A 115,343-nucleotide genomic window follows, 5' to 3' on the forward strand; every position below is an offset into this window, starting at 1 on the left:
CGTCCTTGGTGGCCTTCACGGCGGCAGCAAAGCGCGGGTCGTTCCGGGCTTCGGGGGTCAGGCCGTCGGTCATGATTTCGGCGCGCATGGTCTGGTAATAGGGGGCGATGTCATTGCGGAACCGGCGAACGGCTTCCACCGTCGCGTCCTCCACCATGCCGATTGGCGCGTTGTAGGGATCGTAGGTTGTGTAATGCGGCTCGCCCCAGATGCCGAGCTCCTCGCCATGATATTCGTATTCAGCTACATCGACGCAGGTCTCCCGGCTGGCGCCGCCCAGCTGTTGCTGGCTGAAGACGAGCCGGTTGGTGCGGTAGTCGATGAGGTCTGCCGTGACGACGACTTCCACGGTCTGTTCCCGGCATTCGGTTTCGACGATGGCGCGGTGCTCGCAATCAAACAGGCCGTCATATTCCACGCAGCGCTTCTCGCGCTCGAACCGGGTCTCGGCTTCCCAGGATTCGATATCGACCCGGCCCTGATAGAGGCCTATCGGCTCGCCGGAGGGCAGGGTGAACCAATACGCGCCATCCAGGGTGACCTGCTCGACCATGTCCGCGAACTCGGCCTCGGCGACGTTCCCGGCCGGGCCGCGAAACTGGCCGACTGCAATGTCCCGGTATTCGGCGGCTTGCGGGAAGGTGGGCGCCATGCGCGCTTCATAATCATATCCGGGCGTGGCGCAGGCTGCAGCCAATACAGGCAGGAGGAACAACAGGGCGTGTCTCATGTGGCGAGCCTTCAGCAATTTCAAGTCAGTAGGGTTGAGAGATACTGAACAGACACTGAACTGCGCAATGCCTGTCTTTGCGCAGGGTAAATTCTTGACCTTGGGGGAAGGTGCGGCCACCTGTCTCGCAACATTGATGGAGCCCTAAATGACAAGTTCACTGTTCACCCCGTTCAAGATGAAATCCCTCGACTTGCCGAACCGCATCGTCATGGCCCCGATGACACGGTCGAAATCGCCGAACGGCGTGCCGGGCAATGACGTGGCGGACTATTATGCGCGCCGCGCCGAGAACGAAGTCAGCCTGATCCTGACCGAGGGCACCACGATCCGCCGGGGTGGGGCCTCCAATGATCCGAACGTGCCGAACTTCCATGAAGCGGACTCGCTGGCCGGCTGGAAGAATGTGGTCGAGAAGGTGCATGCCAAGGGCGGCAGGATCGCGCCGCAGATCTGGCATATGGGCATGGTGCGCAAGGCGGGCAGCGGCCCGTACCCGGACGCGCCAACCGATAGCCCGTCGGGCATGACTCATACCGGCAAGGCCGTGATCGAAGCACCAACCTCTGCGGAAGTCGACGACATGGTGCTGGCCTATGCCGACGCGGCCGCCGAAGCGGAGAAGCTCGGCTTTGACTGTGTCGAAGTGCATGGCGCGCATGGCTATCTGGTCGACCAGTTCTTCTGGGACGTGATGAACAAGCGCGACGACAAGTTCGGCGGCACGTCCCTCGTGGATCGGGCCAGCTTCGCCTCGGATATCCTGAAGGAAATCCGGCGCCGCGTCTCACCCGACTTCCCGGTCATCCTGCGCTACTCGCAGTGGAAACAACAGGATTACGATGCGCGCCTCGCAACGACGCCTCAGGATCTTGAAGCTTTCCTGAAAGTATTCGTGGATGGTGGTGTCGACGTGCTGCATGCCTCCCAGCGCCGTTATTGGGAACCGGAATTCCCGGAGATTGATGGCGAGCACGGCCTGAACGGTGCCGGCTGGGCCAAGAAGCTGACCGGCTTGCCCACCATTACGGTCGGATCGGTTGGCCTGTCTGGCGATTTCATCAAGGCGTTCCAGGGCGAAGGCTCCGGCACGCGGTCGCTGGATGATCTCGAAGAGCGCCTGGCGCGGGGCGAGTTTGACCTTGTGGCGGTCGGTCGCGCGCTGCTGCAGGATCCGGCATGGGCCCGCAAGGTGCATGAAGGCCGCACGGACGAATTGACCGATTACGATGCAGCGAGCCTCGCCACGCTATCTTAGGTCGATTTTGACTTGCATCAAATCTCAAGGGATGGTTTTGGTTAATCCAACCGGGCCGGAGGCGATTTTTCGCTGAGGTCCGGTAGGATGGTGGGGACAACAAGAGCCATCCCGACACAATTTGACGATGAAGGCATGTGGTGCACCCGTACACACATTTCCTTTGTCAGCGCTTGGATGCCACCCGCCCCAATCGCATGTCCTGGTCGGGTGATTGTTTCCCCTTCTGACGCGGGCTTTGCCCGCACCAAGGTGAGATGCCTTCACACCAGCATCTCGCTTGACCCTGCAGAGCCGCGTCCCGCACACCTGACGCGCCCCTGCAGGGTTTTTTGTGATAGTCTCAAGGCGCCATACCTTGGGCTCGGCGCATGATTGCGCCACAGGGAGCATCCTCTGCCATGCCCGGCTCGATGAAGGGCAGGGCTGCGAGACCGCCGCTGACACTGGCGAGAAGTGCGGTAGCGCCAAGTTGCAGCACGGTTTCCGCACTGAGTGCAGAAATCTCGGGAGACCGGAAGGTGCCTCCGATGCCAACATTTCCGATCAGCGTCCCGAAAGAGGCATCCTTGGCTTCGGAGCGAACCTTCAGGTCCAGGCGTTCTTGCCGCATTCCGACCTGTCCCTCGACGATAACAAGGCTATCTGCCGTATCCATGATCGCCGGGTCTAATTGACCCGTACCATTCTCGAAGTGGATGGAGATCGCGGCGCATCGTGCCGGCGTGTATGTGCGATCCTCACCTTGTTCGCCCAAAAGGGTTAACGCCTCGCCCAGATCAAGGGCCGCACCTTCTGCCGCGAGGGCGAGCAGGTCTGCGTCTTTTGACCAGACGGATACGCGCCCGTTCAAGGTCGCGGCTGCGTCACGGAATCCATTGCCCCTGGCTTCAAGCTCGAATTCTCCGTTGCCGCTGCCCCGCACATAGGGATCAAGAGCCAAATTGCTCAACTGCACATTATTCAGAGTTCCCTGAGTTGTCGTGGTGGCAGGGGATTGGGTTGCATCCAGCGTGACATAAGAGATCAACTGGCCGGAATCGAAATCCACACGCAGCAAGGGGGCTCGGACAACCCGCCCCTCGACGTCGAACTCCAGTTTCAAACTTCGAATATCAAAGATGGCGTCGTTGACGTGTTGGGCGTGATAAGCAACGTGACCATCCACTGAATCGAGACGGCTGAAGTCGATGACGGCATCCGGGATCAGCCTGTCACTGGCATCAAAGGCGGTGCGGGACGCGACCTGCACCTGATTGGTAGTTTCATTGTCGCCTACACCCACGGGAATGCCGAAGACAACGCCCAAATCATCGAAATCCAGACTGGCGGACTGGAGATCTGCCTCAATGCGAGGCGTGGCTTCGCCGAAGGTGATCTTCATCGGCCCACTGAGATCACTGTCCCCGATACGTGTAGACGGCGCAAAATCGAGGGCAATCTGTTGCCTTGAAAAGGTCAGATATGCCGTCGCCTGATAGGGCGGGGTATCGGGGGACGCAAAGCCGGCCAGCTCTGCGAAATCGGCGAAATTCTCGCCCGACATATTAAGCTTGCCAGTCAGGACCGAGAGGTCTGAGGGCCGGGCTCGCCCCTCGAAATTGAGAGATACACCCGTTCCGGAAGCCGAGACAGAGAGGTCTCCTGATCGAAGAGACCCTGCCGCTGTCTGAAGGTGGATGGACTGGGGGTCTCCCTTTCTGACAAAGCGTACAATGATATCTTCAGCGCGAACTTCATCAATCAGGGCGCGCCAGTCCCGCAGCGACAGGCCATCCTCGCCATCTGCCTGCTCATCCAGCTGTACTACGATGAAACCATTTTCCGCCCTAGCGCGGCTGACCCAGCTCAGGCCTGGGAGGAATCCAAAGAAATTGAGCCGGATTTCCCCGGACTTGGCTTCCGCAGTTCCGGGCGCCTGGAAATTTTCGAAGATCATTTCATTGACGCCTGGAAAACGAACATGGGCCCGGCTGACCGATGCATTGTCCGGTCCCCATTGGGCGAGCGACCAATTGGTGACCGGCGTAGCCACAGCAGGAAAGGTCATCAGAAACAGGAAAATCGCAAACGATACCAATAAGGCGCAGGCTATGTCGAAAATGACCTCAAGACTGCGCGGTAGGTGAAGGTCTGGCATGACGCTTCAACGCGCGTCCGACGTATCGGTTCACCTTTTCAGATCGGGACGTATTGTTCTCGTGGCAAATATTCCGCGACTGGCAGTCGAAATATCCTGAAAACGTTCGCGCAACATGCACAGCCAAGTGTGCCGCAAACCCTGCCCATCCGGCCATTCGATGCTATATGTTCGCCATGAGTTCCAATCCGAATCGCCTTTCCATTTCACAGATGGCCTCGGCCAAGCCGCCGGTCGCGCAAGGGGATGCCGCCTATCTGGACGGCCTGAACCCCGAACAGCGCGAAGCCGTCCTGACGACCGAAGGCCCGCTCCTCGTGCTTGCCGGTGCCGGCACGGGCAAGACGCGCGTGCTGACGACACGCCTGGCGCATATCATTGGCACGCGGCTGGCCTGGCCATCGCAGACGCTGACCGTGACCTTCACCAACAAGGCCGCGCGGGAAATGCGCGAGCGGGCACTGTCCATGCTGGGTGAAGCGGGTGAGGGCCTGCGCTGGCTCGGCACGTTCCATTCGATCAGCGCGCAGATCCTGCGTAAGCATGCCGAGCTGGCCGGGCTGAAATCCACCTTCACCATCATCGACACCGATGATCAGGTGCGTCTGTGCAAGCAGATCATCCAGGCCGAGAACATCGACCCGAAACGCTGGACGCCGCGCTATCTCGCCAGCCTGATTGATGGCTGGAAGAACCGCGCGCTGACGCCGGACAAGGTGCCGCCGGAAGAAGCCCACCAGTTTGCCGACGGCAAGGGCATCACCTGTTACCAGATCTACCAGGCGCGGCTGAAAGTGCTGAACGCCTGCGACTTTGGCGATTTGCTGATCCACAACATCACGATCTTCCAGAAGAACCCGGATTTGTTGAAGGAATATCACGACAAGTTCCGTTATGTTCTGGTCGACGAATATCAGGACACGAACGTTGCACAGTATCTGTGGCTGCGCCTTCTGGCGCAGGGCTCGCAGAACATTTGCTGTGTGGGCGATGACGACCAGTCAATCTATGGCTGGCGCGGCGCAGAAGTGGACAACATCCTCCGCTTCGAGAAGGATTTCCCCGGCGCGCATGTGATCCGGCTGGAAAAGAACTACCGCTCGACCAAACACATCCTTGCCGCCGCCTCCTCGGTCATCAGTCACAATAAAAGCCGCCTCGGCAAGACGCTCTATGTCGGTGACGACAATGCGATCGACGATATTGACGCGTCCAAGGTGAAGGTGCGTGGCCTGTGGGATGGCGAGGCCGAAAGCCGCCTGATCGCGGATGATATCGAGAGCTGGGTGTCGAAGGGTGGCAGCCATGAGGATTGCGCCGTGCTGGTGCGCGCCTCGTGGCAGATGCGGGCCTTCGAGGAACGCTTCATCATGCTGGGCATCCCGTACCGCGTGATCGGCGGGCCGCGCTTCTTCGAGCGCGCCGAAATCCGCGATGCGCTGGCCTATTTGCGGCTCGTGCGCTCGCCCGATGATGACCTCGCCTTCGAGCGGGTCGTGAACCAGCCGAAGCGCGGCGTGGGCAATACCTCGCTCGCCAAGCTGCAATCCTATGCCCGCGAGGATGGGCGCAGCCTGTTTGTGCTGACGCCAATGGTGCTGCAGACCGACGAGATCAAGGGCGGGGCCAAGCGCGGCCTCACCCAGTTCATCGACCAGATCAACATGTGGCGCGACAAGCTGGCGAACGGCATGCCGCATACAGAGCTTGCCGAGACGATTCTGGAAGAGTCCGGCTATACCGACATGTTGCAGAAGGATCGCAGCCCGCAGGCGCAGACCCGGCTCGACAACCTCAAGGAACTGGTCCGCGCGATGGGCGAGTTCGACTCGCTGGCCGGATTCCTGGAACATATCGAACTGGTCATGGATGCCTCGGCGGGCGGGGCCGGGGAAGACCAGGTGCAGATCCTGACCCTGCACGGCGCGAAAGGCCTCGAATGGCCGGTCGTTTTCCTGCCGGGCTGGGAAGAGGAAGTCTTCCCGTCCCGCCGCAGCCTGGATGAAAGCGGCATGAAGGGCCTCGAGGAAGAGCGCCGGCTCGCCTATGTCGGCATCACCCGCGCGCGCCAGCATGCCTATATTTCCTTTGTCGCAAACCGCCAGATCTATGGCCGCTGGCAGAGCGTGCTGCCGAGCCGCTTTGTTGACGAACTGCCGCATGAGCATGTCGAAGCGATCTCCGAGACGGGCTTCTCCGGCATGCCGGGCGGCGAGAGCGGCTTTACCGGCTCGGTCGAGGACCTTGGCGAGCGCTCAAACTACAAGAGTCCGGGCTGGCAGCGCCTGAAGGAAAATGCCGGCCGGTTCGATACGCGCCCGCCGCGCGACAATCCCAATCTGTCGGCAACCTCCGGCGGACCGGCAACTTTCAAGGTCGGCACACGTATCTTTCATGACAAGTTCGGCTATGGCCGGGTGGCTCACACGGAAGGCAACAAGCTGACCGTGGATTTCGAAAAGTCCGGCCGGAAGAAAGTGATCGCCACATTCGTGCAACCCGTTTGATGGTTGACCGCGCGTTCCATTCCGAATTGGATGGGTAAGGCAAAGCGGTGAGGCGTACATGGCCGGCTATCTTGAGAAGCGGCTCTATGAGGGGGAAATCCTGCGGTATCGCGGGGAGTTTCACTGGATTGAGTATGCCAAGGCCTGGCTGATGCTGATCGTGTTCGGCATCATCATCTTCGGCATTGTCTATTTCATTGCCGCAATGGTGCGCCTGAACACGACGGAATTCGTTGTGACGGACCGGCGGGTCGTCAAGAAGACGGGGCTTTGGTCGGCCAATGTCGAGGAAATCACGCTCGACTCCATTGAAGGCAGTTCCCTCAATCAGGGCATCCTCGGGCGCATCTTCGGGTTTGGTCGTCTGTCCGTGCATGGGCGCGGCGAGACGCATATCCAGTTCCCGAATATGGCGCATCCGCAGAAATTCCGGGCAGAAGCCGAAAAGTCGAAGCAGGCCGCGCTCTCACCGGGCGGGCCGTTGGTCAGCTGATTTCGTTTCTGACGAATATGCAGCGCCGGGGGCCTGATCAGGGGGGTAGGGAGGCCAGGCCGGCCGTGTGAAGCGCGATGGGTGGTGCGCTTGCCCCGAAGGGCAAAAGCTGACCCGGCGCTGCACGACCTGTTTGGCATGGACCAAGCGAACGCAAACCGAATGGCGCGTTCATCTGCGGCTCATCTGAAACCTATTCGGCAGCCGGCAGGGACCGGTCGGCCGGTTCGTTCTCATTCGCGGAAGCGGGGCCATTGCTCATCTGGCGATGAGCTTCGCGTTTGCCCCGGACCCGGTCCTTCAGGCGTCCCGCCCACCGGCCAATGCGGTGCGGGGCGAGCAGCCAGACCGGCGTGACCAGGAGGATCATCAGGGTCGAGAAGCCGAGGCCGAAGACCACAGCCGTTGCCAGCTGGACCCACCATTCGGAACTTGCGCCGCCGAAATTGATCGAGCCTTCGAAGAAATTGACGTTCATCTGGATGATCATCGGCAGCAGGCCGCAGATCGTCGTGCCGGTGGTCAGCAGGATCGGACGGATCCGCTGAGCGGCTGTCGCAATCGCAGCTTCCTCCGGCGTGCGGCCATCGCTGAGCAGGCGGTTATAGGTGTCGATGAGCACGATATTATTGTTCACCACGATGCCGGCGAGGGCGACGATGCCTGTGCCGATCATCAGCTGGGAGACGTAAGGCAGCACCAGCTGGATGCCGACCAGAACACCGGCGGTCGAGATGATCACGGCCGTCAGGGTCAGGAAGACCTGCCAGAAATTGTTGAACTCCCACAGGAGGATGATAGCCATCATGAACAGCATGGCAAGCAAGGCCCCCCGGAAGAAGGCGGCGGCATCGGCGCTGTCTTCGTCGGCGCCTTCAAAGCGCACCTCGACAGTGCCGGGAATACCCTGTTCCGCGACCCATGCCTTGACCTCTTCCACGATGGCCGCGCCGGCACCCTGTTCCAGGGCATTGGCGCGCACATCAATCACGCGGGCGCCATCCCGGCGAATGATCTGGCTGACGCGCGGGGCCGGGACACGGTCCACAAACAGGGAGAGCGGAACATTGCCGCGCGGCGTGGCGATGCGGAGATCGTCGATTGCGCTGGCGCTGCGGTCTGCCTGCGGGAAGCGGACACGGATATCGACTTCGTCCTGGGCATCATCGGGGCGGTAGCGGCCCACGAGCACACCATTGGTGACAAGCTGGACGGCGGCGCCGACCTGGCTGATGTCGAGGCCGTATTTGCCGGCTTCGGCGCGGTCGACCTCAAGCTGGTATTCAATGCCGGGAAGGGGGCGTGTGTCCTCGACTTCCCGCAAATCGGACCGGGAATCGAGATAGTCGCGAATCATCCGTGCGGCTGTATTGAGCGCGGGCGCATCTTCCGAGAGGAGCGCGATCTGGACGTCCTTGCCGGAGGGAGGGCCCTGTTCGCGGGCGGCAATCTCGAAGCGCAGGCCTGGCACCTCGCTGAGCCGGTTACGGATATTCGCCAGCGTGCGGCGTCCATTGTGGACGCCATCCGCTGTAGCGAGATCGATCAGGAGCTGGCCGACCGTATCGCTGGGCTTGCTGGAGGATCCATCCATGGAGAAGACGGCGCTCCCGGAATTGCCGGCCTCGGTCGAGATGTCTTCCACGCCGTCCATGCTGGCAATCGCGGCTTCGGCGCGCCGGACGAGGGAAAGTTGTTCTGCGGTCGACAGGCTGCCTTGCGCCTGGACGAAGACGAAGGCCTGTTCCGGCTCGACATCCAGGAAGAGCTCGGATTTGTGCGGGGTGGAGCCGAACCAGATGAAGATCGCAATCACGCCGCCAATGGCGACACCGGTGACGGCGAGGGGCCGGGCGATGAGCCATTTGACCAGTTTGACATAGCCGCCCAGCCAGCCGGTTGCGGCTTCAGGGTCTGCATCGGAGGCAAGGGCTGCAAGGCTTTCATCGGTGCCGTCCGGGCGGGCGCCGATGACCGAGCCGAGCACAGGCAGGAAAATCAAGGCCATGACCAGGGAGGCCGACAGCACGAAGATCAGCGTGATCGGCAAATAGGCCATGAACTTGCCGGGCATCGAATTCCAGAACAGGAACGGGATAAAGGCCGCAAGCGTGGTGGCGGTGGAGGCGACAACCGGCCAGAACATGCGCATGCCGGCCATGGCATAGGCGTCCTTGCGGTCCAGTCCTTCCGCCATTTTCCGGTCGGCATATTCCGTGACCACGATGGCGCCGTCGACGAGGATACCGACCGCGATGACCATGCCGAACATGACCATCATGTTGATCGTGTAGCCGAACGCGCCGAGCAGCAAGAAGGCCATGACGAAGGATGCCGGGATCGAGATGCCGACCAGCAGCGCCGAGCGCAGGCCAAGGGCGGCGACACAGATGACCATGACCAGCACGACGGCGGTGATGATTGAATTCTGGAGTTGTCCGAGCTGATCCCCGATAAGTTCGGATGCGTCGGAGGTGATGCGGACATTGACGGTGCTCGGCCAGCTTTCCTGCTGGGCCGCGACCGTGTCGCGCACGAAATACGCTGTATCGAGAATGTTCGCGCCAGAGCGTTTGACGATCTGGAGCTGGAGGGATGGCTCACCATTGAAGGTCGCATAGCCGGTCGGATCCTTGTAAGTGCGGCGGATCTCGGCGACGTCGGACAGGGTGACCGTGGCGGTATCGGAGCGTTTGACTGGTAGGTTCAGGGCGTCCTGAGCCGATCGGATCAGGCCGGGCACCTTGACGGCAAAGCTGCCCTCGCCGGTATCAATCTGGCCGGCAGGCACGAGCTGGTTGTTCGCGGTGACGACCGAATAGATGTCCTGATAGGACAAATTGTAGGTCTCAAGCTTGACCGGATCGACGATGATTTCGAGCACATCTTCACGCTGGCCAATGATGTTGGCTTCCAGCACGCCCGGATTGCGTTCGAGCAAATCCTGCAATGTTTCGGCAATGTCGTTGAGGCCGCGTTCCGGGGCCTGACCGAACAAATTCACCACCATGATCGGGAATTGCGAGGCATTCACTTCGGTGATGATCGGCTCGCGCGCATCGGCGGGGAAGAAGCGCTTGGCGAGGTCGACCTTGTCCTTCACGTCCAGTACGGCCTGATCGATGTCGGAATCGATTTCAAATTCCAGGACCAGCTGACCGGCGCCTTCCGCGCCGATGCCCGTGAACGTCTTCAGGCCTTCCAGCGACTGGATTTCCTGTTCGATGGGTTTCACCAGCAGGCGTTCGGCATCTTCCGGCGTCACGCCGGCAAGCGGCACCGTGATGCCCACAAAGGGAATCGGGATGTCGGGGTCGGCTTCCTTGGGCAGGCCGACATAGGTCGCCGTGCCTGCAATGATCGCGCAGATCAGGATGGACAGGACCATCCTGGCGCGCCCGATGGCGCCTTCGACGACGCGGGTCATGGCTGGGCCCCGCCCTGGGGTACGGGCTTCACTTCAACGCCTTCGGCCAGATAATCCTGCCCAATCGAGATCAGACGCACTGTGGATGGTAGGCCGGTGACCCAGGCACCCTCAGGCGTTTCATCTATGACCTTGATGGGCGCGAACTGGACCTTGTTGCGCTCGTCGACATAGCGCACGCCAAGGTTGCCCGCATCGGACAGGGTCAGCAGGCCGGGAGAGATCAGTGTGGCAGGCATTTCGCCCATCGGAATAAAGAGTTCGGCCGTAACGCCGGCTGCCACCGGATCATCGCCGGTTTCGAGTTCAGCCTCGATCCGGAAGGTGCGTGTGCCTTCATCCGCCGTGCGGGAGACATAGCGCAGCTTGGCGGGATAGGTCTTGCCGCTCGGCAGACGGGCTGTGGCGTCCATCCCGGTTGCGAGCTGGCCGGCATTGGCTTCGGCCACTTCGACGGACACGATGACCGGGTCCATGTCCACCATCGTGCCGCAAGGCTGTCCGGGGGAGAGATAATCGCCAGCCTCGGCGCTCCGGGTTTCGAAAATGCCGTCAAAGGGGGCGCGGATCTGGGTCTTGGAAAGTTCGACGCGGGCCGCATTCACCGAGGCTTCGGCGGCGTCAACGGCGGCTTTGGCGGAGGCTTCATTATTGGCGGGGGCAAGGCCCTTTTCGGCCAGCGTCCTGGCTGCTTCAAAATCGATCTGGGCGGCATCGCGGCGCGCTTCAGCCTCTTCGAGACGTGCAGCGCGGGCTTCGACATCGAGCCCGCAGAGCAGCGTGCCGCGCGAGACGCGCGTGCCTTCGCGGACGGGGGTCGAGACCACATTGCCGGACGTGCCGGCTTTCACGCTCACGGATTTGTCGGGGGCCGTGAGGCCCTTGGCTTTCAGGCGGATGCCGTGGGTCTGGGCGGTGACGACGAAGGTCACCGCTTCCGGAGCGGCGGTGCTCTGTTCGAGGCGCACGTCTTCATGCTGCGTGCTGATGTCGCCGCGAATGAAGCTGCGGACCACAAACCAGGTCAGCAAGCCGATAAAGATGGCGATGGCAATTTTGACGGATCGGTTCACGGTTCAGTCTTTCGCACGGCTGGCTGTGTAGCAGATATAGGGCGCGGCGTCGCCGTAATAAGTCCGCCGGAGACGCATAGTTAACAACCGACTGTTGCGATCCGGCAAAGCTGGCGCCGTGTTTTGAGGGTTCACCGCAAGGTATGATTAATAAATGCCCGGATCAGGCCCCCTGAGACGAGGGGGGCCGGGCTCAGGGGGCCGGATCAGATCCAGCGGCGCCAGCGGAAGATGGCGAGCATCACCAGCGTTGCGACGGCAAGCGACGTCACAAGCACGGCAAAGGCAGCGGCGCTGTCTACACCCGGCATGCCGCCGACATTCACCCCGAACAGGCCGGTCACAAAACTGATCGGGAGGAATACCGCCGACAGGATCGACAGGACGAACAGGCGCTGGTTCATGACCTCGGCGCGTTCCTCGATGACCTGTTCCTGCAATACGGTGCAGCGATCCCGGATGGTGTCGAGTTCCTCCGCGAGCCGGGTCACCCGGTCGGCGGATTCCCGCAGGAAGAGCAGGTCGTGATCGGAGAACAGGCCCGATTGGGTGCCCTCGCGGACCAGTTGGGCAAGCGCCTCGCGCTGCGGCAGGATATAGCGGCGGACCTGCAGAACACGGCGGCGCAATTCCGACAGTTTCGACCGCGGCAAGCGCGTACCGGGGTCCAGCAGATCATCTTCGAACTGGTCGGCCTGTTCGTCGAAGCGGGAGACTTCCGGCTCCATCCGGTCGGTCAGCGCATCGGCGAGGGCGGCCACCAGTCCGCCTGTGGTACTGGGCGCAGTGCCCGCTTTCACCTTCGCCTCAATATCGCGCGTGGCCTGGATCGGTTTGGCGCGAAGTGAGATCAGCGCGGTCTCACTGGCCCACATGCGCAGGGCGAGCATGTCTTCCAGCGCCTCGCCTTCATTGAGGTTCATACCGCGCAAATTGATGAGGAATCCCGGCCCGTGACGCGTCGAGCGCGGCCTTGTGTCTTCCTGCAGGAGTGCCTCGGAGGCGATACGGTCGAGGCCACTCTGACGCGTGAGCCATGTTTGCGCCTCTGGCGACCGCCGGTTGAGATGCAGCCAGTGCCGGCTGAACTCCTTCAGCCGGCCAGAGGTCACATCCGCCCAGTTGAGCGGCGAGACGGTGCCGTCCGCCGCAAAGCCGTACCCGAAGACGAGCGGCGCCGTCATTGCGTCAATCGAAGCGGGGAGCGGTGTGACCATACGGGATCAGAGCGCGGAGACCGGCGGCGTCCGGGAAATCCAGGGCCGTGTCATTTCCAGCTGCATGGCCAGTTCGAACAGGAGATCATCCTGGCCGCGCTTGGCAGAGAACATGGAGCCGATGGGCAGGCCGCCTGACGACCAGGAGAGCGGGACACTCATGGAGGCAGCGCCCGACACATTCATCGGCGCGGTAAAGGCTGCAAAGTTCAATACGCTTTCCATGACGGTATCGAAATCTCCATCGGGGGCCTGATCACCGATCGGTACGGCAGGGCTGCCGGTCACCGGTGTGAGTAGCACATCCATGTCATTGAACCAGTCATCATAGGCGGCTTCGAAGGCCTTCAGATAGCCAATGATTTCCGGGAATTCCGATTGGCGCGCCTGGAACATCGAGACAAGGCCCAGCGTCCAGGGCTCGACAATGTCCGGGCCGATAGGCTTGCCGGAATAGGCGCTGGCCTGCTGGGCAAACTCGGCGGCCCCGGCGGCCCAGTACATCAGGAATTTGTCGGTAAATTCCGCACCATTCAGCGGCACCTTGTAGTCGATCACCTCATGACCGAGTTCGCGGCAGAGCTGGGCGACGTCCTCAAGCGCTGCCGTGGTCTCCGGCGAGACGTGGGTGCCACTGATGGAGTCGGGCGCAAAGCCGATCCGGAGCGGCCGGTTGAGAGTCGAGATTTCCCCGAGCGGCGTATAGGCGCCGTCATTCTTTTCCGCGACGCGGAACAGCTCGATCGAATCCTGTACCGTGATGGTCACGGCATGGTTCACCGAAATGTCCACAGGCGGGGCGTTGCCTTCATTCCGCGCATCCAGACGACCTCGCGACGGTTTCAGGCCGAACACGCCGCAGGTGGAGGCGGGGATGCGGATCGACCCGCCCCCATCGCTGGCATGGGCGAAGGGCACGACCCGCGCCGCGACCAGAGCGGCCGCTCCCCCGGATGAACCGCCCGGCATACGTGACAGGTCCCACGGATTGTGCGTCGCGCCGGTAACCAGCGGCTCGGTGGTCGAGGTCAGGCCCATTTCCGGCGTGGTGGACTTGCCGAGCGACACGACCCCCGCGTTCCGCCAGGCGGTGGCGAAGGGGGAATCCTTTTGCGAAACGTTGCCGACAAAGGCGCGGCTACCCCACAGGGTCTGTGTGCCTTCCCAGTCGAGCAAATCCTTGATGAAGGTCGGAACGCCGCTGAACGTCCCCGGCGCCGGATGTGCGGCTGCGGTGCGAGCCTGGTCGAAGCTGGCCGTGGCAATGGCGTTGAGGTCACCATTCACGGCTTCAGCGCGCGCGATGGCTTTCTCGACCTCAGCAAGGGAGGTCGTCTCTCCCCCAGCGATTCGGCTGGCAATGGTCAGGCCGCTTTCCCAGCCTTCCGGTGGCACGGCCTTGGCGGCGATGGGCCCCGAGGTAGGTGTGAGTGTGTCGCTGGCCTTCTGGCCACATGCGGCAAGCGCGGTTGCCGCCGCGCCTCCGAGCAAAGCTGCGCGCCGTGTAAATGCGGTCATTCTTGTTTCCTCCCGTTTTCCCTTTTGGGCAGCAAACTGTAACGCGCGGGGAGAATTCGCAAGACAAAACAAAACGGCCATACCTGTGGGGGTATGGCCGTTTCAGATCATTTCAGGGAAGTTCTACTGGATCACACCGCAGGCAACGCGCGCGCCGGCGCCGCCAATGGGCTGGGTCATGTGATCATCTTCGCTCTCATGGATGATGAGGGCGGAGCCGTCTTCGTCGAGCAGGGATTCGAGTGCGGTCAGACGGGTGAACGCTTCGTACCCGGCCGAGCCATCCTCAGCCACCCAGATATTCGGCAGGTCGCCCGCTTCCGGGCCCTTCGGGTTGAGCAGGCCGTGCGCGCCCTCGACCTTGCCGTGATGGCCGCCGGAGGCCTTGAACACGCCGACATCCTCACAGGTGCCGGTGCCGTGCAAATGGATGCCGTGCCAGCCCGGCGTCAGGCTGCCGGCAGAGAGTTCGACGCGAATGACTTCGCCATTCGGGCCATCGAGGAAGTTCGCTGTACCGATTTCCGAGCCTTCGGCGCCGATGATGGAGGCCTTGGCGACCATCATGGACGGGTACACGCCTTCATCCGGGCCGGGCATCTCTTCCGCTGTAGGCAGGCCATTGTCGTTGGGCATTTCCTGGGGTGTCGCGCCCTGCTGGCCGCACGCGGCAAGGGCGATTGCGAGTGAAGCGATGGCAGTTCGGGTGATCATGGGGGTCTCCTGTCAGCGTGGGTCTGATATAGGCGTAACGTCTATGTGGCAGGAAGGCTCCCTCACGTGAAGGACCGTGCAGATAAATTGCTCGTTAGTCTCGGCTTGTTCGAGAGCCGGTCGGCCGCGCGCGCGGCGATCGAGGCGGGCCATGTTTCGGCGGGCGGAACGGTTGTGTTGAAGCCATCGCAGATGCTGTCGGGCGATGAGGAGATCATCGCAAAGCCAGCGCATCCTTATGTCTCCCGTGGTGGGTTGAAGCTGGCGCATGGCCTGAAAGCCTTCGGCGTCGATCCGGCCGGACGGATGTGTCTCGACATTGGGGCCTCAACGGGCGGCTTTACCGATGTGCTGCTCCGGGCCTGCGCAAAGCATGTCGTGGCGGTGGATGTGGGACGGGGCCAGTTCCATCTGGCGCTGGCCGGGGACAACCGGGTGACAAGTCTTGAAGCTCAGGATGCCCGAACCCTGACGGCTGACATGCTGGGCGAGGCGCCTTCCTTGCTTGTGTGCGATGCAAGCTTCATTTCATTGGAGAAACTGCTCGCCGTGCCCCTGTTCCTCGCGGCCGAGCGCGCCGAATTTGTCGGCCTGTTCAAGCCGCAATTCCAGGTTGGCCGGGAGCATGTCGGCAAGGGCGGGCTGGTGACGGATATAGAGATTTCTGACCGCGCCGCTGAGGCTTTCGCGCTATGGATGGAGAGGCAAGGATGGCCCATCCGGGCCTGGACCGACAGCCCGATCACCGGGGGCGACGGCAATGCCGAACGCCTGTTTCATGCGGTTAAGGCCTAGTAATTCTCGTCGTAAAACCCGTCATTGATTTCCCATGTGCCGTCATACGGATCCCGGCAGGCTGTGATGGGGTCGCGGATTACCTGGCCATCCGGCAGGCGGGTTTCGCGTTCAATTGTGCGGCATTCGATGTCGGTGCCCGGCTGGGGCGGCAGGGTCGGCCCCGGCACTGTGGAGGCCGGATAGGTGCGGCTCGGCGGCGGGACATTCGGATAGTTCATGATTTCCGGACCACCATAAAGACCGTCCGTCGTGCGCGGGATGCTGCCGGCCGGATAAGCGCCGGACGTGGCCGGGCCATATGGTGTCGCTACCTGACAGGGGCGGCCCGTATCCTCAGCGATGGCGCCGCCGGCAAAACCGCCGACAATGGCGCCAAGAATCGCGCCTGCGGCGACTTCATCGGAATTGCCATTGCCCTGATGATATCCCCCATGACGTCCGTGGCCGCGATAGCCCCGATACCCACGATGACCGCGGTAATAATAGTCATCGCCATCATCGATATTATTGCCAATCGCGCCGCCGATCAGGCCGCCTGCAATGGCACCGACCAAGACGCCGGCCAGTTGATCATCCTTGCGCTGGCGCTCGCACTGAACGTTCTGAACCGGGGGATTGTAGGTGTAGCCATACCCGCTCTGGGCCGCGGCTGCAGCAGGGATGGCGAGGCTGGCCATGGCCAGCGCTCCGATGATCAGCGATTGGGATTTCATCGAAATACTCCTTGTCGCGGATATACGCCCGCCAATGTCAGCCTATCATACTGGGGGGGTGAACCTGAACACGAGGTGAAAACTGGACGCGGCAGGCAGCCCGGCACATATTGACGGCATGGGAGTGTTCGATATCGTCGCCCGCACCGCAGGCCGGGCCCGTTACGCCGCCGCGCAGGGGTTGAGATCGGCATGGTATGGGGTCCAGATGAGCGCTGCACGACGGCGCGCCAGTGGGTTTGACCGCCCGGGCGAGCCGGCCTTCCGGCCCTCCAAAGGTACACCCGATCTTGCCGCCCTGCGCCGGGCCTATTTCGAGCTGTTCCTCAAGGATCGCCTGAATGTTGAGGCCGGACTCTACCCGGCGCCATCTGATGTGCGCCTGAAGGATTTGCCGAAGGCGTTGAGATCGGCGCGGGCCTTCCGGGAGGACGTGGAGGAAGTTGACCGGCGCCGACTGGAACGTAATGGAACGGAAATACGCCAGCAGGTAATGGATGGGCACAATCGGTATCCTGCCTACTATCTCCAGAATTTCCACTACCAGTCCGGAGGCTGGTTCACCGAAGACAGCGCGGATTTGTATGACACGCAGGTTGAGGCGCTATTCACGGGCACGGCGGATGCCATGCGGCGGGCCGTGCTGGCGGAGATTTCCCGCGAGTTGAAAGGCCGGGACCAGCGCAGGGTGAGCCTGTTGGATGTGGCCTGCGGGAATGGTCGCTTCCTGTCGCAGGTGATGCAGGTATATCCAAGGTTAATGGCAAGCGGGCTGGACCTGTCCCCAACCTATACGGACGCCGCTCGCGCAAGGCTCAAACCGTGGAAACACGTCGAAATCCTGCACGAAGCGGCCGAATCGATGCCGATCGAGAATGCCGGCCTCGACATGGTTGTCTCCATCTTCCTGTTTCATGAATTGCCCCCCAGGGTTCGCGGACAAGTCATATCGGAGGTACAGCGCGTGCTGAAGCCGGGCGGCCTGTTCATTCTGGCCGACAGTGCCCAGTTTGGCGATTATCCGGAGCTGGACGGCCTGCTGGAATACTTTCCGCACGGGTTCCATGAGCCGTATTACAAGGATTACCTGTCCTGGAACGCCAATTCGGTGTGCGAAAGGGCAGGATTGGTGCCTGAAACGCGATCACTGGCATTTCTGACAAAAATCAGCACCTTTCGGCGAGTTTTATAACGCCTTGAAAGGGAACCGATTTCTCGCCTGGAGCGTAGCGTTTAATCCTGGATGAAAAAATATTGATTTGCGCGAATGGAACATGACAGTAATATGACAGTTACGTTACGGTCATGTGACACGAACATTTACCAGGAAGGAAAGGAGGCACCTATGGCCGTCCTAGACCACAATGATAATCATGTTTCCTGGCTGGCGCACAGGGACTTCACTCTTAACGAGTCGGGCCTGCGTGTGTTGCGGGGGACCATGTTGGTCGTTGCAGGCATTGTCGGGGTCAGCCTCGCCATTGCTCTGGATCCGATTGTCAATCTGTTCGCCTGATCGGCGACAGACCTAGAAGCTCGGCAGTTTGCCGGTGCCCATCAGCGGCATGGCAAAAGCGAGAATGATCGAAATTATGAGGCCGAGGAAGGCACGTCCGGCATCGCCGAGAACGTCTTTCACGGCCTCATTCTTTTCGCGCAGATGCGCCACATAAGAGATCGCAAGTTCCCGGCCGGCCAGCAGGCCCAGGAACACCCAGGTCGTGCTCATGGGCACATTGCTGACTTCCTTGAACACGAACAGGATGATGCCATAGATCAGGTCGACGATGGTCGCGGCGCGGACATCCACCGTATTGATCTTGCGCTCGACGATCTTCTGGATCTGGCCGCCGCGCGTGGCGAAGATATAGCCTTGGATCGCCACCAGCAGGATCGCCCCGAAGATCACATAGCCGAGCGAGAAGGCGACATGCGTCTCGTCGCCAGTCACCGTCACCGTGCGAGGCAGGTAGACGAAGATATTCGCCAGATCCTGCATCAGCCATTGCGACCACAGGAAGGTCGTCGTCAGCCACTGGAACGTGATCCAGTACGGCCAGGGCAGCTCGTCCTTGGTGTGGAAGACCCAGCGTTCGAAGGTGCGCGAAATGATCACCCAGATCACCGCGCCGCAAGCGAAGGCGACCACATAGCCCATGGCCGATTTGATGATCATCTTTTCAAGGATGCCATCGCCCGCCGAACCGCCTGACAAGGCGAAGAGGGTCAGGACGAGGAAGGTCGTGGAGACCGGAATACCGAACCGGGTGAGGAACAGCAGGACCAGAGGCGGCAGCGCATGCCACCACTGGATGCCAGGCATCAGCAGGGCGCTGCGATCGCCTTCGCCCGGCAGGACCGACAATTTGTCGAGGCGGTCATACGCGACATCCCCATTGCCATGGAAATATCCATAGAAGAGGACGACGAGGAGGATAGCGCTCGCAAACAGCCAGAGGACCCACCAGGGCCGCCGTGCATTCGAGGAGAGGAATGTCCCGAGGGTCTGGATCGAATCGTTGGCAACAACGGCGTATGACGCCAGCATGAAGCCAATGAGCCCGAAAATCTCTACGCCACCCATGCCGCCAACCCATTGCTATTTGAAGACTTAACGCGAGGTAGCAGGTTCGATGTGCATTGCCGATAGCAGGTATGTGAACTTACTGTGACACAGACATTAGCGCTCATCTGCCCGTCTGCCCCCTATGTCGCAATTTCGCGTCGGCCAGCACGCAGGCGAGCATCGCCTCCGCTACCGGTACCGCACGTATGCCGACACAGGGATCATGCCGTCCGATGGTGCGTACGTCCACCTCCTGACCGTCACGCGTGACAGTCTGGACGGGGGTGAGGATGGAAGATGTTGGTTTGATTGCGAGTCGCACGACGACCGGCTGACCGGTCGAAATGCCGCCGGCAATGCCGCCATTATGGTTCGACAGAAAGCGTGCGCCGTCATTGCCGGTCCGCATCTGGTCAGCGTTTTCCTCACCCGACAGTGCGGCTGCGGCGAAGCCTTCGCCGATCTCTACGCCCTTGGCAGCATTGATGCTCATCATGGCGCCGGCGAGTTCACCATCCAGTTTTCCGTAGATGGGGGCGCCCCAACCGGCCGGAATTCCGGTCGCTTCGACCTCGACAATCGCGCCAGCGGAGCTGCCGGCCTTGCGCGTTTCGTCCAGAAACGTCTCCCAGACTGGCACCATTTCGGCGTCAGGACACCAGAAAGAGTTCGACTTCGTTTCATCCCAGTTCCAGCGCGTGCGGTCGATGGCATGGGGGCCGATCTGGACCACGGCGCCGCGCAACGTGATGCCATCACCGAGTACCCGGCGCGCCACGGCGCCTGCAGCCACCCGCGCGGCGGTCTCGCGCGCACTGGAGCGGCCGCCGCCGCGATAGTCGCGCACGCCGTATTTCTGGTCATAGGAATAGTCGGCATGGCCCGGCCGGTAGCGATCGCGGATCTCGCCGTAATCCTTGGAGCGCTGGTCGGTATTCTCGATCATCAGCGAGATCGGTGTGCCGGTGGTGACAGGGCCACTGGTGCGGTCATCCTCGAAGACGCCGGACAGGATCTTCACCTGGTCGGCTTCCTGGCGCTGGGTCACGAAGCGGGAGGTGCCGGGCCGGCGCTGGTCGAGGAATTGCTGGATGAAGGCCTCATCCAGCGCAAGATTGGGCGGGCAGCCATCGACCACGCATCCGAGCGCCGGCCCGTGGCTTTCGCCCCAGGTGGTCACGCGGAAGAGGTGGCCGAACGTATTGTGAGACATGGCTGCCCGTTCTGTTGAGGGTCAGGGCCTAGCCGAGCAGGTCCTGAACAGCTTCGCGCTCTTCGCGCAGTTCCGTCTCGGTCGCATCCATGCGGGCGCGCGAGAACTCACCGATTTCGAGGCCCTGGACGATCTCGTACTTGCCGTCCTTGCAGGTGCAGGGATAGCCGTAGATGATTCCCGGCTCGATGCCATAGGAGCCGTCGGACGGAATGCCCATGGAGACCCAGTCACCGGCTTCGGTGCCGAGGGCCCAGCTGCGCATGTGGTCGATGGCGGCCGACGCGGCGGAGGCGGCCGACGAGGCGCCGCGGGCCTTGATGATGGCTGCGCCGCGCTGCTGCACATCCGGAATGAAGGTGTTTTCGTACCAGTCCTGATCGACCTTGGAGAGAGCGGCTTCGCCCTTGACGGTCGCGTGGTGCAGGTCCGGATACTGGGTCGAGGAGTGGTTACCCCAGATCGTCATCTTCTTGATGTCGGTATTGTGGGCGCCGGTCTTCTCAGCCAGTTGGCTCATCGCGCGGTTATGGTCGAGACGGACCATGGCGGTGAAGCATTTCGGGTCCAGATCAGGCGCATTCTGTTGCGCGATCAGGGCGTTGGTGTTGGCCGGGTTGCCGACGACAAGCACTTTCACGTCGCGGCTGGCATGATCGTTGATCGCCTTGCCCTGGGGGCCGAAGATGCCGCCATTCGCGGACAGGAGATCCTTGCGCTCCATGCCCTGCTTGCGCGGCATGGCGCCGACGAGCAGTGCAAAGTCGCAATCCTTGAACGCAACGTTCGGATCGTCGGTGGCAACGATGTTGTTGAGCAGCGGGAAGGCGCAATCGTTCAATTCCATGACCACGCCCTCAAGCGCGCCGAGCGCAGGCGTGATTTCCAGCAGGTGAAGGTCGACCGGCTGGTCAGGTCCAAGCATGTTTCCGGCAGCAATGCGGAACAGGAGCGCGTAACCGATCTGGCCTGCAGCGCCAGTTACAGCGACTTTCACGGGCTTTTTCATGGGAGAGTCCTTCTTGCATAGGGTGATTTCGCGGCATCAATGGCGAATTTGTCAGAGAAGGGCAAGCGGCCATGCGCCTATGCCGCAGGATGGACAGGCCGTCACAGTATCACTCTGGCCCCGATTGGCTTATATGACGGTCAGACCCGTAGCCTCCTGATCGGACAGATTGATGAGCCAGACCGACAAGCCCGACATCATCCCGCCTTCGCCAAGCGCATCGGAGTATGACACCGATCCGGCCGGCAAGCCGCTGATCCCCGATACGAGTGATCCGATCGGCCTGTTCAAGGAATGGATGGCCGCGGCGCGGGAAGCCGAACTGAACGATTCCAACGCCATGTCGCTGGCCACGGTAGGGCCGGATGGGATGCCGGACGTGCGGATCGTTCTCCTGAAAGAAGTGACGGAAGCGGGCTTTGTCTTCTTCACCAATCTTGAAAGCGCCAAGGGGCAGCAGCTCACCGAGACGCCGAAAGCCGCGCTGGGCTTCCATTGGAAGAGCCAGCGCCGCCAGGTGCGTGTGCGCGGGACGGTCACGCCCGTCTCGGAAGAGGAGTCCGACGAATATTTTGCGACCCGCGCGGCGCAGAGCCGGATCAGCGCGATTGCCTCCGACCAGTCGCGTCCATTGACCGACCGGGCCGAGTTTGAACAGCGCGTGGCCGAACTGTCGGAAATCTTCGGCGACGGGCCGGACATTCCCCGCCCCGAATTCTGGGGCGGGTTCCGGGTCACGCCGCTCGAGATCGAGTTCTGGCAGGATCAGGCCTTCCGGATGCATGACCGGCTGAAATTCGTCCGCCAGGGCGATGGCTGGACATCCGGACGGCTCTACCCCTGACAGACCTTCGGGATCAGACGATCCCGTTCAGCACATCCCCGAGGATGAGGTGCGGGGCGCCATCGCTGGTCTTGGCCCATGAGACCCCGTCCCCGCCGACCATCGCGGTCACGCGCTGGCGAAACCCGGTAAAGCTCTCGAACTCGACGACATCAACGGGCTCATCGAAATGCAGGGTGACCTCATATCCCATGCCGCCTGCCAGTTCGCGGATGGCATGGACGCGGCCCTCGAAGGGTTGCTTGAGGTAGAGACCGGTCACGCGGTCGCCTAGCTGGCAGGGAGATTCCGGCCGGTTCGACAGGCGCGCCGAGGCCGTGTTCCAGTCCCGGTAGCCGAGTTCCCTGGCCACCAGTTCAAGCGCCTTGGCGTGGGAGATGGACGTGCCGGCATTGGCCTGCTCGGTCCGTATTTCGCGAGCCCGGGTCTTGGCGGCTTCGCGCGTTATGATGGAGTGCGACATGGGTGGGATCCTTTCCCTTCTTCCAGGCGCGGTCACATGAGGCGGGGCTTGCCTTGCCGCTGGACCGCTTGGAATGAAGCGTCAGCATCCAGTTGAACAGCCGCCCTTGGGCGCCTGTGAGACCTTCACCGTCGGGATATCCCGGCAAGCGGCAGGTGTCTCAGACCTGCGCGCCAGATACGCCCAACACGGCGGCGCGTCAACGCCCGCAGGCCTCGATGGCGATGTCGTCCGCTGTCATGGCCTCAGCCGCTTCGAGCGGACGATCCGTGGCGAGCATGACAAGGCCGTCCTCGGCCAGGTCCTGGAATTCGGAGCCATTGCCATCCGCGAGGTAGATATCGTCGAGCCGTTCGCCGGACCGCCCGAGCGTGCCGAAGGCGGATTCCACATCATTGCGGGCATTGCGGTCCCACGCGGCGGCGTCCGGCCGGTCGGTGCCGGTCCAGCCGATCAGGCGGCGCGAATCCACGCCGCGCGCTTCGAGGGCGGAAATGTCCCGGCCTCCGCGCACCGAGGCGGTCATCATGAAGGCTGGATCGATGGCGGCGATTTCTGCGGCCTCGTCGTCATTGTAGGAGATCATGATGATGTTCTCTTCGGCGCCCGCTGCGTAGACGGCCTCGGCGATGTTGGCGAAGCTGGTCGTCTTCTTGCGGTCGAGTTCGAGGATCGCGCCAGTATTGCGGGCCCAGATCAGTGCATCAGTCAGCTTGGGCGGTGCGTAGCGGGTCCGCTGGCCGGAATTGTCGACCAGGGTCAGGCTGGACAGGTCTTCCCAGCTGATGTCCGAGACATAACCGCGCCCGGTCGTCGTCCGGTTCAGCCGGTCATCATGCATCAGCGTCAGTACGCCATCGCGGGTTTCGGCAATGTCGATCTCAAAGACGCGCACACCATGATCGAAATTGTACTGCATTGTCTCAATGGCGTTCTCCGGATAGCCATCCGCAGGGCCGCCGCGATGGGCGGCGATCACCACGCCGCCATTTTCGCGCAGACAGTCGAAATACTCGGGCAGGGGCAGGCGCGCGTCTTCGTTGGCCGTAGCGGGCATGGCAGCGCTTGACTGTGGGACATCGCTTGACGGCCCGCAGCCGGACAGCAGGATGAGAGCGATAACAAGCAGTGCGGAATGGTTCATTCGCAGGGTCCTCTTCTTGCGCTGCAGCAACCGCGCGCATAAACCGGTTCTAAATCAGGCGATTATTACAGAAAACGAAAACATTACAGGGAGACATACCATGCTGGGTATCATGCAGGACTGGCCGCTGACGGTTAACAGAATTCTCGAACACGCGAACCGCATCAACCCCACCCGGGAAATCATCACCCGGCGTGTGGAAGGCAATATTGTCCGCATGACCTATGCCGAACTCTTCAACCAGTCCAAACAGGTGTCCAATGCGCTGCTGGACAGCGGCATCGGCATGGGCGACCGGGTGGCCACGCTGGGCTGGAACTCCGAACGTCACATGGCCTCCTGGTATGGCGCGATGGGGATCGGCGCCGTGCTGCACACGATCAATCCGCGCCTGCACCCTGAGCAGATTGCCTGGATCGCCAATCACGCTGAAGACAAGGTGCTGATCTTCGACAAGACCTTCCTGCCGATCGTTGAAGCCATCAAGGACCATCTGCAGACGGTGAAGACCTTTGTCATCTATGCGGGCGCCGACACGATGTCGGAGAATTCGCTGGGCGCGATCCCGTTCGATATCTGGATCGACGGGCGCTCCACCAATGTCCGCTGGGGCGACTTCCCGGAAGAGACCGCTTGTGGGCTTTGCTACACGTCCGGCACGACGGGCGACCCGAAGGGCGTACTCTACTCCCACCGTTCGAACGTGTTGCACACGCTGATCACAATGCAGCGCGATGCCATTGGCATGGGCGCGAATGATGTCGTGCTGCCAGTCGTGCCGATGTTCCATGCCAATGCCTGGGGGCTGGCGCTGTCCTGTCCTGCGGTCGGCTCGAACATGGTGATGCCGGGAGCGCAGATGGACGGCGCCTCGATCTATGAACTGCTGGATACTGAGAAGGTGACGATCACGGCCGCCGTGCCGACCGTGTGGCTGATGCTGCTCAACCATCTTCAGGAAAACAAACTCAAGCTGCCGCACCTCGAAAAGGTCATTATCGGTGGGTCGGCCGTGCCGGAGCGGATCCTGCGCGCCTTTGAAGAGGAATTCGAAGTCGATGTGGTCCACGCCTGGGGCATGACGGAAACTTCCCCGCTGGGTACGCTCGGCACGCTGCCGCCACACCTCGTGGATGCCGATATCGACACGCGGATGGAGCAGAAACTGAAACAGGGCCGTCCGCCCTTCGGCGTCGAACTCAAGATCGTCAACGATGAGGGCGAAGCGCTGCCGAATGACGGCGAGACCTCAGGCCGCCTCATGGTGCGCGGCGCAGCGATCGCCTCGGGCTACTTCAAGGGCGTCGGCGGCGATGTGCTGGACGAGGATGGCTATTTCGATACCGGCGACGTCGCCAATATTGACGCATACGGCACCATGACGATCACCGACCGCGCCAAGGACGTCATCAAGTCCGGCGGTGAATGGATTTCCTCGATCGACATCGAGAATATCGCGGTCGGCCATCCGAAAGTGGCGAACGCTGCGGCGATTGGCATCTACCATCCGAAATGGGATGAGCGCCCCTTGCTGGTGGTTCAGGCCGCGCCGGGAGAATCGCCGAGCAAGGAAGATGTGCTGGCCCAGCTGGAAGGCAAGATCGCCAAATGGTGGACCCCTGACGATGTCGTCTTTGTCGACGAAATCCCGCTGGGCGCCACCGGCAAGATCAACAAGCTGGCCCTGCGCAACCAGTTCAAGGACTACAAGCTGCCAACGGCCTAGTCTGTCGCGCTGAATTCCGGAACCGGACGGGCGGCGGCTTCCTCGGGAGTGGCCGCTTTTCCGTTCTGAGAGATGTCGTCGATCAGCCATTCCATCTCAGCGATCTCGCGCCTCTGAGCCCGGATGATCTCGTCGGCCAGCTCGCGAACGCGTTCATCCTCGATTTGGGCGCGCTCGCTGGTCATGATGGCGATGGAGTGATGGGGGATCATGGCCTTCATGTAGGAGCGGTCCTGGACGGTGACCTGCGAGCGCACAAGGAACAGGGCGAGCGCAAACAGGAGTGCGCTGCCAGCGTAAATGGCGAGATTGATCCGGCTGTTCTTGTACATGTCCAGCATGAAGGAGAGCATGACGACGGCCATGGCGGCCGCCATGATCAGGGTCATGAAGAAGCGCGTTTCGCTCCAGTGCACGTGCGGTAACGCATAAGTGTTCAGATACATCAGGCCGAACATGACGATAGCGGAGGTCGCGATCATCAGCCCGAAACGGCGGTATTTGCTGGCATCTTCCATTGGGGTCTCCTTGTCGGTGCGTATAGGATGTTGTTTCCCAAACGGGGTGACCCAAAGGCGTGTTCCGAAAAATTCTGGACGCACCGGCTGGTTCGGGTAGGGGGTTACCTATCTCAATGCGAAACGAGTTTTTCGGAAGGGGCTGAAAAAAGATATGGAAACGACAGAGCAGACACAGGATGCCGGTTGGCGCGGCATGGTGGCGAAGGCCTCGCTCGCCTTGTCCCTTTTCACCGTTTTCTGGTTCATCATTGCGGCGGTGGGCACCAAGCTTGGCCTCTGGAGCTGGCAGTTTGGCCTCGGCCAGATGACGATCAATTGGGGCCTGAAACTGATCTTCCTCGCGCTCGGCGTTTCGGTGATTGCGGTCATCCTGTCGCTGATCGCGGCGCCGCGCAAACGCGCCTTCATCCTGGCCTTTGCCGCGCTGCTGGTCGCCGGGCTGAGCTTTGGCCGGGTGGCTGCGTTCGGTGGGGAAGCCTCCCGCCTGCCGCCGATCCACGATGTGCAGACAGACTGGTCCAATCCGGTGATGCCAAGCGAAGCCTTGCTGGCCGCGCGGAAGGCGTCCGACGCATCGAACCCGGTCGAGGCCGCCCCCATTGTGCCGGACACTGCTGAAGAGCGCTGGCCGGGCACGCCAGGGCGTCTCGTGTCGGAACTGCAGGAAGAGGCCGAGTTCGACCCGGCCGTGCAGGAAGACCGGGCGGATGCGCCTTACCCGAAACTCGATTCCTATGTGACCCAGGCGCCGCCTGAAGCCGCCTTCGAAGCCATCCTGATGCTGGTGAAGGAGCGCGGCTGGAAGATCGTGACTGATGACAGGGACGCTGGCCGGATCGAAGCGACCGAGACGAGCTTCTGGTTCGACTTCAAGGATGACGTCATGATCCGTATCCTGCCGACAGATGAAGGCGGGGCGCGCATCGATGTGCGCTCAGCCAGCCGGGTGGGCCTGTCAGATCTGGGCGCGAATGCCAAACGCGTGCGCAATCTGCTCGACGATATCGAGATTGCCCTGCACTAGCCGTCGGCTGGTTCTGGGCTCTGGGCCTCGGGACCCAGTCGTAGAATGCGTGCAGCAGGTGCGATGGTCCAGCCCTGTATGGTCAGCGAGATCGTCACGATGATGAAGACGATATTGAAAAAGCCAACCGAGATTGGGCCGGGAGTAATGACGGGATAGATGGCGAGCAGGATCGGCACGGCCCCGCGCAGGCCTACCCAGCTTAGGAAGATGTTTTCGCGAAAAGTGAATCCCATCCAGCCCACGCTGAGAAAGACCGCAACAGGGCGGGCAATCAGCATCAGAACTGCTGCGCATCCGATGGCCGGCCAGATATCTTGCAACAGTGCACTCGGGGTGACGAGCAGGCCGAGCGTCAGGAAGAGTACCATCTGGCAAAGCCATTGGAACGCCTCATTGAAGTCGACGATCCGGTCGATCGGACGCTTCAGTCTCGCCTTGAGACTGATGCCGGCAAGATAGGCCGCGAGAAAACCACTGCCACCGAGGAGCGACACGCCCGTGAAGATGACCAGGGCGCCTGCGAGCGTCATGATGGGATAGGTGCCCAAAGGCAGCATCAACTGATCCAGAATCCTCGCGAGCACACGGCCGCCAAGTATGCCGCCGACAATCCCGATCCCTGCCTGCATCAGCAGGAAGAGGGCCATGCCGCCAAGGTCCACCGGGGCATTCGTTTGTATTGAGGCCACCAGCGTTGTGAGTGACACGGTCAGGAAGATGGCCATTGGGTCGTTGAGGCCGGATTCCAGCAGAAGCGTATCCTTGAGGCGCTGGCGTAGTCCAATGCCGCTTTGCTGAACCAACAGGAAAGTCGCTGCAGCATCGGTTGAGGCGACGGTCGCACCCAGCAGGAGTCCCACTTGCCAGGGCACATCCATAAGGAAGCACGCTGCGATTCCTGTGATTCCTCCGGTGATCAGTACGCCGATGGTCGCAAGCAAGGAGGCGGGCGGGCCAGCAGAGCGGAAAACGCTGCGCCCAGTTTCCAGTCCCCCGGCAAAAAGGATCACCGCCAAGGCCACACTGCCAAGATCGAAGGCGAAGTCGAAATTGCTGAACTGGATGCGTCCAGGGCCATCTTCACCCAACAGCATCCCGATCAGGAGCGCAATCAACAGGAATGGTGCCCCAGCCCGCCGTGCGAGTGGCATCATGGCAAAGCTGACAAAGATGATGAGGCTGCAGAGGAAGACAAATAATTCCAACGGGCATCCTCTTCCAAACGGGTGATCCGCTGAGATAGGGCAGCGATACAGGTTTACGCAAGGTGCATTCTGAGCGCAGCCGCAGGTTTGCAAAGTGGCCTTGGATTAATTGACATTGCCGATAGGCCGGCTCTCCGCATAGGCGATGTCTGCAGGTCCGGACACGTTGCCGGTCTGGGTCTCGATCAGGGCGAGTGGAATTTGGCCTGTATTCTCAAGCTGAGGAACCACACCGGGAGGGATGTGTACGGATTGGTTTTCTCTCAAGCAGCGGATCACCGTGTCGAGTGTCAGTCGTGCAGTGCCAGAAACCACGGTCCAGTGCTTTGTCTGCAAGGGGGAGGCCGGGAGAGATATGCGGTGTCCAGGCTCCACATGCATGTAGTTTACACGGTAGCCTGCACCGCGCGAGAGAGAGTCCACCCAGCCCCATGCGTTGGCCTGCCGGTCATTGGCCTGACCGGGGTGCGTAGCGCCTGTGCCAAGGGCCAAAGCGGCCTTGCCGACATCCTGCGCGCGGGATTTGTGGGCCACGAGCACGGCGTCCGGCGTCGCGACCGCAATGATGTCCTTCAGTCCGATCCCGACAAGTTGGGGCCCGTCCGGGTTAGACCGAAGCAAGGTGGCTTCACAATCAATCGCCGTGGCCCGGCCCCCCGTCGAAACATCGTCCTCGGGGGTGAACGCGCTGGCCTGACGAACTGCGTCCCAATTGCCCAGATCCGACCACGCGCCGGAGAAAGGGACGACGCAGAGATTGGCTGTGTGCTCCATGACCGCATAGTCGACCGAAATGGAGGGGAGCCCGGACCATGCATCGGCGCCGAGTGTCAGGCCGTCTCCCTCTTCCAGACTGGTGTCGAGGGCATCTTGGACCAGTGGCAGCATTTCAGGAGTATGGTCCTGAAAGGCGCGAATGATCGATTTGGTCGTGAAGAGGAAGATGCCGGCATTCCAGAGATAAGTGCCTGCGTTGACCATGGCCTGAGCGCGTTCCATCGACGGCTTCTCGACAAACTTCCTGAGAGGCATCGGTGCGAACTCGCCGTGTTCGAAAGGCCTCTCCAGTTCGAGATAACCGAACCCGGTCTCCGGGCCTGTTGGCCGAACGCCGAACGTCACCAACTGACCAGCTTCTGCCGCCGGGATGGCTGCCCGAATGCAGTCCCGAAACACGGCCGGATCACCGATTAAGTGATCTGATGGCGCCACGACCATAAGGGAATTGGACATTGTCTGATCGAGATGGAGGGCTGCCGCCAGAATGGCCGGGGCTGTGTTTCGGGCAGAGGGCTCCAGCAGAAGCCTTGCGTTACGGACGCCTAAGGCCAGTAATTGGGTGCGCGCGGTGGCGCTGTATTCGGTCTGGGTGAGGACCAGCGGCGGAGAGAACATTGCGTGAGAGAAACGCCTTACAGCAGCCTGAAACAGGGTTTCCGATCCCAGCAAGTCAATGAATTGCTTGGGATGGTTTGCGCGGGATACCGGCCAGAGCCGTGTCCCCGTTCCGCCGCTCAGGAGCACTGGAACGATAGGCGTCGCGCCCGCCTTCATATGGTTGATCTGGTTCCCATCAATAGTTGATGATGGCCCAACCTAATGGGAAACGCCAGCCGGTTCAGAAATTATTTACCACGCTCTCAGCCGACTGGACTGTCATAGTATCGCGGGCCTAGCGGTCTTTCGGGTCCAGGGCGTCGCGCAGGCCATCGCCGATGAAGTTCAGGCAGAGCAGGGTGACGGCCATGGTGATCGCCGGGGCGAGCAGCATCCAGGGCTTTTCTTCCATGCGGTGTGCGCCGTCGGAAATCAGCACGCCCAGTGAGGTCAACGGCTCGTTCACGCCGAGACCTAGGAAGGACAGGAAGCTTTCGGCGAGAATGACCACTGGAATGGTCAGCGTGACATAGACTGCCACTGGGCCGATCACGTTTGGCAGGATATGGCGCAGGATGATGTCCTTGCGGCTGACGCCGGAGGCGCGGGCGGCTTCAATGAATTCCTTGCCCTTGATGGCGAGGGTCTGGCCGCGCACGATCCGCGCCATGGTCAGCCATTCGATCGCGCCAATGGCGGCAAAGATCAGGACGATGTTCCGCTCGAATACGGTCAGCAACAGGATGACAAAGAAGATGAAGGGCAGGGCGTAGAGCACGTCGACGATGCGCATCATGAAATTGTCGACGCGGCCGCCCAGATAGCCTGCGGTGGCGCCCCAGGTGACGCCGATCACGAGGCTGACAGCGGTTGCCACGATGCCCACCATCAGCGAGATACGCAGCCCGATCATCAGGCGGGCCAGCAGGTCGCGGCCCTGCAGATCTGTCCCGAGCGGATGCATGCCGTCCAGCGTTGGCGCAATCGTGCGCAGGTCAGAGATCGTGCTGTATTTGTGGACCCACACAAAGGGGCCGAACACGGCGAACAGGACGAGAAAGCCAAGGATCCACATGGAGATCACGGCGGCGCGATTGCGGAACAGGCGCGTGCGGGCGTCGTCCCAGAGCGAACGGCCACCCACAATGGCTTTCTGGACGGGTTCGATGCGTCCGGTCGGGTCGAGGATAGGATCAAGATCCGTCATCAGTCGTACTTCACTTTCGGATCAAGCAGGGCGTAGAGGATGTCTGCGACGAGGTTCAGCAGCACGATCAGGCCTGCATAGACAATGATGGCGCCCATCACGAGCGTGTAGTCCCGGTTCAGCGCCCCATCGACGAAATAGGAGCCGAGGCCAGGCAGGCCGAAGATTTTCTCGATCACGACCGAACCGGTCATCACGCGGGCCATGGCCGGGCCGGCATACGAAATCAGGGGCAACAGGGCTGCTGGCAAAGCGTGGCGGGCAATCACCTGGCGTTCCGTCAGGCCCTTGGACCGGGCCGTGCGGATGTGGTTGGAGCGCATGGTCTCGATGATCGAGGCGCGCATCAGGCGCGAGATGATCGCAATCTGCGGCAGGGCCAGCGTGATGACCGGCAGGGTCATATTGTGCCAGTTCATGCCGATATTGGGGTATGTGCCCAGACCGCCAACGGCGAAGATGCCAGCGCCAAGGGCAAAGATGAGAATCAGGATCGGGCCGGTGACAAAGGTCGGGATCGAAATCCCGGCCATCGCAATGCCCATGACACTATAATCCGCCGATGTGTTCTGCCTGAGTCCGGCAAACACACCGAGCAATGTGCCGACCGCGATGCCCAGCCCCATCGAGAGAAATCCGATGGTCAGCGAAATGGGCAGGCCGTCCGCGATAAGATCGTTCACGCTCTTGCCGAGTGTCTTGTAGGACGGGCCGAAATCGCCCACCAGGACGCCGCCCACATAATCAAAATATTGCTCATGGAGCGGCTTGTCGAAGCCGAACTCGGCGGCAATCGCGGCCTCGGTGGCAGGCGGCAACTTGCGCTCCCCGTCGAACGGCCCGCCGGGAGCCGCCCGCATCATCAAGAAGGCCATCGTGATGATGGCCAGCATTGTGGGGATTGCTATCAGCAGGCGCCTGAACGTATAGGCCCACGGAATTCGGCTAATGACACGTTGAAAAGAGGACACGTTCTTTTGCTATTCCGTTGCTGGTAATAGGAATTTGATCATGCCGCCGTTACCGGCGCTTGGCATAACGATCCGCAATCCTTAGCTTGTAGCGACAGCCGATCAAGACCGCAGACTCAGGCAGGGACACTAAAATATGGCCGATATTCGCCGCGTTACGGAAGCTTTTGCTGTCGCCCCCCAGATTAATGAGGAGGATGTTGCCCAAATCGAGGCTGCAGGCTTCAAAACAATCGTGGCGAACCGCCCGGATGGCGAAGGCGGCGTCGACCAGCCCCGGATGGGCGCCATTCGCGCCAAGGCCGAATCACTGGGACTGACCTTTGTGGCCTTGCCATTTTCTGGCGCGCCGACGCCTGAAGTGGTTGAACGCATGAGCAATATTCTGAACGAGGCGCCTCAACCCGTGCTGGCGTATTGCCGCACCGGTACGCGCTGCATCACGGCCTGGGCGCTGACCCATTCCGGGCAGGGCACGGGACAGGAAATCGTCGATGCTGCAGCAGACGCAGGCTATGATTTGTCCAGTCTGCAGTCGCTGCTCTGATCCTGGCCTCTAAAATTTTGTGAGCAAATGGTCACATTTGCGCCGCATTAAGTGTGTTGTCAGTGAAGACCGGCCATGCGAAGGCCAAGGCAGGGAGGCGCAGGCCATGTGGCCGTTAGCGCAACAGGAGTGGAATGGATGAGCGATCGTCTGTGGATCACCGATTTCAAATATGATGATGGCGCCATGCTGGTGAAGAAGACCGGACATCGCGTTCCGCTCACGCTTTCCCTCGCGCACGATATCTTCACCTGGTTCTGTTTCTACTTCTTTGCCCAGACCTGGCGCACCTGGCGCCGCGTCACCGGGCACAAGCGCCCCACCATTGCTTTCTACCCGGACAAGCCGCGTCCCTGGTACTTCATCTGGCCCGTCATGCACGTATCCGGCGCGAAGCTGATCGACGATGTCGCAACCGCAGACATTGTCATGCAGTTCGACGACTCCACCGAGACCGACAATACGGTCCCGATCGTTCGCGAGGGGGTGAGGCTGCTCAATTTTGCCTGTGATGATATTTCGAAATCTACCGTCGCAGCGGCATTTGAACAGGCAGCCGGCTATTCCCTCTCCGTTGATCCAACGACCCATGAGGGCCGCATGGTGGAGAAATCCGAGTTGAATGCCGCGCATGATGGCCGCATCCTCGAAGGCCCGCTGGATACGCCCGTACCCGGCAAGACCTATCAGCGCCTGGTGGACAATGAGATCGATGGCGGTCTCGTCGAAGATCTCCGCTGCTGCATCGTGGCCGGTTCTCCCACCATCGTGTTCCGCAAGCGACGCCCGCTGGATCGCCGCTTCCTGAATGAGAACGTCCAGGTTTTGCTCGACGAGCCTCGCAATTGCTACACGAGCGATGAAATTGCCGTGATTGAGCGCTTTGCGGCATCTATCGGGCTGGACTGGGGTGGTGTGGACGTCCTACGTGACCGGTCAACCGGACGAATCTATATCGTCGATGCAAACAAGACGGACATGGGCCCGCCCGTGGCACTCAAACTGGGTGCCAAGCTCCGGGCGACCCGCCGTATGGCGCAGGCCTTTGCCGTTGCCTTTGCACCGAAGAAGCGCTGATCGCTCCGGTCGGCCAGAATCGCTGCAAGAGACTAGACTATTATGGCAATTCCCTACGTTCGCGACATCGAGTTTGAATATGGCGTCGTGGAGCAAGTGTCTCCACTGATCCGCCGCGTGATTGCGAACAATCCCGGCCCGTTCACCTATGTCGGTACAGGGGTCTACATCATCGGGCAGGGTGAAGTTGCGGTCATTGATCCCGGCCCGGAAAATGCTGAACATTTCGAAGCCCTGAAGCAGGCGCTGGAAGGCGAGACCGTGACGCACGTGCTGGTCACCCACGGCCATTCCGACCATTCCCCGCTGGCGACGCCTTTGGCCGAATGGGCGGGTTGCAAAACCTACGCAAAGAATTGCGGCGTGCCGACGGCCAAGGGCGAACTCGGCAGCGCAGACGATCTCGGTTTCATGCCGGATGTGAAAGTTGGCGATGGGGATGTGATTTCCGGCCCCGGCTGGACGCTCGACGTGATCGAGACGCCGGGACATACCTGCAATCATCTCTGTTTCGGCCTGCGCGAAGAGAATGCCTGCCTGTCTGGCGATCACATCATGGGCTGGTCGACGACTGTCGTCGCGCCGCCTGATGGGGACATGGGCGATTATATGCGCAGCCTCGACAAGATTCAGGCCAGGAAATTCGACACGCTGTGGCCAACGCATGGCGACCCGGTGCGCGGCCGCGACTTTGTCGACCATTTCATCACCGAATATGCCAATCACCGCCGCGCGCGCGAAGCGGCCATTCTCGACCAGTTGCGGTCCGGCCAGTCCTCGATACCGGAAATGGTGAAGGTGATGTATGCCGAGGTCGACAAGCGCCTGCACCCTGCGGCGGCCATGTCCGTGCTGGGTCACATGATCGAACTGATCAAGACGGGCCTGGTCGTCTCTCCGGATGAGAAACCGACAACACGGTCTCATTTTGAGCTGGTGAAATCGCCATCCTGATGGGCTTGGCGGCGGTTAACGGGTTCTGATCGGTCCCTAGACCATTTCCATCTTGTTTGGTCGCATCAGCAGGCTCTGGATCGCCTCGTCGACGCTGATCACGCCCTCGACCACGTCAGCCACAGCATCACAGATCGGCATGTCCACGCCGCGCTCGGCCGCGAGCCGTTTCAGCACGGGCGCCGTCGCCACGCCTTCGGTTACGGCATTGCGGGCGTCGAGGATGTCTTCGAGTCTCTCGCCCTTTCCGAGCGCCAGGCCGCAGCTCATGTTGCGGCTCGTCTCGGAAGAGCAGGTCAGGACAAGGTCTCCCAGGCCGGACAGGCCGGACAGGGTTTCCCGCTCGGCGCCAAGCGCGAGGGCGAGCCGTGTCATCTCGGCGCTGCCGCGGGCGATCAGTGCTGCATGGGCAGACCGGCCAAGGCCCTTGCCGAGGGCGATGCCGCAGGCGATGGCCAGCACGTTCTTCACCGCGCCGCCGATTTCCGCGCCGAGCAGGTCGTGCGCGAGATAGGGCCGGAAGTTTGGCGTGGCCACGGCGGCGATCAATTCGGTGCCAAGCGCTTCATCCTCGATGGCGAAGGTCACTGCCGTCGGCAGGCCCTTGGCCACATCAATCGCGAAACTCGGGCCTGACATGACAGCCGGGATGGCGTCAGGCAATTCATCGGCAAGGATCTGCGTCATGAATTCGCCGGTCTTCAACTCGATGCCCTTGGAGCAGAGCACAACGGGGGTCTTCGGCCGGATATGTTCCTTCAGGGCTTGGAGCATGGCGCGCGTATGCTGCGCCGGGGCGACCGAGAACAGCGCGTCCATCAGGTGGAGGTCAGCCAGATCGGAGGTCGCCTTCAGCGCAGGGTTCAGCGGTACGCCCGGCAGGAAGACCGTATTCTCATGGCGCGTATTTATGGCCTCCGCCACTTCCGGCTCGCGACACCAGATCAGCACGTCCTGAGCCTCGCGGGTCAGCATCTGGGCAATTGCCGTGCCCCATGCGCCGCCGCCAATCACGCCGAATGTTTTGAAGTGTTTCGTCATGTGCCGGAGATTGGTCGAAACCGGTCAGCGGAGCAAGCAGATCGGTCAGATGAAGCTGAACGTGCCGCGTTCCTTTTCCGCGTCTACAGTAACGGCGACCTTGCGACCGACCGGGGAGGCATCTTCGCGCAATATTGCGAGCGCCTCCGGGGAGGCGTTGGCGAGGGCGCGGCGGCCATCCTCCAGGCGAACAAAGGCGATGCCCTTATTGGGGCCTTCCTTGCCGTGGGTGACGGTGAAGGTTTCGAGCGTGCCTTTGCAATCCTCGTGGCAGAGTGTGACCTGTTCGGTGGGTGTGGCGTAAGGTTCTGCGGGCACGAAACGGGCGGGCTTTAGCGCGGAATAGACCCCCACGGCCTCCTTGGTCATCCAGCCGCCATTGGCGAGGACGAGGCCGTAGCTTGCCGGGTCACTCCGCAGCGTGGCCACCATTTCCGCGATGCCATGCAGGGAATAATTGTTTCCGGGTCCGCCGAAGAAGGGCAGGCCGCCAGTAAGGGTGAGTGAGCGTGGATCATTCTTCCAGTCGATGCCCAGCGCGGCAGTCGAGGAGAAGACGGCGCACGGGAAGCAGGAATAGAGATCAAAATGCTGGAGGTCCGCTGTGGTCTTTTCAGCCTGGTGCAAGGCGCGGCCGATGGCGGTCTGCATGGCCCATGACCCGTCGAGGCGGGGGCGCAGCGAGATCAGGTCATCGGCAGCTTCGCCGGCGCCGTGCAGGTAGACGCGCTTATCTTCCGCGATGCCCAGCGCGTCAGCTTTCGAGCTGCTCATCAGGATCGCCGCCGCGCCCTGATTGACCGCATCCTGGGCGATGAACCATTTCAGGAAGGGATCGGCATATTCGTAATTTGCCTTGGAGGGCGTCGAAAGAAACTCAACCGAGCGTTCCTCCGGGAATTGTGAATACGGGTTCTTTGCAGCGACCGCAGAGAAGGGCTGAAAGAGTTCGGCCATGGCCTTGCGGTGCTGGCTGCGCGAGCGGCCTTCGCGGGCGGCGATGGCATTCTCGAACAGGCCATAGAAATAGGCCGGTGCGATGATGCCGTGCTTGATCTCTTCGCGCGACAGCATCATGGGGCCCATGCCGCGATCTTCATAGGCGGCCTCCGCGCTGTCCGCCCAGTCGATGTCCACGCCATTGCGGCGCGCGCCCTTGGAGGCCCGATTGGCCTCGGAGCCTGAAATCAGGACGCAGTCGGCTTCGCCTGCATGGATACGCGCGGCCATTTCATTGACCAGAGCCTGAGGGCTCTGACCGCCCACCGTTTCATAGATGAGGGACTCTGGCGTGGCGCCGATATCGCGGGCAAGCGTGCCAGGAAGGTTGGTATTGTGGCCATGCGGATGTGGCGCGCTCCCAATGGAATCCTCGAAGATGCGCACGACGGCAATCGTGTCGATGGAGTTGGCGAGGGCCTCTGCGCCACTGTCGGCGAGCGCCGCCTTTGACGCATCGACCATGAGCGACAGCGGCGATGGCGCCCCGTCGGGCCCATTTGTTCCATCCCACTGGCTGAGGCTTTGCCCAACACCGACCAGAACCGGCAGATCGCCTTTTGCCATGACACGCTCCCTTATTGTCGTTTGTAACGACACCTAGCGTGCGAAATCCGGCAAGGCGAGCCGGGACGTCGGGGAAGGACTCGCCGTCTCCGCACAGGCGGAAACGGCGATATCATTTCATCTTATCCGCCGTTCAGCAGACCTTTTTCGCGCATGAAGTCGAGGATGACTTCGGCGGCCTCTTCCGGCGAATTGTTCACCGTGTCGATGCGGAGTTCGGCTGCCTGGGGTGGTTCATAAGGACTGTCGATGCCGGTGAAGTTCTTGATCTCTCCGGCGCGGGCCTTCTTGTAGAGACCCTTCACATCGCGTTCCTCGGCCACGCTGAGCGGGGTATCGACATAGACTTCGATGAATTCGCCATCCGCCATCAGATTCCGCGCCATCTGGCGTTCGGACCGGAACGGCGAGATGAAGGAGACCAGCGTGATCAGTCCGGCGTCGGACATCAGGCGAGCGACATTGGCGACACGGCGGATGTTCTCTACACGGTCGGCATCGGTGAAGCCGAGATCGCGGTTCAGCCCGTGGCGCACATTGTCCCCATCCAGCGTGAAGGTGTGCTTGCCTTGCGCGAACAGCAATTTCTGAAGGGCATTGGCAATGGTCGACTTGCCTGATCCTGAGAGGCCGGTGAACCAGAGCACGGCCGGTTTCTGGCCCTTCTGCTCGGCCAGTGCGGACCGGTCGACATCCATCGCCTGCCAGTGAATGTTCGACGCGCGGCGCAGCGCAAAGTCAACGAGGCCCAGACCGACCGTATCGTTTGTCATCCGGTCGATCAGGATGAAGCCACCCATTTCGCGATTGATATCATACGGATCATAGGGGACTGGCTGGTCCAGAGAGAGGGTCGTGACGCCGATCTGGTTGAGCTCCAGCGTTTTCGCAGGAACATCGTTCAACGTGTTGACATCAATGCCATATTTCGGGGCGTTGACCGTGGCGGTCACGGTCTTGGCACCCATCTTCAGCAGGTAGCGCCGGCCCGGCAGCAGGGACGTCTCACTCATCCAGAGGATGCGCGCCTGGAACTGGTCGGAGACTTCAGACGGATCATCCGCCGACACAAGAACATCGCCGCGTGAGCAGTCGATTTCGTCATCCAGCGTGATCGTGACCGACTGGCCGGCAATGGCCTGGTCGAGATCGCCGGTCGCCGTAACGATCCGCTGAACCGTGGACTGCTTGCCGGAGGGCATGGATTTCACGCGGTCGCCCGGCTGCAGGCTGCCTGCTGCGATCTGACCGGAGAAGCCCCGGAAATCGAGATTGGGCCGGTTGACCCATTGGACGGGCATGCGGAAAGGCGTGTTCAGGCGGCGGTCGCCGACCGGCACGGTTTCCAGATAGTCCATCAGGCTCGGGCCATCGTACCAGTCGGTCTCATTGGACTTGCTGGTGATGTTGATGCCTTCGAGCGCGGACATCGGGATCGGCTGGATTTCGAGGTCCGTCGCAAGCTCGTCGGCGAAAGCGTAGAAATCATCGACAATGTCGTCATAGGCCTGCTGGCTGTAATCGACGAGGTCCATCTTGTTGATGGCGAGGACGACCTTGCGGATGCCCAGCAGCGTCGTGATGAAGCTGTGGCGGCGGGTCTGGGTGAGGATGCCCTTGCGCGCATCCACCATCAGGATGGCTACGTCGGCCGTCGAGGCGCCGGTGGCCATGTTACGCGTATACTGTTCATGGCCAGGCGTGTCGGCGACGATGAATTTGCGTTTGTCGGTCGCGAAGAAGCGATAGGCGACATCAATCGTGATGCCCTGTTCGCGCTCAGCGGTGAGGCCGTCAACGAGAAGGGCAAAGTCGATGTTCTCGCCTTGCGTACCGACTTTCTTGGAATCGCTTTCGAGGGAGGCAAGTTGATCCTCGAAGATCATCTTCGCATCATAGAGCAGACGGCCGATCAGGGTCGACTTGCCATCATCCACGGATCCGCAAGTGATGAAGCGGAGCAGGGATTTGTGTTCATGCTTTTCCAGATAGGCGGCGATATCTGATTCAATCAGGTCGTCATTTAGGCGCATCAGAAATAGCCTTCCTGTTTTTTCTTTTCCATGGATCCGGACTGGTCGGCGTCGATCACGCGGCCCTGACGTTCGGATGTGGTGGTCAGGAGCATTTCCTGGATGATGTCTTCAAGCGTGGCGGCCGTGCTTTCAACAGCGCCGGTCAGCGGATAGCAGCCGAGCGTGCGGAAGCGGACGGACTTGGTCACGGCAGTCTTTGCCAGCTCTTCCGGCATCCGCTCGTCATCGACCATGATGTCCACACCGTTCCAGTTCACGACCGGGCGCGGGGCCGCAAAATAGAGCGGGACGATCTCGATATTCTCGCGGCGGATATACTGCCAGATATCGAGTTCGGTCCAATTGGACAGCGGGAAGACACGGACGCTTTCGCCCTGGTTGATACGGGTGTTGTAGACGTTCCAGGGCTCTGGGCGCTGGCGTTTCGGGTCCCAGCGATGCTCTGCTGAGCGGAACGAGAAAATGCGCTCCTTGGCGCGGGATTTTTCCTCGTCGCGCCGGGCGCCGCCGAAGGCCGCATCAAACTTGTACTTGTCGAGTGCCTGCTTGAGCCCTTGTGTTTTCATCACATCGGTATGGACGGCCGAGCCGTGGCTGAACGGGCCCACGCCGTCGCGTACGCCTTCCTCATTCACATGTACCAGAAGGTCGAACCCCAGTTCCTTTGCCTTGCGGTCGCGAAACGCGATCATTTCCCGGAATTTCCAGGTCGTGTCGACATGCATCAGCGGGAAAGGGGGGCGGGATGGATAGAAGGCTTTCATCGCCAGATGCAGCATCACCGCAGAATCCTTGCCCACGGAATAGAGCATGACCGGGTTTTCGCACTCGGCGGCCACTTCGCGGATGATGTGCAGGCTTTCGGCTTCGAGTCTGTCAAGGTGGGTAAGAGTTTTCAAAACGCGTACAGTCCTTCAGGTATCATCGGTATCGGTAAGTTCTTGTTATCCCAGATATAGCGGGCCTGCGTGGGCGATAGACCCGAATGTGTGTCACATCCATAATCTGATCGTTCAGCAGAGCTAAAGCATGCAATTTGCTCGTTATGAGGGGGGCTTTCCCCGATGTTGTCGCATTCCTACACAAAGTGTCATTATCCTGCTGGAATCCCCGAGTCTAAATACGCTCTACTCGGATGGAGGTAGCGTATGTGCGGAATTGTTGCGATCACTGGAACGGATATGGTGGCCGGACGCCTGATTGATGGTCTGAAGCGGTTGGAATATCGGGGATATGACAGCGCCGGTATTGCAGTCATGGCGGGGCATACGATCGAGCGGCGCAGGGCACGTGGCAAGATCGTCAATCTCGAGGCCCTCATGGCGGACATGCCGGTGGATGGGCCGACCGGGATTGCCCACACCCGCTGGGCAACGCACGGCAAGCCAAATGAGATCAATGCCCATCCGCACATGTCGGGCAAGGTGGCGATCGTGCACAACGGCATTATCGAGAATTTCCGCGAGCTGCGCGAAGATATGCAGGCGCAGGGCCGCACATTTGAATCTGAGACCGACAGTGAAGTCATCGCCCAGATGATCGATCAGAACATGGCTGACGGCATGGACGCCGTCGCTGCGTTCGAGGCGGCTCTCAACAAATTGTCAGGCGCGTTTGCCATTGCTGCGATCTTTTCCGACGAAACTGACCTTTTGATTGGCGCCCGCAAGGGCAGCCCGCTGGTGCTCGGCTATGGCGAGGGTGAGATGTTTCTGGGGTCCGATGCCATTGCGTTGGCTCCCTTCACACGGGATGTGACCTATCTGGAGGAGGGCGACTGGGTCGTGCTGACTCCGGAAAGCCATGATGTCCGCAACGCCGAAGGCGAGCGAGTGAACCGCCCGCGCGTGAAGTCGGCTGTGAATGAAAGCCTGATCGAACGCGGAGAGTATGACCATTTCATGCTCAAGGAGATACACGAGCAGCCGGAATCGCTTGCCCGTTCGATCCTGCCCTATATCGACCAGACCACACAGACGCTCAATCTGGGCGAGGTGGCCGACACCCTGTTTGCCAGGGCCGACCGCGCAGTCGCAATTGCTTGTGGTACGGCCTACTATGCCGCCCACACCGCTAAATACTGGTTCGAACAAAAGGCAAAGCTGGCGTTCGAAACGGATATCGCATCAGAGTTTCGCTATCGCGAGCCGGTGCTGCCTCAGACCGGCCCAGCCATGTTCGTCAGCCAGTCCGGCGAGACGGCCGACACGCTGGCGGCACTACGCTATTGCCGTCAGAATGGTACCCCGGCCGTGGCCGTCGTGAATGTGCCGGAGAGTTCCATCGCCCGCGATGCTGCAGCCATCGTGCCGACCCATGCCGGGCCAGAGATCGGTGTGGCGTCGACAAAAGCCTTCACGGCGCAACTGTCCGTGCTGGCCGTCCTGGCGCTCAGCGCCGCTAAGGCCCGTGGACATTTGTTGCCGGGCGATGAGGCCACTGCGGTCAAGACCCTGCTTGCCTTACCGCGCATGGTAACGGAAGCACTGAAATCGCAGGATCAGATTCAGGCAATCGCAGAAACTCTCACGCAATGTAAGGATGTGTTGTTTCTCGGACGAGGCCGGTACTATCCACTCGCCCTGGAGGGGGCCCTGAAATTGAAGGAAGTCTCTTACATCCACGCCGAAGGCTATGCTGCCGGCGAGTTGAAGCACGGGCCGATCGCACTGATCGAGAAGGATCTTCCGGTCGTGGTCGTGGCCCCTAAGGATGAGTTGTTCGAGAAGACGATCTCGAACGTTGAGGAAATTCGGGCCCGTGGCGCACGGATCATCCTCATTTCGGACAAGGCAGGGATCGCCCTGGCCGGAAATCGCGCGGACCACACGATCGAGATTCCGCAAGGCGATGATATCAGCCTTCCGATCCTGGCTGCCATTCCCTTGCAGCTGCTCGCCTATCATGTTGCCGTTGCCAAAGGCACGGATGTTGACCAGCCACGCAATTTGGCGAAGTCTGTGACAGTTGAGTAAGCGACCGCTGACCGGCGCTGGAGAAGAGGGCGCGGCCATCCACGACATCGAGAAAGATCAGATCGAGGCGGAGGTCATCCGCATCATATCCGAACAGGGGCCGCGTATCGGCAAGGAACTCGCCGAGGCCTTGCCGACCGTTTCCACCCTGGCGCTGTGGCAGGCCTGCAATCGAAGTCAGCGCTTTCTGGTGTCACATTTCGCAAGCTATTACCTGCGATATGATATCACGCGGGATGATCAGGTCCGGTTGAGTCCGTCCATCCTTCGGGACTTCCTGTCCTTCACCCTCTTTGGCCTGCCCGACCAGCGCTACAAGATGATTGAGCGCCAAGGTTCCTTGTCCAACATGCACCGGGAAATCAGCCGCGAGAAAATCGGCATTGCGCAGGATGTGATGAAGCAGCTTTTCGTCAGTCTTGGTCGGGAATTACGAAGCCAGCTGTGCGCCTTCATCGCCGGTGATCTCAGCTATTACCTGGCTCACAACGACATGCGAGAACATTCGGCATCCGGCGAGATGGTCAAGGGATCGGACATTGATATTGTGATCATTCTCAGCGAGGCCCTGCCGGATGAGGTGAAGGAGCGTATTGATGGCGAAATGATCGCCTTGAAGAATTTCTATCTGCGCCATCCGAGCTATCGCCACGAGATCGATTTCATCTGCAAACGAAAATCGGTAATGGAACGGCAGTTCCAGTACTCCAATATCCACGACAAGATTGCCAGCAAGATCGCTTATGAATCGATGTTCCTGGGAGGATCGCTGACGCTGTATATGGAAGTGCGCGATGCGATGATGCGAACTGGTGTGGACACACTGATCGAGGCGGACTTCGAACACGCTCTAAAGGATCGGAAGTACGCGATGACCAAGCTTCTGGAAGCCTCCAGTGAAGTGCTTGATGACGAAACCCGGTCCCTGTTCTACTTTTCTCAGGAGCGGGTGGAGTTTTCTTGAGCAGCTGAGCGAAGTATTTGCCCATTCTTTATATTTCGGGTGAAATATTGCTTTCAACACACCCGGCGCAGGAAGACAGACAAGACGTGCCGCCATGTGAGGAACGCGTATGCCCTTGCTTTGCACAAAAACGTATTTGAAACCCGTTCCCCGATCATGGCTGGCGATTGCCATGCTTGGTGTGTCTGTGGTTGCGCTAGGTGCGTGTGCTGGCGGCGGAGGTGGTGGCAGCTCTGCCGTCACGCCCTTGCCGCCCCCGCCTCCGCCTCCGCCGCCACCCCCGCCTTCGAACCCGTTCCCGGCTGCGATTGCCGAGCCGGAACAGTTCGAAACGCGCGAATACAATGCGACCGTTGGGTTGCCGATGATCGGTGCGTCTGCGGCCTACGCAATCGGCGCGACAGGGCAGGGCCAGACGGTGGCCGTGATTGATACAGGGACTGAGTCAGATCATCCGGATCTTCAGGGCGCCGTCGTGCAGATGTTTGATGTCTGTGCGGATACAGCCTGTTCCGGTTATGATGCTGCGGGCGACCGGGTTACAATCACGCGCCAGCCCGGTGACATAGATATGGGCGGCCACGGCACGCTGGTGACCGGCGTGATCGCCGCGCGACGTCAGGACGATTTCAACAGCACGCTCGACGACAACACCTTCAATGGCATTCAGGGCACGGCCTATGAGGCCTCCGTTCTCGACATTCGCGCAGATTCCCCCGGCAGCTGCGCTCGCACCGGCGAGGACGAAGGTTGTGTCTACAATGATGATGCCTTGGTCCGGGCGCTCGAATATGCGGTGGCGCAGGGCGCGACCATCATCAACATGTCCCTGGGGGGAGAGATAGATAACGATCCGAGACTGGAGAATGCTGTACGGGCCGCGGCGGCGGCCGGCGTTCTGGTCGTCATCTCGGCGGGCAATGACGCTGAACCGGCAGCGACGGATGAGGATGGCAATTTTACCGAAGCCGTAGGAGAGCGCCCGACCGAACCCGCCTATATTGCAGGCGAAGCTTCGTCGCTCGGACGCGTCGTCGCCGTGGGTGCTGTGGACCCGGACGGCAATCTCTCTGATTTCTCCAACCGGGCTGGCACGGCGGCGCAGAATTTCTACCTGCTCGCGCCGGGAGAAGACGTTATCTCGACCGGGCCGGACGATGATGTGGCGTTTCCGGGTGATCCGACAAATGACGCTGACAGTGAGGGCGACTATTATCGGATATCCGGAACGTCGTTCGCGGCTCCCTATGTGGCCGGCGCGCTCGCGCTGCTTCTGGATGCGTTTCCCAATCTGCAGTCACAGCCGGAAGTGGCGCTCCAGATACTGCTGGATACGGCCACGGACTATGTGGATGCATCTGCCGACATCATCACGGGCGAGGCCGCTGGCGTCGGCACGGATAGCGTTTCCGGCGTGGGCCTGATGAACCTCGAAGAAGCCTTCCGGCCCCAAGGTCAGCAGAATCTCGATTTCGGCATGGAGAAGGTCAGCTTTACCGAAGCGCTTGCGCCGAGCGGCGGGGCCTTTGGGGATTGGGCAACCCATTCCGGCGCGTTCAACAAACTCGTGTTCCAGGACAAATACCAGCGCGGCTTCCGCCTGAACGCGGATGCCATCGCTGCCACCTTGCCACAGGATACGCTCGGATCGCGGCTGGTGAATTTCGAGACGCGGGCCGACTGGGCGGCGGGAGATTCCTATGCCGTGAATGCCGGCGACATGTCGTTCAGTTGGGCACAAGCGCGGCTGCAGGATGATCCGACAGCGCCCTATCAGGAAGATCCGCAATCGACCTTCCAGATGCGCTACAGCTTTGGCGAGAGCCAGGTGGAGCTTGGCCGGGGCGGATCCCTGACGCATCTGGCACCGGACATTTCCCTGCTCAACGAGCCGGGCGTCGGCAATGCCTTCTCGACCGGCGGCGCCTGGGCAAAATTCAGCCATGCCGTGACGGACGATCTTGTGATGGACATTTTCTCTGCCGAACAGGGCGGACGCAGCCAGTCCGGCTTCATGTTTGGCCGCGACGCACATGACTGGTCCGTACGCGTCGGCGCATCCTTCATCGCGGATGAAGACACAGCCCTCGGCGGTACGCTGCAGGACCGCTTCGGCGCGCAGGACCAGACAGAGATGACGGCTTACTCACTGGAGAGCGCATGGTTTGCCGGAGCTGGCTGGATCGTCTCTTCGGGACTGGAACTTGCCAGCGTCGACCTGCCTGGCGTGGACGCCGAAGGCATCTGGACCAGTCGCTGGTCGGTTGGCGCAGACCGGACGCTCGGCGAAGGGCGGGTGCATTTCATCATGGCTCAGCCGCGACGCGCGGAGACAGGATACCTCAATCTTGATGCTCCGATCGGGGTGGATATGGACAGCCAGTTGATCCGGGAGTTCGTGCAAGCGGACCTGACGCCGAGTGGCCGCCAGATCGATTTCGAGACGCGCTACACATTCGGACTGACCGACACATGGTCTGGCGAGGCTGCGGCCGTGGTCTCCACATCGCCGAACCATATTTATGGAGCCGACGACCAGGAGGCGTTGTGGATGCGGCTATCGACGCCATGGTAGGCAAGACCTCCTTCCTGTCGCTTGCGTGCGGGCTGGTCCTGTCTGGGTGTGCGTGGCTGCCATTTGGCGGGAATGCGTGTTCGGAGATCACCGACACGTCCGCCTGGATCAATCGAATGCCGGGGCCCGGACAACCATCTGGCGGAAAGCTGCACGTCGTGGTGCGACTGGCAGATGACCAGTCCTGGAAGCTGAGCCCCGTGCCGACGGAGGAAGAGGGCCTGCTCGTGCTGAGCCTCTCCGAAGGGGGGGCATCCGTTGCCGGAACAGCTGCCTATCAGCAGTCGCTCAAGCCCTTACCTCAGAGGATCAAAATAGAATGCCACGGCAAGGCCGTGGCATCCATTGACGAAATCACTGTCGCGTATTGATGCGAAGCTAGTTCGCGAGACGTTTCAGTTCGTCCACGAGGTCTGTCTTTTCCCAGCTGAAGCTACCATTCTCGGTCGGGGTCCGGCCGAAGTGCCCGTAAGCAGCTGATGGGCTGTAGATCGCCTGATTCAGGTTGAGGTGAGTTCGGATGCCTCTCGGTGAAAGGTCAAACAATTCGCGCAATGCCTTGGCGATGCGATCTTCGTCCGCCTTGCCTGTACCGTGCGTGTCGACATAGATTGACAGGGGCTGAGCTACGCCAATCGCGTAGCTGACCTGAATGGTGCAGCGGTCGGCCAGGTCGGCGGCCACGATGTTCTTGGCCAGGTAGCGCGTGGCGTATGCGGCCGACCGATCAACTTTGGACGGATCCTTGCCGGAGAATGCCCCGCCGCCATGAGGCGCAGCACCCCCATACGTGTCGACGATGATCTTGCGGCCGGTCAGACCGGCGTCGCCGTCAGGTCCGCCAATGACGAAACGTCCGGTCGGGTTCACATAGAACTTGTCCTCAGCAGGGAACCAGTTTTCCGGCAGCACCTCCTTGATCACGGGACGGATGATCTCTCGAAGCTGTTCCAGGGTAGCGCTGTCCTTGTGCTGGTGGGATACGACAAGCGCGTTCACACCGACAGGCTTTGAACCTTCATATTGAAGCGTCACCTGGCTTTTCGCATCGGGCTCAAGTTCTGGATGCGTGCCGTCATGGCGCAGCTGGGCAAGGCGCTGAAGGATCTGATGGGAATAGACGAGTGTAGCCGGCATCAGTTCCGGGGTTTCGTTCGTGGCATAGCCGAACATGATGCCCTGGTCGCCCGCGCCTTCTTCGGCGTAGAGGCCTTGTCCGGCTTCAACGCCTTGGGCGATCTCTACGGACTGGCCATGGACATGGTTTGTAATCTCCATGTTTTGCCAGTGGAAACCATCCTGTTCATAGCCGATCCGTTTCACGACATCCCGCGCGGTCTGGTTCATTTCTTCATGCGTGATGACGGCGCCATTATTGGTGCGCACTTCGCCGGCGAGAATGACACGGTTCGTGGTCGTCAGGGTTTCGACGGCAACTTTTGCGGTGGAGTCGCGTGAGAGAAACAGATCGACAATGGCGTCGGAAATCTGGTCGGCGACCTTGTCCGGATGGCCTTCGGAAACGCTTTCGCTGGTGAATTCGTGGCTGGCAAGTTTCATGTCTGGCTCTCTTCTGGTGTTCTTTTACCGGGCGAAAACAACCGTCTTTCCGGAGTTTACGAAAATGCGATGTTCGGCATGGGCCTTGACCGCGCGCAGCAGGGCGTTGCCTTCGAGATGGCGGCCGGTCTCGATCATGTCAGCCGGGCTGAAGGTGTGATCCACAACTTCCGTGACCTGAGCAATGATCGGGCCTTCATCAAGGTCGGCGGTGACATAATGTGCGGTCGCCCCGATGACCTTCACGCCGCGCGCATGAGCCTGGTGATAGGGGCGGGCCCCCTTGAACCCTGGCAGGAAGGAATGGTGGATGTTGATGCACATCCCCTCAAGGCGGCGACAGGCATCATCACTGAGAACCTGCATGTATCGCGCAAGCACGACAAGATCAGCGCCGGTTTCCTGGATGATTTCGAAGAGGCGCGCTTCGGCTTCCGGCTTTGTATCCTTCATCACCGGCACATGAAACCATGGCAGGTTCCAATGGGCAAAATTGTCCTTCAGCGTCTCATTGTTGGAGACAATGCCAACGACCTCAATCGGGAGTTCCTTGCGCCGCGCGCCATAGAGCAGCGTATTTGCGCAATGGTCTGACTTTGAGACCAGCAGCAGGGCCTTGACCGTCTCACCTTCGGGATGGGTTGCCCATTCCGCATTGAGATTGTTTCCCAGGCTTGCGAGATCTTCAGTCAGGGCCGACGGGAGGATGTCATCCGGACCGTGGAAAACCAGCCGGGCAAAGAACCGGCTTGTCTCCGGGTCGCTGAAGGTGCGCGAAGACTCGATGAAGCAGTCATGTCGCTCCATGAGTTTCGCAAGGCCGGCGACGAGGCCCACCCGGTCGGGACAGGAAAGCGTAAGAATGTGATTGCGTGCCACTGGTTTGCGCCGCCCTAGTAGCGGTAATGTTCAGGCTTGAACGGGCCGGTCGTCTCAACGCCGATATAGTTTGCCTGTTCGCTCGAAAGTTCGGTCAGCTGTACACCAAGTTTTTCGAGGTGGAGCATGGCAACCTTTTCATCGAGATGCTTCGGCAGCGTGTAGACCTTGTTCTCATACTGCTCGCCGCGAGCGTGCAGTTCGATCTGGGCCAGCGTCTGATTGGTGAAGGACGCCGACATCACGAAGGAGGGGTGGCCCGTGGCGTTGCCAAGGTTCACAAGGCGGCCTTCCGACAGCAGGATGATCCGTTTGCCATCCGGGAAGGTGATCATGTCGACTTGTGGCTTGATGTTCGTCCATTCGAAATTGCGCAGGCCTTCGACCTGAATTTCGTTGTCGAAGTGGCCGATATTGCAGACGATCGCCATGTCCTTCATCGCGCGCATATGGTCGACGGTCAGGATGTCCTTGTTGCCGGTCGCCGTGACAAAGATGTCGAATTTCGGGGCGGCTTCATCGACTGTCAGGACTTCATAGCCGTCCATCGCGGCCTGAAGGGCGCAGATCGGGTCAACCTCGGAAACGGCAACGCGCGCGCCGGAACCGGACAGCGACGCAGCCGAGCCTTTGCCGACATCGCCATAACCTGCGACGAAGGCTTTCTTGCCAGCCATCATCACGTCCGTGCCGCGACGGATCGCGTCGACGAGCGATTCCTTACAACCATACTTGTTGTCGAATTTCGACTTGGTGACCGAGTCATTCACATTGATGGCCGGGAAGGGGAGCTCCCCTTTCTTTTCAAGCTGGTAGAGGCGGTTTACGCCGGTCGTCGTTTCTTCCGACACACCGCGGATCGCAGCCTTGGTCTTGGCGAACCAGCCCGGAGACGCGGCGAGGCGCTTCTTGATCTGGGCGAAGAGGAATTTCTCTTCTTCCGAGCCCGGCTTCTCAAGGAAAGATGGATCGGATTCGGCGCGCTCACCGAGGATGAGGTACATGGTGGCATCGCCGCCATCATCGAGGATCAGGTTTGCGCCGGTGCCGTCATGCCAGTGGAACATGCGGTCGGTGAATTGCCAGTACTCTTCCAGCGTCTCGCCCTTATACGCAAAGACCGGCGTACCGTTCGCCGCGATGGCTGCGGCAGCATGGTCCTGCGTGGAGTAGATGTTGCAGGAGACCCACTGGACGTCGGCACCGAGGGCTTCGAGCGTCTGGATCAGCACGGCCGTCTGAATGGTCATGTGCAGGGAGCCTGCGATTTTCGCGCCCTTGAGGGGCTGCGAGGGACCGAACTCTTCGCGCGCAGCCATCAGACCGGGCATTTCTGTCTCGGCGATGGCAATTTCCTTGCGACCAAACTCGGCGAGGGAAATATCGGCGACGTGGTAGTTTTCGGCCATATCAATGATCCTTTATATGTTTGTATCGCGGCTAACACGGCACACATGAAAAGGCAACGCGCGATCTGCTCACCTGAATACCGCGCACGCATATGGGTCCGGAAAAGTGTCCGTAAACCTGTCCATAAAGTGTCCATAAGTGGTCTGGAAAAGTCCGGAACTTGCCGCGATTGTCTGCGGGCTGGCCACCTTAGGTGAGGTATTCTAAAGACGCATCATGTTGTGGAGGTGAGTTTTGAATGTTTCGTCAGAACCGTGGGGGCTCCTCCTATGCGCTTTGGGATTTGTCATCCTAATGTGGTGGCCAAGGCGGCACGGTTCCGTCATCGAGGAATCCCGCGTCAGCTTGGTGAGGCGGTTTGTGGCTTTCCAAATTGATGTCGCTGTCGCCGGGGTTGGGGTGATCCCGTTCGTAATCCCGCCAGTCTTGGTGAGCGAGTATCTTGCGACCGGCGTGTGGCAATGGAGTTTTGAGCGGAAGTATTTCAGGCCGACAGACTGGGTGTTATTTGCGGCCTGATCAGACGAAGTGGGTCTGCATGTGGCTTAACCGCTAAATGCCCGGATCGCGTCGATGATACGGGACTGGTCTGCTTCTTCCAGATAGGGGTGCATCGGCAGGGCGATGACGTGTCGACTGGCGGCCTCAGTCACCGGCAGCGTGCCGACAGGTGGCTTGTAGGCGGCGCAGAAATCCTGCTCGTGGATCGGCACGGGATAGTAGACAGCGGTCGGGATGCCCTGCGCGGAGAGGTGCGTCTGCAGGCCGTCGCGGTTCTCATGCTCGATGACATATTGCGCCCAGACGCTCTTGCCGCCTTCAATGACGCTCGGCACGCGTTTGACATGGCCGGTCAAGCCCGCGGCATAGCGGTCGGCCACGACCTGCCGCTTCTCGATCTCGTCGCCGAAGATTTTCAGTTTCTCCAACAGGACTGCCGCCTGGATCGTATCGAGGCGGGAATTCATGCCGACGCGCAGCGAAAGGTATTTCGGGTCATGATGGAAATTGCGCTCGGCGGCATCGGTCGGCGTGACCTTGCCATAGACGCGCAGGGATTCGATCCGCTCGGCGAGCTTGGCATCATTTGTGATGATCGCGCCGCCATCACCGTAGCAGCCGAGCGGCTTGGCGGGGAAGAAGCTGGTCGTGGCAATATCGGCCCAGTCAGACGGATGCTTGCCGTTCAGGGTGCAGCCATAGCCCTGCGCCGTGTCGGCAATCAGCTTCAGGCCGAACTCGTCGCAGATCGCCTTGATCTCGGGATAATTGGCGGGCTGGCCGAACAGGTCGACAGCAATGACGACTTTCGGTGACAGCTTGCCTTCGGCCTTCACGGCCTCGATCTGCTGGCGCAGATGCGCCGGGTCCATGTTGTAGGTGTCGGGCAAAATGTCGACGAAGACTGGCGCAGCACCGAGCCAGGGCACGACCTGCGCGGTCGCGACGAAGGTGAAGGACGGGCAGAACACGGCGTCGCCCGGCTTCAGCTCCCAGGCCATCAGGGCGAGGGCGAGGGCGTCCGTGCCATTGGCGCAGCTGACCGAGTGCGAGGCCCCGCACCAGTCCGCGAGCTGCTTTTCCAGTTCCGTGACTTCCGGGCCAAGCACATAGCGGCCGCTCTCAACGACCGACTGGATCGCCGTGTTGATCTCGGTCTCGATGCGCTTACGCTGGGCCTGAAGGTCGATGAAGGGAATGGACATGGTATGCTCCGTTGGATACTACGGCTTGCGATAGAGAAGGGGGCGCGCGGCGGCAAGTCACGCGTGGTTACCGCGTATTGCGGCTCGCCGAATGCGCTCGCTCAAAATGTGATAAAGATGGGCCGGACAGCTGTCGAGCTCTCCGTTGTGCCACAAGTGGAGTAAGCGCATGTCATTGGAAGTTGTCGAGCTTGAGATACCTGAGGTCAAGTTGATCACACCTGCCAGATTTGGCGATGACCGGGGGTTTTTCAGTGAAACTTTCAATCAGCAAAGGTTTGCTGATGCCGGCATCAAGGCGGATTTCGTTCAGGACAATCATTCCCTTTCGGCTGTGAAGGGAACGGTACGAGGCCTTCACTATCAAAGCCCCCCCTTTGCGCAGGCCAAGCTGGTGCGGGTTCTTCGCGGCGCAATCCTTGATGTGGCGGTGGATGTACGAAAGGGATCAGCGACTTTCGGAAAATGGGTCAGCGCCGAGCTATCGGCAGCCAATGGAACCCAGATATTCGTTCCCCGCGGTTTCCTGCACGGCTTTGCCACGCTCGAACCGGATACGGAGATCGCCTACAAGGTCGACAACTATTATTCTCGCGAGTGCGATGGTGCGGTTGCGTGGAATGATCCGGATCTGGCCATCGACTGGCGGGTCGAGGACAAGGATGCCGTTCTGTCAGAAAAGGATGCGGCAGCCCCCGCCTTTGCCGATTTCGCCAGCCCTTTCGAGATGTGAGGTGAAGGCCGGCCGTTTCGAAGGCCAGCCAATCCGACGGACAAGGCCAGCGATTAGTCTTGCGCTCCAGCGATCAATGGAGACACGCATGACAACCCCACGGCTCGATCTGCCATATCTCTTGCCCGGACAGGCGCAGAAGCATGTTACCCACAATGAGGGCCTGTCCCGTCTGGACATGCTGGTCCAGACAGTTGCCGTGTCCGCCTCGGCGCCCGCCCCTGAGGCGCCCGCAGACGGGGATATCTATCTCGTGCCGGCCTCCTTGTTGGCCGATTGGGACGGGGCGGCGGCTGGCAACGTGGCGGCGAGGCAGGACGGCGCCTGGCATTATGTATCGCCAGCGGCTGGTTGGAGCTGCTTTGTCCAGGATATTGGGGAAACGATGCGGTTTGATGGCGCGGAATGGGGACGCGTCGACAGATTGGGCGTCAATCATGCGCCAGATGATGAAAACCGGCTCGCACTCGCCGGTGCGGCAAGTCTCTTCAATCATCTGGGCGGCGATCACCGGCTGAAAATCAACAAGCAGAGTGCGGAAAATACCGCCGCGATGCTGTACCAATCTGATTCTGTCGCCCATGCGGAAATTGGTCTCTGCGAAGATCATGACCTGCATATGAAGGTCAGTGAGGATGGCCTCACCTTCACCGAGGCGCTGACACTGGCTCATCAATCGGGTGAGGTGACCGTGGGTGTGGGGCTCAATCTGCCGGATGGCGTGAAAATTCGGAATAATGGCACCAGTGCAACCTCGGGCGTTGAGATCATAGGCGGGGGAGGCCTGGGGCCAGTATCACTCCGAGTCCTGAACGATGCCTCGGCGGGGGTCGCAGGCGCGTTGTTTGCCCAGCATTCATCCAACCCGGATATCGACCTTGTCGATTTTGCCTTCCAGACCCTGACAGAGAAGATGAATGTCCGCGTCGAATCGCGTCAGGCCTTTGCGGGGTCTGGGGGCACTCCGGAATTTCAGGTCTTTCACAATATTGAAGGGAGCGCCGACGATTATATCTTGCGCGCATCGCCTCATGCGGTGCTTTTGGAAAAGCCGGTGACCCTCGTAAACTTTCCCGTGGCAGCTCTTCCGGATGCATCGGCCTATGCGCCTGGAAGTCTGATCTTCGTGAGTGATGCGGCAGGCGGCGCGGAGCCTGCCTATAGCGATGGAACGGTCTGGCGCCTGTGTTCGAGCCGGTCTATCGTCAGTTGACGGGCTCCTGCCTGAAAGGCAAGAGGCACAAGCTGGGGATGGCGCACAAGGGACGAGACTCGGAATTGACAAGGCGCTGTCTCATTTTCGCTCACTTCAATCCGCAAGGTGGTGTGGCTGCCGACCTGATGGACACGTTGGCCTGGTACCGTCCACACGTGGCGCGACTTGTACTGGTCAGCACCAGCCCCTTCAGTTCTCGAGATCGCGAGACATTGCTGACTGTCTGCGATGACGTGATCGAGCGGGACAATACCGGATACGATTTTGGCAGCTGGAAAGCGGGAATCGAAAGCGAGATGCCGCTCCACGGCTTCGACGAACTCGTATTGGCAAATGACAGTGTCGTGGGGCCCCTCGCGCCAGCTGACGGCTTGCTGGATCGCGTGAGCGCGCTCCCGCAGGATGTGTGTGGTCTTGTCGCCAATTGGGAGCGTGGCTGGCACATCCAGTCCTGGTATGTCAGCTACAAATGCCGGGCATTCCAGTCAGAGGTTTTCGCACGTTTCTGGGCTTCGATCGAACCGTGCGATTCGAAGCAGGATCTCATCGAGCGCTATGAAGTGGGGCTGACGGCTGCAATGCGTGAAGCCGGACTGACGCTGGGGGCGCTCTACCAGCCACCCCGGCATGTGTCCCTTCCAAGGCGTCTGGCGATATGGGCGCGCAACGCTTCCTTGCGCGAGCCGGACCGTTCAAGGGAGAATCTTCGTATCCTGTGGCACCTGCGGACGCTCAATCCTACTCACTTCCTGTGGCGGGATCTGCTGCGCAGCGGCATTCCTTTCATCAAGCGGGAACTGATCAATTCGAACCCGCATTCGTTGAATGTTCAGCGGATTTTTTCCCGCTATCCCAGATTGCGTTCACCATCTTGACCCGTTTAACCAACACGGCAATAACCGCCATTGGTTGAGGAATGCTCCGCTGTTCAGGTGCCTACATGCTGGTTGTGCCTGCCGATATAGCGACCCCGAAGTGAGGCACCAATTTTGACCCAGTCCCCGAACGGTTCGCGCCGCGAAAAACTCGCTGAAATGGGTATTTGGATTGTTATCCCGATGTACCGGGTCCGCAAGCACATTTCAGATGTGATCAATGCTGTTCCCGACTGGGTGCAGGGCATTGTCGCAATTGATGACAAGTGTCCTGAATCAACGGGAGAATTCGTGCGGGACAATTTCAGTCGCCCGAACCTGCATGTCGTATTTCACGAGAAAAACCAGGGCGTCGGTGGGGCCGTCCTGACGGGGTATCAGAAGTGCACAGAGCTTGGGGCGCGGATCATCGTCAAGGTCGATGGGGACAATCAGATGGATTTGCGGTGGTTGGCACCGCTGGCCCTCCCGATTTCCGAAGGGATTGCCGACTACACGAAGGGGAACCGTTTCTCCAGTCTCTCGCATGTCCGGCGGATGCCGTTCATCCGGGTGTTTGGCAATTCGATGCTCAGCTTCATGTCCAAGGTGTCCTCAGGATACTGGACAATTTTTGATCCTACAAACGGGTATACGGCTATCCACGGCGCGGTGGCCAAGGAACTCGTGACGCGCAAGATAGCGAAACGGTACTTTTTCGAATCCGATGTCCTGTACAATCTGGGGTCGTTACGCGCGGTTGTTCGCGATATCGCCATGCCGGCTATCTATGAGGATGAAGAGAGCAATCTCAGCATTCGTCGTATCGTGTTGCCCTTTCTTTTCTATCATGCGCGCAATTCCGTGAAGCGCTTCGTGGGTCAGTATCTGGTGCGAAGCTTCTCGGTGGCGACCCTGGAGACACTGGCCGGGCTCGCTCTCGTCATTTTTGGCGCCTCGGTCGCGATAGATCATTTTGCAAACCGGGCGGGTCCGATGGACGCCGCATCGCCGGGCATGGTGATGTTGTCCGCCTTGCCGATCATGTTGGGCGTGCAATTCCTGTTGTCCGCACTGAATTTCGACGTCCTGAACGTGCCGCGTGAGCCTATTCATCCTCAGCTCGCCCTGCTCAATCATTACCTGGAGATGCCTCCGACGGCGTCCGATGAAACAGGTGAAACCGAAACCCCGCATAGCCGCGCTGTGTAAGGAGAATGTAATGAGCCCAGTTCCAAAAGCCGGTGCGCAGCTGGCTGTGTCAGGCATTTTTGAATCCGCCTTGCCAGCCTTGTTGCTGTTCTTCGGCTTTCTGCTGGTTTTCCTGACACCGCCCATCCAGTCAGCGGACGAGAACAGCCACCTTATCCGCTCGATCATGGTATCGGAGGGGCAGTTCTGGTCCCGTGAGGAAAGTGGTTATTGGGGGCAGGATGTCCCTGTTTCGCTGATCGACTACACTACCGCGCACAGCCCCATCATCGACGATTCCACCAAGCGGTACACTTATGATCGCTGGTTCGCCGATAGCTACACCGTTGCCGACATGGAGACGACCCGGTTGCATGCCTATTCCGGCCAGTCACTGTCTCCGCTCTACTATGTGCCGCAGAGCCTGGGGATATGGGTGGGGAAGGCGCTATATGCGGTTACGCCCGCTACATTTAACTGGCCTGCGGCGCTGTACTTCGCGCGCCTCGGTAATCTGATCGCCTATGTGATTGCTTTCTGGCTGGTGATACGCGCTGTTCCGCGCTTTGCCGGCGTTCTTTCCTTCCTCGCTGCAACACCCATGGGCATCGGCCTGGCGGCCTCCTGCAGCTACGATGTGGTCGTGATCCTGTCGGCGGTTGGGTTCTTTGCGGCGACCATGGCGGCAGTGGAGCGAGATGGAGACATTTCGAAAAAGCACTGGGCCGTCATTTTTGCGCTGGCGTTTCTCGTGGGGCAAAGCAAGGCCGTCTACTCTCCTGTTTTGTTGACCTTGTTCCTGCTCTGGAAGCCCCTCGGATTCCGCCCGTTCCTGAAAGTGGCAGCGGCGGCCGGCGGCTTCGCCATTCTGGGCATTTTTGTCGGTTCAGCCATGTTCGGGCTGCCGGCTGATCCGAACCTGCAGCAGGCGATTGATGGTCAAGTGGATTATATTGTTCACAATCCCCTTAGCATTCCGGGTTTGGTTTTGACCTCGGTGTATCAGCTCAGCGGAGGCATGTTCGTTTCGGCCTTGGGCAATCTGGGCTGGTTGAATGCTACATTTCCGCTGCCCTTCCTCGTATGCTGGTTCGGTGTAGGCATAGCGGCAATCTTTTCCGACGGATTGCGAGGCCCCTCGGCTGATCGGCCCTGGTTGGCCGCTGCCTTGCTGATGGGTGGAGCAATCATCGCGCTATTTGCGCTTTTCGTTGCCATGTATGTGACATGGACATCTGTCACCACCGGCATCGGTGTTGACTTGATCGATAGTGTTCAGGGCCGTTACGTGCTGCCGATTGTGCCTTTTGTGATGGGCGCCAGTGTGCTTGCAGTAGGGGCAGTGTTGCCCAAGCATGAGGGTTTTTCCGTATGGATAGCTCGCCAACAGGTAGTATTTACGGCTGCAACCTTGGGTATGGTGGTCCTGATGATCATTTTGCGCTATTGGGTTCCTGCAGTCTGAACAAGGATGTGTCGTGATGTCAGCTGATTCTGAAGTCCACAAACCGAGTCTGCTATTGGTCGAACTGAATGAGTTTGATCCTGAATTTCTCAGTGCGAAAGCGGAAGAATTGGGGCTCGCCAATATCAAGCGCGCGCTCTCCTTGCCGCGCGCGCTCACCACGACCGACGATCGTATCGAGCATCAGGGGCTCGATCCGTGGGTGCAATGGGTAAACGTGCATTGTGGTAAGCCCCTGTCTGAGCATGGTGTGCGGCGCATTGGCCAGACCAAGCGTCAGGACAGTCCGCAAATCTGGTCGGTGCTTGGGGAACGGGGCTATACTTGGGGGGTATGGGGCGCGATGAATGCGCCACGTCAGGACGCGCCGGGGTGTCAGTTCTTCTTTCCCGATCCGTGGGCTTTCGAAGAAGAGGCCTATCCAAAATCCCTAAACAAATTGCTGGCCCTGCCGCGATACATGGCGCGCAATTATCTCGACGTGGACCGTGCTGTCTTCCTGCGTGAGGCGATGGTCTTTACGGCCGCGCTGGTCTCGCCAAGCATGTGGAAGTCGACGTTTACGTTCTCCAGGGAAATGCTCGGTCAGATTCTGCGCGGAAAATTATCCGTGCACACGATGTCGACTTTCCTGGATTACCTTTCCACACTCGTCTTCGTGTCGAACCGGGAGAAGATGAAGCCGGACTTTTCGCTGATCTTCCTGAACAATATCGCTCACCTGCAGCACCAATTCTGGCGCCGGGGTGAGAAACTCCATCCGGAAATGGAGCTCGGACTGCGCCTTACGGACAAGATGCTCGGCTTGCTGATGGACAGCATGAAGCCGCATGAGGCGATGATCCTGCTGAACGGCCTCAAGCAGCGCAATGTGGAAGGTGAAGGGTTCTGTATCTATCGTCAGAAGAACCCGCAGCTGTTTGTTGAGCGGCTTGGTGTTACCGGCACGGTCGAGCAGGGGATGACGCACGACGCGCATATCTTGTGCGATTCGGTAGAAGAGGCGGATAACGCCGAACGCATCCTGCAAGAGTGTCGTATGTCGAATGGTGAGGTCCTGTTCGATGTCGAGAGAGTCTCAGACACACGGGTGTTCTATCAAATCGCGTTTGAGCGTGAAATTTCGCCGGGCCTGACCATTGTCAGCGGGAATTCGAGCTTCGATGTGGATGAGATCCTGGAACTGTATGCCCGACGGACCGGCGCGCATGTTCCTGACGCCGATGTGTTTTCCAAAGGGATCGCTTTGCCGGAGAAAATGCACAATCACGAGATTTTCCACTTTATCGACCGGCACTTTGCGCCTGTCGCGGCGAAGCCGGTGGAAACCGCAGAGTTCGCGTAGCCCACTTTGGCAATTTCAATCGCGATGCTGGGGCGGGATACGCCGTTGGGTCAAATGCTGCGCTTTGGCATATTTGGCGTAATCGGCGCAGCGACAAACTTTGCGGTCTATTCGCTCGGCCTCGCACTGGGGTGGCACTATCTTGTCGCGTCTTTTCTGGGCTGGTTCATCGGCCTGATCCCGGTCTTCTTTCTGAATCGCCGGCATACGTTCCGTAGCGACGGCTCCCTTGTGGGCGATTTCGCGCGGACCCTGCTCGTCTATCTCGGACAGCAACTGGTTATGGCGGCTGCTCTGGGCGTCTGCGTGGAGATGTTTCATCTCTCCCCCCTCATCAGCTATTTTGTGGCGTTGCCCATCGCGGTAGCGACCAGTTTTTTCGGCATAAAATTCTACGCATTGCGGCAGCGAAAACCTGAGCAAAACGGGGAATCCAATTAGTCGAAAACCGGGTGCTCATATGGCTTTGAATGACACAGTGCTTGGTTGCACGGTCTTTGGAATTCGACTAGTAGCAGGCGTTGCTGAGGGCGAGAAAAAGTAAGATTGTTACCTATGAATCATGCTGCAGCAGTTACAGGTCATTCGAGCGGCAATATTGTTAGCGTCTGCTGGAACAATCGCTCACTTATCGGCCGGCTCGCGCGGCGGGAAGTTGAAGCGCGGTATCGAGGTTCCCTCTTCGGTCTGCTCTGGGCCATCATCACGCCGATCCTTATGGTTTCGACGTATGCCTTTATTTTTACATACATTTTTGCCCCGCGTTGGGTCGTGGAAGAGGGCACTGAGGCCAATTTCGTCCTTCTGCTCTATTCGGGGTTTCTCATCTTTGGCGTATTCAGCGAAACCGTGTCGCGTGCGCCCGGGCTGATCATGGAAAATGTAAGTTACGTGAAGAAGGTTGTCTTTCCTCTGGAGATACTTCCGGTTGTCACCCTCGTCAGCTCGCTGATCAATTTGTGCATCGGCAGCGTCCTGCTTCTCATACTTTATGTTGCCCTGTACGGGCTGCCCCATCCCACAGCCTTGTTGCTGCCGGTTACAATCCTTCCCGTTGTGTTCCTGGCCCTCGGGCTGTCATGGTTCCTGTCGGCACTTGGTGTGTACCTGCGTGATCTGACGCATGTTGTGATGGTCTTGGTGTCCATGCTCCTGTTTCTCAGCCCCATCTTTTTCCCGATCGAGGCTGTGCCGGAGCGTGTCCGCCCGATCCTGAAAGCGAGCCCTTTGACACCTGCTCTGGAAGCGTCAAAGGATGTTCTGTTCTGGGCAACGCTTCCGGACTTCAAATCCTTTGGGATTGCGCTGGCTATTTCAGTCGCGGTTGCCATTATCGGGTTCCAGACATTCAAATGGATGCGCGCGGGGTTTGCCGATGTCGTATGATATTGCCGTCTCGGCGCAGGGAGTCGGGAAGCGTTACAACATCTTTCGCAAGCCGGAAGACCGATTGAAGCAAATGCTCTCTTTCGGGCGAAAAAAGTATTATGCCGAGTACTGGGCCCTGCAGAATGTCTCGTTCGAAGTGGCACGGGGCGAAACGCTGGGCATATTGGGTCGCAACGGTGCGGGCAAATCGACGCTGCTCCAGATGATCTGTGGTATTCTCAGGCCCACGACCGGCACCGTGCAGGTGAACGGACGCATCGCCGCGCTGCTGGAATTGGGCGCGGGTTTCAATCCTGAATTTACCGGACGGGAAAATGTCTTCCTGGCAGCGACCATTCTAGGGCTTGAGCACTGGCAGGTTGCGGAACGCTTCGAGGCGATTGCCGAGTTTGCAGGCATTGGCGATTTCATGGAACAGCCCGTGAAGCTGTATTCCAGCGGCATGTATGCGCGCCTGGCCTTTGCTGTTGCGGCGCATGTGGATGCCGACATTTTGGTAGTCGATGAAATTCTGGCGGTTGGCGACGCGGCCTTTACGCAGAAATGCATGCGCTTCATTCAGGGCTTCCGAGAGCATGGGTCACTTCTGTTTGTGTCGCACGATACAGGATCCATCAACAATCTCTGCGACCGGGCGATCTGGATCGACAAGGGCGAGATGCGGGGTGAGGGACCGGCCAAGGATATCGCCTTCTCTTACATTGCGTCTCTGTATGGAGACGGTGAGGGAGATGGGTTTCAGATCGGCGGAGAGCGCAAAGCCCCGGTAAATCAGGGACGGCGAGTCGACGATCCGCGCCGCGAAATGCTTGAGAGCTCACAGAAGCGAAATGATATTGAAGTCTTTGACTTCGACCCCAATGGACCGTGGTTCGGAGATCGTGGCGCGACCATTCTCGATGCCCGCCTGCTCGACGTGGAAGGGCGGGAGCTGAATGCGGTAACCGGGGGCGAAGAAGTGGTGCTCGAAGTGCGCGCCGAAGCCCATGTCGACCTGGAGCGCCCAATCGTCGGATTTTACATCAAGGATAAACTCGGCCAAAATCTGTTCGGGGACAACACGTTCCTGACCTATGCGACTGCGCCGGTGGCGGCTCGCGATGGGGAACTGGTCGTTGCGCGCTTTCACTTTCAGTTGCCGTTCCTGCCAACGGGAGACTATTCCGTGAATGTCGCAATCGCAAATGGCACGCAGACAGATCACGTTCAGCATCACTGGATGGATGATGCGAGGTTCTTCCGTGTCACGGCTTCCCATGTCGCCAAGGGTATCGTGGGCATTCCCATGCTGGATATTGAACTGACGACGGCCTGAGGAAAAGGCAATGAGTATGCAAAAGAAACGCCCCAAGAAGCTGTCTTTCCCCGTCGCCGACGTGCCGATGGGGTTTACTGGCGAGAGATACACAACCCAAATGGGGGGGGAAGTCGAGCAGGAGCATCGGCATCGCTATTTGCTGGCAGTGCCTTACTGCAAGGGCAAGCGGGTTCTGGATATTGCGAGCGGCGAGGGGTACGGCTCTGCGATGCTGGCGACGGTTGCAAGCCACGTTACAGGCGTGGACATCGACGAGTCAGCCATTCAGCACGCTGCGGAATGCTATCAGAAGGACACTCTCGAATACGTTCATGGGAGTGCGACCGCCATACCGCTTCCGGACCATTCTGTGGATGTGTTGGTCAGCTTCGAAACGATTGAACATTTCATGGGGCACGACGCGTTCATTTCTGAAATTCGTCGTGTCCTAGTTCCGGGCGGGCTGGTCATCATGTCTTCCCCCAACAAGGAAATCTATGCGACCACTCATGGCAATCACAATGAATTCCATGTCTCTGAGCTGACGAAACAGGAATTCTGGGACCTCTTGTCGAATGCGTTCGAGAATGTCCGGTCGTTGCAGCAGAAGGCCACTGCATGTTCAGTGATCGTCCCGGAGGATGGTCCTGAAAGTGCGCCCTTCGCATCATATCGCTTGCTCGGCAAGGGAGAGTTCGAGCGGCAGGATTCCGGCCTGATGAATGGCGTTTATTCCATTATCTTTGCATCGGATGAGGAATTGCCCCCCATAGCAGAATGGGGGGTTCTCGAAGATGAATCGTTTATTCGTCAGCTGGCGGACATCATAAAATACAATGAAGGTTTGATCCGGTCTGGTGAGGCCGCATTGGCTGAAATGCTTGCGGCAAAAGATGGCGCTGTTCAGGAGAGTGAGGCCCTGCGGAATATCTTGACGGATAAAGACGCCGAGATCGAGGCCCGGAACACTGAAATAGCCTCCCTCGAAAATGCCACTGCACAGATCGCGAATGAACTTACGGACGCGCGCGCTTCGCTGACCCAGCTTGCCGAAAAGTTGGCCTTGGCGGAACGCTTCAATGAGAATGCCAAGGAGGCGCTCAAGGAGAATGCCCAGATAATTGCGGCTTCTGAGAATACGATAAATATCCAACACCGCCACACAGCTGATCTGGAGCGGCGCCTGGTTCAGCGTGAGCAGGTACTGGATGCAGTCTACAAGTCTACAAGCTGGCGGATGACGGCGCCTATCCGAGGCGCACGGCGCGGCGCGGCCTTCACTTTACGTGCGGTAGCCCGTTTGCCGATCATCCTGAAACGTTCGGTCAATTTTATTCGGCATCGGGGAATCGGAGACGCTTTAAAAGGCCTTGCTACACCCGGCAAGCTTCGGTCGTGGGCCCGCCTGAGGCATGACCCCTATGCGGAGCGTGTAACCGGAGTTCCAGATGAGGCGGTTGAAGGGGATCTGCTTTCGTCCACAAAATCCAAGCCCAATGTGTACGCAGCAAACCTGCCTGCGCATGCCGGTACCTGGTTGCCTCCGCGAGTCGTCATATCGGCAGAGCTTTCTATACCTCAGTGCACGAAATACAGGGTTCTCCAGAAAGTAGACCATTTGGAGCGGTTGGGGATTCCGGTTGCTACCTATGACTGGTGGCGCAAGGACGATGTCATCAAGGCATTACAGACTGCCACAATCGTGATTTTTTACCGTGTGCCCGGCTATCCGGAGCAGCTCGAAATCATTGCCGAAGCAAAGCGCCTCGGCGTTACCACGATTTGGGAAGTCGACGACCTCATCTTCGACGAGCCTGCCTATTTGACAAATTCCAATCTTGATCGGCTTGACGCTGACCTTCGTAAATCCGTGCTCGACGGCGTTCCTATCTACCGCAAGGCCCTGGAGGAAGTGGACTACGGGATTGCGTCTACGAGCACGATTGCGTCCTACATGCTGGAAGCAGGCGCAAAGGATGCCTTCGTGGTGGAGAATTGCCTCGATCCTGAAACAGTAAGGATTGCTGAGAGAATTCGTAACGAAGCCAGGGATGATCCCGATTCTGACAACATCCGGATTATTTATGGCTCGGGCACCAAAACCCATGATGTGGATTTCGCGCAGGCTGCAGTTGGCCTTGCCCGCGTCATGGAAGCCAACCCGAATGTGGTTCTGGAAATCATTGGCGAGCTGACTTTGCCAGATGTGCTCTCGTCATATCTTGATCGGGTCATCCGCAAGCCATTTTCGAATTTCCCCGAATATCTTGCGACACTTGCGGCAGCTGATATCAGCCTCGCTCCTCTGGAAATGACGTTGTTCAGCGATGCGAAAAGCAACATCAAGTATCTTGAGGCTTCCATTCTGGGCCTGCCGTCGGTTTGTTCTGCAGTCAAGACGTTCCGTGAAGTGATAAACAATGGACAGAACGGCTATACCGCATCGACAGATGAGGAATGGGAAGCTGCGCTGACCGAACTTGTCCAGGATCGATCTAGGCGCGAAGCCGTTGGGCAGGCGGCGCTCTCATTTGTTCTCGACAAGTATTCGCTGGAGCATGTGGCCGAAACACAAGTGGCGCCAATCATCGAGAAGTTCGATGAGCGCACGACCACCCCTTTGAAGATTGCCGTCGCCAACGTGTTCTACGCGCCCCGCAGCTTTGGCGGCGCGACCATAGTCGCAGAAGAGCTCGTGAATCAGCTCTCAGACGATCCGGATCTTGACTTTCTTGTGTTCACCTCGCTGGGTGAAGATGCGCAACCCTACGCATTCAAACGCTATTACGCCAAAGGTGTGAATTGTCTCGGCGTCAAGGTGCCGCCTGCTTCTGACAGCGCGATGGATTACGAAAATCTCCAGATGCAGGAAGAGTTCAAGCAGGTGCTGGAAGCGTACCGACCTGACATTGTGCATTTCCATTGCGTGCAGGAAATCAGCGCCTCAACCATTGAGGCATGTATTGAACTGAATATTCCCTACGTCCTTACACTGCATGATGCATGGTGGCTCTGCGCTCGACAGTTCATGGTCAAGCCCGACAATCGGTACTGCTTCCAGGAACAAATTGATCTGAACATTTGTCGCAAATGTGTTTCCGATTTTGGGCATATTGTCCGCCGGCGGATTGTGCTCAAGCGATATCTCGACAATGCCGCACTCCTCCTGGCGCCGAGCGAGTTCACTCAAAATCTGTATATTTCGAATGGTGTAAACCCTGCCAGGATACGCTTGAACAAAAATGGCGTGAGAGTTCCTGAAACCATATCACCCAAACTCCCACGAAAGGGCGGAAAAATCCGCTTCGCCTATGTGGGAGGCGACCATCCAGTCAAGGGTGTGGAACTTGTCAGACGCGCATTCAGTGAGCTGGAAGATGCCAGCAAGGCTGAGCTTCTGGTCGTCGACAATACATTGAACCTGGGTTTCTCATCCTTTGCGGGACGAGCGAGCGAGTTCCCGAAGTCCACTAAGTTTGTACCTGCATACAATCAGGATTCGATGGACGAGTTCTTTGCGGGAGTCGATGTTCTGCTCTTCCCGTCGCAGTGCAAGGAATCGTTCGGTTTGACCGTCCGTGAGGCTCTGGCCCGGGACGTATGGGTCATTTCCACGAATTGCGGTGGGCCCGTAGAAGAAATAGTAGAAGGTGTGAATGGAACGATCATTCCCCTGACAACTGATGGTGATCATAAGGCGTTAAGCGAGGCTGTGCGCAACATTCTCGATCATCCCGAAATGCTTGAAGGGTACGCCAACCCCTACAGGAACCAGATTGTGACCCTCAAGGACCAGGCTGAGGAATTGAGAGAGATTCTGACAACTGTTGCGGAGGCCCATCGTGTAGCCCATCCGGTCGAGTCTGCCGAGGACGAGAATGGCCGTCTTGGTGCCAGCCGGGGCCTGCATGCTGCAGAGTAATCAGCACCAAATTGAATGCGCTGGACAGGCATGTGATGAAGTTCGCGGTTCGACGAGCACACGAGACCAAGGCGCCATACTGGCGAGGATGTCTGGCGTTCACGGCGTACGTACCTGATTAAGGTGAGGCCTCACGGGAAATACTGGCCCATTAGACAAGAAACGGAATTGGGAGAGCTAGGACGATGGACCGGAAGAAAGTGATTGTGACCGGCGGGGCCGGGTTCATCGGGTCGGCCCTGGTGCGTCACCTTGTACTGGAGCAAGAGGCAGAGGTCGTGGTTATCGACAAGATGACCTATGCGGCCAATCGGGCGAATATCTTGCCAGCTGAGGCAACGGGTCGTTGCCAACTGATCATTGCGGACATTTGTGATCAGGCTGCGATGAGGGAGATTGTCAGCCGCGAGGCACCGCACCAGATCCTGCATCTTGCCGCCGAGAGCCATGTTGACCGGTCAATCTCCGGACCGCGGGATTTCATCGAGACCAATGTCATCGGCACGTATTCCATGCTGGAAGCGGCACGGGCCTTCTGGTCGGGTTTGCCGGCCGGAAATACCAAAGATACGTTCCGCTTCCTGCATGTCTCGACTGATGAAGTGTATGGTTCCCTGGGCGCAGACGGGCTTTTCCATGAGACCACGCCGTATGACCCGTCATCACCCTATTCATCGTCCAAGGCGGCGTCGGATCATCTCGCAAAGGCCTGGTTCCGCACTTATAATCTGCCCATCGTCGTCTCCAATTGTTCCAACAATTATGGGCCCTACCATTTTCCGGAAAAGCTGATCCCGCTGGTCATACTGAACGCGCTGGAAGGCAAGACACTGCCCGTCTATGGCGATGGCTCCAACATTCGCGATTGGCTGTATGTGGAAGACCATGCGCGGGCGCTGTCCCTGATCGCAACGCAGGGACGCCTTGGGGAGACCTACAATGTTGGCGGGCGCAATGAGCGTACAAATTTGCAGGTTGTCCAGACCATATGTGATGAACTGGACCGGATCGCCCCGGCCGAGGCTCCCCGCCGAGAACTGATCGAGTTTGTCAAGGATCGTCCTGGCCATGATCATCGCTATGCCATCGACGCCACGAAGCTTGAGACCGAACTCGGCTGGAAGGCGCATGAGAATTTCGAGACCGGACTTCGCAAGACCGTTCAATGGTATCTCGACAATCAGGAGTGGTGGGCGCCGTTGCGAAAGTCGGTATACGGCGGTGAACGGCTTGGGTTAAATGACCCGCAAAAGGTCTGAGGATCGATACAGTAATCGGGTGACTACCATGACAGTACAGAAAACGATCCTGGTGGCGGGCGGGACAGGGCAGGTGGCCCGGTCCCTGACAGCCGTGCCAGCGCAGGAAGGCATCCAGGTTATTGCAGCGGGACGCCCGCATCTCGATTTGCTGGAAGAGGCATCCATTCGTGCGGCGCTGGACAAATATGCTCCGGATATAATCGTCAACGCTGCAGCCTACACGGCCGTCGATCAGGCAGAGAGTGACGCGGAAGCAGCTTTCGCGCTGAATGCAGTCGCGCCTGGGAAGCTGGCTGCGATGGCCGCGGAACGCAGTGTTCCGATAATCCATTTGTCAACGGATTATGTCTTCGACGGCACAAAGGCCGAGCCTTATGTGGAATCTGATCCTGTCGCACCATTGGGTGTGTATGGGCGTTCGAAACTGGCGGGTGAGCAGGCTGTTGCGGCGGCAAATTCCGCTCACATCATCTTGCGCACAGCATGGGTCTACAGCCCGTTCGGGAAGAATTTCGTCAAGACCATGCTGCGCGTCGCTGACGGACGTGATGAATTGGGTGTGGTGCATGACCAGCGCGGAAATCCCACAAGTGCACGCGATATTGCGCGTGCCATCCTGGATGTTTCCGGGCAGATTCTGGCTGCTCCAGCCGATATCAAGTCCGGCATCTATCACATGTCCGCCAGCGGCGCAGCGACATGGGCCGAGTTTGCAGAATTCATATTTGCAACCAGTGCGGTATTGGGTGGTCCGACAGCCCGTATTAACCGGATTACCTCCGCTGAATACCCCACACCCGTTGCCCGGCCTGCGAATTCCAGGCTGGATTGCAGGAAATTTTCCAGCGCCTACGGAATCTCGATGCCGGATTGGCAAGACAGTACGCGGGCTTGCGTTGAAACACTGATACTCTCGGGAGAATGGAAATCATGAAGGGCATAATTCTGGCGGGCGGGAAGGGAACCCGCTTGCATCCAATTACACGTGCGATCTCGAAACAGCTGCTTCCGGTTTATGACAAGCCGATGATCTTTCATCCGATCACCACTCTCATGTTCGCAGGCATTCGAGACATTCTCATTATCTCGATGCCGGATGCGCTTCCGCTCTACCGGGCGCTGCTTGGAGATGGCTCGAACTGGGGCATGAACTTCGAGTATGCCGAACAGCCCGAGGCAAACGGTCTGGCTGAGGCGTTCATTATCGGGGCGGATTTTGTGGCTGGACAAAAGAGCGCTCTCGCGCTGGGCGACAACATGTTCTATGGCGCCGGTCTGAGCGGGGAATTGATGGATGCCGGTAATATCAAAAGTGGCGCAGAAGTCTTCGCGTGTCAGGTCAATGATCCATCAGCGTTCGGAATTGTTGAAATGGATGCCTCGGGAAAGGCCCTGTCAATCGAAGAGAAGCCCGTCAAGCCTCGCAGCAACTGGGCGGTGACGGGGCTTTATTTCTATGACGAACAGGTCGTCGACATTGCAAAGAACGTCAAGCCGTCGGCGCGCGGAGAAATCGAAATCACGTCGATCAATGACGAATACCTCAAGCGCGGCGAATTGCGGGTCAATCGTCTGGCGCGGGGAACGGCATGGTTGGACGCCGGAACCTTTGATGGTCTCATACAGGCATCACAATTCGTCCAGACCGTGGAAAAGCGTCAGGGGATGAAAATCGCCTGCCCGGAAGAGGTGGCGTGGCGCAAGGGCTTCATCGGCGATGAGCAGCTCGAAGCACTGGCCATGACGTACAAGAATGAATACGGCACCTACCTCAAAGGGCTTCTGACGGATTGGAGCCGCTAACCTGTTGAGGGTGCCGCAACAGGCGGACATGGACTTTGCGCTGGCTCATGCGGAAGGGATTCCATGCCATGGCCCGAGACAAGTTCCACAGGGAAGAAACTTTCTGTCGCCCAGGCTTTCCGAGACGGCGCATTTCCGCTGCTCCCTTTACGCCATCTCGCATGCCCCGCCAGGTCGGACGGCCTCGCTGTGTCGTGCTGGCGCGCATCAAGAGATATAACGACAAGGCCACGTGCCCCGGCAAGGTCAGGATCAGGAGTAGGGCGGGCATGTTCTTGGCGTAAGTCCATATCCTGTTGCGGGTGCCGTGATAAATGGCAAAGTCGCTGATCCGTCCGGATACACCGCCTCCTACATGATGGATCCGGGCTTGGGGCAGGAAGATGCAAGCATTGTCAGCCAGTCGCATGCGAAAGCCGATATCCACATCTTCACAATAGCAAAAAAAACGCTCATCCATGCCGCCATGCGCGAGAAACGTTTCGCGATGAAATACCGCGCCCGCACCGCAGGGACTGAAGCATTCTCCCTCATCCGGCAATTCGCTGGACGGCCGACCAAATCCGCCTCGCCAAGGCATGCCAAAGATCAGGTAGGCGTCGCCCGCACCGTCAAGCGTGCCGGAGTCAGCTGCATCAAATTGAGCAGACGCAAAGAGTTTTGTGCCGGGATGGCGTTGTTGTCCCCAGGCAATCTCCTCCAGCCAGTCCGGCTCTGCCTGGGCGTCGGGGTTAAGGCATACCAGCCAATCACCTTGAGCCACCGCTGCTGCCAGATTTGTCGCGCGCGCATAACCATGATTTTCGGTTTCCGCCATTAACCGGAATGTGGGGAGGTCTTCAATTTCGAGATCGGAGATGGATCCATCCGTTGAGGCATTGTCGATCAGGATGACTTCAAAATCCCGCCGCGTCTGACGCGCCAGCGAATTGAGCGTCTGTTGGACATAGGCCCGGCCATTGTAATTTACGATTATGACCGAGAAAATCGGACCATCTGCCAACTTCAAATCATCGGAAGATGTGAGGGTTTCTGCGGGTGTCATTATATAAGCTACCTGTCGCCGAGGGTGACACTTAATTGGCACTTTCTGAGGGACCCGTCGAGGAAACAGGTCAGGAAAGAATTGCTCAATTAGTTTCATCTGGAACTAATGAGGCAAATATTCTATATAGGCTCCATGACGGAAAAAAGCGGAAAAAATCGTTATCATGATGCGCCCAGAGGGGCTGATTTCACCATCGACCAGGCGTGGGACACCTACACTGCGGCAGAGCATGACCGGTGGGACAGGCTGTTTCGTCGCCAGCGCGAGATTGCCAAGGGACGCGCCTGCGAGACGGCGCTGACGGCGATGGCAGATCTGGAGCTGTCGGCCTCCGGCATTCCGCATATGGGCGAACTTTCCGACAAGCTGGAGAAGCTGACCGGCTGGCGGGTGGTTCCGGTCGCGGAACTCGTGCCGGACGAGGTCTTCTTTGATCATCTGGCCAACCGCCGCTTCCCGGCCGGCGCCTTCATACGGCCGGAAGAAGAGTTCGACTACCTCCAGGAACCGGACATCTTCCATGACGTTTTCGGCCATGTGCCGATGCTCGCGAATCCGGTTTTCGCCGACTTCATGGAGGCCTACGGCAAAGGCGGCCAGCGGGCCATGCAGCTCGGCCAGTTGCACAACCTCGCGCGGCTCTACTGGTACACGGTCGAATTCGGCCTGATCCGCGAAGCAGGCGATTTGCGCATCTATGGCGCCGGCATTCTCTCAAGCCCCAACGAGACCGTGTTTGCGCTCGAGGATGACAGCCCCAATCGGGTCGCCTTCGACCTGCAGCGTATCATGCGCACCAAATATATCATCGACGACTTTCAACAGACCTATTTCGTGATCGACAGCTTCGACGCCTTGCTGGACGCCTGCTACCAGGATTTCGGCGGCGTCTATGATGAGGTGAAAAGCAAGCCGGACATCGAGGCCCATGAAACCGTGCCGGAGGACGCGCTGATCCATCGTGGATCGCTCGACTATTTCCGCAAGAAGGCGCAGGTCTAGCCGACGCTGAGAGCGAGAATACGGCTGATCTGGGCATAGGGCAGGCCGCTCTCGGCTTGCCAGTGATTGAAGGCCGCCTGCACTTTCTTCATCGCGGATTTGGATTTGGCCTCTGGCTTGTCGAGCACCTCTTCCCGCATCAGGGCGCGGCAGACATCGCCGGACGCGATCCAGGCATCCCAGCCCGAGAAGCGCAGGAAATACTGCCCCGTCGCCCCGCCAAGGCGTGAGCCGTTGGTATTCAGGTGATCGAGAAGCCCGGCCTGATCGTCCGGGGACCAGACTGAGAGGAACGCGCCGAAGCTGCCATGCGCCTTGGCGGTGTCCGCCACGAATTTCGCATTCTCAAGCGTCGCCTTGATCTTCTGGCCATTGCGCACGATGCGTGTGTCCGACACGAGCTGGCCCAGCATCTCGTCGCCTAGGAAAGCGAGCCTGTTCGGATCGAAGCCCTCAAAGGCCGCTTCAAATCCGTCCCATTTCGCATCGATGACTTTCCAGTTGAAGCCGGCATTGAACACGCAGCGCGTCATCGTGGCGAGGTACCGGTCGTCGGGTATCTTCTTCAGGGATTTTGCCTGATGGGCATTCTGCGACATCTCCAGAACTGCGGCGCGATCTCCATGATGCTGCGCGGCGAAATCGATGATGTGATCAAAAGGATTCATCTGTCAGGCCTCCCATGAGCAGTCTGTCACAAGGCCCGGAAATGTCTAAGAGTCTTGACCCCATAGGGAAAAGCAGGGATCGCTGGGGAATGCATTATGTCCCCCGAATTCTCGTCACCGGCGGCGCCGGATTCATCGGCTCCTTTCTGTGCGAGCGCCTGCTCGATACCGGCGCGGAAGTGCTCTGTGTCGACAATTTCTTCACGGGCCGCCGCACCAATGTCGCCCACCTGCTCGACAATCCGCGTTTCGAAGTCATGCGCCATGACGTGACCGTGCCCCTCTTTGTCGAGGTCGACCAGATCTACAACATGGCCTGCCCGGCGAGCCCGGTACACTACCAGTTCGATCCGGTGCAGACGACCAAGACCAGTGTGCATGGCGCGATCAACATGCTGGGCCTGGCCAAGCGGACGCGCGCGAAGATCCTTCAGGCCTCGACGTCTGAAGTCTACGGCGATCCGGAAATCCATCCCCAGACCGAGGATTATTGGGGCAATGTGAACCCGCTGGGTCCGCGCGCCTGTTATGATGAAGGCAAGCGCTGCGCGGAGACCTTGTTCTTCGACTATTACCGCCAGCACAAGGTCCAGATCAAGGTCGCGCGGATTTTCAACACGTATGGGCCGCGCATGCATCCGAATGACGGGCGCGTCGTGTCCAATTTCATCGTTCAGGCGCTGAAGGGCGAAGACATCACACTTTACGGCGATGGCGAGCAGACTCGCAGCTTCTGCTATGTGTCGGATCTGGTCGACGGTCTGGTCCGCCTGATGAACACCGGGGACGATGTGACGGGGCCGATCAATCTCGGCAATCCGGGCGAGTTCACCATCCGTCAACTGGCCGAGAAGATCATCGAGATGACCGGCGCGCGTTCAAAACTGGTCCACAAGCCTCTGCCGCAGGACGATCCCCGCCAGCGCCAGCCCGACATTACCCGCGCGAAGACCACATTGGACTGGGAGCCTGAAATCCGCCTGTCCGATGGCCTCAAGCCGACGATTGAGTATTTTCGAAAGGAAATTCAGAATCTGCTTCCTGCCTGATCCTATGATTTCGAGGCGGCAAGTCGTCTATCTGGTCTTCTTCAACTGTCCGCTTAGGTAGCGGCGTACCGGCGTATCATACACTTTCAAGGCAATGTAGCTGGCGGACAGGACCGTGATGATCATCAAAAGGCCGCTGAGCGGGGCCAGGGACATGGCATTCTGATGCATCACGACGGTTAGCGCGCCGCCGACAACCAACAGCAGCGGCGTGTGCAGCACATAGATCGGGTAGGACAAGTCTGCACTCAGTCGGAAGACCCCATGCATGGTGGGCGAGGGTTCCACAGCGCTGCCGAGGTAGATTACGGCCGGGAAAATGACCATGACGCAGAAGAGATCGTAGATCGCGCTTCCGCTTTCCACCGAAGGCAAGAACACGCCTATGATTGCAACCGGCAAGACATATGCGAGCCAGTGAATCCTGATGGCGATATGTGCGCGATGTCGCCAGATCAGCACGCCGAGAAAGAAGGAGAACGTCACACGCAACGCACCGCCAAGGATGGTACTTGCCTCCATTCCAACATCCAGTGAGCCGTGATGGAGACCGTAAAGGATAAGGCCGATGGCAGATGCGCTGACCACGCCCAGCAGCATGCGGTTGTTCAGACGAGGCAGGAATAGCGCGTAGGAAAAATTGGCCAGCAGCTCGAAGAACAGCGACCAGGCCGCAGGATTGTAGTAATATAGTGCGCGATTACCCAGCTCGGGCAGGAAGAAGGCGGACAGCAGGATGGACTGCGGATGCACATTATTGCCCTGACCAGGGTCAATCATGAAGCGCAGGGCGTAATAGCCTGCCCCGATCGCTATCGAGATGATGTAAAGTGGATATAGCCGGATAAACCGGGCCAGCGAATAATTGCGCAAGCCCAGCTTCTTGGTTGAAAGGCGCGTGTCATAGGCATGCGAAATGACAAAGCCGCTGAGGATGAAGAACATGTCCACGGCCAGGTAGGCCTTGGGCAGTACGGTGCTGCCCGGGGTCAGGAACGGGCTGAAATGATAGAGCATGACGCACAGAGCGGCGATGCCACGCATCCCGTCCAGTGTCATATAGGTGCGTCTGACAGGGGCCTTGATCGCTTCACCAGCCAAATGGGTGTGTGCGTTGCCGGTTGCCTGAATAGCTCCCCCCGCCATGAATATCCCCTTATGGTGCCCCTTGGACCGGCTTATATTCAGCACGATCACTTCAAGGACATTAATTAGCGTTCCAGATTACGCAAAAACCGTGCCTGACCAATGCCTGATGAGGACACAATATGCAGGGAAAATCCTGAACCCAGAACATGTGTGGAATGCGTGGTGGGCCCGGCAGGATTTGAACCCGCGACCAAACCGTTATGAGCGGTCCGCTCTAACCAACTGAGCTACAGGCCCCAACCGCCTGTTTTAGCGTGCTTCTTTGCCTTGGCAATGAGCTGTCTGTGCCAATGGAGCGAGATTCCGTCCGGATTTCTGGCAGACGAGTTGCATGGTGTATCGCCAACACCTAGACGAAAGGTTGGGGACGATGACAGGAGTTTCAAACTTCATGCAGGGCCGTTCAAAGCGGATTCTGGTAACGGGTGGCGCCGGTTACATCGGATCGCACACCTGTGTCGAGCTGCTGAGACGGGGATATACCCCTGTTATTGTCGACAATTTCGTCAATTCGAGCCTGGCGGCTGTCGACCGGATTTGCCAGATAAGCGGGGCGAACGATGTGCCGGTCATCGAGGCCGATATTCGCGAGACCGGCACGATGACCCGCATCCTGCGGGAATATAATTGTGCCGCCGTGATCCACTTCGCTGGCCTGAAGGCTGTGGGCGAATCCACGGCCCAGCCGCTCGACTATTACAGCAATAATGTGCATGGCTCGCTCAGTCTGCTGGAGGCGATGAAGCAGGCCGGGGTCGGCCATATCGTGTTCTCGTCTTCGGCCACGGTCTACGGGACGCCGCAATTCCTGCCCTATACCGAAAGCCATCCGCTGGCCCCGACCAATCCCTATGGCATGACCAAATATGCGGTCGAGCTGATGCTGAACGATCTGGTCGCCTCGGGCGCCGGGATCAATGCTGGTATCCTGAGGTACTTCAATCCGATCGGCGCACACCCGACCGGCCTGATCGGCGAGGACCCCAATGGTGTGCCGAACAATCTGATGCCGTTCGTGGCGCAGGTGGCCGTTGGCCGCCGCCCGCATCTCAACGTGTTCGGCAATGATTATGACACGCCTGATGGCACGGGCGTGCGCGACTATATCCATGTCGTGGATCTGGCCGAAGCCCATATCGTCGCGCTGGAGAAGCTGCTCGACAGCCCGGACAGCTTCACCGTCAATCTCGGGTCCGGAAACGGCTATTCGGTTCTGGATGTCGTGAAGGCGTTCGAGAAGGTCAGCGGCCGGGACATTCCGCTCGAATTCGCAGATCGCCGCCCCGGTGACCTGCCGGCCTATTGGGCCGATCCGACCCATGCTATGGAACTTCTTGGCTGGAAGACCCGTTTGACGCTCGAAGACATGTGCCGAGACCAATGGGCCTGGCAGAGTGGAAATCCGGAAGGATATCCGCAACGTGAGGTCGGCGCCGCCTGACGCAGGTTTGACACAATGCGCTGGTAGCCATCGGTCTCGATCAATAAACCGAGGAGACCCCATGCGCATTTTCCGGAATCTGTTTATCGCCTCCAGCGCCATTGCCCTGGCAGGAACCCTGTCTGCCTGTGCGCAGATGCCGTCCCAGTCGGTTCCAAGCGGGACAAGCCAGATGACCTATCACCCCAATTCGATCCAGCCTGAAACCACGCTGGACATTTCGGCCAATGCCAAGGTCAAGCGGTCGCCGGACATTGCCTACATCACCGCCGGTGTGAACGAGGAAGCCGAAACAGCTGTTGCGGCCATGGCGTCGCAGGCGCAGGCGATGACCAGCATGATGAACGCGCTGAAGGCTGCCGGTGTTGCCGACAAGGACATGCAGACCTCCAATCTCTCCCTGAACCCGGTCTATGACTATGTCGAGGAAACGGACCGCAGCGGCCGCCGTAGTGGCAAACAGGTTCTGCGCGGCTATTCGGCCTCCAACCAATTGACCGTGAAAGTGACCAATCTCGATACGCTCGGCGAGACGCTGGATAGCCTGGTCGCCGCGGGTGGCAACACCTTCTCTGGCCTTACCTTCGCCCTGGATGATGCCAGCGAGGCGCGCGATGAAGCCCGGCGCAAGGCGGTGGCCGATGCCACGGCGCGCGCACAACTCTATGCCGAAGCCGTGGGCATGCGGGTCTCGCGCATCATCAATATTTCCGAAAGCGGTGGCTTCGAGCCATCCCCCGCGCCGATGGGGCGGATGATGGCCATGAGTGAATCCGCCGACATGGCCTCCACCCCGATTTCCGGTGGCGAGATCAGCTATTCGGCGATGGTCAACATCCAGTTCGAGCTGACCAAATAATCTGATCAGACATAGCCTTCGGCGAGAAGGTCCTTCATGTCGACAATTCCGACCGGGCGTCCATCCTCCACAACGAAAGCGTTGGAGATGCGATGCTCGGTCAACCGCTTGATGACTGCGGACATGCGCTCATCAAGGGAGATCGTGCGGGGTGAGGGCGTCATGATTGTGACGGCATTTCCGGCGAGCTTGCCCGCCAGTATCGCGCGACGGAGGTCACCATCGGTTACCATGCCGACGATCATGCCGGCCGAATCCAGAACAGCGACGCAACCTTTCCTGCCTTCCGATATTGCAAGGATAACATCCTCTACCGGCGCGCTTTCGGGTACGGACGGAATGTCCTCGATACGCCCGGCGACATAATCGCCCGCCGTCTGGAGGGACCGGCCCAGCTTGCCGCCTGGATGCCGAAACCCGAAATCCTCGCGGGAGAAGCCGCGCCGGGCCATCAACACGATGGTCAGCGCATCGCCCAACGCAAGCGCCATGGTTGTGGACGAGGTTGGTGCGAGACCGTTCGGGCAGGCTTCGGCCACGGTCGGCAGGGTCAGGCGCACATCCGATGCCCGCCCAAGCGTCGACTCCGGTGCGCGCGTCATGCCAATCAGCGGGATCGAATTGGCGCGGCAATACCGGATCAGATCGACCAGTTCCCGGCTTTCACCGGAATAGGAAATCGCGATCACCACGGATCCGGGCACGATCATGCCGAGGTCGCCATGGCTGGCCTCAGTCGGATGCAGGAAGAAGGAGGGCGTGCCGGTCGACGCCAGGCTGGCGGCAATCTTCTGGCCGATATGGCCGGACTTCCCGACCCCGGCCACGATAATGTGCCGGTCGGTGCCCATGATCAGGTCCGCCGCCTGTTCGATGGCGGTGTCCAGGCCGGCTTCCAGCTGTTCCAGGGCTTCGCGTTCAATGCGGATTACATTGCGCGCAATATCGATGTCGTTTTCACGGGTCACGTCTGCTCGCTCCTGATAGCTGGCCGGATGGCTGGAAAGCCTTCTGGGTCAGGCTGCCGAGGCTGGCAAGGGTCGTGTTTCAGAAAAGGATGCCGGATCGGAGCCAGGCCGGAGACGCTATTTCGCCATCTGGAGTTGGCGGGCTTCATACTCCGAAACGCTCATGATGTGGGTTTCAGGCTGTACGAAGGGCTCTACAGGCGTTTCCATTTTCGCATGCTCAGCCCGTTCCGGTTCTGGAGCGGGGGCTGGCTCGGCGTCGACCGCTTCGGGCTCATCTTCATCGCTGCCGCCTTCGGCGATAATCACGCTGATCCGTTTGCCATTCAGCATCGGTTCGGCGGCATCATTCGGATGGACGGGTTGAAGCACGCCGGCGAAGGCGAGCTGGGTATCGTGCGCCGGATCGTTCAGGGTCGTGAACGCCGCTTCGACCAGGTCTTCGACATGGGAATTGCGGGAGCGGGACGTATTGCCCCCCAGCATGATCGCAATGATGCGATCTCCGTCGCGCTTGGCAGACGTCATCAAATTGAAGCCCGAGGCGCGCGTGTAGCCGGTCTTGATGCCGTCCACGCCGGCAACTTCGCCGAGCAGCTCATTATGGTTCTTGTAGGTGCGTCCGGCCCACTGGAAGCTCTTGGAGGAGAAATAGTGATAATAGTCGGCATGGTCGGTCAGCATGGCGTCGGCCAGGATGGCCAGGTCGCGGGCCGTGGTCAGCTGCTGGCTGTTGGGCAGACCAGACGCATTCATGAAGCGCGTATGCTCCATGCCGAGTGACTTGGCCTTTACGGTCATCAACTGGGCAAAACGGCTTTCGGTGCGCCCGAGACGCTCGGCCACGACGACGGCAACGTCATTTGCAGACTTGGTGACCAGCGCGCCGATGGCATCGCGGACGGTCATGGTGGAGCCGGTGCGGAGCTTGAGGTTCGACGGTGGCTGGCTGGCGGCATGACGGGAGACCACCAGGCGCTCGTCCAGCGAGACCTCGCCTGCCTTCAGCGCGTCGAACAGCATATAGAGGGTCATCACCTTGGTGAGAGAGGCCGGATAGCGTGCTTCATCGGCGTTGCGGGCATGAAGCACTTCATGTGTCTCCGCATCAATGACGATGGAGGCGTATTTCTCGGCATGAGCAGATTGGGCAAACAGGCCTGCCGCCATCAGCGCCACCGCTATAGTGAGTGCTTTCAGGACAGGTGGTAGCGTGAGCCGCATCTTGTTCTCTCCAAAAATGAGTTAACCCCGAGCCCCGAGGTTTAAACTAGGGTCCGTCAAATCGGTTGACCACACCTTAACGCAGGCCCCAGCCTCACAAATCTGTAATCAGGTTTCAAGCTTTGCAATTTTCATGCGAATTTAAAAATGCTGCGCCGCACAATAATTGTTGCAAATGCTCATATTTTACGCTACGTTAGGGTATCCAGCGTGAAAAGGATCCTCCCCATGGCAACAGCTAAAAAGACCGCTCCCAAGTCTTCTCCGAAAGCCAAAGCGGAAGCCCATGTGGCCGATTCCGCAACCAAGATGATTGATGAAGGCGTAGAGCAAATGACAGGTATGGCAGGCAAGTTCGGTAACTATGCTGAAGGCGGTATGAAAGCCTTTGCAGAGCAGGCCGCTTCTTCTTCCGAAGTGATGCGCACGATCGGTGCCCGCAACATGGATTTCTTCGCGCGCACGCTTGAGCAAGGCGTTGAAGCGACCCAATCGCTGACCAGCGCGAAAGACCCGCGCCAGGCGATGGAAATCCAGTCCGGTTTCGCCAAGAACCTTCTCTCCGCCTATACGTCCGAAGTCAGCGCACAGGCAGAACTCTGCATGTCCGCATGGCGCGATGCGGCCAAGCCGTTCATGGCGTTCGCAGGCAAATAAGTTTCGCTCTTTCCCGGTCGTGCTAGCAGGCCGGGGTGTAGAGTGGCGTAGACAGTTTTGAGCCGGGCCTGTTTGGCCCGGTTCTTTTTTTGCCAGGATGGCACAGTTAGCGCTGGCGAAAGGGAGTGGTCTGATCCTACATACAGGACATGAGCGACTTTCTCGATTTCCAGACCCTCGCCCGGCCCAAATCGCCGAACACCTATCTTCTGGCCCCGGCCGGGTTTGCAGACCAGGCGGGCCCCGATGAGGCAGGCCCGGTTTTTGACTGCAGTCCCGAAAATCTGTTTGGTCAGGTCGAGGCCCTTGTGGCCATGCGCAAGGACTGGCAGCTGAAGGCCCTCGACGCCCAGACTGGCCGCATCAGCTTCATCGCGGTGTCGAAACTGTTCAAGTTCAAGGATGACATCGACGTGGCGATCCTGCCGGTTGATGGTCAATCCACCCTCGCCATCTATTCCGCATCCCGCGTCGGCTATAGCGATCTGGGAGCAAACGCGAAGCGCGTGAAAGAGATTCTCGCCAGCCTCAAGGTGACCTGAATTCAGGCAGTTTGTGCTTTTGCCGTGCATCCGCTCTTCAAAGTCGGGCAAGAACGTATATCTTGGTAACTATGAGCGGCGACCTGAATCATTCCAGCATGGATCCAGCACGGTTGAACAAGCCGGGATCCGCAAACCCACCGGGGGGCGGGCAGACCGGTGATGATGACGGAACCAATTTTGGCCTGTCCACGCAAACACGGGTGCGGACCAAGAAACCATCGCTCTACCGTGTGCTCCTGTTGAATGACGATTACACGCCGATGGAGTTTGTCGTTTACGTCCTGGAACAATTCTTCAATCGTTCCCGGGAACAGGCCACGCGCATCATGCTTCATGTCCACCAGAAGGGCGTGGGGCTATGCGGCGTCTATACTTACGAAGTGGCCGAAACAAAGGTCGCGCAGGTATTGGACCTTGCCAAACGCCATGAACATCCTCTCCAATGTGTCATGGAGAAAGAAGACTAGAAACACTCACCCCGGAAGGCCAGTCACTTGCCACGCTTGTCCCCCTCCTTAGAGACCGCACTCGAAAAGGCCCTGACGTTCGCATCAGAGCGTGATCATGAATACGCCACACTGGAACATTTGCTTCTGGCGCTGACGGAAGATGAGCATGCCCGCGAGGTGATGGGTGCCTGCAAGGTCGACATTGAAGCGCTCAGTGCCGACCTCAGCCGCTACATTGATGAAGAACTTTCCAGCCTGACAGTCGACGAAGGCGAAGGCCGCGTGCAGCCGACAGCCGCGTTCCAGCGCGTTGTCCAGCGCGCGATCCTTCACGTCGAAAGCTCAGGCCGCGATGAAGTGACCGGCGCGAACGTGCTGGTCTCGATCTTCTCCGAACGCGAAAGCCACGCTGCCTACTTCCTGCAGGAGCAGGACATGACGCGGTATGACGCGGTGAATTTCATCTCGCATGGCGTGGCCAAGCAGCCGGGCATGTCGCGCCCGTCCAGCCCGCGCGGCGCGGAGGCTTCGGAAGAGGAACCCGTCAAGCAGGGGCATGAGGCGCTCGACGCCTATTGCGTGAACCTCAATGACAAGGCCCGCTCCGGCAAGATCGATCCGCTGATCGGCCGCGACATGGAAGTGAACCGCTGCATCGAAGTGCTCTGCCGCCGCAGCAAGAACAATCCGATCCTTGTCGGCGACCCCGGCGTGGGCAAGACGGCGATTGCCGAAGGCTTGGCCAAAAAGATTGTCGATGGCGAAGCACCGGAAATCCTGGACGAAGCTGTCATCTGGTCGCTCGACATGGGCGCCCTGCTGGCCGGTACGCGCTATCGCGGTGATTTCGAGGAACGTCTCAAATCCGTAATGAAGGAGCTCGAACAGCAGGAAAAAGCCATCCTGTTCATCGACGAGATCCACACCATCATCGGCGCCGGGGCAACCTCTGGCGGCGCGATGGACGCATCAAACCTGCTGAAGCCTGCGCTCCAGTCCGGTGGCCTGCGGTGCATGGGGTCGACGACCTTCAAGGAATACAAGCAACATTTCGAAAAGGACCGCGCCCTGTCGCGCCGGTTCCGCAAGATCGACGTGGTTGAGCCGACTGTTCCGGACACGATCAAGATCCTGACGGGCCTCAAATCCCGCTTCGAGGATTTCCACGGCCTGCGCTACACCAATGACGCCATCAAGTCTGCGGTGGAACTCTCGGATCGCTATATCACTGACCGGAAATTGCCGGACAAGGCAATTGACGTGATCGACGAGGCCGGCGCCGCCCAATGGTTGCTGCCAGCGCCCAAGCGGAAGAAGACGGTAGGCCAGAAGGACATCGAGGCGGTTGTGGCGAAGATTGCTCGCATCCCCCCCAAACAAGTGTCCACGGACGATGCAGCTGCCCTCAAATCACTTGAGACAGACCTGCAGCGGGTCGTGTTTGGTCAGAATGACGCCATCACGGCGCTGTCTGCGGCCATCAAGCTGGCCCGTGCCGGCCTGCGTGAACCGAACAAGCCGATTGGCTCGTACCTGTTCACTGGCCCAACCGGCGTAGGCAAGACCGAAGTCGCCAAGCAACTCGCTTCCATCATGGGCGTCGAGATGCTGCGCTTCGACATGTCGGAATACATGGAGCGGCACACCGTTTCCCGTCTGATCGGCGCGCCTCCGGGCTATGTCGGTTATGATGAGGGCGGCCTGCTGACCGATGGCGTGGACCAGCATCCGCACTGCGTGCTGCTGCTCGACGAAATCGAGAAGGCGCATCCGGACCTGTTCAACATCCTGCTTCAGGTCATGGATAATGGCACGCTGACAGATGCGAATGGCCGCAAGGTCGACTTCCGGAATGTCATCCTGATCATGACGACCAATGCCGGAGCATCGGATGCCTCGAAGAACTCGATTGGCTTTGGTCGCGGCAAGAAGGATGACGAGCAGGAAGAGGCGCTCAAGCGCCTGTTCACGCCGGAATTCCGCAACCGTCTGGATGCGACGATCACCTTCGGCGGCCTGACGCCGGAAATCATTGATCGCGTGGTCGAGAAGTTCATCCTCCAGCTCGAAGTCCAGCTGGAAGACCGCAACGTCTCCATCGAGATCACCAAGGCGGCGCGCGACTGGCTCGCCAAGCGCGGCTTCGATGCCGACATGGGTGCCAGGCCGCTGGCCCGGACGATTCAGGAACACGTCAAGAAGCCGATGGCGGAAGAGCTTCTGTTCGGCTCGCTTCAGAAAGGCGGCGTGGTCAAGATCGACATCGACAAGAAGGACGAGGAAAAGCTCGCCTTCAAATATGTCGCCGAGAAGCCGAAGAAGAAAAAGCCTGTTGCCAAGAAAGGCTCTGCCGAAGAGCCCGCCTAGGAAATCGGCCTGACGCATATCGGAAAGCCCGCAGCGATGGTTGCGGGCTTTTTTTGCTTGGAATTCAACTCAGAGCGATGAAAATCGCATGCTGTGTGGGCGGGCATGGCCTGATTGCAAAGGAAATCGGGGCACTTCTGATAATGTGGGCATCGAAATTGCTTAGAATAAAGGTATCGCCATAACAGGCTGGACGGCTACTCCTTGGGGGATGATATGACCGATGCCACACTGACTGCAATTGCGGTGGATACTGCACCTGCCAAGAAAGCGGCCCGCCTCGTCCATATTGATGGGGCGCGGGGCTATTTGCTATTGGCGATGTTCGTTGCACATTTTAATTTTACCCACTGGACGCCCATTATCTATCTCCATCATGGCGGATATACGCCTGTTTGGGATGGGGAATTCTTCGTGCTTCTGTCTGGCTTCGTCTGTGCACTGTCCTATGGCAGCGTTTTCCAACGGACTGGTTTTTTCGGATGCTTCAAGGCGGTGATCAAGCGATTGCGCTGGGTGTATCTGTATCATGTGATTGTCGCGTTCACGATGTTGCACTTTTTTATCCAGGCTTGGCCCTTGCAACTGGATTCACTGTACAAGCCCGACCTCGAAACCCCGCTACTGATCCAAAGCTTGCAAGTCTTCACGTTTGTCAAACAGCCCATTTATCTCGGCATTTTATTGCTCTACATCGTGCTGATGCTTTTCATTCCTGTCGCAGCTTGGTTGCTCGACCGGGGAAAAACCTTCCTGTTTTTCGGAATCATCATCGTATGTTGGCTCGCGGCAAGACTGAACATAGATGCAATTGCTGGCGCCTGGTTCGAGCAAAACATTATCGACACATCTGGCATGTTTGCTCTGAGAAGCTCTTTCAGCCCTCTCTCATACGCACTTCTCTTTTACGGGGGGTATTATCTGGGCTATCGCTACAAACGGTATGGTTGGGACGATTTTCGGCAGAATATTCTTCCGCTCAACTATTCCTGGTTTTTCGTGGCCGTGGCAGCGATCGCAATATTTGCTGTCGCGGAACTTTGCCGTGAGCAGCTCAATAGCCCGACATGGCTCTACGAGCCTAACCGGGCCGAGATATCGATAACCGGGATCATGGGGACGTGCGCGGTATCGTACGCTGTTTACTTCTTGCTCAATAGGAAAGACCTGCCGTTTGGTTTGTCCATTATCCAGAGTATCGGTGAGAAGATATTGTTGCACCCTTTGCTCGTTACGGTCGGGCAAAGCTCACTATTTGTATATAGCGCTCATGTATTCGCAGTATTCCTGCCCAGCTACTTCATTGTTGCGACAGGTCACCAAGGGGATCGCGGTGTTATCGTGGTCGCCTTCTTCACGGCGCTTTTGGCCCTTATTGGCCTGGCCTTCGTGAAACGGCGATATTTCCCGGCACTCCCCTGATCATTGAAATCTGACCGCTCGCCAGAGTTACTCCCAAACGGGCTTGCCTTCCCGTGGGGAGGGCTCAGCAGAATGGCCCGATAAAATCCTCGGGAGGGAATACATGTCAGGAAGCATTGGCGGGGCGTGCGAGTCGAAATTCGCCGCCGTGAAGGAAGAGTTCGAGCGAAATTTCGCGGAGCGCGGTGAAGTTGGCGCGTCGGTCTGCCTGTCGGTGAATGGCGAGACGCAGGTTGATCTCTGGGGCGGCATGGCCAATCCCGAAACTGGCGATGTCTGGCGTGAGGAGACAATCTCCATCGTCTTTTCCTGTTCCAAGGCGGCGACCGCGCTATGCGCCCATATCCTGATCGACCAGGGCGAGTTGAACCCCGAAGCGCTGGTCGCAGACTACTGGCCGGAATTTGCGAAGAACGGGAAAGAGAAGACAACCGTCCGCATGATGCTGAACCATGAGAGCGCGCTGCCGACCTTGCGCGATCCGGTCCGGCCAGGCGGGTTCGAGGACTGGGACTACATGATCCAGCGGCTGGAGGATGAGGAAGCCTTCTGGGAGCCGGGCACCCGCAACGGGTATCACATGATCAATTTCGGCTGGACGGTCGGCGAACTGGTCCGCCGCGTATCAGGTAAGTCGCTCGGCACATTCTTCCGGGAAGAAGTCGCCGACAAGACCGGCGCACGCTTCTGGCTCGGCCTGCCGGAAACGGAAGATGTCCACATCGCGCCGATCATTCCATATGCGCCGAAGCCGGACGATGTGCCGACCGAGTTCGCCATCAAGCTGATGACTGAGCCGGACTCGATCCAGCACAAGAGCTTCATGAACAATGGCGGCTGGGACTTCAACAATCGCGTCTCGCAAGCCGCCGAGATTGGCGGCGGGGGCGGCCTGTCGAATGCGCGCGGGCAGGTGGCGATGTACACACCCCTGGCCACAGATGACGGCACGCTCGTCTCGTCTGATCGCCTGAAGGCCATGAGCATGGTGACGACCGCGACACAACGCGATGCCACCCTCCTGGTCCCGACCCGGTTCGGGCCGGGCTTCATGAAGTCCATGGACAATCGCGCGCTGAACCTCGGCCCGGGAACCAGCGTCATCATGGGCGAGCAGGCCTTCGGCCATGTCGGCGCGGGCGGCTCCATCGGCTTTGCCGACCCGGAGATCGGCCTGGCGTTCAGCTACACAATGAACCAGATGGGCAGCGGCATTCTCGTGAACGACCGCGCGCAAAGCCTGATCGATGCGACCTACCGCGCGCTGGGCTATCGCAGCAATGCACCGGGCGTGTGGGTGACTTAGGTCAGACCGGTTTGTCGGTGGGTCTGTTCGATCAAGTCTCCTTCAGACAAAACCCCAACCATTCGCAAATAAGCTGGACAAGCTTGTTGATGCTGAGCGGTCTCAATCGCAGTCTATCGCCAAGAAATTCCAGTGCTTGAGCCACCGGATGATTTTCACCAACCATCGAATGGATACTGTTCAGAAATTCGTCTAGTGAACCAATATCTCCCAGAACGGGCAGAATATCCAACAGATCTGGTGACGGAATACCCGCGGAAGTTAAGCCGGCATTCAACAATGCGCGAACCGCCAGTTTGCACGCTTCACATCGCCAGTTGTCACGTAGCCATTCTTTCCCACGCCTAAAGAAACCGAAGGTAATACGCAATTTTGAAGCAACAGCACTCCGGATGCGTGTTTGAACTTCAAACATCATGACAGCTTCACTCGCCCTGATCAGGAGGGCATTTGCAGTCTTGAACACAGTGAAACCGGCAGGAAGTTCTTCAAGTAGTTCGAAGTCATTGTTTTCTTGGGATTGAATGTGGCAGAATGCTGAAAAGCTTTCGACTTCACGCAAAGGCGGTGCACGTAGTATCTCCGCTAGCGAAAAGTCGTCGCCGTCTTCTGCGATCACCTCCGATTCTGAAACGAACACATCGGTATTTTGTGCTGAGATAGTCGACAGAAATTGCATGGTAGAGATCCCCCTCTAAGGGGTTTCACTTTACCATCTTGGGGGGATTTTTGTAGGGTTTAATTTTTCAAACTTGAGGCCTGATCAGCCGTCGTCGCTGGCTTCGCCGATCCCGCCGACCTGGAGCGTGCCTTCCTTGGCGGCCTGCGCGCGGGCAACGCCTTCGCTGCGGGCCGGCGGCGCCATGATTTCCGGCGGGTCGGTTTCCTGCAGGTAGATCGTCCGGCTGGGGAACGCAAAGCCGGTGCCAGCCGTCTCGATAATGTCCATCACGGCGACGGCAAACTCTTCCTTGATCGCCAGCCATTCTCCCCAATTCTTGGTGTGGGTGAAGGTGTAGATCAAGAAGTCGATGGAACTGGCATTGAAACTGTCGACCCGCACAAACAGCGCGGCTTCCGGCGGCTTGGCGAACCGGTCATCATTCCAGAGCCAGGCCTCGATCTCGTCGCGGATGTATTTCAATTGGTCCACGGTCGTGCGGTATTCCACGCCGACCACCCATTTGATGCGCCGGTGTGTCATGCGGGAGAAATTGGTCACGGCTGCATCTGACAACGCGCTGTTGGGAACATAGACAGGGCTCTTGTCGAACCGGCGGATCAGTGTCGAGCGGAAATTGATTTTCTCCACCGTGCCCTCGACCACACCGTCCGCCTTGACCCACTCGCCGGGAACGAAACGCTTTTCGGATATGATCAGCAGGCCGGAGATGAGGTTCTTGAACAAATCCTGCGCGCCGAGGCCGACGGCGATGCCGAGCACGCCAAGACCAGCCAGCAAGGGCGCGATCTGAATGCCCCATTGCTCTGCCACAGCACCGAGGCCCAACACGATGAGGATGATCTGCAGCGCCTTCACCATCCAGTCGACGGCAGCGGGCGACAGGGCGTCTCTCAGACCCGCGAACAGGTATTCAAAGGCATGCACAGCGCGGGACAGCGTCCAGAACACGGCGAGTGTGATGATCGAGCGCAGGATACGGGTCGCGTAAATTTCCGCCTCGCCCGATATGTTGGTCACCTGAAGGGCGATATAGATGCCGATGATGACGGGGACGATCTTCAGCGGGGTGGCGATGGATTTCACCAGGGCGTCGTCGAAGCCGGTTTTCGTCCCGGAGGCCACGCGCATGATCGTTTTCACGATGACCCGGGCAAACAGGCCGCGTATCATCAGGGCGATCAGGATAATCACCACGGCAATGGTGATCTCGCCATAGGTCAGCCCATACGCCCCATCATTCCAGATATTGCCGATGAAGGTTGCGGACTCGCGTGCCCGGTCGGGGGCGTTCTGCTCAAACCAAGCGGGCATTTGGGGCGATGCCATGATGTACTCCATCTGATTCGCCCGGAATTGGCGCGGGCCTGTGGAGTGCCGTGTGCTAATCTGTGTTACGGGGCCTGTGAAGGGTTGGGGGTCAGCCCTTGATGTCGCGCCACTCGCCAGGGGCAAGGCCATCAAGCGTCCAGTCGCCCACCTGAGCCCGGATGAGACGCAGCGTGGGATGTCCCACAGCGGCCGTCATGCGGCGGACCTGGCGGTTGCGGCCCTCAATAATGATCAGTTCGATCCAGCTGTCGGGCACGGATTTGCGAAACCGGATGGGCGGGTCGCGGGGCCAGAGATCGCCGGGTTCGTCGATCATGCGCGCCTTGGCCGGGGCGGTACGCCCATCATTCAACTCTACGCCCGAGCGGAGAGCTTCCAGCGCCGTCTCGTCCGGGATGCCCTCGATCTGGGCCCAATAGATCTTGGCCATCTTGGCCTTCGGGTCGGAAATCCGCGCCTGCAGCTTTCCGTCATCGGTCAGCAACAGCAGGCCTTCGCTGTCCCGGTCAAGCCGGCCAGCGGGATAGACGCGCGGGATGTCCATATAGTCCGACAGAGTTTCGCGCGAACTCGCCAGCGTGCTCTTGTCGGTAAACTGGGACAGGACATTGAACGGTTTGTTGAAGGCGACGAGGCGCGTCATTCGGTGAGGTCTTCCGGTAACAGGCCGAGCGCCGAGGCGGCGGCAGGGGTCCGGATCCAGATCCAGTCGCCGATGCCTTCGCTGGTGCCACCCGGCTCATTGGTCTCGATCCAGCCCATTGCCCGATAGAAGGTGCGGGCCGTGGTGTTGGACGTATTGCACTTCAGGGACAGGGCGCTGCCATAGCGCATCATGGTTGCCACCATCAGCGACCGGCCAATACCCTGGCCCTGATGATCCGGATCAATGAAGAAGTGGTGCAGGAAATGGTCCGGGTCCCAGACACTGGAAAAGCCGACCGGGCGATCGTCTTTCTCAGCTACCAGGATGCTCTCGCCTTTGGTCTGACGGTCGAACTCGGCCGCATCAACGCGCTCGATGCCGGCCAGCGGGAACACGTCCCGACTGGCACGGTAGAGGATGGTGGCAAGGGCCTCCCGGTCTGATGCCATACCCTCCCGGATCACGCGTTCACAACCTCATGCAGTGATTTCAGTGTGCTCAGCAGGCCCTCGGCCGACGAGAGCGGCAGGCAGCTCGGTCCGTCGCACAGCGCCTTGTCCGGATCGGTGTGGAACTCGAGGAAGACCCCATCCGCGCCAGCGGCAATCGCCGATTTTGCGATGATGGCCACGCCCTCGCGGCGACCGCCGGTGGAGGCGCCGCCCGTGCGCGGGTCAGCGCCCGGCAGCTGGACGGCATGGGTCGCGTCGATGGTAACCGGGCAGCCGAGTTTCTGCATTTCCGGAATGCCCAGCATGTCGACGACCAGATTGTTGTAACCGAAGCTGGAGCCGCGCTCGCACAGGATCACGCCGACATCTGCGGCTTCACCGATCTTGGAGACGATGTTCTTGGTATCCCACGGCGCGATGAACTGGGCTTTCTTGACCTGGATAATGCCGCCAGCGGCTGCGGTGGCCTTGGCGGTGGCGACGACGAGGTCGGTCTGGCGGCACAGAAAGGCCGGGATCTGGACGATGTCGGCAACGTCTGCGACGGCTTCGGCCTGACCGGCTTCATGCAGATCGGTGCAGATCGGCACGCCCAGCTTGGCCTTTACGGTCGCAAGCATTTTCAGGCCGTCTGCGAGGCCGGGGCCGCGAAAGGACTTGATCGAGGAACGGTTCGCCTTGTCGAAGCTCGCCTTGAACACATAGGGCAGGCCCAATTGCTCGCAGATGCGTTTCAGTTCGCTGCCCACTTCGAGAGACAGGCCCTCGTCTTCGAGAACATTGAGGCCGGCAATTACCGATAGCGGTTTGCCTGTGCCGATGGTCCATCCGGATGTCTTGTGGGTCAGGGCGTTCATTTGAGTTTCTCCGCTCGGGTGTTTTGCTAGCAAATAGCGGTGTTGCGGGCAAAAGGTAAGTCGGCGCGGTCAGGCCGAATCTGCAAACAAAGAAGCCGCCCTTTGGGGCGGCTTCCGTGAGTCCTCGGGACCCAACAAAGTCTGGCAGCGTTTCAGCGTGCCTTCAAATATCTCTATGCGCCGACAGGAGGCTGCTCCGGCCGGGCACCACAGGATATAAACTTGTTGATCCCTCTGGTTTTCTCACTCGACATGAATCACCTCCTTTCAAGCGTGCAACAGGCACGGACTTTGTCCAGAACCATCCCGGACGAATCAGAGTTAAGCATGATTTGCGCCATTACAAAGTTAACTTCAGGGCTTTTTTGGAAGACACTTTCATGACGCATGAAAAACGCCCGGACGACGGGCCCGGGCGTTCTGTATTTTCTGAATTTGGGCCAGCCTAGTCGTAGGCGAGGGCGCCGACGACCAATCCGATGATCGCACCCGTGGCGACCGAAGCCAGGATGGCGTCGCCGCTATGATGGTCCCGGACCCAGTAATGTCCGGGCGGCGGCGCGTAGAGGCCATAGGTGGAGTAATTCGCGATGTAGACCGTCTGGTGATGCGGCCGATACCAGCCGCCCACATGGTAGGGCGGGACATAGCCCTGACGATAATAGGGGCCGTAAGCGCGGCTGTAGCGGACATAATTGTGCCGCGGCGGCGCATAGTGGCGATGGGCGCGCGGCGGCGCGCGGTAAACAGGCCGCGGCGCTGGCCGGTAATACGGCCGCTGGGCATGATGGCCCTTATTGTAATTGCGATTATTGGAATGACCATTGTTGTAGCCGCGATTGCCACGATTGTGGTCGCCGCGATGATCATTGTCACGGCGTCCACGGTCTCTGTGGTCGCGGTCTCCGCCACGATGGCCGCCATCATGGTAACCGCCGCCGCGATTGTGATCGCCGCGCCCGCGTTCTGCATAGGCGGCGGGTGCGGCCAACAGGCCCAGCGTGGCCGTAGTGGCGATCAGGGTAGTAAGGGTCTTGAACAGTTTCATGGCGGGCAAGGCCTCCGACTTGGGGCCCGGACGGACGCATCCGCACAGGCAAACCAGATCCCGCATCCTGCGGGCTTATGACAGTGACGCTAGTCTTGCGGGGCTGAACTCTCGCTGAACGCCGTGTTAAGGAAACTCCATGGCCGAGTTCGGGGACATTCGTATCAATGACGAGCTGACATTGCCCGCCTGGGAAGTGTCGGAAGCGTTCGTGCGTGCGTCCGGGCCGGGTGGGCAGAATGTGAACAAGGTGTCGACCGCCGTGCAGCTGACCTGGCATGTCGAGGCTTCTTCCCTGCCGCCGGAGGTGAAGGCGCGCTTCGCCAAGCTCTATGCCAACCGGATCACCAAGGATGGCCGCCTGATGCTGGAGGCGTCCGAGCATCGCAGCCAAGCCCTGAACCGGGAGGCGGCGCGCAAGCGCTTGGCCGGAATGATCCTGCGGGCGAGCCGCAAGCCGAAGCGTCGCATCAAGACCAAACCGACCTATGGCAGCGTGAAACGCCGGATTGCGGCCAAGAAGCGCCGGGGCGAGATCAAATCCCTGCGCGGGAATATCGACCCGACGGAGTAGCGCGCTAGCAGCAGCCGCCAACCGGCGCGGGGCCGCTGGCGTCCTGAGTCTCTGCGAACACGTCCGGCGCGGCGCAGCCGGGGAAGACGCCGAAATGGGTCTTGCCGTCACCGACCACATCAAAGAAGGGCGCAAAGCGTGTCTCCATCAGCATGGCGAGTGTGTTGCCGCAGACCGGGAAGACGCGGCCGGCTTCAATCTCATGCTCCGCGTCCAGACTGAAGACGCGCTCCATGCCTTCGACGCCGCCCTTGTAGATGACGGCCTGGCCATAATCCTCGCAGGCCGTCTCCAGCCCGGCGAGCTTCATCAGGCGGGCTGTGACGGAGGCAAAGCGGATCGGCTCGACCTTGGCCTTTAATTTCGGATCAATGATGGCAAGGCGGCGATGGGTGACGACGCGCGGATCGGCAAAGCCCGCCGCTATCGCGATGGCTTCATAATCGTTCCAGTAGAGCGCGCCTGACAGGCATTCGCCATAGAGGATGGGATCGTCGATCAATTCCTGCGGAATGCGCCGGTCTGCATAAACGTCCGAGAAATAGAGCTCGCCGCCGGGCTTCAGCAGGCGGTGGGCCTGCCGGAAGACTTCCGGCTTGTCCGTGCAGAGATTGATCACGCAATTGGAGATGATGAGGTCAAAGGAATTGGGCTCAAGATCAAGCTCGCCGAGTTTTTCCAGTTCGCCTTTCACAAAGCGCGTATTGGGCGTGTCATAGCCAAATTGCTCGGCGTGCCAGGCTTCATGTGCGCGGGCGACGTCCAGCTGCTCATCCGTCATGTCGACACCGGTGACATGGCCGGTCGGGCCAACCAGCTTGGCGAGGGCGAACACATCACGTCCGGCGCCGCTGCCGAGGTCCAGGACTTTCAAGCCTTCCAGCGCGGCCGGAATGGCGAGGCCGCAGCCATAATATTTCGCGGCCACGTCATCATGCACGGCGGCGAGGGCGGCGGAGACATGAGCTGGCGGGCGGGAGGCCGTCGTGCAGGCATCGGTCTTGAGATCGGACGAACTGGTCAGGGTTTCCCCGTAATAGGCCTTCACCACATCCTGCATCTGGTTCATGTCGATCTCCGTATTGACTGCACCCGACCCTAGGGGGCGCGCAGGCGTGTTTCCAGTAACGGATGTGTGTGGACTGCGGAAAGCCCCGGAGGCGCCGCTCAGCTAATCAGCCGGGAGGTGAGAGGCCAGCGCGGCGAGGCGTCCGGCGGCGGTGCGTAGCCGAGGCGGAAGATGCCCTGAATGCGCGCGGGCGCTTCAATCCGCAGTCGCTCATGCACTTCGGTGAAACACTCCGCAAGTTCGGGGAATTCCTCCAGCACTTGTGAAATCGGCTGGGTCGCGAGGCCCAGCTGGGCGGCGGCCTGTTGCAGGCGAACCCAGCGGGCGCCGGCGTCCAGCTGGTCGGCGCGTGTGTTCTGCCCGGTCACCAGCCACCCGAAAGTCGGGGTGGCGTCGATGGCCTTTTCGTAAAAGGCCCTGGTTTCCTTGTAAGCCGTGGTGCCGGGCTGGCGCATCTTCTCCTGGGTCAGCACGCCGGCGGCTTTCATCATCTCGATCATGGTTCCGCTGACCGAGATGCCGTCCGGATTTTCGCGAATGTCGGCGGACCCGATCCGGGTCAGATTCGTGCTTTCATGGTGTACGCGCGGCGTGGACATCTCGATGGCCCAGCCGCGTTTGCAGACATCCCGGAACCAGTCCACCGTCTCCGGCGCGCTGGTCACGGCAAACCCGGTGGCTTCCTCCCCTTTCGACACTTCTGTCAGTGTCTCCAGCAGGGCGGGCTCGACCGGCCGGTCGATATCGTAGGGCGTGCGCACAGTGCGCCGCTGCAGGGCGTGGGCAAACAGCGGATCGCGGGCAACATCGGGAGATGCCTCCAGCCGGACATGGGCGATCGGGCGCGGGTCGAGCCGGGGATAGGGCTGGCCATCGGGAAAGCGCGTCACATGCGCAATATATCCCTGTTCGGCCGCAGCCTGTCTCAGCAATTCCAGGAAGGCGCCGAGGCTGATCGTGATTTGCCGGTTCGGCGGATCGGTTTCCGGCAACAGCCGGTCGAGGTCGCAATACAGGGTGAGCCTGTCCGCGCCGATCAGTTCGATCAGCCAGGGCTGGCGATTATGCGGGCTGGGGGCGAGGATGGCATAGGCCAGCGCATTCAGCCGGACGTCGCCGAAGCCCTCTTCGGCTTCCCGCCAGGGTTCGCGCACGGCGTCAAGGCGCTGGGCGGAGTGATACGTGCACGATCCGGCTGCACCAAGGATCAGGACAGCGGCGCCGCCCGTCATCAGCAAGGCTCGTCTGGAGACCATTGGCTATTTCCCCGAAGCAATCGTCTCGCCGAATGCCACGTTGAGGAGGGGTGTCCTTTGACCGAGCGCAAGGCGTCGCGCCGGAGGGCTAGCCCTTCTTGGTCGGCTTGCCTCTGTACGGGCCCTTGCCCTGCGGCTTGCGGGCGCCATCGGCCTTGTCGGCATAGGGGTTCTTACCCTGCCGGACGAACAGGCGGATCGGCACGCCGTGCATGTCGAAGGCATCACGCAGATTGTTGATCAGATACCGCTTGTAGGTTTCCGGCATCTGGTCACCGCGCGAGGCGATCAGCACGAAGGTCGGCGGGCGCGCCTTCATCTGGGCCATGTAGCGCGGCTTGATCCGCTTGCCCTGAACGCTTGGGGGCGGGTGGCGCTCGACCGTGTGGCGCAGCCAGCGGTTGAGGTCGCCGGTCTTCACCCGTGCGGTCCAGTCCTGATAGACTTTTGCCACGGCAGGCATCAGCTTGTCGGTATGCCGGCCCGTCAGGCCCGACAGGAAGACCACCGGCGCGCCGCCAGCATTCGGCATCAGCCGGTTGGCGAGGTCGCGGATATGCTTGGCCGCTTCATCCGGCTTCTTCACCGTGTCCCATTTGGAAATGACCAGAACGACGCCGCGGCCTTCGCGCAAGGCGAGGTCGGCGATCAGCAGGTCCTGCTTTTCCATCGCCTCATGTGCGTCCATGACCAGCGCGATGATGTCGGCATATTTCAGCGAACGGATCGTCTCGCCGGTCGACATGCGTTCAAGCCGCTCCTGCACCTTGCTCCTGCGGCGGAGGCCCGCTGTGTCGACCAGCCGGATGCGGCGGCCTTCCCATTCCCAGTCGATGGAAATGGAGTCGCGCGTGATGCCGGCTTCGGGGCCCGTCAGCAGGCGGTCGGATTGCAGCAGTTGGTTGATCAGGGTGGACTTGCCGGCATTCGGGCGGCCGACAATGGCCAGCTTGATCGGCTTGTCATCCTTGGGTGGCTCAGGGGCGATGTCCACATCGGCGGCTTCGATGGCCGCGACGAGATCGTCATCGGAGACGCTGAGATCGTCAATATCGATATGGGCGAGCTTCTCGATGATGTCTTCGGCCGCACGAGGATCATAGTCCGGTTCGGCTTCCTGGAGGGCCAGTTCAAAGGCTTCCTCGCCGAGCGCCTGCCGGATGGCTTCGTAGAGTTCGGCCATGCCCTCGCCATGCTCGGCAGACAGGCCGACCGGCTCGCCCAAGCCGAGCGACCAGGCGTCCATCACGCCGACCGTGCCCTGCTTGCCTTCGGCTTTGTTGGCCGCCAGCACGATGGGGATGTTCGCCTTGCGGAGCAGGGCGGCAAAATTCTCGTCTTCCGGGGTTACGCCCACGCGCGCATCAATCAGGAAGAGGGCCAGCTCTGCCTCTGCGATGGCGGCCTCGGTCTGCTGACGCATGCGGGATTCGAGACTATCATCATAGGACGTCTCATAGCCGGCCGTGTCGATCAGGATCAGCGGCAGGGAGGCCAGATAGCCTTCCGCCTGTTTTCGGTCACGCGTCACGCCCGGCTGGTCATCGACCAGCGCGATCTTCTTGCCGACAAGGCGGTTAAACAGGGTCGACTTGCCCACATTGGGGCGTCCGACAATGGCGAGTTTCAAAGGCATGGCGGGGCCTGCTCCAATGCGTTCAGGCGAGGCGCGCCAGCCCGGCGCAGCCTGTTACTGAATCGCAACCAGTTTTGCATCATCGGTGAGCAGGAAGACTTTGCCCTGCACGGCGATGGGTTCGATATATGTTGTGTCCTTGATGTTCAGAGAGGCGATCTGTTCGCCCGTCTGCGGATCAAAGGCGAGAACTTCCCCATAGGAGGAAACGATCAGAATGCGGCCTGACGCCAGAAGCGGGCCGGAATAGCTGATCCGCTTCTTCTTTTTCTTCTCATTCTTGTACTGGGGCAGATCGGTGACCCAATAGGCATCTCCGGTGCCCGCATCGAGGGCGGCCAGCGTCGCATTCGTGCCGATCACGAACAGGAATTTGCCGCTCAGGGTCGGCGCCTGGGTCGAGCCGATGGGGCGGGCCCAGACGCGGTTGCCGCTGCGCCCGTCAATCGCGACGGTGATGCCGGACTGGCTGGACGCGAAGACGAGACCGCCAGCCAGGACCGGGCGGGAGCCAATGTCATTGATCTCGGAAATCGGGGTGAAGCGGCCAGCCTGCGAAATGGCATCCGTCCAGAGACGGCGACCATTATTGGCAAGATAGGCGATGATCTCGCCGGACGAGTAGGGCGCAATCACGAAGTCTTCGATGGCGGCCGGGCTCGGGCTGCCGAGGACGCGGGCAGATTCCGCAATGGCCTGGTCGCTCCAGTCGGTTTCGCCGGTCTGGAGGTCCAGTGAGAAGATTTCATTATTGTTGGACGCGACAAAGACCTTGCCGTCCTTGACGGTCGGCGCGCCAGTCATCGGGACGCCGAGTTCATGCTTCCAGATCTCGCTGCCATCATTGGCGTTGAGGCGCGTGACATAGCCGAAGCCGCTGGCAACGATCAGCGTACCGTCATTCACGGCGAGACCGCCGCCGAGCGCGGTCTTGTCCCGCTTGGTCAGGCCCTTGAGTTCCTTCTTCCAGAGCGTGCGGCCGCTGGAGAGGTCGGTTGCATAGATCGTCTGGTCGGCGTCGAGCGTGTAGATCGCCGTCTCGCTGGCGACCGGCGGCGTGCTGACAGCCGATTTGTTGCTGGAGCCCTTGCCGACGGAATTGCGCCAGGCAACTTTCAGGTCGGGGGCCGCGTTCACATGGCCCGGCGCCTTGGCAGGCGTCCCGCCAGCTTCCGGCCAGGACGCCATGTCCACGGCCGGCAGCAGGTCGATGGATTCGGTTGCCAGTTCCGGCTTGGCCGCAATGGCTTCTTCCGCCAGCACCATTGTGACGCGGCCCGCCTTGTCGAGCTGTTCCTTGTCGTCATTGCCGGAACCACCGAGGAACGGAATGCTGCTGCACGCCGTCAGCGCGACGAATGCCGTTGCGGTTGCGGTCAGCTTGAGTGGGCGGGAAAGCCTCATTGGCCAGTCTCCTCGATGTCGGCAGTTTCAGCGGGCAGATCGCCCTCAACTGATGTCTCTGTGTCGCTGGCGGCGGCCTCTTCGGCGGGCGCTGCCGGGATGGCTGCAAGCGCGATTTCGGCGCGGCGCTTCACGCCTTCCGGCGCGGCTGCATCAAAGCGGAGGCGGTTGAATTCGGTCCGGGCGCGGGTGATGTCGCCGGTCTCGAACGCCTTGGCGGCGATCAGTTCACGGGCGAGCGCGCCGAGTGGGCCCTCATCCGCGACCAGGCTGCCGAGTGTGGCTTCGAGGTCCGCCATGGATTGGGTGTCGACCGAATAATATGCCGTTTTCAGGATCGAGAGACGCTCGAACGGGCTGCCCTCGACGGCGGCGACGGAAGAGAGCGTGCGGGTGGCGCCATTGGAGTCGCCCCCGCCCTCATACTGGGTCTGGGCCAGATATTGCGCCGCCAGGGGCGCGATCTTGCCATTGCCTTCGGCCAATTCGCGGAAGGCGGTTTCGGCCTCGGTGTAATTGTCTTCTTCGAGCAGGGTCAGGGCGTTTTCGAAGGCGAGCGCACGTTCGGCGCGCGCCTGTTCGGCCTGCGGTCGCAGCACGAATTCGTTCAGGGCCACTGCTCCCACGAGCAATGCTGCCGCGCCATAGATAAAGGGCCTGTAGCGTTTCCACAGGCCTTCCATCTTGTCCTGGCGCAGGCTTTCTTCGACTTCGTCAAAAATGTCGCTCAACGGGGCGCTCCGATCGGGTAATCTGACTTCGGGGGGAACCTAGACGCGCCTGCGCCCTGCTGCAACGTGTCAGGGCTGTTTCGCTTCAGGTTTTCGCAGGGAATAGGTCTCGGCTTGGCCGGGGAATTCGCGGGACCGGACATCGGCGGCAAACTGGCTGATGGCGCTGTCGATCTCGGTGCGCAGGTCCGCGTAGCGGCGCACGAATTTGGGCGCCCAGTCGAACAGGCCGAGCATGTCCTGGGTCACCAGAACCTGGCCGTCACAACTGGCCGAGGCGCCAATGCCGATGGTGGGGCAGCTGACTTCCTGCGTGATCTCGTCGGCAAGGTCGCGCGCGACGCCCTCTATGACGATGGCGAACGCTCCGGCGCGGTCGGCTGCGCGGGCTTCGTTGATCACGATATCGCGCTCGGCCCCGGTCCGGCCCTTGGCCCGGAAACCCCCATCGACATTGACCGCCTGCGGGCGCAGGCCGACATGGCCCATGACCGGGATGCCGCGCTCGACAAGGTGGGCGATCTGGGTCGCGGCATAGGCGCCACTCTCGATCTTCACGGCCTGGCAGCCGGTTTCCTTGAGGATGCGGGCGGCATTCAGGAAAGCCTGGTCTTCGCTCGTCTCATAGCTGCCGAAGGGCATGTCCACGACGACGAAGGCCTGCTGGCTGCCGCGCATCACGGCCTGGCCGTGCAGGATCATCATTTCCATGGTCACGCCGACCGTCGAGGGCAGGCCATGTACCACCATGCCAACACTGTCGCCGACAAGGATGAGATCGGCATGCGGGTCCATGATCTCGGCCATCGGCGCGTCATAGGCGGTCAGGCAGACCAGTGGCTTGCCCCCCTTGGCGGCGGCGATATCCTTGACGGTCTTGCGGGAAATGCGGGTTTGTTTCGACATGGCCAGCGACTTAGCCTGCCTCAGACCGGCGGGCAAGCGCGTGTGAACGGTCGCTTCCGCCGCGCAGGATCAGCTGCGGCCCTTGGGGAAGTGATGCAGGGCCGTCGGTATCTCCACCCACTCATGCCGGGTCTCTTCCCAGACCGAGCGTACCGGCCCCGGGAAGTGCGGATCGGCGATCGCTCCCACGGCGATGCCGGCGGCTTCGGGATGATTCCCGGTCGTCCAGTAGACGGTGGAGCCACAGGTCGGGCAGAAATAGGTCGTGAAGGCGCCGCCGCTGTCAGTCTTGCGCGTCCAGGATGTGGCGTTTCCTGTAATGGTCAGGGCAGCAAGCAGGTAATAGGCCCCGACCCCGAAGGGCGATCCGGTCCGGCGCTGGCAGGCCGTGCAATGGCAGGCCACAACGGCCGGCGTGATGTCGTCCGGCAAGTCGACTTTCAGGCTGCCGCAGGCACACTGTGCGTCCATGTTTCTAGACTCCCGGCAGGACCGGCACGCCGATCAGAAATTCATGCAGATGGAAGAAGAAGGCGAGATAGACGCCGATGCCGATGACCAGCGCGCCAATGTCTCCGAGATTGGAGGGCGCGACATCGGCGGGCGGGCCCGTATCCCCGCGCTTCTTCACGGCGATCCGGTCGATGATTGCATAGGCCAGGAAGCTCGTGAACAGGATCACGGAATTCCACTCACCATTGGCGAGAAGGTGGCCGAGCGCCCAGAGCTTCACCGCGACCAGCATCGGGTGTTTCAGGGTTTTCTTGATGCGGCCGGCGGGCAGATAGGCGGCCACGAGGATAATCATCGCGGGCAGCATCAGCGTCATGTTCAGGTGGCGGCCCCAGCTGGGCGCGAAATAGAGTGAGCCCATCCAGCGCGCGGCATCATAACCATAGATGATCAGGGCGAACCCGGCCAAGGCCACCAGGCTGTAGAGACCCATATAGGGGCCATAGCCCATGCGCTGGCGCAGATCCCTGCCCGGTGCGCGGCTGCGGAATGCGGAAAACAGATGGGCCCCGAAGAACAGGACCAGTCCGGCGATCAGATACGGCATGATGAATTCCTCCCGGCAGGGAGTCTAGGCGGAGTCCGGGATGTGGGAAAGCCGGAAGGCGGCCTCAGCCTTCGGGCTGATCCTTCAGCCAGACCTCGACCTTGCCCTTGAGCTTCAGCGTGAGAGGCTTGCCCTTGCGGTCGAGCGCCTTGCCGGCGGCCACACGGATCCAGCCTTCGGATACGCAATACTCTTCGACATTTGTCTTTTCGGCGCCGTTGAAGCGGACACCGATCTCACGCTGCAGCAGGTCTGCATCATGAAACTTGCTGTCGGGATCAAGGGCGAGGCGGTCAGGAAGCGTGTCGGTCATGAAAAGCTCTTTGCCAGCGAATCCGGGAATTGCAAGAGGTCAGGCGCAAACGGGCAGGCCCTTTTTGGGGATGAAGACAGGGTTAACCGAAAGTAGTGGAATTTTCCCGTGACTAAACCGGGCTTTATGGAACTACCTATAATGGATATGGCCTAACAGAACGGGCGCGTATGCGAAATATCTCCGACATCAAGCACTATCGGACCATGCTCCAGAATGCACGGAACCTGGAAGAGGCGGTTGTGATGGAGCAGATGCGCGCAACATCCAGGAACCTCTCCGCGCTGTATGCGATGCTGTGCGTGGCCTCGCTGTCGCTGGGCATGAGCTTCCTTGAATATGCGCCGCTCTACCTGACATTGGGCCTGCCTTGCCTGTTCATTGTGGCCAGTATCCTGCGGATCAATCACTGGCGGGATTCCCAGATGGAACTCACCGATCCGGTACGGGCCAAACGCGATTTCGCCGTCATGGAATATGGCTCGCTGATCATCTTTGCCATTCTGGGCGCCTGGATTGCCATGCTGTGGCCCTATGCCATCGGTCGCCAGGAAGCGCAGCTGGCATTGTTCACCTGCCTGATCGGTCCCGTCGCCATGATGTGTTCGATGCCTCGGCCGAGGATCGTGGCCATCGGCCTGACAGGGACGCTGCTCGTCTTCTGTCTCGTCTTCGTGCTGCATGATCCGCAGTTCTATGGGTTCATGGCTGTGCCGATGGCGGTGTCCTATGGCGTCTTCTTCAAGGTGTCCTTCACCTACAAGCAGCGCATCGTGGAATCGGTGATGCTGCACAATGAACTCATCTCGGAAAACGAGCGGGCTTCGGGCCTTGCGGAATCCAACCGTTTCCTGGCCCTGTCCGATACGCTGACCGGCCTGCCGAACCGGCGCCGCTTCTTCGAACAGATCAATCTCTTCTTCGAGCGCTGCCCGGATGGCGAGTTGCCGATTGTCGGCCTGGTCGACCTGGATGGCTTCAAGCCGCTGAATGACGTGTTCGGCCATTCTGCCGGCGATGCCGTCCTTGTGGAAACCGCCAACCGGATTAAGCTGGCCGCGACCCATTATGGCGGCGCTGTGGCGCGCCTGGGGGGAGACGAGTTTGCCTATGTCCTGCCGTGGAATACGTCGCGGGACGATGCGATGAAATTCTCCCAGGAACTGGTTGCCTCGATCAGCAATCCGGTTGTCCTGCCCAGCAGTGACGTCAGCCGCGTCTCGGCCTCAGTGGGCCTGTCCTCGCGCAGCTTTGAAGTCGCTTCGGCGAAGGATCTTCTGGAGCAGGCGGACTTCGCCCTGTTCCGCGCCAAGGAATCCTCGGCCGGTCCGGTGGTGGAATTTTCCTCGCACCACGCCGCCAGCAAACGGCGCGAAGTGCTGGTGCACCAAGCGTTCAAGAATGCCGACCTCGACAAGGAAATCCACCTTGTCTACCAGCCGATCATCGACACGCGGGACGGCGCCATCCGCCGCTGCGAGGCGCTGGCGCGCTGGGACAGTCCGGAGATCGGCATGGTGCCGCCGGGCGAGTTCGTGCCGATTGCTGAAAAAGCCGGCATGACCCAGGAAATGACGCTGGCCGTGTTCCGCAAGGTGATTGCCCAGCTGAAAGTATGGCCGGATACTGCGCGCATTGCCGTGAACCTGTCCGCGCAGGACGTGAACAGCCGGCAGTGTACGGATCTGCTGGCCTCGATGCTGATCCGCCAGTCACCGAGCCTGCGCAAGCGCATCTCGATCGAAGTCACGGAATCCTCGCTGCTGACGGATTTCACGGAGGTGCACAACAACCTCCTGAAATTCCGCGAACTGGGCGTGAAGATTGCCCTCGATGATTTCGGAACGGGCTTTTCCTCCCTGCGATACCTCCAGGAGCTGGAGTTCGACATCGTCAAGATCGATCGCAGCTTTATCTCGTCGATCGAGTACAATCAGAAGAGTTTTGGTCTTGTGCGGACAATCAGCCGCCTCTGCCGGTCGCTGTCGATTGCCTGTGTGGCGGAAGGCGTGGAGACCCGCGAGGAACTGGACCATGTCCGCACCGCCGGATGCCACCTCGTTCAGGGCTATATCTTCACCAAGCCCCTGATGGCCGACAAGATGCTGCCTTACCTGACCGGCGAGCTGAAGTTCGACGGTATGGGGTCCATGCTGTCGGTCCCGACCCAAGTGGTTGCCTGATCGACCTCGCCCTGCGAGGCAAATTTCTTGTTATCGCCCGCCTCATGGTCATGCTATGGAAATAGCAGGGACGCCTGAAAGGCTGTGGAGGGAACAAATCCAATGACACTATCCGTTATCAGCGCCGGTTTCGGGCGCACAGGCACCATGTCGCTCAAACTGGCGCTTGAGCACCTCGGCTTCGGGCCGTGCCATCACATGATCGAAGTCATCGAGAATGGCGAGGCACAGGTGCCGCTCTGGAATGCTGCGCTGGCGGGCGCGCCAGACTTCGGCGCCATTTATGATGGCTTCACCTCCGCCGTGGACTGGCCGACTGCGGCCTTCTGGCAGGAGACGGCCGAGGCCTATCCAGAGGCGAAGATCATCCTCTCCACGCGCTCGCCCGAGAGCTGGTACAGCAGTATTTCCGAGACCATTCTGGCAACCGTCTGGGCGCCGGAGACCTGGCCGCCGCAAGCGACCGAATGGTTCCGCATGGTGACGAAAGTGCTGGAGCGCAGCTTTGGCGGCGCGAAAGACAAGGACAGCCTGATCGCCGCCTTCAACGCGCACGAAGCCGAAGTGAAGGCGACTATTCCCGCCGAGCGCCTTCTGGTGCATTCGGCCAAGGATGGCTGGGAACCGCTCTGCGCTTTCCTGGGTAAGCCCGTTCCGGACACACCCTATCCGCGTACCAACAGCAAGGAAGAGTTCTTCCAGCACATGACCAAGGCCGACGACATGTAGGGCTGGCCGCGCCAGCATTTGCGACGCCTGTGAGGGCGCTTCGGGTGGGAATCTGGTTTTTGTGACGGGAGCGCGGTCAGGGATCTGGCCGGGGCAGGGCACAGCCCTGGCTGAACTGTCTCGGGCGCGTTTGGTTGCCTGCATCAATCTGCACGCGGTCCTGGCTTTCACCGGGATGGGCGGAGTCCAGATCGCCAATTGCCAGGCGGAAAGCCTTTGACCATGTGAAGTCCAGCGGGTGCGGTTCGCGCTCATGCGGCGCGTCGCCGATCCATTGAAGGTATACGGTGCCGCGATGGTCGATGACGGTCATGAAAGGGACGTCCCGGCCCTTCAGTGCCCGAACATACAGGCGCAGAGCGACCGTCTGCAGCCAGATCCAGACCCGGTAGGGTTCCAGATGCGGCTTGAGCGGTCCGACAGGGGCAAACAGCGTGTCCATGCTGCCAATCCTGCCACAGCGCCAAGTCCGGTTGGATAGAGCCCACGAAAAACCCCTGACCTGCGCGGCAGGTCAGGGGTTTTCGAAGTGTCAGGGCCGGGGACAGGCCGGGTGGTCTCCCCGGATCAACTAGTAACTCTTCGGCAGGCCGAGGACGCGTTCGGCGATGAAGTTGAGGATCATCTCGCGGCTGACCGGGGCGATGCGGGCGAGCATGGCTTCGCGCATCATGCGCTCGACATGGTACTCTTTCGCGTAGCCCATGCCGCCATGCGTCAGCACAGCGGTCTCGCAGGCGCGGAAGCCGGCTTCGGTGCCAAGATATTTAGCGGAATTGGCCTCGGCGCCGCAATCCTGTCCGGCGTCATAGAGCCCGGCGGCCTTGTAGGCGAGCAGCTCAGCGGCGGACAGTTCGGCCCAGGATTTCGCTAGCGGATGCTGGATGCCCTGGTTCTGGCCGATGGGGCGGCCGAAGACGACGCGCTCTTTCGCATAGTTCGCAGCGCGCTCCAGCGCCGAAAAGCCGAGCCCGATGGATTCCACCGCGAACAGCACGCGCTCCGGGTTCAGGCCCTGAAGCAGGTATTTGAAGCCTTCGCCTTCCTCGCCGATAAGGTGGTCCTTCGGCACTTCCAGCCCGTCAATGTAGAGCATGTTGCACTCGACCGCCTTGCGGCCCATTTTCGGAATCGGCTGGCGCTCGATCTTGTTCGGGTCAAGGTCGGTGTAGAACAGGGAGAGGCCGAGATAGGGCTTGGCGCACTGGTCCTTGGGCGTGGTGCGCGCGATGATCAGGATCTTGTCGGCGCGCTGGGCCCCGGTCGTCCAGATCTTGCGGCCATTGATCGTGTAGCCGGTATTGGTGCGCTCGGCCTTGGTTTCGAGGCTGGACGTGTCGAGGCCGGAATTCGGCTCGGTCACGGCAAAGCACATCTTCTCTTCGCCCGAGATGATCTTGGGCAAATTCTCGCGCTTCTGCTCGGGATTGCCGAACCGTTCGAGCGGCTTCGGCCCGAAGATGTTGAGATGAATGGCGGAGGCGGCGGAGAAGCCCGCGCCGGTGCGCGTGACCGTCTGCATCATCAGCGCGGCTTCGGTCAGGCCGAGGCCCGCGCCGCCATATTCTTCCGGGAAGGCAATGCCCAGCCAGCCGCCTGCGGCCATGGCGTCACAGAATTCCTCCGGCCAGTCGCCGGTCTCGTCGGTCTTCGCCCAGTATTCGTCCCCAAAGGGTTCGAGCGTTTTTTCGACGGCGGCCTTGATGGCGGCCTGATCTTCACTCATCGGCGCGATCTGGTGCATGTGACGTAATCCTCCTGAGGGCCAGACTTAAGGCGGCCATGCAGGCCCGTCCAGCGATTGCCCTGCGTCAGGGGAGCGCAATTGTGCGCGTGATGCCGATGGCTGTGAGGAAGGCCGGGTCATGGCTGATGACGAGGAGGGCGCCATCATAGGCTTTGAGGGCCGTCTCCAGCGTTTCAATCGTGTCCATGTCGAGATGATTGGTCGGCTCGTCCAGCAGGAGCAGCTCCGGCGGTTCCGGCGCGGCGAAGATGGCTGCGAGGCCGGTGCGCAGGCGTTCCCCGCCGCTGAGCGTTGTGACGGATTGCAGCGCAGCCTCGTTCCGGAAGGCGAAGCGGGCGAGGGCGGCATGGGCTTCATTCTTTGTCAGGTGAGGCTGGACGGCCCTGATCGTGTCGAGGATCGAGCCGCCCGAGGGCAGCAGGCTGACATGCTGGTCGAGCCGGGCGATGCGGCGCGTGAGCGGGTCGACGATGCCGGCGGCGGGGGCGATCTCGCCAAGGATCATGCGCATCAGCGTCGACTTTCCGGCGCCATTCGGGCCGGCAAGGGCGATCCGCTCGGGTCCTCTTATGTCGAAGCTGAGCGGGCCAAACAGGGGGCGGTTGCCGAAGGCGGCGGCGGCCTCGGTCACGCGCAGGATGTCCTTTGACCGGGGCAGGTGAACCGGCGGCAATTCCATCGTGATGGGCGCGGTGGTCTCGACCCTGGCGCGGGCGGCTTCCAGGGCGTCGGCGCTTTCGTTGGTCTGGCGGCTGGCAAGGTCGCTGCCCCGTGCGGCGGTGGCCTCCGCGCGTTCCTGCCGTTTGTCGAGCAGCATCTTGGGGGCATCCCCCTTTGCGCGGGCGGCGCGGCCCGCCTTGTCGCGCCGGTCCTGTTTTTCCTTTGCGCGCTGGGCCTCGGCTTGTGTGCGGCGCAGGGCGGTTTCGGATCTGGCGAGATCAGCTTCGGCCTGCGCGCGGGCAGCGTCGCGGGCTTCGCGGAATTCGCTCCACCCGCCGCCGAACACGGTCACGCCTATGGGGGACAATTCCACGATGCGGTCCATCTGCTCCAACAGGTGGCGGTCATGGCTGGCGATGAGCGCGCCGCCGCGCCAATCCTGCAGGAGCTTGGCGATCGCGGCACGGCCATCCGTGTCAAGATTGTTGGTGGGTTCATCCAGCAGCAACACATCAGGCTCTTCCAGCAACAGGCGGGCGATCATGACTCGCGTACGCTCGCCGCCGCTGAACCGGGACAGGGCAGTGTCCCATGGCATGTCGCGGAGACCGGTAGATGCCAGAACGGATTCGAGCCGGGACTCCAGCGTCCAGTCGGCCAAATCGGCATCTTCCAGCGAGCCTTCACCCGCGGCCAGACGCGCAAGCCGGGCAAGGCCCTCCGCCGCGCCGAGCGCTTCGCAAACGGTCTGGGACTCGTCGGCTATCTGGGCGAGACGGCCTAGACGGCCGTGAACGGACAGGCTTCCGCGTGCAGGCTCCACATCGCCGGCAATGGCGCGCAGCAGGGTGGACTTGCCACAGCCATTGCGGCCGACAAGGCCGATGCATTCGCGGCCGAGCGACAGGGTCAGGCCGTCAAAGAGCGGCGTGCCGTCAGGCGTGGTGAGGGAAAGGGAGTCGAGTGTGAGACAGGAAGACATGGGCAGGCCGTGCGATCATGGAAAGGGTCAGCGAAGCAGTGGGCTTTGCGTAATCCATGTCTTTGGCCTCCATTGGTTTCTCTGCGGATCGAAGCGCTTACATACGCATTCCTGCGCTGAGTTCAAGGAAAATCAGGCCTGGGCCGGAAGCGCGCGGGATGGCGCGAAGGCGCCGGCAAGGTCGCCGGGCTCCGCCCCCAGCATCTGGTCTGCGATGATCTGCGCCGTGATCGGCGTCAGCAGGATGCCGTTCCGGTAATGCCCGGCCGCAACGAACATGTTGGGCTGGCGGGTGCGACCGAGGAAGGGCGCGAAATCGGGCGTGCCGGGGCGGACACCGGACCATGTGGAAGTGATGCGGGCATCGGCCAGTGAGGGCACGATTTGCGCCGCGTCTGACAAGAGGCCCGCAATATCATCCGTATTCGGCATACCGGTCGTGCGGCCCGGTTCCATCGTGGCGCCGATCACGAGTTCGCTGCCGCGTGGCACCATGTAGATGGGGCCGGCGCGCAGCGTGGTGGCGGGATGATCGGCCCGGCGCTCCACCGACAGCATCTGGCCGCCATAGGTGTCGATCTCGTCCAGCGAAATGTCCCAGTTCACGAGGCTGACTTGCTGGCCATGCTCGGTGACTTTCAGGGCGCCGCTTTGCCAGCCGGCTGTGACGAGGATCAGGTCATGGCCGTCACTGTCCAGCGTGCTGCCGCGCGAGTGCAGCGGCGCGGGCGTGGGCTCCAGCGTGATCGAGGGGTGGCGCTCGCAGAGAAGAAGGAAGGCGGAGACCACGGCGCGGTTGTTCACATGCCCATCGGTTTCGAGCCGCAGGGCGCCGAGCAGGTCCGGCGAGAGGGAGGGCTCGACCGCGCGCGCGGCGTCCACGTCGAGCCGGTCGCCCGGAAGGCCGCGCTTCGCCAATGTGTTCAGAATGCCGTCCAGATGCCGGGCTGTGGCCGGGTCTGCCGCAACGGCCAGGGAGGGGCCCGGCGCGTAGCCCACCGGCTTGCCACTGTCGGCTTCCAGACGGGCGGCAAAGCCGGGCCAGAGCCGCGCGCTTTCAAGGCAGAGGTCAAACAGTTTGGGGTGAACACCGGGTTCTGATGCGGCTTCGAAGGCCGGGGCAATCATGCCGGCGGCGGCCCAGCTGGCGCCGCGTCCGGGTGTGTTGGGGTCGTAAAGGGTGATGGTCGCGCCGCGCCGGGCAAGTTCCAGCGCGCAGCTGAGGCCAATGATACCGGCCCCGGCAATCGCGATGCGGGGGGCGGACAGGGTGGGGCGGGCGGCGCAGGTCATGTGCGCTATCTAGGCTATCGCGCAGCGGAATAGAACGCTCAGGCGGCGGAGACCTGCATTTTCTGGCTTTCCCAATAGGTCTGGAAGGCTTCGGCCCATTTCTGGCTCTGGAAAACGACTTCCTTGCAGAATTCTCCCGTGGGCCGGACGGCGGTCCGCACCATCATTTCCGGGCCTTCATCGCTTTCCCGGCCAAGCTGCTCGATGACGAAGGCATCCAGCGTTGCCGAGAGCAGCGCATCCTCCTCCGGGGAGCCGAGATCCACATCCACGACGATATCACTCACTGCCATGTCCCTACCACCTGTCTTTTTTCGCGGTCCATTTTCTTGGACACTGTTTGTAGGCTCATATCGTTACCGTTTTTTGTGCAATGCAACATGAGATTCACGCGCTTTACGGCCGTTTCCGTCGGTGTGTGCAAAAATCGGGCAAAAAGGTCGCGCATCTCGTTCGTTGCGATCCATTCTCAACTGTGATTGAACAGAAGATCAATGCCCCTGAGAGAGAGTTTGTTCCATGAAATGGTATGTGCCCCTGGCCGCCGCCTGCGTTTTCCTTTCTGCCTGTGGAGGGCCGTCGGGGACTTCGGGGGAGTCTGAAGCTGCGGCTACACCGCCGGTAGAGCCAACCGGCATGCTGAATGTATATTCCGCGCGGCACTACGATTCTGACAAAAACCTCTACAAACGCTTTGAGGCAGAGACCGGCATCCGGGTCCGGTTCCGCGAGTCCGGCGCCGCCGAACTGCTCGAAGCGATGAAGGCCGAGGGCGACAAAAGTCCCGCGGACGTCATCATTTCGTCCGATGCTGGCACACTCTACCGGTTCAAGGCGGCAGGCCTGATGCAGCCCATCGAGTCGGACATCCTGTTGGAGCGCATTCCCGAACATTTCCGCGATCCCGACCATAACTGGTATGGCCTGGCCAAACGGTTGCGCGTGATTGTCTATGATCCGGCCCGTGTCGAGCCGGACCAGGTGGATGAATATGCCGACCTCGCCAGCGCGAATTTCGAGGGCGAAGTCTGCATGCGCTCCAGCACGAATATCTACAATCTCTCCCTGATGGGCGAATTGATCGACCGGCTGGGCAAGGATACGGCGGAAGCCTGGGCGCGCAGCGTCGTGGCGAATTTCGCCCGGCCTCCGCAGGGCGGCGATACCGGCCAGATCGAGGCCATTGCCGCCGGCCAGTGCTCGGTCGCGCTGGTGAACCATTATTACTGGGTGCGCATGACGCAAGGCTCCGATGCCCAGCGCAAATCGGTCGAGAAGACCATGCTCTCTTTCCCGCAGCAGGATAGCTGGGGCGCGCATGTGAATGTCACCGGCGCAGGCGTAGCCGCCCATGCGCCGCACAAGGAGGCCGCCATCCAGTTCATCGAATGGCTGGCCACCGAGGAGGGCCAGTTCCTGCTGACCACCGAGACCAAGGAAATCCCGCTGGTCGCTGGCGCCGAGATGCCGGGAGGGCTCGACCGGCTTCCGCCTGATTTCAAGGAAAGCGTGTTCTCGCTCAACAAGCTTGGAGAAAACCAGGCCGAGGCGCAGGCGATCTATGACCGCGCAGGATGGAACTGATCTCGTTTGAACACCTACACCGCCATACGCAGCTTTCGGTTCAGAAGCATTGACGGGCCCGCCTTATTGGCGGGCTTGATCATTGCTGTGCCGGTTGTCGTCACGCTGCTGGCGGGGATCCTGAATGGCGGCGGCGAGGCGTGGAGTCACATCCGCGACACGCTGCTCACGGGCTACACGACCGGCACGCTCGGCACGCTGGCATTAACCGCCCTCATGACCCTGGCCGTTGCGGTGCCGGCGGCATGGCTGGTGACGATGTACCAGTTTCCGGGACGGGGCCTGTTCGAATGGCTGCTGATCCTGCCGCTCGCCGCGCCGGGCTATGTGCTGGCCTATGCCTATGCCGATTTGATGGGCCTGATGGGGCCGTTCCAGGTGGCAATTCGCGAGGCGACCGGCTGGACGGCGCGCGACTATTGGTTTCCGGATATGCGCAGCCTGCCGGGGCTCGCCTTCGTGCTGACCTGCGCGCTTTACCCCTATGTCTACCTGACGGCGCGGGCGGCGTTTGTCTCGCAATCGGTCTGCGCGCTGGAAGCGGCCCGCAGCTTGGGGGCGAGCAGTGCGCGCCGGTTCTGGCAGGTGGCGTTGCCGGCTGCGCGTCCGGCGATTGCGGCGGGGCTCGCGCTGACCTTGATGGAAGCGGCGGCAGACTATGGCGCCGCCGAATATCTCGGTGTGCCGACCCTGACCTTCGGCATCGTGCGCGCCTGGCAGAGTTTTGGCGAACCGGCGGCTGCGGCGCGGCTCGCTCTGGTTCTGGTCGTGATCGTGATCGCGCTGATCCTGACAGAGCGGCATACGCGGGGCCGTGCCGGCAGCCAGCAAAGCTCGACCCGCTGGCGCAACGTATCCCGCACGCGCTTGCCGCGCTGGGCTGGGCTGGGGGCGATGGCGGCGTGCGCGCTCCTGTTCCTCGCAACCTTTGTCCTGCCCATGTCGCGCCTCATCTGGCTGGTCATGGAATCGCAGGGCCAGATCGCGCCGATTGGCCGGGCGCTGGTCAACACGCTGATCCTTGCCGGCTCGGGCGCGGCGCTGGCCTTCGTGCTGGCCATGGTGATCGCGCTGACGGCCCGGCAGAGCGGACTGATCGCCGGCTTCGCACGGTTGATGGCCTCGACCGGCTACGCCATTCCGGGCGCCGTTCTCGCGCTCGGCGCGCTGTTGGTGATGGGTTATCTCGGCATCACGCTGACCGGGGCGGGGGCGATCATTGCACTCGCCTGGGTCTATGCCAGCCGGTTCACGACCTCCGGCGCGGAGCCGATGGTCGCGGCGCTTGGCCGGGCGCCTGCCTCGATGGGCTATGCCGCCGAGAGCCTTGGCGCCTCGCCGCTGCGCCGCGCGGTTTCCGTTGACCTGCCGGTCGCGCTATCAGGCGCCATGGCTGGTGCCTTGATCCTGTTTGTTGAATCCCTGAAGGAATTGCCCGCAACCCTGATGTTGCGGCCGTTCAATTGGGACACGCTGTCGGTGCGGGCGAATGCCTATGCCACGGATGAGCGGCTGGCGGCGGCGGCCTTGCCGTCTCTGCTGATCACGTTGGCGGGCCTGCTGCCCGTGATCCTGCTGTCCTGGCGGCTCAGCCATTCGCGTCCGGGGGACACCCAATGAGCGCGCATTTGATCGCCACAAATGTGACCCGCCGCTACGGCCCCACCGCCGTGGTGGAAGGGGTCAGCCTCGATCTTGAACCGGGAGACATCACGGCCCTGCTCGGCGGGTCGGGCGCGGGCAAGTCGACCTTGCTGCGCTTGTTTGCCGGCCTGGAGCCGCTGGACGAGGGCGAGATCCGACTGGGAGACCAATTGCTTTCGAGGCCGGGCAAGACGGTGCCCGCCGAAAAGCGCCGGATCGGCCTGATCTTCCAGGATTTTGCGCTGTTCCCGCACCTGACCGCGGCGCAGAATGTTGCCTTTGGCCTCAAATCACGGGGCAAGGAAGCGGCGCGCACGATCGCCGCAGAATGGCTTGAGCGTCTGGGCCTGACGGGCCGGGCCGACGCCTTCCCGCATGAACTCTCCGGCGGAGAGCAACAGCGCGTCGCGATTGCCCGCGCACTCGCGCCGGAACCGGCGGCGATCCTGATGGACGAACCGTTCTCCGGCCTCGATCCGGCGCTGCGGGGCAGTGTGCGCGATACGGCGCTGGCGGCGATCCGGGAGGCGGGGATTCCGGCGCTCCTCGTTACGCATGACCCGACCGAAGCGCTGGAGAGCGCCGACTGTATCGCCATCCTGCAAGGTGGCTGCCTGCTGCAGCAGGGCAAGGCCGCAGATGTCTACATGAAGCCGGAAAGTGCTGCGATTGCTGCAGCGCTCGGCCCGGTTAGCCGTATTCGTGCGGCCGATTTGCCCGAGGGGCTTGCCGGGCAGGCCGTGCCGGCTGGAGCGGAACTGATCGTACGTCCGGAAGGTGTGGTGCAGGATGAGGGCTCGCCGGTTCGCGCCAAAGTCACCGCCAGCCAATTGACCGGTCCGCTGTGCCGCCTGTTGCTTGATTGCCAGGGACAGGCCCTGACGGCCTTGGTGCCGCGCATTACGGCGCCGAAGACAGGGGCCGAGATCGGAATCCGCCTCGACCCTGCCCTGACATTCATCTTCCAGTCAGCCGATTCCTGACAAATGCGTTATAGTGCGAGGAAACCCTCGCCAATCGTATAGGCGTCCCATAAAATCAGGGATGTAGATGCAATCAACAGGAGGCGCTTTGCATGGCGCGAAATTTCCTGAAACTGGCCGCAACCGCCGCGCTCGCCGCGATGATGGCGGCAAGTGCCACGGCCCAGAGCCTCATCCGCGATGCGGAGATCGAGGAGACCTTGCGGGAATGGACAGACCCCATTCTCGACGTGGCGGGCCTGAAGCCGAATGATGTCGGCCTGTACCTGATCAATGATCCGTCCCTGAACGCCTTCGTGGCGAACGGCCAGAACATCCATATCCATACCGGCCTGATCATCGCGGCGGATTCCTCGCTGCAGATCAAGGGCGTGATCGGGCACGAGACCTGTCACATCGCCTGTGGCCACTCGGTCAGTCGGTCGCGCGCCGCCGGGGTCGCGATGCGCCCGGCGCTGCTCTCCATCGGTCTTGGTATCCTGGCCATGGCGGCCGGAGAAGGCGGGGCCGGCGCGGCCCTGATCGGGTCGTCGCAGCAATTTGCGGCGCTGAATTTCTTCACGCACACACGGTCGGAAGAAGCGACGGCAGATGCGGCGGCGGTCGAATACCTGACGCAGCTCGGCCAGTCGCCCCGCGGCATCGTCGAATTCTTCGAGAATTTCCGCTATCAGGAAGTTCTGTCCAGCGCGCGCCGCTATCCCTATTTCCGCGCGCACCCGCTCGCCTCGGACCGGATCCGCACCGTGCGCCAGCTGGCCGAGGATTCCGGCATGATGGACACGCCGGAAACGGACCGCGAATTGCGCCAGTACCAGATGATGCGCGCCAAGCTGATCGGCTTCCTCGATACGCCGAACAAGGTGGCGCGGGAATATCCGGCCAGTGACCAGAGCCAGCCGGCCCGCTATGCCCGCTCGATCGCGGCCATGCAGGCGTCCGATATCGATCGGGCGCTGATCGAGATCAACTCCTTGCTGGAGGAGGATCCTGAGAACCCGTATTTCTGGGAGCTCAAGGGCCAGATCCTGTTTGAAAGCGGCCGGGCCGCCGAATCGGTGGAGCCGCATGCGAAATCGCTCGAATTGAAGCCGGGCCAGCCCCTGCTGCTGATCAACCTTGCCCGGTCCCTGAATGCACGGGACGAGCCGGGCGATGTCGAGGCGGCTGAAAAGGCGTTGCATGACGCGCTGATCGCTGAGCCGGACAATGCGTTCGCCTGGGCACAACTGGCCATCACCTACGAGAAGCAGGGACGCCGGGCAGATGCCCAACTGGCCACAGCCGAGTCGGCCTATGCTGTTGGGGACATTGTGCGGGCGAACCGGTTCGCGCACTTCGCCGTGCAGAGCCTTGAGCCCGGCACACCGGATTATCGCCGCGCGGATGACATCCTCCTGGTGACGGATGCCAACAATCCGGACAATCGCGACATGTATCGCCGCCGCCCGCGTTTCTCGTTCACGGTTCAATAGTTCCCGATCAACTTTGTGTCAGGCCCAATGGACGCGCGCCTATCAGGCCGTATATCTGATCTGAATCGATATTGACCTGACACGACAGGAAGCCCCTCGCATGACTTTGAGACTGACCACGATGACGGCCGCCATGGCCGCGCTCGCCCTGACCCCCGCCTGCGCCGAGAGCAAATCGGCGCCCGCCGCTGATCGCGAAGCCATGGAGCAGGTCGTGCGAGAGTACATCCTCGAGAATCCGGAAATCATCGAGGAAGCGCTGATCAAGCTGGCAGCCAAGCAGAAAGCCGACGCCTCCCAGGAAGCGCAGAAGGCCATCGCGAGCAATTTCGATGCGATCTACAATAATGAGGGTGATTATTTCATCGGCCCGGCTGATGCAGAGATCACGGTTGTGGAGTTCTTCGATTATCGCTGCGGCTGGTGCAAGCGCTCGGTCGAGTGGGTGCAGGAACTGCCGGAAGACTATGATGGCAATGTCCGGGTCGTGTTCAAGGAACTGCCGATCTTTGGCGGCATCAGCGAAACCGCTTCGCTCGCCGCGCTGGCCGCCGGCAAGCAGGGCAAGTATCGCGAGTTCCACCTCGCGCTTATGGCGATCAAGAACAATGATGATCTGACCGAAGCCAAGCTCGACGAGGTGGCCAAGGATGTGGGCATGAATGTCCAGAAGATGCGCGCCGACATGCGCTCCATCGACATCCAGCGCGAACTGTCGGAGTCCAAGCAGCTCGCCCGGGCCATCGGGGTCGAGGCGACGCCAAGCTTCCTGATCGGCAATGAATTCATCGAGGGCGCGGATCGCACCCGCCTGAACGATTTGATCAAGGCAGAGATCAAGGGTTAGCGAATAGTCGCAAGGTTCAGCTGGGCAGCGACGTTTCGTACGGGCTGTCCAGCGAGAACATCGGGATGGTCGCGATCAGTACGCGGCCATCATCGCCCTTGAGGTCATAGGTGCCGCCCATGATGCCGGACGGGGCCGCCAGGGGCGCGCCAGATGTATAGCTGAAGCGTTCGCCCGGCCCGAGGGTCGGCGTTTGGCCAATCACGCCTTCGCCTTCGACTTCCTGACGCCGCCCTTCGGCGTCCACGATGCGCCAGTGACGGCGTACGATGGTCCAGGTCTGCTCGCTCTCATTCTCCACGTCGACCGTATAGGACCACATGAAGCGGGCACGCGCCGGCTCGGATTCATCATGCATGAATTTCGGACGCACGCGAATGCGAACACCGTCGGTGATATGTTCGTACTGTGGAGGAGGAACCCGTCTGCCCATTAGATGAAATTCAATCCAATTCGTTCACACACTGTTAAGGGCGCGGGTCAAATCCATTACAAGATCGTCAGAATCTTCCAGCCCAACCGACATCCTGATCCAGCTGCGGTCAAGCCCCATCGAGGCCTGCTCCTCATCGCTGAGGGCGCGATGCGTTGTGGAGGAGGGATGACAGGCCAGCGACTTGGTGTCGCCGAGATTGTTGCAGATATCGACAAGCTCCAATGAATTCAGAAGCTTGAACGCTTCTTCCTGTCCGCCTTTCACCGAGAAGGCGATCATGGTGCCCCCGGCGTTCATCTGGCGCTTGTGGATTTCATAGTGCGGATGGTCCTCGCGATGCGGGTAACGCACGGCGGCAATCGCCGGATGATCGGCAATTATGTCGGCGAGGCGGGCTGCATTTTTTGTCTGCTGGTCGACGCGCAGTTTCAGCGTTTCGAGCCCCTTGAGCACGACCCAGGCATTGAAGGGCGAGGCGGCCGGGCCGAGATGGCGTAGCCACGGATCGTAGATTTCTTCCATCCGCGCCGAATCGCAGAGGATTGCGCCGCCCATGACGCGGCCCTGGCCGTCCATGTGCTTGGTGGTCGAGTAGACGACCACATCGGCGCCAAGCTCCAGAGGTTTCTGGAGAATCGGCGTCGCGAACACATTGTCGACCACCAGAATCGCGCCGGCAGCCTTGCAGAGCTTGGCGACCGCCTCGATGTCGACGCCGTCGAGCAGGGGGTTGGCCGGGCTCTCGATCAGGACGAGCTGGCAGCCCTTGGCGATTTCCCGCTCCCAGGCCTCGAGGTCAGCGCCGTCCACGAAGACAGTTTCGATGCCGAATTTGGGCATCTGGTTGGCGATGATCCAGCGGCAGGAGCCGAACAGGGCCGTCGCGGCCACGACGCGGTCACCTGCTTTCAGCGGCGCGAGGATCGCGGTCGAGATTGCGCCCATGCCGGACGCGGCCACGCGGCAGGTCTCGGCGTTTTCGATCAGGGCGAGTCGCTGCTGCAGCATCTCACAGGTCGGGCTGCCATAGCGGGAATAGACAAAGCCGTCTTCCTCGCCGGCCATGCGGCGCATCGCCTGTTCGGCGCTGTCATAGGAGAAGCCGGACGTCAGGTAGATCGCTTCGGAAATCTCGCCATGCTGGGAGCGCATGAGGCCGCCGCGCACCGCTTTGGTCGCAGGCTTCCAGCCCTTTTTTCCGTCGCCGCCCGGTGCATCTGCCATGACACGTTAGTCCCTTGTGTTTCCTGCAGTGCGTCTTATGCCTGAGAGGGCAAGGGGTGCAAGTGATGGCCGTCGATTCTGGTGTATTGTCTGATCATGAGATTGAAGCGCTGGTGGGCGCCGAGGCGATCCGGTCAGACCTGCCGCTGGACGAGGGCCAGGTCCAGCCGGCCAGCCTCGATCTTCGTCTGGCGGAGGATGCCTACCGGCTGAGGGCGAGCTTCCTGCCCGGCAAGGACCGCACCGTCGCCGAGATGTTGCAGGAACCGGGCATCCACATGCACCGGATCGATTTGACCAAGGAAGGCGCGGTGCTGGAGACGGGCTGCGTGTACCTGGTGCCCCTGATGGAGTCGCTGCGCCTGCCGGCGGGGATTGCGGCGCGCGCCAATCCGAAAAGCTCCACGGGGCGCATCGACGTGTTCACGCGCCTCGTGACCAATCGCTCGCGCGCCTTCGATGAAGTGCCGACCGGATATTCCGGGCCGCTCTACCTGGAAGTCAGCCCGCGCACCTTCCCGATCATGGTGCGGCCGGGTGACCGGCTGGCGCAGATCCGCTTCAAGCGGAAGAAGCCGGAGACGCTCAAGGAGAAAGTGGTCTCGATTGATCTGGAATCGGCAGGCGATCAGCCGGTCGGCTACAGGGCGAAGCATCATTCCGGGATCGTCGATTTGCGCGGGATTGGCGCGCATGAGGCGAGCCAGTTCTGGGAGCCGGTCTGGCCGCGCGACGGCCGGATTGTTCTGAACCCGGAGGAATTCTACATCCTGGTCAGCCGCGAGACGGTGAAGGTGGGCGCGATGGAGGCCGCCGAGATGGCGCCGATTGCGCCGGAGCTGGGCGAATTCCGCGCGCATTATGCGGGCTTCTTCGATCCGGGCTTCGGCACGAATACGGGCGGCAGCCGCGCCGTGCTGGAAGTACGCTCGCGGGACGTTCCCTTTATCCTCGAACATGGCCAGCCGGTCGCCAAGCTGGTCTATGAAAGCATGGCGTCCAAGCCGAAGGGCCTGTATGGCGGCAAGGGTTCGAACTATCAGGGGCAGGGCCTCAAATTATCCAAGCATTTCAAGACCTGAAGGGGCATGTCATGAAGCTCTATTATTCTGCCACGTCCCCATATGCCCGCAAGGTGCGGGTACTGATTATCGAGCAGGGCCTGCAAGATGCCGTTTCGCTGGAGCGCGCAGACCCGATGGCGGAGAATGCGGCCACACGAATCGGCAATCCGCTCAGCAAGATTCCCGCGCTGGAGCTGAAGGATGGCACGCACCTGTTCGACAGTCCGGTCATCTGCGAATATCTCGACCATGAGGCCGCCGGGGAGGCGCTTCTGCCAAAGGATGGCGACCGCCGCTGGGCTGTGCTGACGGCGCAGGCGCTCGGCGATGGCATCCTGGATGCGGCGCTCAGCCTGGTCATGGAATCCCGCCGGCCGGAAACGGAGCGCTCGGCCTTCTGGCAGGACCGCTGGACCGCAGCGATCCATCGCGGTGTGGATGAGATTGCAGAGGATGTGACGTCGGACCGCAAAGTATTCGACCTTGGGCGGATCACGTATGCCTGCGCGCTTGGCTATCTCGATTTCCGCTTGCCGGACCTCGACTGGCGCGGGCCGCACCCAAACCTCGTGACCTGGTTTGACGAGATATCAGCGCGCGAAAGCTTTGTCCTGACCACGCCGCCGGAATAGGCTTATTCGTCGAGATTGAGCCGCATCTCGGTGATGTAGGGTTTGAAGCCGGTTTTCTCATAGGCGCGGATGGCGGGGTCATTGCCGCTATAGACGGTCAGGCGGATTTCCG

The 115,343-nt window shown here is 60.2% G+C and carries 103 protein-coding genes and 1 tRNA gene (2 of these 104 running past the window's edge); 49 read left to right on the forward strand and 55 right to left on the reverse strand.

Annotated features, from left to right (window positions below; translation table 11 throughout):
* A protein-coding gene (locus V7660_RS03540) for a hypothetical protein (RefSeq protein ID WP_335601743.1) crosses the window boundary here: on the reverse strand, positions 1-730 show its 5' portion. The gene continues 287 nt to the left of window position 1, outside the view; 730 of the gene's 1,017 nt are visible here — the first part of the coding sequence; its start codon is at positions 728-730; its stop codon lies off the left edge, out of view.
* A 148-nt stretch (positions 731-878) separates the two neighbouring features.
* On the opposite strand from V7660_RS03540, the gene V7660_RS03545 reads away from it, so the two are divergent.
* Complete coding sequence (locus V7660_RS03545) at positions 879-1,988, forward strand: NADH:flavin oxidoreductase (protein ID WP_335601744.1); 1,110 nt, start codon at positions 879-881, stop codon at positions 1,986-1,988.
* Between the two features lie 343 nt (positions 1,989-2,331).
* Here V7660_RS03545 and V7660_RS03550 read toward each other — a convergent pair whose 3' ends face one another.
* Positions 2,332-4,128 (reverse strand): AsmA family protein, encoded by a 1,797-nt coding sequence (locus V7660_RS03550; protein WP_335601745.1) that lies wholly within the window; start codon positions 4,126-4,128, stop codon positions 2,332-2,334.
* Between the two features lie 167 nt (positions 4,129-4,295).
* On the opposite strand from V7660_RS03550, the gene V7660_RS03555 reads away from it, so the two are divergent.
* Both V7660_RS03555 and V7660_RS03560 read left to right on the forward strand, forming a co-directional pair.
* Positions 4,296-6,635: an ATP-dependent helicase gene (locus tag V7660_RS03555; protein WP_348210026.1), complete on the forward strand. Its 2,340-nt coding sequence runs from the start codon at positions 4,296-4,298 to the stop codon at positions 6,633-6,635.
* Positions 6,636-6,693: 58 nt separating this feature from the next.
* Positions 6,694-7,128, forward strand: coding sequence for a PH domain-containing protein (locus V7660_RS03560; RefSeq protein ID WP_335601747.1), 435 nt, complete (start codon positions 6,694-6,696; stop codon positions 7,126-7,128).
* Positions 7,129-7,321: 193 nt separating this feature from the next.
* On the opposite strand, the gene V7660_RS03565 is transcribed toward V7660_RS03560, so the two are convergent.
* The 5 genes from V7660_RS03565 to V7660_RS03585 form a co-directional block, all read right to left on the reverse strand.
* Entirely contained in the window at positions 7,322-10,555 is a 3,234-nt protein-coding gene (locus V7660_RS03565; protein WP_335601748.1) for an efflux RND transporter permease subunit, read from the reverse strand.
* On the reverse strand, positions 10,552-11,628 hold the full coding sequence (locus V7660_RS03570; RefSeq protein WP_335601749.1) for an efflux RND transporter periplasmic adaptor subunit: 1,077 nt from the start codon (positions 11,626-11,628) through the stop codon (positions 10,552-10,554). The genes V7660_RS03565 and V7660_RS03570 overlap by 4 nt, the downstream gene beginning before the upstream one ends.
* 206 nt (positions 11,629-11,834) lie before the next feature.
* Positions 11,835-12,845, reverse strand: a complete 1,011-nt coding sequence (locus tag V7660_RS03575; protein WP_335601750.1) for a zinc transporter ZntB — start codon at positions 12,843-12,845, stop codon at positions 11,835-11,837.
* Positions 12,846-12,851: 6 nt separating this feature from the next.
* Positions 12,852-14,363 carry an amidase gene (locus V7660_RS03580; RefSeq protein WP_335601751.1) on the reverse strand — a complete coding sequence of 504 codons (1,512 nt, stop codon included), beginning with the start codon at positions 14,361-14,363 and terminating at the stop codon, positions 12,852-12,854.
* A 123-nt stretch (positions 14,364-14,486) separates the two neighbouring features.
* On the reverse strand, positions 14,487-15,077 hold the full coding sequence (locus tag V7660_RS03585) for a superoxide dismutase family protein (RefSeq protein WP_335601752.1): 591 nt from the start codon (positions 15,075-15,077) through the stop codon (positions 14,487-14,489).
* Between the two features lie 66 nt (positions 15,078-15,143).
* On the opposite strand from V7660_RS03585, the gene V7660_RS03590 reads away from it, so the two are divergent.
* Positions 15,144-15,872, forward strand: coding sequence for a TlyA family RNA methyltransferase (locus V7660_RS03590; RefSeq protein ID WP_335601753.1), 729 nt, complete (start codon positions 15,144-15,146; stop codon positions 15,870-15,872).
* On the opposite strand, the gene V7660_RS03595 is transcribed toward V7660_RS03590, so the two are convergent.
* Positions 15,869-16,588: a hypothetical protein gene (locus V7660_RS03595; RefSeq protein ID WP_335601754.1), complete on the reverse strand. Its 720-nt coding sequence runs from the start codon at positions 16,586-16,588 to the stop codon at positions 15,869-15,871. The genes V7660_RS03590 and V7660_RS03595 overlap by 4 nt on opposite strands.
* 118 nt (positions 16,589-16,706) lie before the next feature.
* On the opposite strand from V7660_RS03595, the gene V7660_RS03600 reads away from it, so the two are divergent.
* Both V7660_RS03600 and V7660_RS03605 read left to right on the forward strand, forming a co-directional pair.
* Positions 16,707-17,780 carry a class I SAM-dependent methyltransferase gene (locus tag V7660_RS03600; protein WP_335601756.1) on the forward strand — a complete coding sequence of 358 codons (1,074 nt, stop codon included), beginning with the start codon at positions 16,707-16,709 and terminating at the stop codon, positions 17,778-17,780.
* A 153-nt stretch (positions 17,781-17,933) separates the two neighbouring features.
* Positions 17,934-18,104, forward strand: a complete 171-nt coding sequence (locus V7660_RS03605) for a hypothetical protein (RefSeq protein ID WP_335601757.1) — start codon at positions 17,934-17,936, stop codon at positions 18,102-18,104.
* Positions 18,105-18,116: 12 nt separating this feature from the next.
* Here V7660_RS03605 and V7660_RS03610 read toward each other — a convergent pair whose 3' ends face one another.
* The 3 genes from V7660_RS03610 to V7660_RS03620 form a co-directional block, all read right to left on the reverse strand.
* Complete coding sequence (locus tag V7660_RS03610) at positions 18,117-19,172, reverse strand: hypothetical protein (RefSeq protein WP_335601758.1); 1,056 nt, start codon at positions 19,170-19,172, stop codon at positions 18,117-18,119.
* A 103-nt stretch (positions 19,173-19,275) separates the two neighbouring features.
* Positions 19,276-20,367 carry a chorismate synthase gene (gene aroC / locus V7660_RS03615; RefSeq protein ID WP_335601759.1) on the reverse strand — a complete coding sequence of 364 codons (1,092 nt, stop codon included), beginning with the start codon at positions 20,365-20,367 and terminating at the stop codon, positions 19,276-19,278.
* 28 nt (positions 20,368-20,395) lie between these two features.
* Positions 20,396-21,376, reverse strand: coding sequence for a malate dehydrogenase (locus V7660_RS03620; RefSeq protein ID WP_335601760.1), 981 nt, complete (start codon positions 21,374-21,376; stop codon positions 20,396-20,398).
* A 172-nt stretch (positions 21,377-21,548) separates the two neighbouring features.
* Between V7660_RS03620 and pdxH the strand changes: the two genes are divergently transcribed.
* Positions 21,549-22,220, forward strand: coding sequence for a pyridoxamine 5'-phosphate oxidase (gene pdxH, locus V7660_RS03625; protein WP_335601761.1), 672 nt, complete (start codon positions 21,549-21,551; stop codon positions 22,218-22,220).
* 13 nt (positions 22,221-22,233) lie between these two features.
* Here pdxH and V7660_RS03630 read toward each other — a convergent pair whose 3' ends face one another.
* Together V7660_RS03630 and V7660_RS03635 are read right to left on the reverse strand one after the other, a co-directional pair.
* The gene (locus tag V7660_RS03630; RefSeq protein ID WP_335601762.1) at positions 22,234-22,683 is read right to left on the reverse strand and encodes a glyoxalase superfamily protein; all 450 of its coding nucleotides are present in this window, start codon (positions 22,681-22,683) and stop codon (positions 22,234-22,236) included.
* 199 nt (positions 22,684-22,882) lie between these two features.
* Positions 22,883-23,827, reverse strand: a complete 945-nt coding sequence (locus tag V7660_RS03635) for a glycerophosphodiester phosphodiesterase family protein (RefSeq protein ID WP_335601763.1) — start codon at positions 23,825-23,827, stop codon at positions 22,883-22,885.
* A 100-nt stretch (positions 23,828-23,927) separates the two neighbouring features.
* Here V7660_RS03635 and V7660_RS03640 point away from each other — a divergent pair, with 100 nt between their 5' ends.
* The gene (locus V7660_RS03640; protein ID WP_335601764.1) at positions 23,928-25,553 is read left to right on the forward strand and encodes a long-chain-fatty-acid--CoA ligase; all 1,626 of its coding nucleotides are present in this window, start codon (positions 23,928-23,930) and stop codon (positions 25,551-25,553) included.
* On the opposite strand, the gene V7660_RS03645 is transcribed toward V7660_RS03640, so the two are convergent.
* Positions 25,550-26,071, reverse strand: a complete 522-nt coding sequence (locus tag V7660_RS03645) for a DUF305 domain-containing protein (protein WP_335601765.1) — start codon at positions 26,069-26,071, stop codon at positions 25,550-25,552. The genes V7660_RS03640 and V7660_RS03645 overlap by 4 nt on opposite strands.
* Before the next feature lie 154 nt (positions 26,072-26,225).
* Between V7660_RS03645 and V7660_RS03650 the strand changes: the two genes are divergently transcribed.
* On the forward strand, positions 26,226-27,098 hold the full coding sequence (locus tag V7660_RS03650) for a DUF1499 domain-containing protein (protein ID WP_335601766.1): 873 nt from the start codon (positions 26,226-26,228) through the stop codon (positions 27,096-27,098).
* Here the strand turns inward: V7660_RS03650 and V7660_RS03655 are convergent.
* The 4 genes from V7660_RS03655 to V7660_RS03670 form a co-directional block, all read right to left on the reverse strand.
* The gene (locus V7660_RS03655; RefSeq protein WP_335601767.1) at positions 27,095-28,306 is read right to left on the reverse strand and encodes a potassium/proton antiporter; all 1,212 of its coding nucleotides are present in this window, start codon (positions 28,304-28,306) and stop codon (positions 27,095-27,097) included. The two genes, V7660_RS03650 and V7660_RS03655, sit on opposite strands and share 4 nt — an antisense overlap.
* A gap of 105 nt (positions 28,307-28,411) precedes the next feature.
* Positions 28,412-29,860, reverse strand: coding sequence for a mannose-1-phosphate guanylyltransferase/mannose-6-phosphate isomerase (locus V7660_RS03660; protein WP_335601768.1), 1,449 nt, complete (start codon positions 29,858-29,860; stop codon positions 28,412-28,414).
* A 118-nt stretch (positions 29,861-29,978) separates the two neighbouring features.
* Positions 29,979-30,890 carry an ABC transporter permease subunit gene (locus tag V7660_RS03665; protein WP_335601769.1) on the reverse strand — a complete coding sequence of 304 codons (912 nt, stop codon included), beginning with the start codon at positions 30,888-30,890 and terminating at the stop codon, positions 29,979-29,981.
* Positions 30,890-31,861, reverse strand: a complete 972-nt coding sequence (locus tag V7660_RS03670) for an ABC transporter permease (RefSeq protein WP_335601770.1) — start codon at positions 31,859-31,861, stop codon at positions 30,890-30,892. The genes V7660_RS03665 and V7660_RS03670 overlap by 1 nt, the downstream gene beginning before the upstream one ends.
* Positions 31,862-31,997: 136 nt before the next feature.
* Here V7660_RS03670 and V7660_RS03675 point away from each other — a divergent pair, with 136 nt between their 5' ends.
* From V7660_RS03675 to V7660_RS03685, 3 genes are all read left to right on the forward strand, one after another.
* Positions 31,998-32,408 carry a TIGR01244 family sulfur transferase gene (locus V7660_RS03675; protein ID WP_335601771.1) on the forward strand — a complete coding sequence of 137 codons (411 nt, stop codon included), beginning with the start codon at positions 31,998-32,000 and terminating at the stop codon, positions 32,406-32,408.
* A gap of 138 nt (positions 32,409-32,546) precedes the next feature.
* Positions 32,547-33,485 (forward strand): hypothetical protein, encoded by a 939-nt coding sequence (locus V7660_RS03680; RefSeq protein ID WP_335601772.1) that lies wholly within the window; start codon positions 32,547-32,549, stop codon positions 33,483-33,485.
* Between the two features lie 42 nt (positions 33,486-33,527).
* Entirely contained in the window at positions 33,528-34,439 is a 912-nt protein-coding gene (locus V7660_RS03685) for an MBL fold metallo-hydrolase (RefSeq protein ID WP_335601773.1), read from the forward strand.
* A 36-nt stretch (positions 34,440-34,475) separates the two neighbouring features.
* Here V7660_RS03685 and V7660_RS03690 read toward each other — a convergent pair whose 3' ends face one another.
* The 4 genes from V7660_RS03690 to cysD form a co-directional block, all read right to left on the reverse strand.
* The gene (locus tag V7660_RS03690) at positions 34,476-35,480 is read right to left on the reverse strand and encodes an NAD(P)H-dependent glycerol-3-phosphate dehydrogenase (protein ID WP_335601774.1); all 1,005 of its coding nucleotides are present in this window, start codon (positions 35,478-35,480) and stop codon (positions 34,476-34,478) included.
* 45 nt (positions 35,481-35,525) lie between these two features.
* Positions 35,526-37,046: an acetyl-CoA acetyltransferase gene (locus V7660_RS03695; protein WP_335601775.1), complete on the reverse strand. Its 1,521-nt coding sequence runs from the start codon at positions 37,044-37,046 to the stop codon at positions 35,526-35,528.
* 122 nt (positions 37,047-37,168) lie between these two features.
* A complete protein-coding gene (gene cysN / locus V7660_RS03700) occupies positions 37,169-39,079 on the reverse strand; it encodes a sulfate adenylyltransferase subunit CysN (RefSeq protein WP_335601776.1) in 1,911 nt (636 codons plus the stop codon).
* Positions 39,079-39,981 (reverse strand): sulfate adenylyltransferase subunit CysD, encoded by a 903-nt coding sequence (gene cysD, locus V7660_RS03705; RefSeq protein WP_335601777.1) that lies wholly within the window; start codon positions 39,979-39,981, stop codon positions 39,079-39,081. The genes cysN and cysD overlap by 1 nt, the downstream gene beginning before the upstream one ends.
* A 249-nt stretch (positions 39,982-40,230) precedes the next feature.
* Between cysD and glmS the strand changes: the two genes are divergently transcribed.
* The 4 genes from glmS (at position 40,231) to V7660_RS03725 (ending at position 45,967) form a co-directional block, all read left to right on the forward strand.
* A complete protein-coding gene (glmS, locus tag V7660_RS03710) occupies positions 40,231-42,057 on the forward strand; it encodes a glutamine--fructose-6-phosphate transaminase (isomerizing) (protein WP_335601778.1) in 1,827 nt (608 codons plus the stop codon).
* The gene (locus V7660_RS03715; protein ID WP_335601779.1) at positions 42,050-43,021 is read left to right on the forward strand and encodes a hypothetical protein; all 972 of its coding nucleotides are present in this window, start codon (positions 42,050-42,052) and stop codon (positions 43,019-43,021) included. Before glmS ends, V7660_RS03715 begins: the two co-directional genes overlap by 8 nt.
* Before the next feature lie 172 nt (positions 43,022-43,193).
* The gene (locus V7660_RS03720; RefSeq protein WP_335601780.1) at positions 43,194-45,596 is read left to right on the forward strand and encodes a S8 family peptidase; all 2,403 of its coding nucleotides are present in this window, start codon (positions 43,194-43,196) and stop codon (positions 45,594-45,596) included.
* A complete protein-coding gene (locus V7660_RS03725; protein WP_335601781.1) occupies positions 45,569-45,967 on the forward strand; it encodes a hypothetical protein in 399 nt (132 codons plus the stop codon). The genes V7660_RS03720 and V7660_RS03725 overlap by 28 nt, the downstream gene beginning before the upstream one ends.
* A gap of 7 nt (positions 45,968-45,974) precedes the next feature.
* On the opposite strand, the gene metK is transcribed toward V7660_RS03725, so the two are convergent.
* The 4 genes from metK to V7660_RS03745 form a co-directional block, all read right to left on the reverse strand.
* Positions 45,975-47,156: a methionine adenosyltransferase gene (gene metK, locus V7660_RS03730; RefSeq protein WP_335601782.1), complete on the reverse strand. Its 1,182-nt coding sequence runs from the start codon at positions 47,154-47,156 to the stop codon at positions 45,975-45,977.
* A 24-nt stretch (positions 47,157-47,180) separates the two neighbouring features.
* Entirely contained in the window at positions 47,181-48,035 is an 855-nt protein-coding gene (locus tag V7660_RS03735) for a formyltetrahydrofolate deformylase (RefSeq protein ID WP_335601783.1), read from the reverse strand.
* 14 nt (positions 48,036-48,049) lie between these two features.
* The gene (gene ahcY, locus V7660_RS03740) at positions 48,050-49,444 is read right to left on the reverse strand and encodes an adenosylhomocysteinase (RefSeq protein WP_335601784.1); all 1,395 of its coding nucleotides are present in this window, start codon (positions 49,442-49,444) and stop codon (positions 48,050-48,052) included.
* A 546-nt stretch (positions 49,445-49,990) separates the two neighbouring features.
* The gene (locus V7660_RS03745; protein ID WP_335601785.1) at positions 49,991-51,151 is read right to left on the reverse strand and encodes a DegT/DnrJ/EryC1/StrS family aminotransferase; all 1,161 of its coding nucleotides are present in this window, start codon (positions 51,149-51,151) and stop codon (positions 49,991-49,993) included.
* A gap of 169 nt (positions 51,152-51,320) precedes the next feature.
* Between V7660_RS03745 and rfbC the strand changes: the two genes are divergently transcribed.
* The 13 genes from rfbC (at position 51,321) to rfbA (ending at position 67,628) form a co-directional block, all read left to right on the forward strand.
* Positions 51,321-51,884: a dTDP-4-dehydrorhamnose 3,5-epimerase gene (rfbC, locus tag V7660_RS03750; protein ID WP_335601786.1), complete on the forward strand. Its 564-nt coding sequence runs from the start codon at positions 51,321-51,323 to the stop codon at positions 51,882-51,884.
* An 88-nt stretch (positions 51,885-51,972) separates the two neighbouring features.
* Positions 51,973-53,097 (forward strand): DUF2793 domain-containing protein, encoded by a 1,125-nt coding sequence (locus V7660_RS03755; protein ID WP_335601787.1) that lies wholly within the window; start codon positions 51,973-51,975, stop codon positions 53,095-53,097.
* Between the two features lie 65 nt (positions 53,098-53,162).
* Positions 53,163-53,975 (forward strand): rhamnan synthesis F family protein, encoded by an 813-nt coding sequence (locus tag V7660_RS03760; RefSeq protein WP_335601788.1) that lies wholly within the window; start codon positions 53,163-53,165, stop codon positions 53,973-53,975.
* A gap of 159 nt (positions 53,976-54,134) precedes the next feature.
* Positions 54,135-55,166: a glycosyltransferase family 2 protein gene (locus V7660_RS03765; RefSeq protein WP_335601789.1), complete on the forward strand. Its 1,032-nt coding sequence runs from the start codon at positions 54,135-54,137 to the stop codon at positions 55,164-55,166.
* 10 nt (positions 55,167-55,176) lie between these two features.
* Positions 55,177-56,610 carry a DUF2142 domain-containing protein gene (locus V7660_RS03770; RefSeq protein WP_335601790.1) on the forward strand — a complete coding sequence of 478 codons (1,434 nt, stop codon included), beginning with the start codon at positions 55,177-55,179 and terminating at the stop codon, positions 56,608-56,610.
* A 16-nt stretch (positions 56,611-56,626) separates the two neighbouring features.
* Positions 56,627-57,955, forward strand: a complete 1,329-nt coding sequence (locus tag V7660_RS03775; protein WP_335601791.1) for a hypothetical protein — start codon at positions 56,627-56,629, stop codon at positions 57,953-57,955.
* Between the two features lie 54 nt (positions 57,956-58,009).
* Positions 58,010-58,396 carry a GtrA family protein gene (locus V7660_RS03780; RefSeq protein WP_335601792.1) on the forward strand — a complete coding sequence of 129 codons (387 nt, stop codon included), beginning with the start codon at positions 58,010-58,012 and terminating at the stop codon, positions 58,394-58,396.
* 114 nt (positions 58,397-58,510) lie between these two features.
* Entirely contained in the window at positions 58,511-59,341 is an 831-nt protein-coding gene (locus V7660_RS03785; protein ID WP_335601793.1) for an ABC transporter permease, read from the forward strand.
* Entirely contained in the window at positions 59,331-60,659 is a 1,329-nt protein-coding gene (locus tag V7660_RS03790; RefSeq protein WP_335601794.1) for an ABC transporter ATP-binding protein, read from the forward strand. The genes V7660_RS03785 and V7660_RS03790 overlap by 11 nt, the downstream gene beginning before the upstream one ends.
* A 10-nt stretch (positions 60,660-60,669) precedes the next feature.
* Positions 60,670-64,563, forward strand: a complete 3,894-nt coding sequence (locus V7660_RS03795) for a glycosyltransferase (protein WP_335601795.1) — start codon at positions 60,670-60,672, stop codon at positions 64,561-64,563.
* 185 nt (positions 64,564-64,748) lie between these two features.
* A complete protein-coding gene (rfbB, locus tag V7660_RS03800; RefSeq protein WP_335601796.1) occupies positions 64,749-65,822 on the forward strand; it encodes a dTDP-glucose 4,6-dehydratase in 1,074 nt (357 codons plus the stop codon).
* A 28-nt stretch (positions 65,823-65,850) separates the two neighbouring features.
* Positions 65,851-66,759 (forward strand): dTDP-4-dehydrorhamnose reductase, encoded by a 909-nt coding sequence (gene rfbD / locus V7660_RS03805; protein ID WP_335601797.1) that lies wholly within the window; start codon positions 65,851-65,853, stop codon positions 66,757-66,759.
* A complete protein-coding gene (gene rfbA / locus V7660_RS03810) occupies positions 66,756-67,628 on the forward strand; it encodes a glucose-1-phosphate thymidylyltransferase RfbA (protein ID WP_442910011.1) in 873 nt (290 codons plus the stop codon). The genes rfbD and rfbA overlap by 4 nt, the downstream gene beginning before the upstream one ends.
* Here rfbA and V7660_RS03815 read toward each other — a convergent pair.
* A complete protein-coding gene (locus tag V7660_RS03815) occupies positions 67,597-68,673 on the reverse strand; it encodes a glycosyltransferase family 2 protein (protein WP_335601799.1) in 1,077 nt (358 codons plus the stop codon). The two genes, rfbA and V7660_RS03815, sit on opposite strands and share 32 nt — an antisense overlap.
* A 135-nt stretch (positions 68,674-68,808) precedes the next feature.
* Here V7660_RS03815 and phhA point away from each other — a divergent pair, with 135 nt between their 5' ends.
* Positions 68,809-69,678 carry a phenylalanine 4-monooxygenase gene (gene phhA, locus V7660_RS03820; RefSeq protein ID WP_335601800.1) on the forward strand — a complete coding sequence of 290 codons (870 nt, stop codon included), beginning with the start codon at positions 68,809-68,811 and terminating at the stop codon, positions 69,676-69,678.
* On the opposite strand, the gene V7660_RS03825 is transcribed toward phhA, so the two are convergent.
* Complete coding sequence (locus tag V7660_RS03825; RefSeq protein WP_335601801.1) at positions 69,675-70,346, reverse strand: DNA-3-methyladenine glycosylase I; 672 nt, start codon at positions 70,344-70,346, stop codon at positions 69,675-69,677. The genes phhA and V7660_RS03825 overlap by 4 nt on opposite strands.
* An 89-nt stretch (positions 70,347-70,435) precedes the next feature.
* On the opposite strand from V7660_RS03825, the gene V7660_RS03830 reads away from it, so the two are divergent.
* Complete coding sequence (locus tag V7660_RS03830) at positions 70,436-71,395, forward strand: UDP-glucuronic acid decarboxylase family protein (RefSeq protein ID WP_335601802.1); 960 nt, start codon at positions 70,436-70,438, stop codon at positions 71,393-71,395.
* A gap of 27 nt (positions 71,396-71,422) precedes the next feature.
* Here the strand turns inward: V7660_RS03830 and V7660_RS03835 are convergent, their stop codons facing one another.
* Together V7660_RS03835 and V7660_RS03840 are read right to left on the reverse strand one after the other, a co-directional pair.
* Positions 71,423-72,541, reverse strand: coding sequence for an acyltransferase family protein (locus V7660_RS03835; RefSeq protein WP_335601803.1), 1,119 nt, complete (start codon positions 72,539-72,541; stop codon positions 71,423-71,425).
* 163 nt (positions 72,542-72,704) lie between these two features.
* A tRNA-Ile gene (locus tag V7660_RS03840) sits at positions 72,705-72,781 on the reverse strand.
* Between the two features lie 154 nt (positions 72,782-72,935).
* Here V7660_RS03840 and galE point away from each other — a divergent pair.
* Entirely contained in the window at positions 72,936-73,985 is a 1,050-nt protein-coding gene (gene galE / locus V7660_RS03845) for a UDP-glucose 4-epimerase GalE (protein WP_335601804.1), read from the forward strand.
* 61 nt (positions 73,986-74,046) lie between these two features.
* Positions 74,047-74,844 (forward strand): SIMPL domain-containing protein, encoded by a 798-nt coding sequence (locus tag V7660_RS03850; protein WP_335601805.1) that lies wholly within the window; start codon positions 74,047-74,049, stop codon positions 74,842-74,844.
* A 5-nt stretch (positions 74,845-74,849) separates the two neighbouring features.
* Here V7660_RS03850 and V7660_RS03855 read toward each other — a convergent pair whose 3' ends face one another.
* Positions 74,850-75,812, reverse strand: coding sequence for a KpsF/GutQ family sugar-phosphate isomerase (locus V7660_RS03855; protein ID WP_335601806.1), 963 nt, complete (start codon positions 75,810-75,812; stop codon positions 74,850-74,852).
* 117 nt (positions 75,813-75,929) lie between these two features.
* On the reverse strand, positions 75,930-77,036 hold the full coding sequence (locus tag V7660_RS03860) for a D-alanyl-D-alanine carboxypeptidase family protein (protein WP_335601807.1): 1,107 nt from the start codon (positions 77,034-77,036) through the stop codon (positions 75,930-75,932).
* A 228-nt stretch (positions 77,037-77,264) separates the two neighbouring features.
* Here V7660_RS03860 and V7660_RS03865 point away from each other — a divergent pair, with 228 nt between their 5' ends.
* From V7660_RS03865 to V7660_RS03890, 6 genes are all read left to right on the forward strand, one after another.
* The gene (locus V7660_RS03865; protein WP_335601808.1) at positions 77,265-77,693 is read left to right on the forward strand and encodes a phasin family protein; all 429 of its coding nucleotides are present in this window, start codon (positions 77,265-77,267) and stop codon (positions 77,691-77,693) included.
* Between the two features lie 149 nt (positions 77,694-77,842).
* The gene (locus tag V7660_RS03870) at positions 77,843-78,235 is read left to right on the forward strand and encodes a DUF1499 domain-containing protein (protein WP_335601809.1); all 393 of its coding nucleotides are present in this window, start codon (positions 77,843-77,845) and stop codon (positions 78,233-78,235) included.
* Positions 78,236-78,333: 98 nt separating this feature from the next.
* Positions 78,334-78,705 (forward strand): ATP-dependent Clp protease adapter ClpS, encoded by a 372-nt coding sequence (gene clpS, locus V7660_RS03875; protein ID WP_442910022.1) that lies wholly within the window; start codon positions 78,334-78,336, stop codon positions 78,703-78,705.
* Between the two features lie 27 nt (positions 78,706-78,732).
* A complete protein-coding gene (gene clpA / locus V7660_RS03880) occupies positions 78,733-81,054 on the forward strand; it encodes an ATP-dependent Clp protease ATP-binding subunit ClpA (RefSeq protein ID WP_335601811.1) in 2,322 nt (773 codons plus the stop codon).
* 216 nt (positions 81,055-81,270) lie between these two features.
* Positions 81,271-82,476 carry an OpgC domain-containing protein gene (gene opgC / locus V7660_RS03885; protein WP_335601812.1) on the forward strand — a complete coding sequence of 402 codons (1,206 nt, stop codon included), beginning with the start codon at positions 81,271-81,273 and terminating at the stop codon, positions 82,474-82,476.
* Positions 82,477-82,579: 103 nt separating this feature from the next.
* A complete protein-coding gene (locus V7660_RS03890; RefSeq protein WP_335601813.1) occupies positions 82,580-83,782 on the forward strand; it encodes a serine hydrolase domain-containing protein in 1,203 nt (400 codons plus the stop codon).
* A 31-nt stretch (positions 83,783-83,813) separates the two neighbouring features.
* On the opposite strand, the gene V7660_RS03895 is transcribed toward V7660_RS03890, so the two are convergent.
* From V7660_RS03895 to V7660_RS03920, 6 genes are all read right to left on the reverse strand, one after another.
* Positions 83,814-84,461: a hypothetical protein gene (locus V7660_RS03895; RefSeq protein ID WP_335601814.1), complete on the reverse strand. Its 648-nt coding sequence runs from the start codon at positions 84,459-84,461 to the stop codon at positions 83,814-83,816.
* 84 nt (positions 84,462-84,545) lie between these two features.
* Positions 84,546-85,793 carry a mechanosensitive ion channel family protein gene (locus V7660_RS03900; protein ID WP_335601815.1) on the reverse strand — a complete coding sequence of 416 codons (1,248 nt, stop codon included), beginning with the start codon at positions 85,791-85,793 and terminating at the stop codon, positions 84,546-84,548.
* A 91-nt stretch (positions 85,794-85,884) separates the two neighbouring features.
* Complete coding sequence (locus tag V7660_RS03905; RefSeq protein ID WP_335601816.1) at positions 85,885-86,439, reverse strand: pseudouridine synthase; 555 nt, start codon at positions 86,437-86,439, stop codon at positions 85,885-85,887.
* Complete coding sequence (locus V7660_RS03910; RefSeq protein ID WP_335601817.1) at positions 86,436-86,891, reverse strand: GNAT family N-acetyltransferase; 456 nt, start codon at positions 86,889-86,891, stop codon at positions 86,436-86,438. The genes V7660_RS03905 and V7660_RS03910 overlap by 4 nt, the downstream gene beginning before the upstream one ends.
* Positions 86,892-86,902: 11 nt before the next feature.
* Positions 86,903-87,751 (reverse strand): 3-deoxy-8-phosphooctulonate synthase, encoded by an 849-nt coding sequence (gene kdsA, locus V7660_RS03915; RefSeq protein WP_335601818.1) that lies wholly within the window; start codon positions 87,749-87,751, stop codon positions 86,903-86,905.
* 445 nt (positions 87,752-88,196) lie between these two features.
* Positions 88,197-88,799: an RcnB family protein gene (locus tag V7660_RS03920; protein WP_335601819.1), complete on the reverse strand. Its 603-nt coding sequence runs from the start codon at positions 88,797-88,799 to the stop codon at positions 88,197-88,199.
* A gap of 139 nt (positions 88,800-88,938) precedes the next feature.
* On the opposite strand from V7660_RS03920, the gene arfB reads away from it, so the two are divergent.
* Positions 88,939-89,373 carry an alternative ribosome rescue aminoacyl-tRNA hydrolase ArfB gene (gene arfB, locus V7660_RS03925; RefSeq protein WP_335601820.1) on the forward strand — a complete coding sequence of 145 codons (435 nt, stop codon included), beginning with the start codon at positions 88,939-88,941 and terminating at the stop codon, positions 89,371-89,373.
* Positions 89,374-89,377: 4 nt separating this feature from the next.
* On the opposite strand, the gene V7660_RS03930 is transcribed toward arfB, so the two are convergent.
* The 9 genes from V7660_RS03930 to V7660_RS03970 all read right to left on the reverse strand — a co-directional run bounded on the left by V7660_RS03930 (position 89,378) and on the right by V7660_RS03970 (position 97,748).
* Complete coding sequence (locus V7660_RS03930; RefSeq protein WP_442910023.1) at positions 89,378-90,433, reverse strand: methyltransferase domain-containing protein; 1,056 nt, start codon at positions 90,431-90,433, stop codon at positions 89,378-89,380.
* A 107-nt stretch (positions 90,434-90,540) separates the two neighbouring features.
* A complete protein-coding gene (locus tag V7660_RS03935; RefSeq protein WP_335601822.1) occupies positions 90,541-91,698 on the reverse strand; it encodes an Acg family FMN-binding oxidoreductase in 1,158 nt (385 codons plus the stop codon).
* Positions 91,699-91,786: 88 nt separating this feature from the next.
* Positions 91,787-93,334, reverse strand: coding sequence for a ribosome biogenesis GTPase Der (gene der / locus V7660_RS03940; RefSeq protein WP_335601823.1), 1,548 nt, complete (start codon positions 93,332-93,334; stop codon positions 91,787-91,789).
* 54 nt (positions 93,335-93,388) lie between these two features.
* Complete coding sequence (locus tag V7660_RS03945) at positions 93,389-94,738, reverse strand: outer membrane protein assembly factor BamB family protein (protein WP_335601824.1); 1,350 nt, start codon at positions 94,736-94,738, stop codon at positions 93,389-93,391.
* Complete coding sequence (locus tag V7660_RS03950; protein ID WP_335601825.1) at positions 94,735-95,469, reverse strand: hypothetical protein; 735 nt, start codon at positions 95,467-95,469, stop codon at positions 94,735-94,737. The genes V7660_RS03945 and V7660_RS03950 overlap by 4 nt, the downstream gene beginning before the upstream one ends.
* Before the next feature lie 69 nt (positions 95,470-95,538).
* Entirely contained in the window at positions 95,539-96,375 is an 837-nt protein-coding gene (gene panB, locus V7660_RS03955; protein ID WP_335601826.1) for a 3-methyl-2-oxobutanoate hydroxymethyltransferase, read from the reverse strand.
* 69 nt (positions 96,376-96,444) lie between these two features.
* On the reverse strand, positions 96,445-96,846 hold the full coding sequence (locus V7660_RS03960; protein WP_335601827.1) for a GFA family protein: 402 nt from the start codon (positions 96,844-96,846) through the stop codon (positions 96,445-96,447).
* A 4-nt stretch (positions 96,847-96,850) separates the two neighbouring features.
* Positions 96,851-97,435 carry an NnrU family protein gene (locus V7660_RS03965; RefSeq protein ID WP_335601828.1) on the reverse strand — a complete coding sequence of 195 codons (585 nt, stop codon included), beginning with the start codon at positions 97,433-97,435 and terminating at the stop codon, positions 96,851-96,853.
* Between the two features lie 64 nt (positions 97,436-97,499).
* Positions 97,500-97,748 carry a DUF3297 family protein gene (locus V7660_RS03970; protein ID WP_335601829.1) on the reverse strand — a complete coding sequence of 83 codons (249 nt, stop codon included), beginning with the start codon at positions 97,746-97,748 and terminating at the stop codon, positions 97,500-97,502.
* Positions 97,749-97,918: 170 nt separating this feature from the next.
* Between V7660_RS03970 and V7660_RS03975 the strand changes: the two genes are divergently transcribed.
* Together V7660_RS03975 and V7660_RS03980 are read left to right on the forward strand one after the other, a co-directional pair.
* Positions 97,919-99,931 carry a putative bifunctional diguanylate cyclase/phosphodiesterase gene (locus tag V7660_RS03975; RefSeq protein ID WP_335601830.1) on the forward strand — a complete coding sequence of 671 codons (2,013 nt, stop codon included), beginning with the start codon at positions 97,919-97,921 and terminating at the stop codon, positions 99,929-99,931.
* Between the two features lie 102 nt (positions 99,932-100,033).
* Positions 100,034-100,660, forward strand: a complete 627-nt coding sequence (locus V7660_RS03980; protein ID WP_335601831.1) for a sulfotransferase family protein — start codon at positions 100,034-100,036, stop codon at positions 100,658-100,660.
* A 76-nt stretch (positions 100,661-100,736) separates the two neighbouring features.
* Here V7660_RS03980 and V7660_RS03985 read toward each other — a convergent pair whose 3' ends face one another.
* The 5 genes from V7660_RS03985 to V7660_RS04005 form a co-directional block, all read right to left on the reverse strand.
* On the reverse strand, positions 100,737-101,102 hold the full coding sequence (locus V7660_RS03985) for a hypothetical protein (RefSeq protein ID WP_335601832.1): 366 nt from the start codon (positions 101,100-101,102) through the stop codon (positions 100,737-100,739).
* A 129-nt stretch (positions 101,103-101,231) separates the two neighbouring features.
* Entirely contained in the window at positions 101,232-102,404 is a 1,173-nt protein-coding gene (locus tag V7660_RS03990; protein WP_335601833.1) for an acyl-CoA dehydrogenase family protein, read from the reverse strand.
* Positions 102,405-102,471: 67 nt separating this feature from the next.
* Positions 102,472-104,049, reverse strand: a complete 1,578-nt coding sequence (locus V7660_RS03995; protein ID WP_335601834.1) for an ABC-F family ATP-binding cassette domain-containing protein — start codon at positions 104,047-104,049, stop codon at positions 102,472-102,474.
* A 132-nt stretch (positions 104,050-104,181) separates the two neighbouring features.
* Positions 104,182-105,342: an FAD-dependent oxidoreductase gene (locus V7660_RS04000; protein ID WP_335601835.1), complete on the reverse strand. Its 1,161-nt coding sequence runs from the start codon at positions 105,340-105,342 to the stop codon at positions 104,182-104,184.
* 38 nt (positions 105,343-105,380) lie between these two features.
* Positions 105,381-105,635, reverse strand: a complete 255-nt coding sequence (locus V7660_RS04005) for a hypothetical protein (RefSeq protein ID WP_335601836.1) — start codon at positions 105,633-105,635, stop codon at positions 105,381-105,383.
* Positions 105,636-105,978: 343 nt separating this feature from the next.
* Between V7660_RS04005 and V7660_RS04010 the strand changes: the two genes are divergently transcribed.
* From V7660_RS04010 to V7660_RS04030, 5 genes are all read left to right on the forward strand, one after another.
* Entirely contained in the window at positions 105,979-106,926 is a 948-nt protein-coding gene (locus V7660_RS04010; RefSeq protein WP_335601837.1) for an extracellular solute-binding protein, read from the forward strand.
* 75 nt (positions 106,927-107,001) lie between these two features.
* Positions 107,002-108,546, forward strand: coding sequence for an ABC transporter permease (locus tag V7660_RS04015; protein ID WP_335601838.1), 1,545 nt, complete (start codon positions 107,002-107,004; stop codon positions 108,544-108,546).
* Positions 108,543-109,553 (forward strand): ABC transporter ATP-binding protein, encoded by a 1,011-nt coding sequence (locus V7660_RS04020; RefSeq protein ID WP_335601839.1) that lies wholly within the window; start codon positions 108,543-108,545, stop codon positions 109,551-109,553. The genes V7660_RS04015 and V7660_RS04020 overlap by 4 nt, the downstream gene beginning before the upstream one ends.
* 92 nt (positions 109,554-109,645) lie before the next feature.
* Positions 109,646-111,028, forward strand: a complete 1,383-nt coding sequence (locus V7660_RS04025) for a M48 family metalloprotease (RefSeq protein ID WP_335601840.1) — start codon at positions 109,646-109,648, stop codon at positions 111,026-111,028.
* Positions 111,029-111,128: 100 nt separating this feature from the next.
* On the forward strand, positions 111,129-111,875 hold the full coding sequence (locus V7660_RS04030) for a DsbA family protein (protein ID WP_335601841.1): 747 nt from the start codon (positions 111,129-111,131) through the stop codon (positions 111,873-111,875).
* Between the two features lie 16 nt (positions 111,876-111,891).
* On the opposite strand, the gene apaG is transcribed toward V7660_RS04030, so the two are convergent.
* Together apaG and metZ are read right to left on the reverse strand one after the other, a co-directional pair.
* A complete protein-coding gene (apaG, locus tag V7660_RS04035; RefSeq protein ID WP_335601842.1) occupies positions 111,892-112,308 on the reverse strand; it encodes a Co2+/Mg2+ efflux protein ApaG in 417 nt (138 codons plus the stop codon).
* A gap of 24 nt (positions 112,309-112,332) precedes the next feature.
* Positions 112,333-113,535 carry an O-succinylhomoserine sulfhydrylase gene (gene metZ / locus V7660_RS04040; protein ID WP_335601843.1) on the reverse strand — a complete coding sequence of 401 codons (1,203 nt, stop codon included), beginning with the start codon at positions 113,533-113,535 and terminating at the stop codon, positions 112,333-112,335.
* Positions 113,536-113,600: 65 nt separating this feature from the next.
* Here metZ and V7660_RS04045 point away from each other — a divergent pair, with 65 nt between their 5' ends.
* Both V7660_RS04045 and V7660_RS04050 read left to right on the forward strand, forming a co-directional pair.
* Positions 113,601-114,617, forward strand: coding sequence for a 2'-deoxycytidine 5'-triphosphate deaminase (locus V7660_RS04045; RefSeq protein WP_335601844.1), 1,017 nt, complete (start codon positions 113,601-113,603; stop codon positions 114,615-114,617).
* An 11-nt stretch (positions 114,618-114,628) separates the two neighbouring features.
* Positions 114,629-115,231, forward strand: coding sequence for a glutathione S-transferase N-terminal domain-containing protein (locus tag V7660_RS04050; RefSeq protein ID WP_335601845.1), 603 nt, complete (start codon positions 114,629-114,631; stop codon positions 115,229-115,231).
* A gap of 2 nt (positions 115,232-115,233) precedes the next feature.
* Here the strand turns inward: V7660_RS04050 and V7660_RS04055 are convergent, their stop codons facing one another.
* A protein-coding gene (locus tag V7660_RS04055; protein ID WP_335601846.1) for a GNAT family N-acetyltransferase crosses the window boundary here: on the reverse strand, positions 115,234-115,343 show its 3' end. It continues 376 nt past the right edge of the window; 110 of the gene's 486 nt are visible here — the last part of the coding sequence; its start codon lies beyond the right edge, outside the window; its stop codon occupies positions 115,234-115,236.

The organism is Hyphomonas sp., assembly GCF_036964145.1.
GTDB lineage: Bacteria > Pseudomonadota > Alphaproteobacteria > Caulobacterales > Hyphomonadaceae > Hyphomonas.

Coding starts and splice junctions, on each gene's coding strand:
- V7660_RS03935 (WP_335601822.1), bottom strand. CDS start 91,698: ATGGTCTCCAGACGAGCCTTGCTGATGACGGGCGGCGCCGCTGTCCTG.
- V7660_RS03720 (WP_335601780.1), top strand. CDS start 43,194: ATGCTTGGTGTGTCTGTGGTTGCGCTAGGTGCGTGTGCTGGCGGCGGA.
- V7660_RS03650 (WP_335601766.1), top strand. CDS start 26,226: ATGGAAACGACAGAGCAGACACAGGATGCCGGTTGGCGCGGCATGGTG.
- V7660_RS03960 (WP_335601827.1), bottom strand. CDS start 96,846: ATGGACGCACAGTGTGCCTGCGGCAGCCTGAAAGTCGACTTGCCGGAC.
- V7660_RS03795 (WP_335601795.1), top strand. CDS start 60,670: ATGAGTATGCAAAAGAAACGCCCCAAGAAGCTGTCTTTCCCCGTCGCC.
- V7660_RS03550 (WP_335601745.1), bottom strand. CDS start 4,128: ATGCCAGACCTTCACCTACCGCGCAGTCTTGAGGTCATTTTCGACATA.
- V7660_RS03745 (WP_335601785.1), bottom strand. CDS start 51,151: ATGTCCATTCCCTTCATCGACCTTCAGGCCCAGCGTAAGCGCATCGAG.
- aroC (WP_335601759.1), bottom strand. CDS start 20,367: ATGTCTCACAATACGTTCGGCCACCTCTTCCGCGTGACCACCTGGGGC.
- V7660_RS03600 (WP_335601756.1), top strand. CDS start 16,707: ATGGGAGTGTTCGATATCGTCGCCCGCACCGCAGGCCGGGCCCGTTAC.
- V7660_RS03920 (WP_335601819.1), bottom strand. CDS start 88,799: ATGAAACTGTTCAAGACCCTTACTACCCTGATCGCCACTACGGCCACG.
- rfbB (WP_335601796.1), top strand. CDS start 64,749: ATGGACCGGAAGAAAGTGATTGTGACCGGCGGGGCCGGGTTCATCGGG.
- V7660_RS03775 (WP_335601791.1), top strand. CDS start 56,627: ATGTCAGCTGATTCTGAAGTCCACAAACCGAGTCTGCTATTGGTCGAA.
- V7660_RS03780 (WP_335601792.1), top strand. CDS start 58,010: ATGCTGCGCTTTGGCATATTTGGCGTAATCGGCGCAGCGACAAACTTT.
- V7660_RS03605 (WP_335601757.1), top strand. CDS start 17,934: ATGGCCGTCCTAGACCACAATGATAATCATGTTTCCTGGCTGGCGCAC.
- ahcY (WP_335601784.1), bottom strand. CDS start 49,444: ATGGCCGAAAACTACCACGTCGCCGATATTTCCCTCGCCGAGTTTGGT.
- V7660_RS03895 (WP_335601814.1), bottom strand. CDS start 84,461: ATGCAATTTCTGTCGACTATCTCAGCACAAAATACCGATGTGTTCGTT.
- V7660_RS04000 (WP_335601835.1), bottom strand. CDS start 105,342: ATGACCTGCGCCGCCCGCCCCACCCTGTCCGCCCCCCGCATCGCGATT.
- glmS (WP_335601778.1), top strand. CDS start 40,231: ATGTGCGGAATTGTTGCGATCACTGGAACGGATATGGTGGCCGGACGC.
- V7660_RS03850 (WP_335601805.1), top strand. CDS start 74,047: ATGCGCATTTTCCGGAATCTGTTTATCGCCTCCAGCGCCATTGCCCTG.
- V7660_RS03900 (WP_335601815.1), bottom strand. CDS start 85,793: ATGGCATCGCCCCAAATGCCCGCTTGGTTTGAGCAGAACGCCCCCGAC.
- V7660_RS04010 (WP_335601837.1), top strand. CDS start 105,979: ATGCTGAATGTATATTCCGCGCGGCACTACGATTCTGACAAAAACCTC.
- V7660_RS03785 (WP_335601793.1), top strand. CDS start 58,511: ATGAATCATGCTGCAGCAGTTACAGGTCATTCGAGCGGCAATATTGTT.
- V7660_RS03675 (WP_335601771.1), top strand. CDS start 31,998: ATGGCCGATATTCGCCGCGTTACGGAAGCTTTTGCTGTCGCCCCCCAG.
- panB (WP_335601826.1), bottom strand. CDS start 96,375: ATGTCGAAACAAACCCGCATTTCCCGCAAGACCGTCAAGGATATCGCC.
- pdxH (WP_335601761.1), top strand. CDS start 21,549: ATGAGCCAGACCGACAAGCCCGACATCATCCCGCCTTCGCCAAGCGCA.
- V7660_RS03630 (WP_335601762.1), bottom strand. CDS start 22,683: ATGTCGCACTCCATCATAACGCGCGAAGCCGCCAAGACCCGGGCTCGC.
- V7660_RS03690 (WP_335601774.1), bottom strand. CDS start 35,480: ATGACGAAACACTTCAAAACATTCGGCGTGATTGGCGGCGGCGCATGG.
- V7660_RS04025 (WP_335601840.1), top strand. CDS start 109,646: ATGGCGCGAAATTTCCTGAAACTGGCCGCAACCGCCGCGCTCGCCGCG.
- phhA (WP_335601800.1), top strand. CDS start 68,809: ATGACGGAAAAAAGCGGAAAAAATCGTTATCATGATGCGCCCAGAGGG.
- V7660_RS04030 (WP_335601841.1), top strand. CDS start 111,129: ATGACTTTGAGACTGACCACGATGACGGCCGCCATGGCCGCGCTCGCC.
- V7660_RS03790 (WP_335601794.1), top strand. CDS start 59,331: ATGTCGTATGATATTGCCGTCTCGGCGCAGGGAGTCGGGAAGCGTTAC.
- V7660_RS03635 (WP_335601763.1), bottom strand. CDS start 23,827: ATGAACCATTCCGCACTGCTTGTTATCGCTCTCATCCTGCTGTCCGGC.
- V7660_RS03930 (WP_442910023.1), bottom strand. CDS start 90,433: ATGCAGGATGTGGTGAAGGCCTATTACGGGGAAACCCTGACCAGTTCG.
- opgC (WP_335601812.1), top strand. CDS start 81,271: ATGACCGATGCCACACTGACTGCAATTGCGGTGGATACTGCACCTGCC.
- V7660_RS03835 (WP_335601803.1), bottom strand. CDS start 72,541: ATGGCGGGGGGAGCTATTCAGGCAACCGGCAACGCACACACCCATTTG.
- V7660_RS03560 (WP_335601747.1), top strand. CDS start 6,694: ATGGCCGGCTATCTTGAGAAGCGGCTCTATGAGGGGGAAATCCTGCGG.
- V7660_RS03565 (WP_335601748.1), bottom strand. CDS start 10,555: ATGACCCGCGTCGTCGAAGGCGCCATCGGGCGCGCCAGGATGGTCCTG.
- V7660_RS03870 (WP_335601809.1), top strand. CDS start 77,843: ATGAGCGACTTTCTCGATTTCCAGACCCTCGCCCGGCCCAAATCGCCG.
- V7660_RS04005 (WP_335601836.1), bottom strand. CDS start 105,635: ATGGCAGTGAGTGATATCGTCGTGGATGTGGATCTCGGCTCCCCGGAG.
- metZ (WP_335601843.1), bottom strand. CDS start 113,535: ATGGCAGATGCACCGGGCGGCGACGGAAAAAAGGGCTGGAAGCCTGCG.
- V7660_RS03905 (WP_335601816.1), bottom strand. CDS start 86,439: ATGACGCGCCTCGTCGCCTTCAACAAACCGTTCAATGTCCTGTCCCAG.
- V7660_RS03665 (WP_335601769.1), bottom strand. CDS start 30,890: ATGACGGATCTTGATCCTATCCTCGACCCGACCGGACGCATCGAACCC.
- apaG (WP_335601842.1), bottom strand. CDS start 112,308: ATGGGCAGACGGGTTCCTCCTCCACAGTACGAACATATCACCGACGGT.
- V7660_RS04045 (WP_335601844.1), top strand. CDS start 113,601: ATGGCCGTCGATTCTGGTGTATTGTCTGATCATGAGATTGAAGCGCTG.
- V7660_RS03965 (WP_335601828.1), bottom strand. CDS start 97,435: ATGCCGTATCTGATCGCCGGACTGGTCCTGTTCTTCGGGGCCCATCTG.
- cysN (WP_335601776.1), bottom strand. CDS start 39,079: ATGCGCCTAAATGACGACCTGATTGAATCAGATATCGCCGCCTATCTG.
- V7660_RS04020 (WP_335601839.1), top strand. CDS start 108,543: ATGAGCGCGCATTTGATCGCCACAAATGTGACCCGCCGCTACGGCCCC.
- der (WP_335601823.1), bottom strand. CDS start 93,334: ATGCCTTTGAAACTCGCCATTGTCGGACGCCCCAATGTGGGCAAGTCG.
- galE (WP_335601804.1), top strand. CDS start 72,936: ATGCAGGGCCGTTCAAAGCGGATTCTGGTAACGGGTGGCGCCGGTTAC.
- V7660_RS03945 (WP_335601824.1), bottom strand. CDS start 94,738: ATGAGGCTTTCCCGCCCACTCAAGCTGACCGCAACCGCAACGGCATTC.
- V7660_RS03620 (WP_335601760.1), bottom strand. CDS start 21,376: ATGAAAAAGCCCGTGAAAGTCGCTGTAACTGGCGCTGCAGGCCAGATC.
- V7660_RS03645 (WP_335601765.1), bottom strand. CDS start 26,071: ATGGAAGATGCCAGCAAATACCGCCGTTTCGGGCTGATGATCGCGACC.
- V7660_RS03765 (WP_335601789.1), top strand. CDS start 54,135: ATGGGTATTTGGATTGTTATCCCGATGTACCGGGTCCGCAAGCACATT.
- V7660_RS03815 (WP_335601799.1), bottom strand. CDS start 68,673: ATGACACCCGCAGAAACCCTCACATCTTCCGATGATTTGAAGTTGGCA.
- V7660_RS03910 (WP_335601817.1), bottom strand. CDS start 86,891: ATGGCATCAGACCGGGAGGCCCTTGCCACCATCCTCTACCGTGCCAGT.
- V7660_RS03865 (WP_335601808.1), top strand. CDS start 77,265: ATGGCAACAGCTAAAAAGACCGCTCCCAAGTCTTCTCCGAAAGCCAAA.
- arfB (WP_335601820.1), top strand. CDS start 88,939: ATGGCCGAGTTCGGGGACATTCGTATCAATGACGAGCTGACATTGCCC.
- V7660_RS03825 (WP_335601801.1), bottom strand. CDS start 70,346: ATGAATCCTTTTGATCACATCATCGATTTCGCCGCGCAGCATCATGGA.
- V7660_RS03640 (WP_335601764.1), top strand. CDS start 23,928: ATGCTGGGTATCATGCAGGACTGGCCGCTGACGGTTAACAGAATTCTC.
- V7660_RS04050 (WP_335601845.1), top strand. CDS start 114,629: ATGAAGCTCTATTATTCTGCCACGTCCCCATATGCCCGCAAGGTGCGG.
- V7660_RS03985 (WP_335601832.1), bottom strand. CDS start 101,102: ATGGACACGCTGTTTGCCCCTGTCGGACCGCTCAAGCCGCATCTGGAA.
- rfbC (WP_335601786.1), top strand. CDS start 51,321: ATGTCATTGGAAGTTGTCGAGCTTGAGATACCTGAGGTCAAGTTGATC.
- V7660_RS03610 (WP_335601758.1), bottom strand. CDS start 19,172: ATGGGTGGCGTAGAGATTTTCGGGCTCATTGGCTTCATGCTGGCGTCA.
- V7660_RS03975 (WP_335601830.1), top strand. CDS start 97,919: ATGCGAAATATCTCCGACATCAAGCACTATCGGACCATGCTCCAGAAT.
- V7660_RS03545 (WP_335601744.1), top strand. CDS start 879: ATGACAAGTTCACTGTTCACCCCGTTCAAGATGAAATCCCTCGACTTG.
- rfbD (WP_335601797.1), top strand. CDS start 65,851: ATGACAGTACAGAAAACGATCCTGGTGGCGGGCGGGACAGGGCAGGTG.
- V7660_RS03595 (WP_335601754.1), bottom strand. CDS start 16,588: ATGAAATCCCAATCGCTGATCATCGGAGCGCTGGCCATGGCCAGCCTC.
- rfbA (WP_442910011.1), top strand. CDS start 66,756: ATGAAGGGCATAATTCTGGCGGGCGGGAAGGGAACCCGCTTGCATCCA.
- clpS (WP_442910022.1), top strand. CDS start 78,334: ATGGATCCAGCACGGTTGAACAAGCCGGGATCCGCAAACCCACCGGGG.
- V7660_RS03995 (WP_335601834.1), bottom strand. CDS start 104,049: ATGTCTTCCTGTCTCACACTCGACTCCCTTTCCCTCACCACGCCTGAC.
- V7660_RS03660 (WP_335601768.1), bottom strand. CDS start 29,860: ATGAAGGCGGGCGCGACGCCTATCGTTCCAGTGCTCCTGAGCGGCGGA.
- V7660_RS03575 (WP_335601750.1), bottom strand. CDS start 12,845: ATGGTCACACCGCTCCCCGCTTCGATTGACGCAATGACGGCGCCGCTC.
- V7660_RS03770 (WP_335601790.1), top strand. CDS start 55,177: ATGAGCCCAGTTCCAAAAGCCGGTGCGCAGCTGGCTGTGTCAGGCATT.
- V7660_RS03585 (WP_335601752.1), bottom strand. CDS start 15,077: ATGATCACCCGAACTGCCATCGCTTCACTCGCAATCGCCCTTGCCGCG.
- metK (WP_335601782.1), bottom strand. CDS start 47,156: ATGAAACTTGCCAGCCACGAATTCACCAGCGAAAGCGTTTCCGAAGGC.
- V7660_RS03890 (WP_335601813.1), top strand. CDS start 82,580: ATGTCAGGAAGCATTGGCGGGGCGTGCGAGTCGAAATTCGCCGCCGTG.
- V7660_RS03680 (WP_335601772.1), top strand. CDS start 32,547: ATGAGCGATCGTCTGTGGATCACCGATTTCAAATATGATGATGGCGCC.
- V7660_RS03555 (WP_348210026.1), top strand. CDS start 4,296: ATGTTCGCCATGAGTTCCAATCCGAATCGCCTTTCCATTTCACAGATG.
- kdsA (WP_335601818.1), bottom strand. CDS start 87,751: ATGAACGCCCTGACCCACAAGACATCCGGATGGACCATCGGCACAGGC.
- V7660_RS03755 (WP_335601787.1), top strand. CDS start 51,973: ATGACAACCCCACGGCTCGATCTGCCATATCTCTTGCCCGGACAGGCG.
- V7660_RS03860 (WP_335601807.1), bottom strand. CDS start 77,036: ATGCGGCTCACGCTACCACCTGTCCTGAAAGCACTCACTATAGCGGTG.
- V7660_RS03980 (WP_335601831.1), top strand. CDS start 100,034: ATGACACTATCCGTTATCAGCGCCGGTTTCGGGCGCACAGGCACCATG.
- V7660_RS03695 (WP_335601775.1), bottom strand. CDS start 37,046: ATGGCAAAAGGCGATCTGCCGGTTCTGGTCGGTGTTGGGCAAAGCCTC.
- V7660_RS03580 (WP_335601751.1), bottom strand. CDS start 14,363: ATGACCGCATTTACACGGCGCGCAGCTTTGCTCGGAGGCGCGGCGGCA.
- V7660_RS03830 (WP_335601802.1), top strand. CDS start 70,436: ATGCATTATGTCCCCCGAATTCTCGTCACCGGCGGCGCCGGATTCATC.
- V7660_RS03990 (WP_335601833.1), bottom strand. CDS start 102,404: ATGCACCAGATCGCGCCGATGAGTGAAGATCAGGCCGCCATCAAGGCC.
- V7660_RS03970 (WP_335601829.1), bottom strand. CDS start 97,748: ATGACCGACACGCTTCCTGACCGCCTCGCCCTTGATCCCGACAGCAAG.
- V7660_RS03685 (WP_335601773.1), top strand. CDS start 33,528: ATGGCAATTCCCTACGTTCGCGACATCGAGTTTGAATATGGCGTCGTG.